Raw genomic sequence first — 115,004 nt, 5'->3', positions numbered from 1 at the left:
ATGCGCCGGACCCGACACCGCCACACCCATGCGATAGAACACCCGTCGCCATTCCAGCAGCGGTCCGGTCGTATAGATGCGCGGCCCGATGCGGACACCGGCTTCCGATGCCTCGCGGTCCTCGATCCCGTCATAGGGTTGGTTGCCCGGATCGCGCACCGTGGTGATGCCATAGGACAGCCATGCCAGATGCAGATTGGCGCCAAAATCCTTTTGCGCATGGGCATGATGGTCGATCAGGCCGGGAATGGCGGTCAGGGTCGGCGCCTCGATCACCTTGTCCGCGCCCGCATAATTCTTCGTGTCATGGGGCAGGATCGCGGTGATGCGGTTGCCTTCGATCACGATGTCCTTGTTGGTCTGGGTCGCATCGGTGACGGCATCGACCATGGCGCCTGCGTGGACGACGATCCTGGTTTTGGGAATCGCCAGCGTATAGGAGAAGTCGAGCGGCACGTCGCGGATGGCGCCGGTTTCGACGCTGACGATCTTCAACTTGTCCGCCGCTTGGAACAGCACCGATTTTGCGTCCCCGCTCCACGTCGGATAATGCGAGATTTCGGACGTATAGGCGCGGGGGGAACCCAGAGCTGTGCCATCGGGCGACACCGGCCAGATTTTCAGCACGCCGTCCTGAATACCCGCCATTTTCTGCCCATCGGGCGACCAGACCGGCCCGCCCCCGCCGCGCGAATCGAGCGAAGCCTTGTCCGCATCGCGCCAGAAGGGCGTACCCTTGCCGTCGCTGGGCACCATCCAGATCTGGTTATTGCCTTCGCGGAAACTGGTGGAATAGGGTTTGGACAAAGCCACCGCCACATAGCGGCCATCGGGGCTCCATGTCGGCTTGCCGGGCTGGGGCAGACTGGGTTGCAGGCGGGTCATCACGCCGCTCTCCACATCCACCACCATCAGCCCTGCCACGCCCCAGCGGCCATCGGTGTCGAGGAAAGCAATCCGTTTGCCGTCGGGCGACCATGCCGCGCCAAGCGGTTGGTTCGGGCTGTTGGTAACCTGACGGTCCTTGCCGGTGGAAAGGTCACGCACCCAGATCTGCGGCAACCCGCCGCCCTTGTCCGAGGTATAGGCAAGGCGGCGGCCATCGGGCGACCATGCGGCATCGGCCTCCAGCGCTTCGTCATGGGTCAATTGCTGCGGCTTGCCGCCCTTGGACGAGACGACATAAAGGTCGCCCAGTGCGACAAAGGCGATTTGGCCCCCATCTGGCGACAAGGCGGGATGCTGAATGCCCAGAACGCGGCGCGGGGCGGTGCTGGTGAAATCACGTTTGGCGCGGGTATAGATCGGCTTGATCGCCTCCAGACGCGCGGAAAAGGGGATGGTGGCCAGTTTCGCCCCGGTGCGGCGGCGGATCAATCCGTCGGAAATGTAATAGGCATCGCCCCCGGCCCATGTGGCGCGGAAGGGAAAGACGTTTTCCTTGCCCGAGACGACCTTGCCGTCCACCTCCAGATGGCTGCCGGTGCTATCGGCGGTGACATAGGCCAATGCGCCCTTGGCCGAGAGCGAGGGGCTATCATAGCGCGTGCCGGCAGGGGCGCTGCGCAAGGTGGTGACATCGCCGCCCTTGGCCGGGACGGAATAGAGGCTGCCCGCGCCGGAAAAGACGATCGTGCCGCTGTCGGCGGACCATGCCGGGGCGCGATCCTCACGCGGGCCTTTGGTCAGTTGGGTCAGTGCGCCGGTCGCCACATCGATAGTCCAGATATCGTATCCGCCCCCGCGTTCGCTGGCAAAGGCGATGCTCTTGCCATCGGGCGACCAGCTGGGTTCGCGGTCGTCAAATTCGCCATGGGTCAATTGTCTGGCGTCGCTGCCATCGGCCTTGGCCGTCCACAGGTCATAGTCACCGTCGCGATAGGCGTAATAGGCGATGCGCGATCCATCGGGCGACCATGTGGGCAGATGGGCGTCGTTGAAATAATCGGTGATGCGCTTGGCCTCGCCGCCCTTGGCCGGGATGACCCACAGGCTGCCCTGAAGGTCAAAGGCCAGCCATTGGCCGTCGGGCGAAACCGAAACCGCATAGGACGTGCCCGCGTGGACATCAAACGCCACCGGCGTTTCGCCGCCCGGAGGCGGCAGATTGGCGGGCGCTGCGTTCAGGGGCGCCCCGGCCAATGCGATGGCGGCGGCCAGCACGGCCTGCGATGCCAGAAAGAGGGGGCGCTTGGCAAAGGTCATCAAGGGATACTCCACGCGGGGGGAAGGTCGGCAAGGGGAAATGGGGGCGGGGCCGCCATCATCGGCGACCCCGCAGGTGTTTTCAGACGGATGCTATCAGAACGACATGCTGAGACGGGCGTAATAGAAGCCCCCGCTCACCCCATAGGGTGAATAGGCGTTGTAGAGCGAGAAGCCGTTGCCCTGCAAAGCGGTGGGCAATTTGTTGGGATAGATGTTGAACATATTGTTCGCGCCCACGCCCAGCTTGATGCCATTGCTCAGCTTGTAGCTGGCGTCGAAGTCGAAGATGACCTTGGGGTCGATGCTGGCGTCCGGCCCGGCGGCGCTGGCGTTCATTTGCGTCACGCGGCCAAAACGGGTGGCGCGCAGGTTGAGGGCCGCCGGACCCTTTTCCCAGGCGACATTGGCGATGAATTTTTCACGCGGCGTGCCCACGGTAAAGTCGCCCTGACGGTCGCGCCCGATCAGGACAAGCCCCGCCGAAGAGAGGACCGCCGGAACCGAATCGACGCGGGTGAACACCGTTTCGGAAAAATTGGCCGACAGGCTGAGGTTGGCATTGCCCAGATCGCCCAGATCCGCGCGATAGGTGCCCACGATGTCGATACCGCGCGTGCGCGTGTCGGTCGAGTTCGAGAAGTAGAAGCCGCCCGCCGAAGACGTGATCCCGGCCGCCGCCAGCACGCTGCGCACCACGGCGCCCTGCAGCGTCGAGGAGAGCAGGATACGGTCCTTCAGCTTGATCTGATAGGCGTCCACCGTCAGGTTGAAGCGCGGGATCGCGTTGAACACAAAGCCCAACGAATAGTTGGTCGACCGTTCAGGCTTGAGCGCCTTTGCCCCCAGCGCGATGCCTGCGGGCGAATCCACCGGCAGCGCGGAAACCGGCAGCAGCGTGCCGCTGACATTGATCGTGCTGGCCGAGGAATAGTGTTGCTGTTGCAGCGTGGGGGCGCGGAAACCCGTGCTGACCGTGCCGCGCAGGGCAAAGCCTTTGGTCGGTTCGATACGCGCCGAAACCTTGCCGGTGTCGGTCTTGCCAAAGTCGGAATAATCTTCATGGCGACCGGCCAGCGCGACTTCGACGCCGGGCAGGATCTTCTGCTCAAGGTTGATATAGGCGCTCCACGCCCTGCGCTTCCAACTGCCCGCCATACTGGGGGCGAAACCGGTCACGCCCTGTGAACCGCTGGTGCGCAGCACGCCCGCATTGGCCCCGGTGGTCGATCGATAGCCGCCATCGATATAGGAGGCCGCCTCGCCTGCTTCGATGCCATAGGTGGTCTGGCGATATTCGCCGCCCACCGCCACCGAGAGCGGCTGATACAGCCCCAGATTGACGTCTTTTTGCAGGTCGAGATTGTTGGTCCACTCGGTGCTCTTGGTCCGCCCGATGTAGAAGGTGGTCGGGCTGGCCGGGCCCATTGAGGCATTAAGCGCGGTGGTTTCAACCATCGAGACGAGGCTGACGCCATAGCTGGACGAGAAGTCGAAATTGATCGCGGCACCCTTCTGGCTCTTGATGCCCGCGGTCACCTGATAGTCATGGTCGCTGATATGCAGGTGGGGCGAATAGCCGTTGGTATAGATTTCGGGGATGTTGTTGGGCGCATCAGGGAAGCGATAGGTCAGCCATGCATCATTATGGCGGTGGCTGAACGTGCCAAAGCTGTAGAGTTTGACCGCGCCGACCGGGACGCTGAAATCATAGCCAAGGTTGAAGCCTTCGCTGGCCGGTTGGCCCGCCTTGTTGACGTTGCGGTTGACGGTTGCCTCACGCGGGTCAAATGCGCCGGTGGTCGAACTGTAAAGCTGGCCGGTGCGGGCATAGAATTGCCCCGGATTGGGCCCCGAACGCACCGTGCGTGCCTGAAGCCAGCCTTCAGCCGACAGGTGCAGGCGCGCCTCGCCAATGGCAAAGCCCTTGTCCACCGACATACGGGCGGTTTCGCCGCCGCCATCCATCGTCGTGCCGCCCAGCATCGTGGCCGTACCCGACAGGTCATCCTTGAGGATCACGTTGACCACGCCCGCAATCGCGTCCGAGCCATATTGCGCCGACGCGCCATCGCGCAGCACTTCGACGCGCGAGATCGAGTTCGACGGGATGAGGTCAAGGTCGGCGGGCGACTGGCCGTTTTGGGTCGTGCCGTTGATGAACATGGTGGCGGTGTTGTGGCGGCGCTTGCCATTGACCAGGATCAGCACATGGTCGCCCGCCAGACCGCGCAGCGAAAGCGTCTTGACCGCAAAGCTGGCGCCCGCGCCGCTGTTCGAAACGTTGATCGAGGGGACCAGCGTGCCCAGCAGGTCGCGCACCGATTGCTTGCCGCTGGCCTGAAGATCCTTGACCGAAAGCACGTCGATCGGGGCAAGGCTCTGGGTCGCGCTGCGGGCGACCTGGCGGGTGCCGGTGACGATGATCGTGCCGCTATCAACTGGTTCATCGGCGGCCAGCGCCGGCGTTGCAGCCAGCGCGGCCAGCGCGCAGGAAGTGGAGAGGGCAAATTTGCGCCCGTGGCTGATGGTCATGCGGATGTCCCCTGTTGCCGCCTGTTCCCGGCGACGTTTGAATTTTCACGGATGGTCAGGCGGGCGAATTAAGCGCGCGCGGATGCGTGCCCCAAATGCCGAATTGGCCCGGATTGATTGGAAGAATTCATAGAAACGCCGTGGATCGCGACCGACGGATCATGCAAGCTTGAAGCCGAACCCATAAATTCCCCCTATTTCCTTCGATGGGCCATTTGCCGGCTCCATCGCCCCTCAGGAGGCATCCTCCACCCCAAGTGAACAGGTTGAACACGCGCGGGATTTCATCCGACGCTGCGCAATCCTTCACACTTGTCCAAAAAGTTTCATACGGGGCGCAGGGTGTCAAACCGATCAGCGGCGCAGATTGACGTATTGCCGGGGGACGGCTTCCGGGCGGGTTTGCGCGCGACGCGGGGGCGGGGTTGGGAATGCTGCGTCACGGGCACGGGATGTGCGGGGATGTGGCGCATTTCGGGGCGCGGGGCGTGGATTTTTGACGCAATCGGGAAATCAGGCGGGGGCGAAAGGGAGGGGTAAATGCGAGGGTCCAGACCCTCGCGCTCCCGTTACTGTCTGTGTTGCGCGCGATCTATCGCAAGGCTGAAGTGTGCAAGGTTCAGCATTGAAAGCCTGCGGCGCTTTTCAGCGTAATCTTTCCGCGCCGCAGGCTATAATCCCAGAGGTGTCTTTGCACGGCCTTAAAGGCCATATCGTCACCCAAAACATAATGGGGGTGCAGGGGTGAACACCCCCTGCAAAAATCAAAATCGCGAAGCGATAAAGCGGATTACTCGGCCGCCTCGGTTTCCACCTTGGCGGCTTCCAGCTCGGCAGCCTTGGCCTCGACCAGCTTGACGATATGTTCGAGCATGTCTTCGCTTTGGACGGTGTGGTCGGTGACGCCAGACAGGTACACCATGTGCTTGCCATTGCCGCCGCCCGTCAGGCCGATGTCGGTTTCGCGCGCCTCGCCCGGACCATTGACGACGCAGCCGAGGACCGAGAGCGAGAGCGGCGTCTTGATATGCGACAGGCGGCTTTCCAGCGCCTCGACGGTTTTGATGACGTCAAAGCCCTGACGCGCGCAAGACGGGCAGGACACGACGCGCACGCCGCGGGTGCGCAGGCCCAGCGACTTGAGGATTTCAAAACCGACGCGCACTTCTTCTTCCGGCGGGGCCGAGAGCGAGACGCGGATCGTGTCGCCGATACCGGCCCAGAGCAGGTTGCCCATGCCGATGGCCGACTTGACCGTGCCGCCGATCAGGCCGCCCGCCTCGGTGATGCCCAAATGCAGCGGGCAATCCACCGCATCGGCCAGCCCCATATAGGCAGAGACGGCAAGGAACACGTCCGAAGCCTTCACCGCCACCTTATATTCGTGGAAATCGTGGTCCTGAAGCAGCTTGATGTGATCCAGCGCGGATTCGATCAGCGCCTCGGGGCAGGGCTCGCCGTATTTTTCCAGCAGGTCCTTTTCCAGAGAGCCCGCATTCACGCCAATGCGGATCGAGCAGCCGTTGGCCTTTGCCGCGCGCACCACTTCGGCCACGCGGTCGGACCCGCCGATATTGCCGGGGTTGATGCGCAGGCAGGCCGCGCCCGCATCGGCCGCTTCCAAGGCGCGCTTATAATGGAAATGGATGTCGGCCACCAAGGGCACGCGCGAGGCCCGCGCGATCTGTTTGAAGGCAGCCGTCGATTCGACGTCGGGGCAGGACACGCGGACAATATCGGCGCCTGCTTCTTCACAGCGGCGGATCTGGTCGATGGTGGCCACCGCATCGCTGGTCAGCGTGTTGGTCATGGTCTGGACCGCGATGGGCGCATCGCCCCCGATGGGAACCTTGCCGACCATGATCTGACGGCTTTGACGACGGGCGATATCACGCCAGGGACGGACTGAGGACATGGGGGCAACTCCTTTGCTCTGGCCCTATAGCGCATTGGCCATGCGCCGCAAATGCGAAGAGATGATTACAGGTCGCGCGCCATGCAAAGGCTGTAATCATCGGTGGTGTAATCGGCAAAGGCGGGACATTCGACAAAGCCCTCGCTTTCATAAAGCCGCCGCGCCGGGATAAAGGCGTCGGGCTTGCCGGTTTCCAGCAGCAATTGCCGGTATCCCCGCGCGCGGCCTATATCCATCAGATGGTGCAGCATCGTCCGCCCGATGCCGCGCCCCAGAAATTCGGGGGCGACGCGCATGGATTTCAATTCGCCGCGCCCATCGTCCAGATGTTTGATCGCCCCGCATCCGGCCAATTGCCCGTCCACCCATGCCGAATAGAATGTCACATCGGGCGCGCGCAACCGCTCGATCGGCATGGCGTGAACCTTGCAGGCGGGCGACCAGCGGTGCATTTGCGCCAGATGATATTCGAGCAGGCGCGCAATCTCCGGCCCGCTCAGGTCGTCTTCAACAATCGTCATGGTTTTTGTCCATCATGCTTGTCGGCCTTGCGCTGGCCAAAGCGCAGGCCCTGTTCCAGCCTTGCGCGCAGCGCCGTGTAATAGGCATCCAGAAAGCGGCGAATTTCATCCCCCTGCGGCGCACTCCATCCGATCTTGGCGCAGATGGCGCGGGCGACCGCCTCCATCGCCGGGGCCTGATTTTCACGCAGGACGCCTTCGAGGGTCTGCAATTCATACTCGCCGTAAACGCCCAATTCGGCGGGGCCGAAAGCATATTCGATGGGCGATTCGTGCGCGCTCATCGCCTGTTCCAAACGGGCGCGGGGGGCCTCGACCACCCATGTCCCGGCGATCATGTCGCCCGCGCGCAAACGGTCGCGGTTGAAAAAGGGCATCAGCGCAAAGAGGAGAAACCACCCCGCCGCCGCCCAGTTGACCATGCTGCTTGCCTGGCCCCCCATGGCGGAAATGAGCGCGACCGCGGGCAGGAAGATTTCGATATCGCGCAGCAGATTACGCGCCAGCACCATTTCGGTCGTCAAGCGCGCCCCATCCCGCGCCGCAATCCGCAAACCCAGTGCCCTTTTCCCCGGCGTCGCCCCGCGCGGGCCAAGCTCGAAAATCAGAAACCAGCCATTGCGCAGCAGGAACAACAGCCCCGTCCACAGGATGAAGAGGAATTGCGCGGCATGGCTGGCATCCTTGCCATGGACCTTGATGTTCAGCCCAGACAGCCCTTGCTGGCCATAGACCAGAGCAAAGATCGCGAGCAGCAGAATGACGCCCATGCAGATCAGATCGACCAGCAAAGCCCCCAGCCGCGCCGACCGGCCCGCAAGGGTAAAGCGCAGCGCCAGACCTTCGGGCGTGATGATCTCGCGCTGATCGGGGCGCAGTTTCATTGGCGTGCCCCCCAATTTCCGGACCCGTACACAAAGAAATAGACCAGCCAGAACACCAGCATGAAGCCCCCCACCAGCATGCGGGGCAGCGAGGCATCGATCAATTGCCGCGCAAACCCTTCGAGCATGCCGGCCACCAACAGCATCAGCACGACGCCCAGCATGACGGGGGCGGTACGTCGCCCTGCCGCTGCCGTGCTGGCCATGACGGATAATTCGCCGGGAAAGGCGATGGCCCGCCCGATATGAATGCCGCTGGCCCCGGCCAGAAGGATGGCGAACAATTCGGTCGTGCCATGGACCGTGATCCATGCGGAAAAATCGAACAACAACCCTTGCGAATGGAACAGCCAGAGCATCGCCCCCAACATCCCGCTGTTCTGGATCAGCAGCAGCACGCTGGGCAATCCGATGGCGAAACCCAGCGCGAAACACAGGATCGCGATCTGCGCATTATGCCCGAACAGATAGGCGGCAAAGGCGGCCAGCGCGTCCTGATCCTGATTGCCGAACATGGTGGCGCGCAATTGCTTCGCGCTGGCGCCGGGGTGGCGCACCGGATCCGCCCCGGCCAACGTGCCATAAAATTGCGGATCATGCGCCACCAGCATCCAACCCACCGCTACGCCCGCCACCATCAGCGCCAGCGCGATCAAAATATCGACGCGGATCGAGCGCACCGCCCGGCTCCACCCGCCCAGGATGAAGCCCTTGAACCACCCGCCGAAATTGTCCCGCGGGCCATAGATGATGAACCACGCCCGCTGGGCCAGCGCCTCCAGATAGGCGAGAGCGGCGGCATCAAGGCTGGTTTCGCGGGCGACCGATAGGCTGCTGGCCAATTGGCGATAAAGCACCGGCAGGTCGAGCAGATCATCATCCGACAGCCGCCGCAATCGCCCTTTCTCGACCGCCGTGACAATGCTTTCCAGCCGCCGCCAGTCGCCCTCACGGGCCTGACGGAAACGGTCGGAGCGCAGGGCGGCGGGGGCTTGGGTGGCCTCCTGCGTCTGTTTGCGCCAAAGGCGGGTGATCCAGTCTTTCATCCGATCCCTCCCCGGCTGCGGATCGCCATATAGGCGTCGAGCAGGCGCGGCCCTATGGCGTCATGGGCGGCCTCGACCACATCGACGCCCATCGCGCGCAACCGCTTCATCACCCATTCGCGCTGGCGCAGCAGGGCGCTGGCCGCGACCGATCCGCCCAGAGCGTCCATATCGGCCGGCTCCGCCCCGGCCAGTGTTTCAAGTTCCTCATCGCGCAGACAGACGAAAAGCACCCTGTGCCGCGCGATAAGGCGCCCAATGGATTCCAGCATCAGTTCCGCGCTGGTAGGGTCGGAAAATTCGGAAAACACCACAATCAGGCTGCGCCGCGCCAATTGCTGGGCCAAAGTGGAGAGGGCAAGCGTGAAATTGGCCTCACGCGCATGATAGTCCAGATCGGCGGCGGCATGGCGCAGGCGGTGAAAATCGCGTGTGTCGGTGACAAAGGGCGTCGATGCGATCACCCTTTCGGCAAAGCCAAAGAGCGAAACGCGGTCGCCTCCTTTCAGCGCCACCCATGCCATTTGCAGCGCTGCGCTCACCGCCCGGTCCAGCCGGGGCAGGCCCGCCACCGGCTCGCACATGGCCGCCCCGCAATCCATCGCCAGAACGATGGGATTGTTGCGTTCGACCTCATATTCCTTGGCATAGAGATGGGCGTGGCGGGCCGATACTTTCCAGTCGATGCGCCGCCGGTCCATGCCGGGCTGATAATCGGTCAACGTCTCGAACATCTGCCCTTCGCCGCGCAGCCTTCGCGCAATCAGGCCCAATGAGGCGTCGCGCAAATAGGCCTGCATCGTCGCGCCGCGCAATGCCGCCACCGAGGGCAGCACGCGGATCGCGCGGTCGATCTCACGCCGCTCCACCCTTTGCGCCAGCCCCATCGGCCCGGTCCAGCGCAGCCAGAGCGTTTCGACCGCGCCATGACATCGACGGGCGGGCGCGAACCGCGCCTCGCCTTGACCATCGGACAGCGATGCGGTCAGTTTCCCCCCCGGCGCAAGGCGCGGGTCCAGCGCGAGGGCGGCCTCCATCGCGGCGGGTTTTGAAAGGCGAGCGGCGATGGTTATGGCCGAAGTCTCGCCAATCTCGACCTGATCGGGGGCGTGGACGGCGACATCCTCCAACCGCGCGGCCAAAGCGCCATCGACCAACACCAGCCCCAACAGGCCAAGCCCCAGCAAAGGCGCCGCCACCCATGCGGCCGGCACCAGCGCGGCCAGTGCCAAGGCCACCGGCCCCAGCAACACCAGCGCCAGAACGCAGCGCGGGCTGGGCACAAGGCCGGGGCGCAGCAGGGTGCCTGCGCGTTGCAATCCGGGGGCGATCCGGCGCAGCATCCTATCGGGGCGCCTCGGTCCGTTCGATGATATCGGCCACCAAGGCTTCGGTCTGCTTGCCCTCAATCTCGGCGGTGGGGGAGAGCAGCAGGCGATGGCGCAACACCGCCGGGGCCAGCGCCTTTACATCATCGGGCACCACATAATCGCGCCCCGACAGCGCCGCGCGCGCCCGCGCCGCATGGGCCAGCCGCACGCCCGCGCGCGGCGATGCGCCACAGGACAGGTCGGCGCTGTCGCGCGTGGCGCGGATCAGGCGGACGATATAATCGACCAAGGGCTGGGCCAGCGTGATTCCGGCGACCGCCGCGCTGGCCTGCGCCAGATGTTCGGGCGACAGGACGGGGGCGGCGGGAATGGCGGTCTTTTGCGCGCCATGGCGGGCGATGATCTGCGCTTCTTCGCGCGCGTCGGGATAGGGGATCGTCAGTTTGAACAGAAAGCGGTCAAGCTGGGCCTCTGGCAAAGGATAGACGCCTTGCGATTCGATGGGGTTTTGCGTCGCCACCACCATGAAATGTTCGGGCAGGCTATGGGCCACCCCGTCCAGCGTCACCCGCCGCTCCTGCATCGCCTCCAGCAGGGCGGCTTGCGTCTTGGGCGGGGTGCGGTTGATTTCATCGGCCAGCAGCAGGTCGCAAAAAATCGGCCCGCGTGTCAGGGTGAACTGGCTGGTCTGGAAATTGAACAGGTTCGAGCCAAGAATGTCGCCCGGCATCAGATCGGGCGTGAACTGGATCCGCCCGAATTGCAGGCCCAGCGTCGCAGCAAAACTTTGCGCCAGCAGCGTCTTGGCCGTGCCCGGCGGGCCTTCCATCAACACATGACCCCCGGCAAACAGCGCGACCAGAAGATGATCGACCGCCTGTTCCTGACCCACGACCGTTTGGGCGATCTGGTCTCGGATCGTCTGGGCCATGTCTGCCATGGCCGATAATCCCGCCGATAATGCCAATGTCGTCATTTGGTCAAAATCCTTTCAATGGCATGCAATTGACGCGCGGCGCGCAAGATGTCGGCCGGGCGCCGTGCCGCGCGCAATGTGGCGCAGGCTTGCGTGAAACTGTGCTCTGGTGTGCGGGCGGCAAGGGCGCGTTCGATGGCGGCATCGATGATCACCGGATCACCATGCGGGGCAAGCCCCAGCGCCGCCGCGATCCGCCCCCGCGCCGCATCGGCATAAGGCGCGGGCAGCAAGTGAAACCGCCGCGCCCGCCGGATCAACCCGCCTGAATTTTCCGCCAGCGCCCGCTTGCCAAAGGCAATGTCGCGCACCGGAACCAGAGGCGGGCCAAAGCGCGCATAGGCCCGCCACAACACCGCCACCCCCGCCAGGATCAGAGCCAGTGTTGCGGCCAGATAGGGCGGGGTAAAGGCCAGCGTCAGCAAGTTGGGTTGCCGCCCCAACCCGTTGAGCGTGAGGTCAAAGGTCACACGCGGATCGCCCGCCCCGACCATCTGATCAATCATGCGCAGGGTGATTTCGGCATTGTCCCAACGCGACAGCCCGGCATTATTGGCCAGATCGGGTTCAAAAATCAGCGTCAGCGCACTGCCCGTGGGATCGTCATAGCGCGCCGCCAGAATGCGCGCCTGCGCATCCAAGACAAGCGGGATCAGCTTTTTCCCGCTCCCGCTCATGCCCCCCCCGCTCATCACCTTGGCCGGATAGGGCAGGATGGCGGTCGCCCCCTGACGATCCGTGATCGGCGGGGTGGCCGGGGCGATGGTTACGCCCACGTCGTCAAGGAAGCCTTCCCATTGGGGCGCATCCACATCCTTGATCCGCACCCAACCTTGCTGAACGCCGGGCTGATCGGTGCTGGCGCCGCTGGCAAGCCATTTGGGGGTGATGACCAGAACCGGACCATAGGCACGGTGCATCGCCACGATCCGTTCAATATCGCCCCCATCGGCATATTGCGGCGGGGTCAGGATCAGCAGGCCCTTTTGCCGAAAGCCATTTTCATCACGGGCGAAATCGGTCGGGTGGCCGGTCTTTTCCAGCAGGCGATAAAGCGCGCCATAGCCGTTAAGGCCCCGCCCGCCACCATGCGCGCCGCCGTCATTGATGTCGCCCGCCGCAACCCCCGCGCCGATCATCCACAGCATCGCCACCAGCAACACGCCGCCCGCCAGCACTAGGCCCAGCGCGGCAAGGGGGGAGAAGGGGTTTTGCGATTTGCTCATGCCGTCATGCCACCGGCCTTGCGGCGAAATCGGCATAGGCGGCCCGCGCATCGCGCCATTCATCGGCCCCCAGCGGGCGCAGGGCATAGCGGGCCTGTTCCACCAATCCGGCCAATTGGCCAAAGGTCGTGCGGGCGGGGGTGGACAGAAAGGGCAGCGCGCCGATTTCCCGCGCCGTGCTGGCCGGGGTCATGGCATGGGGGCGTTGCTGGGCAATATGTTCAAGGCTGCGCAGCAGGAGCAGGTGGGTCGCCTCATCATACCGCCCCGTTTCGGCAAGAGCGTCGGCCTCCTCCAGCAGGGCGCGGGCGGTGGCGGCGTCCGGGCTCCATTCTGGCGCGGCGGCGGGCGCGCGGCGCATGGCGACAATCCGCGCCCGCAGCGCCAACCCGATTTGCCAGAGCAGCAGGGCCACCCCCAGCGCCGCCAGCACCAGCAGGATCTTTTCCACCACCGGCCATGACAGGCCCAGCGCCCGCCCCACCGGCTCAAACAGATCGCGCAGGAACCGGGCCAGCGCCATCATCCAGTCAGGCGTGGGCGGTGGCGTCCAGTCGGGCAGGGGGGTGAATTGCAGATCGCGCGATTGCCGGATCGCGTTCCACGCTTGCCGGGCCTCTGCCGACCGGCTGGCCGCTGATGCGCTCACACGTGGTTCCTGCCCCGATTATCCATGCGGGGCAGGTTGTTACACGCGCCGGAATTTGGCGCAAGGCTGTCCGTGCTTTACCCGCGCGGGCGGCGCTGGGTTCAGCCGCGCGGGCAGCGTTGGGCTCAGCCGCGCGGGCGGCTTTGCGCGTAACTGCCCAACAGGCGCAGATCCTTGCAGTGGAAGGCGACTTCTTCCAGCGCGCGGTCCACCGGCTCTTCGCCCGGTTTGCCCACGATATCGACAAAAAACATCGTGGCCGAGAAACTGGCGCCCTTTTGATAGGACTCCAGCTTGGTCATGTTGACCCCGTTGGTGGCAAACCCGCCCAGCGCCTTGTACAATGCCGCCGAGACGTTGCGGACCTCAAAGATCATCGTGGTCATTGCCGTGCCCTCGATCGAGGCCGGGTCCAGCGGGGCGCGGGCCAGCACGACAAAGCGCGTGGTGTTGTCGGCGGCGTCCTCGACATTGTTTTCGATAATGTCGAGGTCATAGAGCGAGGCGGCCAGCGCGGGTGCGATGGCGGCGGCGGCCGGGTCGCCCTGTTCCTTGATGAAGGCGGCAGCCCCGGCGGTGTCGGCATAGGCCAGCGGCACTATGCCGCGTTCACGCAGATAATGGCGCGATTGGCCCAGCGCCTGCGGGTGGGAATAGGCGGCCGCGAATGGCCCCTTGGCGCCGGGCAGCGCCATCAGTGCATGTTCGATACGCAGGAAATGTTCGCCCACAATCGACAGGCCGCTTTCGGGCAGCAGGAAATGGATGTCGGCCACGCGGCCATGCTGGCTGTTTTCGATGGGGATGATGGCGCGATCGGCACGCCCTTCCTTCACCGCGTCCAGCGCGTCCTCAAAACTGAAACAGGGCAAAGCCGCGCAAGTCGGCGCATATTCCAGTGCCGCGCGGTGCGAATTGCACCCCGGCGCACCCTGAAACGCAATGGCGCGTGCAGGATTTTCAGCGGCTTGGGCGGTCAGTTCTTTGACCTGGATCAGAGCGGGCGTAGGATAGCTGTGCATAGCGGTGTCGCGCTTAGGCTGATTTTACCTGTTGCGCCAGTGGGCTTTGTTTAACCCTGTCGGATGCAATTGTATCGACAGTGGGGCATGAATACTGGCGGGTGGCGATAAATCCGCCTTGCGCTTGGGTTTCACGCTCTCTACACCAGAGGGCAAAACGCCTTCCGGGGATTTTTCCTTTGGAAGCATATGGGACGGGGCATTGTTGATGAGCGGTCGTTTCAATACCATCGCCGGTTGGGTACTGGGTTCCGCCGTGGTTGCGCTGGGACTATCAAGCCTTTCGGGCCATTATTTCCGTGCCGACAAGGAAAACCGCCCCGAAAACATGGGCTTTCCTATCGAAGGCGTGTCCGGGGCCAAGGAAGGCCCGGCCGAGGTTCCGATCGAGGAACTGCTGGCCAAGGCCGATCCGGCCAAGGGCGCGCAGGTTTTCGCCAAATGCGCATCGTGCCACACGATCACGCCGGGCGGGGCCAATGGCATCGGGCCGAATATTCACGCCATCTTTGGCGATGAAATTGGCAAGGGGCGCGGCGGTTTCGCTTTCTCAGCTGGCCTTGCGGGCAAGGGGGGTAAGTGGGACTTCAGCAATATGAACGAATGGCTGAAGAATCCGCGCGCCTTTGCCGATGGCACCAAGATGACCTTTGCCGGTCTGGAATCGGCGGAGGATCGCGCCGCGGTCATGGTCTATTTGAACCAACAAGGTTCGAACCTGCCCCTGCCCGCTGCGCCCGCCGCAGCAGCGCCAGCCGGTGATGCACCGGCATCCGACGCCGCTTCGGCAGCCGAAAGCGCTAAGTAAGATCCGGGCATTTCAGCGGGCACGACAAATGCCCGCTGGCCCAAGGACCGGCGGTGGCCGTGCAGAGATCGGGCCGACACCGTGGGCGCCCTGTGTCCGGGCGCGAAAGGACCGCGTGCGCGTGCGAATGATCGGGTAGCCGCCTTGCTTCACAGCCCGATTCGGCCCTGACGGCGGATCGGGCGGCCATGACAGGCGGGCTCGCATGGCCTGTCATGACGGAGCTTGGCCCGTCCCTCCGGTTGGCGCAATGTGGCGTGGTCCACGGCTTGATTAACACTTTCGCCAAGAACCCGGCCCAACGGCGCCGGCCCGAATTACCGCATTGGCCCATGCGCATAAGGACCGTTGCGGATACGGGGTTAAATAACCGAATTGGTTTTCTGTAGGACAGATTTTTATTGTTGCGAATTGGTTCAGGTCAACGCAAGCTGACCTCAATCCGGCGCATGGGGGTTGAAACATGGCGCCGATTCGCGGCAGACTATGTCTATCGCAACAGTAGAGATATAAGAACAGGAGATGGTAAAATGGCTCGTACATGGAGCGCCGATTTTCTGATCCGCCGTATCGACCGCTGCTACCTGCTGGCCGCCTGCGCCAAGCGCCCCGACAAGCGCGACCGCCACCTTGAACGCGCCCGCCATTATCGCGGCATTTTGGCCGATACGCAGGAACTCGCGCTGGCCTGATTTACCGCAGGCGTTTTCCCATCAGGGCCGCGTGGGGCGTCATGCCTTGCGCGGCCTTTCTGGTGTTTGGATGGGGTTTTAAGAGGGCAGATGCCTCCGGCGGGCAAAGGGCGGGGGCCCTTTGCAATCCCGTTACTGGCGGCGGCTCGTTTCGGGATCGGCGTTGTGGGTGGGGGGAGGTAAGGGCTGTTAAGCCGCTTCGCGGGAAGAAAAGAGACGTTCCGGACACGGTGCTATAGCGGGCATGCTCCCTTCGATGTATCGAAACGCCATGACCGAAAATCCCTGTTTTCACGATGCCTTACTAACAGGCGTATCACTGGAGGATCGGCGGGCCATTTTCGCCATTGATCATGTTGACGGCGGAAAATGGAGGGTTGTGGTCAACGACGTTCAAGCACTTCAGATCGATGAATTCCGTGAAGGGAACATCATTAGTTATTTTGAAGTGGTTACAGGCACGGTACCACCCCGCGAAGTGTTGGAGCGTTTGTTCTCGGCACCGCATCCTGATGCCGCAAAAGAGTATCACGATGCTTATACAAAGTTGCTGAATGACAAGGTAGAGGCGGTGCTGACGGGCGCGGCTGTGATGCTCTTGATTAGCCCGTCCTATGGTGCTGAAGTCGCGGTGATGGGCGCGAGCGTCGATAGGCTCAAGATCCGCTCCCCCTAACTTTCCCGCCATCCCCCCGCCACGAAACGGCCCTCAAACCCACCACCTATCCCCAACCCACAACGCTGCCGCTATCGCGCCACGCCGACAGTAACGGGATTGCAAAGGGCTTTCGCCCTTTGCCCGCCGGAGGCAATCTTCCCCCCCAAAAACCCTCCCACCAAACCCTACTTCCTACCGCTCATCGCGATGGCCAGCCCGGCCATGGCGACCAAGGACCCCGCCGCGGCCAGCAGGCTCCAGCGGTAATCCTCGAACAGGGTGGAGAGGGTCATGGCGATAACGGGGACGATGACATTGGTATAGGCGGCGCGCCCTGCGCCGATGTTGCGGATAAGCGCAAAGTAGATGGGAAAGGCCGCGACCGATCCGACCAGCGCGAGATAGGCCACTCCGCCCCAGAAGCGCGGATCATGGGGCAGGACGGGCGCTCCGTGCAGGGCATAGGCCGTCACGCCATCGGCCAGCGCGCCCGCCGCCATCGCCCATGCCACCAGCGGCACGACCGGCTGCGCCCGGCCCAGCGTGGTGTTTTGCAGGATATTGGCGACCGAGGCGCAAAGGATGCCCCCCAGCGATAGCCCCACGCCCAGCAGCGTGTTGCCGCCCGATCCATGCTCGCGATATTCCTGGGTGATCAGCATGGCGATGCCGACGATCGCCACCCCCGACCCGGCCAGAAAGCGTCCGCTGATCGGGGATTTGAGGACGATGCGCCCCAGCAGGGCATTGGGCACGATCATCAGCGCATAGAGCACCGCGACAAGGCCCGATGGCACATGATCCTCGGCGCGATAGACCAATTGGAAATTGGCGCAGAACTGGAAAAACCCGACCAGCGCCGCCAGCCCCACCGCCCGCCGCGACAGGGCCAGAGATTCGCCGCGAAAGGCCGCCAGCCCCGCCATGCCGATGGCGGCGATGATAAAGCGCCACGTCACCGTCCACCCCGGCGGGCTGAAGGCGATCTGGTCCTTGATGACCAGCCATGTGCTGCCCCAGATCAGGCTGACGATGGCGAAACTGGCCAAAGCGCCGCCCTTGATCGCGCCGCTCATAAACCGCGCAGGGCTTTGGCCAGCGCCAGCACTTCGTCCTGCGGGCTGTTCCATGCGGTGACAAAGCGGGCGGCGGTGTCGTCCCAATCGTAAAAGGCAAAACCGGCGGCGCGCAGGGCCGCGCGTTCCGCGCCGTTCAGGGCAATGAAAACCTCATTGGCCTCCACCGGATGGATCAGGCGATCGGCGGCGGCGGCCGCGATTTCACCCGCCGCCGCATTGGCATGGCGGGCATTGTTCAGCCACAGGTCGCCCTTCAACATGGCCAGAATTTGCGCGGCCAGATAGCGGCCCTTGGATTGCAGATGCCCGGCGCGTTTGCGGCGGAAACGTGTCGCCTCAATCATGTCGGGGGCGAAAAAGACCAGCGCCTCCGCGCTCATCCCGCCGTTTTTGACAAAGCCGAACGAGAGCGCATCGACCCCGCCCTCCACACTGGCCGCCGCGGGCGAACAGCCCAGATGCGCCACCGCATTGGCAAAGCGCGCGCCATCCATATGAAAATGCAGCCCCTTTTCCCGCGTCAGCGCGCCAATCGCGGCCACTTCTGCGGGCGTATAGACGCATCCCGCCTCGCTGGCCTGCGTTATCGAAATCGCGGTGACGGGCGTATGATGAACCCCTTCGCCCACGCTGGCCAGCCGCCCCCGGATCGCATCGGGCGAGAGTTTGGCATGATCCCCACCCGCCAGCACCAGTTTGGCCCCATGGGTAAAGAACCCCGGCGCCCCGCATTCATCCACCTCGATATGCGCCGCCTCATGACACAGCGCGGCGCCATGCGGCGGCACCATCGCGGCCAGGGCAAGGCAGTTCGCCGCCGTCCCGCTGGCCACCCAGATCGCGCTGCATGGCCGGGCGAACAGCGCGGAAAAGGCATCATCCATCGCCGCGCTTAAATCATCGCCATCATAGGGCGGCTGGGGCGCATCGGCGGCCTGCATCGCGGCCCAAACGGCGGGATGAACAGGGGCGGCATTGTCGGACATAAAAGGCATGGCGCGTCTTTGCGCAGGCGCCATGGCCCGTCAATACGCTGGACTTGCCCGCCCCAACCCTTTGTTAGCTTTGCCACGATATGAGGAGGCCAAACGGCAACAAAGGGTTTTTGGGCAATGAAGGTTCTGGTGACGGGCGCGGCGGGTTTTATCGGCTACAGCCTTGCGGTCAAACTGCTGGCGCGCGGCGATTCCGTGATCGGCATCGACATGGTCAATGACTATTATGACGTAACCCTGAAAGAGGCTCGCCTTGCCCGCCTGCGCGAGATGGGCGGAAACCGCTTCACCTTCGTGCGGCAGGATTTTTCGCAATATGAACCGCTGGTCGAATCGCTTTCGGGCCTCGAATTTGAACGCATCGTCCATCTGGGCGCACAGGCGGGCGTGCGCTATTCGATCACCCACCCCCACGCCTATCTGCATTCGAACCTTGCCGGGCATTTGAACATGCTGGAAATCGGGCGGCATCGCGGCGTGGAGAATATGGTCTATGCCTCCTCCTCCTCGGTCTATGGCGGCAACACCAAACTGCCCTTCGCCGTCGAAGACCGCGTCGATCAACCCATCAGCCTCTACGCCGCCACCAAAAAAGCCGATGAGCTGATGAGCGAAACCTACGCCCACCTCTACCGCCTGCCGCTGACCGGCCTGCGCTTCTTCACCGTGTACGGTCCGTGGGGCCGCCCAGACATGATGATGTGGATCTTCACCAAGGCCATCGCCGCGGGCCAGCCCATCCCCGTCTTCAACAACGGCGACATGTACCGCGACTTCACCTATATCGACGACATCATCGCGGGCGTCATCGCATCGCTCGACAACCCCGCCCCCGACGATGGCGAAGTCAAGGCGGGCGGCTCCACCAAGCCTCACCGCCTCTACAACATCGGCAATCACAAATCCGAACACCTGATGCGCGTGGTCGAAATCCTCGAAGAACAACTCGGCAAAAAAGCCATCATCGACTTCCAGCCCATGCAGCCGGGCGACGTGCGCCAGTCCTTTGCCGACATCGACGCCATCGCCCGCGACCACGGGTACGCGCCGACCACCAGCATCGATGTGGGCGTGCCCAAGTTTATCGAGTGGTATAAGGCGTATCATGGGGTTTGATTTTTTGGGGTTTTATTAGATTTTAGGGATGCCTCCGGCGGGCAAAGGGCGAAAGCCCTTTGCAATCCCGATATTGTCGACGTTGCGTTGTAAAGGCAGCGCTGTGGATTGGGGGTAGGTAGCCGGCCTTAGGGCCGCTACGCGGCGGCTTTATTTCTGACAGGTCGAAATCAACCCTTAATCCGCCGAATTTTTCCTGCACAGCGGCAATCGCTCCCAACTGGCACGCCCACTGTTACAGCCACAGCTCCAATAAATCATGCTGCTCGAACGCCTGTCATAGAGGCCAGAAGCAACACGTTGCTGCCGATGATCGACAAAAGAATGTCCGAAAAATAAAGAATTGCGCCAAGGGCGATGCACTCCGGCCGCAACAATTTTCCCATCCGGCAACGGAACTTTGGGATCGGCGTACCAGACAACCACTTCATCAAAATCAGGCGTCGCCTGCCCCGCGCTCCCAGCAAAACGATATGTCCTGCTCCATTCCGACAGATTCGAAACACATCGGTCGTGTGCCGCCCATCGCTCGATGACTTCAACATCAGACATCGGAACGATATAGGGCATAGGAAGCGCATGATAGGCTATGAACAGGCCTAATCCTGTCGTCATCAGCAGAAGGGAGGCATACAACACCTTCCGGATTTTTGGCCATATTCCGGCCAACTCAACCATGGCTCATATTACTTTCCAGCCTTTCCCGCGAAGCGGTTTATCTGTCCCTCGCAGCATTGCCTTCCAATACATCGTCTCTAGGCGACCACAACATCGACATTAACGGGATTGCAAAGGGCCCCGCCCTTTGCCCGCCGGAGGCACCCTGAAACTCCCGCCGGAGGCCAAGGAAATCACCTCTGCCCCTGATCCCAAATCGCCCGCAAACCTGCGCGATAATCCGAAAACATCGGCCTCCACCCCAACACGCGCCGGGCCTTGCCATTGGCCACCCTTCGGTTTTCGGCATAGAAGGCGCGGGATGCGGGGGGCACATCGCTTTGGTCCAGCATCGGGGGCAGGGGGAGGCCGCTGATCCGGCAGGCTTCCTCGATGACGGCGTTTTGGGGGGCGGGGATGTCGTCGGCGATATTATACGCGCCGGGCGGGGCGGACAGCGCGGCAAGCGCGGCGCTGGCGATATCAGCGACATGGATGCGGCTGAAAATCTGGTTGGGCAGGTCGACGCGGTGGGCGCGGCCCGAACGCAGGCGGTCAAAGGCCGATCTGCCCGGCCCATAGATCCCCGGCAGGCGCAGCACCCGCGCGCCCAGATCCAGCCATGCCGCATCGGCCAGAGCACGCGCGGTGCGCCGCCCTGTTCCGCCCAGTCCGGCTACGGGCGCGGTTTCATCGACCCATGCCCCGCCGCAATCGCCATAGACCCCGGTGGAGGACAAATACCCTAGCCATGCCGCCCCGCCCAATGCATCGCCGTAGCGCGTCAGGACGGGGTCCATCTCATCGGCTGGCGGTACGCTGGACAGGATGGCGTCGGCGCGGGCGATGGCGGCGCGCACCGCATCCTCGTCCGCAAAGTCCAGATTGCCCGCGCGGCCCGTCGCGTCGACATGCCACCCTTGCGCGGTCAAATTTTGGGCCATGGTGCCGGCGGTATAGCCTAGGCCGAAGATCAGCATCCGTTTCATAAAACAGAGCATAAGCGTAAAGTCCCGCATTCGGAAATACTGGCTTTCGGAAAGGCTTGGCCTATTAAGGAGGGATGATGGATGCCATGAACACAACAGCCGCCCCTGTTGCCGCCGCCCCGATTGTGATCCGCCGCGAAGATTATCGCCCGCCCGAATGGCTGGTGCCGCAGGTTGAGATGGAATTCCGCCTCGGACTCGAGGAAACGCGGGTGCGCGCGCAATTGAGCGTGCGGCGCAATCCGGCGGCAGGCGGCGATCAGGTGATCCGTCTGAAAGGGGACGGGCTGACGCCTTTGCTGGTTCAGGTGGACGATGTGGTCCGCAATGACTGGGTGATGGAGGGCAGCGATCTGTTGATCGAATTGGCCGATGACGCCCATGAGATCGTGGTGGAAACCGCGATCCATCCGGCGGCCAACAGCCAACTCATGGGCCTTTACGCATCGGGCGGCATGCTATGCACCCAATGCGAGGCCGAAGGGTTTCGCCGCATCGCCTTTCACCCCGACCGCCCCGATGTGTTGAGCGAATATCGCGTGCGGATGGAGGGGAGCCGCGAGGCTTTCCCGATCCTGTTGTGCAATGGCAATCCGGTGGCGTCGGGCGACAATGGTGACGGCACGCATTGGGCCGAATGGCACGATCCCTGGCCCAAGCCGTCCTATCTGTTTGCCTTGGTGGCGGGCGATCTGGTGGCGACGACCGATCATTTTACCACGATGGAGAGGCGGCGCGTCACGCTCAACATCTATACGCGCGCCGGGGACGAAACCCGCACCGGTCACGCGATGCGCAGCCTGATTAATTCGATGAAATGGGACGAGGAGGCCTTTGGCCGCGCCTATGACCTTGATCTGTTCAACATTGTCGCCGTGTCCGATTTCAACATGGGCGCGATGGAGAACAAGGGGCTGAATGTTTTCAACACCCGCTATGTTCTGGCCGATCAGGAAACGGCGACGGATGGCGATTATGATGCGGTTGAGGGCGTCATTGGCCATGAATATTTCCACAACTGGTCGGGCAACCGGATCACCTGTCGCGACTGGTTCCAGCTTTCGCTCAAGGAAGGTTTCACCGTCCTGCGCGATCAGATGTTCAGCGCGGATATGGGGTCCGAGCCGGTCAAGCGGATCGAGGACGTGCGCATCCTGCGCAGCGCCCAGTATCCGGAGGACAGCGGCCCGTTGGCCCATCCGATCCGTCCCGATTCCTATCAGGAAATCAGCAATTTCTACACCGCGACCGTCTATAACAAGGGCGCCGAGGTGATCCGCATGATGCGGGTTATGGCAGGACCCGAACGGTTCCGTGCAGGCACCGACCTCTATTTCACCCGCCACGATGGCGAGGCGGCGACGTGTGAGGATTTCATCCGCGCGATCGAGGAAGGCGCAGGGCTGGATCTGACGCAATTCCGCCTGTGGTATGCGCAGGCCGGGACGCCGCGCGTCACCGTCCGTCTGACCCATGAGGGCGATACGGCTGTGCTGTCCCTGACCCAGCAGGTGCCGCCCACGCCGGGACAGCCTGAAAAGCTGCCGGTGCCCATCCCGCTGCGCCTTGCCCTGTTCGATTCCGAAACGGGCGCGCATCGCGGCGAGGAACTGATTGTGATGACCGCCGGAAAGGAGGAGCATCGCTTCACCGGCTGGCCCACGCGTCCCGTGCTGTCGATCAATCGCGGCTTTTCTGCGCCCGTTACGATTGAGGCGGACACCAGCCTTGATGATCTGGTGTTCCTTGCCGCGCATGATGACGATCCCTTTGCCCGCTATGAGGCGATGCAGAGCCTGATGGTGCGCCATCTGGTGGCCGCCGCATCGGGCGAATTGGACGATGCGCGCCGCGCCGCCGAACGCAAGGCGATTGGCGGGGCGATGCTGGCGATCCTGAATGATCCGGCGATTGACGATCTGATGCGGGGCGAATTGCTGATCCTGCCTCCCTATGCCTATCTGGCCGAACAATTGCCGGTGGTGGACCCCGGCCTGCTGCATGGCGAGCGGGAAGGGTTGAAGGCATGGCTGGGCGCGGAACTGGGCGAGGCCTTTGCCGCGCTGCATGACCGGGCCAGCAAGGTGCCATTCGGCCTCGACGCGGCGGCCAAGGGCGCGCGCAAGGTCAAGACGCAGGCGCTGGTCTATCTGGCCGCCGCGCAAGGGGCAGGGGCGGCAGAGCGTGCCGCCGCGCAATATGACGCCGCCGACAATATGACCGACCGTCAGGGCGCCTTGATGGTGCTGTGCGGATTGGACAGCCCGCTGCGCGAGGAAAAGCTGGCGGATTTCCACAAGCGGCATGAAGGCAATGCGCTGGTCATCGACAAGTGGTTCTCGCTTCAGGCTGGATCGCTGCACCGCGACGTGCTGGCCCATGTGAAGGCTTTGGCCCAGCACCCCGATTTCACGATCAGCAACCCCAACCGCGCGCGGGCGCTTTATATGGCGCTGGCGGTCAATCCGGCGGGGTTCCATGATGCGGGGGGCGAAGGTTATCGGTTGATCGGTGATCTGATCCTGACGCTGGACCCGATCAATGCCCAGACGGCGGCGCGTTTCGTGCCTTCACTGGGCCGTTGGCGCCGGGTGGAGCCGGGCCGGGGCGCAATGATGCGGGAACAGCTTGACCGTATTCTGGCCACGCCCGGATTGTCCAAGGATGTGTTCGAACAGGTGAGCAAGAGCCTTGGCTGAGGTCGAGGTTATCCGCGCCGATGTGCTGGGCGCTGTGCCGCACGGGTTTCTGGGGCGGCGCGGGGGCGTGTCGGTGGGCGCGGTGGCGGGGCTGAATGTCGGCCTTGGCAGCGCGGATGATCCGGCGGCCGTGGCCGAAAATCGTCGCCGCGCGGCCCATGCCGTCCTGCCCGGAGCGCGGCTGGCCACATGTTATCAGATCCATTCCGCCTTTTGTGTCGAGGCGCAGGAATGGGCCGATGATGCCCGCCCCCATGCCGACGCGCTGGTCAGCAACCGGGCGGGAATCGTGCTGGGCGTGTTGACGGCGGATTGCGCGCCGGTGCTGTTTGCCGACGCAGAAGCGGGCGTTGTGGGCGCCGCCCATGCCGGATGGAAGGGCGCATTTACGGGTATTTGCGAGGCTACGGTTGATGCGATGGTGGGCCTTGGCGCGCGGCGCGAAAAAATTGCCGCGGCAATCGGCCCTTGTATTGCGCAAATATCCTATGAGGTGGACGAGGGGTTCCGCACCCGTTTCCTTGACCAGAATGCGGCCCATGAGCGCTTCTTTGCCGCCGGGCGTGCAGGGCATTATCAGTTCGATCTGGAAGCCTATGTGGCTGATCGGCTGGCCAAATACGCGATTGGTCCCATCGCGCCGCTGGGTTTGGACACCTACGGCGCGCCGGACCGATTCTATTCCTTTCGACGCGCCACCCATGCACGCGAGGCCGATTATGGCCGCCAAATCGCGCTGATCGGGCTGGCTTGAGATAAAAGGCCAAAGAAAAAGGCCATTGGCAGGGCTGGTTTTGATGTTTATCAAAACCAAAAAAGCCGGTGACCGTATGGGGCAATTCAGACGGATCGCGGGGGAGAAGATTCCTGACGATACCGTAAGTCACGGTTTTGCCGTGATCGCGATGATGTTCATTCGTTTTTTCGGTCCTGCGGCCCGCATGGACCATTGGTGCAAGGCAAGGGTCAAACATGACAGAAACTTCTGTTGCTGACAGTCCCAATGATACGGCGCAGGGGGTGCGTCGGCGGGACTTCATCTATGTGGCGGCGACCGGTGCAGCAGGCGTTGGCGCAGCCAGCGTTCTGGTGCCTCTGGTCAGCCAGATGAACCCCTCGGCCGACGTTCTGGCCGAAAGCTCGACCGAGATCGACATCAGCGCGATCCAGCCGGGACAGGCCATCAAGGCCGTGTTCCGCAAACAGCCGGTGTTCGTGCGCCGGTTGACGCCGGTCGAAATCGCCGAGGCGAAAAAGGTGGACGTGGCAAGCTTGCGCGATCCGCAAAGCCTTGAGGACCGCACCAAGAAGGGCAAGGAAGAATGGCTCATCACCATGGGCGTCTGCACCCATCTGGGCTGTGTGCCGCTGGGCGCGGGCGAGGGTGAGGTAAAGGGCGAGTTCGGGGGCTATTTCTGCCCCTGCCATGGCTCGGTCTATGACACTGCCGCGCGCATCCGCAAGGGTCCGGCCCCGAAGAATCTCGAGGTGCCGCCTTATGAGTTCAGCTCCGACACTGTCGTGAAGATCGGGTGAGGAAAACGCCATGAGCTTTCCATGGGCCAATGAATATAAGCCGAGCCACCCGGCGATGGTGTGGCTGGACGAAAAGCTGCCTTTGCCGCGTTTCGTCTATAATGCGATCGGGGCCGGTTATCCGGTGCCGCGCAACCTGAATTACATGTATAATTTTGGCGTTCTGGCCGGTTTCTGTCTGGTGATCCAGATTGTGACGGGCGTGGTTCTGGCCATGCATTATGCGGCCAATACGGGCGTGGCGTTTGATTCGACCGAACATATCATGCGTGATGTGAACTGGGGCTGGATGCTGCGTTATGCCCACGCCAATGGCGCGTCGGCGTTTTTTGTCGTGGTCTATTTCCATATTTTCCGCGGCTTTTTCTATGGGTCGTATAAAGCCCCGCGCGAGATGATCTGGCTTTTGGGCGTGGTCATTTTCCTGTTGATGATGGCGACGGCTTTCATGGGCTATGTGCTGCCCTGGGGTCAGATGTCCTATTGGGGCGCGCAGGTGATCACGGGTCTGTTCAGCGCGATTCCGCTGGTGGGCGATCCGATCCACACCTGGCTGCTGGGCGGGTTTGCGCCCGATCAGGCGGCGCTCAACCGCTTCTTCTCGCTGCACTTCCTGCTGCCGTTCGTCATTCTGGGCGTGGTGATCCTGCACATCTGGGCGCTGCATATTCCCGGTTCGACCAACCCGACCGGCGTTGAAGTGAAGCAGGAATCGGACACGGTTCCCTTCCACCCCTATTACACGGCCAAGGACGGTTTCGGTCTGGGCGTGTTCCTGATCTTCTACTGTGCGGTGGTGTTCTTTGCGCCCAATTCGCTGGGCCATCCGGACAATTATATCCCCGCCAACCCGATGCAGACGCCCGCGCACATCGTGCCTGAATGGTACTTCTGGCCCTTCTATGCGATCCTGCGCGCCTTTACCCAGGACTTCCTGTTTATCCCGGCCAAGCTGATGGGCGTGCTCGCCATGTTCAGCGCGATCCTGGTGTGGTTCCTGCTGCCCTGGCTGGACAAGTCGCCGGTACGTTCGGGCCATTTCCGCCCGACGTTCAAGAAGTTCTTTTGGGTGCTGGTGGTTGACGTGGCGGTGCTGGGTTATTGCGGCGGTTCGCCCGCCGAAGAACCCTATGTCATCATCAGCCAGATCGCGGCGCTCTATTACTTCGCCCACTTCTTCATCATTCTCCCGCTCGTTTCGATGACGGAAAAGCCGCTGCCGCTGCCTTTCTCGATCACCGAAGCCGTGCTGGGCAAGGATGAAGCAGCCGCCCTCAACCCGGCCGAATAAGAGAGCGAGGATAGAGAACCATCATGATCCGTATCTTCTCCATACTCGTTGGGGCCTTCTTCTCGCTGGCGCTGTTGTGGTCGGCGGGCAAGGGCACCGTGGCCTATATCAGCGAACCGCCCGCCAAGACGGTCGAAGCGACGTTCCATGAACACCCCAAGCATCTGGCGCTGTCGTCCGACGGGCCGTTTGGCAAGTTCGACCGGCAACAGCTTCAGCGCGGTTTTCAGGTCTATTCGGAAGTTTGCGCGACCTGCCATGCCTTGAAGCATGTCTCGTACCGCGATCTGGCCGAAATCGGCTATAACGAAGCCGAGGTGAAGGCGATTGCCGCCAAGGCGCAGATCCCCGAATATAACAAGAACACCGGCGAAGTGAAAATGCATCCGGGCATGCCCAAGGACCACTTCCCGCCGGTCGTCTATGGCGGCGCGGGCAGCCCGCCCGACCTGTCGCTGATCGCCAAGGCGCGTCATGGCGGGGCGGCCTATATCTATTCGCTGCTGACCGGATATGGCGAACAGCCGGCCGAAGTGCTCAAGAAGTTCCCCGACGCCAAGACGCCGGACGGGCTCTTCTGGAACCCTTACTTTGCCAATCTGAACATCGCCATGCCGCAGCCGCTGGTTGCCGAGGGTCAGGTTGCCTATAAGGACGGCACCAAGGCCACCGTGGACCAGATGGCCACCGACGTTTCGGCTTTCCTCGTTTGGACCGCCGAACCCAAGCTGGAAAAGCGTAACCAGACCGGATGGCCGGTGATCGGGTTCCTGATCTTTGCCACCGTGCTGGCCTATATGGCTTATCGCACCGTCTGGGCGGGCAAGAAGGGCCACTAAGCCTTTCTGGTCCATCCTTGCACCAAAGCGCCCCTCGCATCATCGGATGCGGGGGGCGTTTGCTTTGGGGCGCTTATCTTCAAAGGACTTTTTAATGTCGCCAATCCCGCCTATAGGCGCCCCCATGACTCCCGAAGGCATGAAAGCGCTGGTGCGCACCATCCCCGATTTTCCCAAACCGGGCATCCTGTTCCGCGACATCACCACGCTGATCGGTCACGGCGAAGGCTTTGCCGCCAGCGTCGCCCTGATCGCCGATCGCGCGGCGCAGGCTGGCGCGCAGGCGATTGCCGGGCTTGAGGCGCGCGGCTTCATCTTTGGCGCGGCGGTGGCGGCCCGCCTTGGCGTGCCCTTTGTCCCGGTGCGCAAACCGGGCAAGCTGCCCGTGCCGGTGCTGGCCATCGATTATGCGCTGGAATATGGCACGGACACGTTGGAGGTTGATCCCGGCGCGATTGCCGATGGGCAGAAGGTGGTGATCGTCGACGATCTGATCGCCACGGGCGGGACGGCCTGTGCGGCGTTGACTTTGTTGCGTCAGGCGGGCGCGGTGGTGGAAAACGCGCTTTTCGTGATCGACCTGCCCGATCTGGGCGGGGCGGAAAAATTGAAGGCGGCGGGGGTTAACGTCCTTTCGATCATGGATTTCCCCGGACATTGATACATTGCCCTGCGCGCGGCGCTTGACGAGGCCGCGCGCCCATGGCAAGCGCGTCGCCACCACAACGCCAAGGCGTGCCCGAGCGGGTATAGCATAGTGGTAATGTCCTAGCCTTCCAAGCTAGTCAGGCGGGTTCGATTCCCGCTACCCGCTCCAATTCTCTAAAAATCAATGGTTTAGGCGTAAGTCGGGGCGTTTGGTCCACCGATATTTCGTACTTTCCGCCATTTGATTCGTGGATAAAGCCCTCACATCCATTCAAAGAATGGCGCCAAACGCAATGCCAGCATGGCCCAGTTCGCGGCCATAGTGAACCGTGGGCGCTGTTGATTGGCCGTCTCGCAAAGATGCTTCGCCATGAAAGGGTAATATCCGGCCTTGCGCGGCTGTGCCGCCCATGAGCAGGGCGCAACGGACTGTTTGGAGAAACTCATAGTCGGAAAGGATTTCTTGTTTGTCGGCCTTATCGGCAAAGCTCTATTCAATTGGTAGAGTTAACGCACAGGAAAACCCATGGCCCTTCGATCCACCACCACCCGCCGCACCGGCATGGCCCGCCGACAGGTTCTTGGCGGAGGGCTGGCTTTGGCCGGCGCGGCCCTGGCCGGATGCCATGCCAAGGCCGCCGGGCCGCTGCGCGTGGCTATTACCGGCAAGGGCGAAAATGACCTTGAACTGCTCTTCAAACATGCCGGAATCACGCCCAGCGGCCCCATTGTCTTCACCCGCTTTCAATCGGGCCATCTGGTGGTCGAGGCGATGAATTCCGGCGCGCTGGACGTGGGCGGCATGAGCGAGATTCCCCCCGTCTTTGCCGCTGCCTCCACGGTGCAGAGTTTCAAGCAGATTGCCGTCTATCACGGCGATGTGAACAATCAGGTCGTGCTGGTGCCCAAAGGCTCGGCGATCCGGTCGCTGGGCGATCTCAAGGGCAAGCGCGTGGGCTATGTCCGGGCGACCACCACGCAATATTACCTTATTCAAATGCTGAAATCGGCGGGCCTGTCATGGGATGATATCGACCCTGTGGCGATGACCGTTTCCGATGGCGCGGAAGCGTTTGGACGCGGCTCGCTTGACGCATGGGCGATCTATGGTTTTCCGATCCAGCGCGCCGTGGCCACACAGGGCGCTCGGGTTTTGAAAACAGCTTTGGGCTTTCTTTCGGGCAATTACATCCTTGCCGCCGCCAAAGAAGCCTTGGCCGACCCCCAGCGCGCCGCGCAGATTGGTGCCCATCTCCAGGATGTGCAAAAGGCCTATGACTGGGCCCGTGCGCATGATGCCCAATGGGCAGAGGTTGTGGCAAGGGATATTGGCGTGCCTTTGGCCTATGTGCAGGATCAATTTGCCCATCGCAGCGCCCATTTCGAAATCCGACCCGTGACGGACCAAGCCATCGCCAGCCAGCAATCGGTGGCCGATGTCTTTGCGCAGGCCAAGCTGATCCCCCGCGCTGTGGATGTGAAGCCGCTGTGGGACGATCGTTTCAACGCTACTATCGCCAAGGGAGCCTGAACCATGGCCACGCTTTATGCCGCCACGCCTGTTGCCACGCCCGACCTTTCGGATGCCAATCTGGCGCGGATTACCGCGGCGTTGGCGCAAAGCGCCCAGGATTATGACCGCAGCGGCCAATTCCCCCGCGCCAATTTCGACCTTTTGGCCGCCGAGGGCCTGATCGGCCTGACGGTTGAGCGCGAATTCGGCGGCGTGGGCGCGGGCTATGTCGATGCCTTGCGCGTGTTGGGCGCGGTGGCCAAGGGCGAGCCATCGACCGCGCTGATCCTGTTCATGACCTATGCGTTCCATGCTTCGCCCGACAAAAGTGACCGCTGGCCCAAGGCGCTTTATTCGCGATTGGCGCAGGAGGCGGTGGCCGGGCGCGGGCTGATCGGCACGTTCCGCGTCGAACCGGAGCTGGGCACGCCGGTACGCGGCGGCCTGCCCAAGACCACGGCGCGCAAGGTGGATGGCGGATGGGAACTGAGCGGCGAGAAGATCTATTCCACCGGCAGCACCGGCCTCGATTGGTTCGCCGTCTTTGCCCGCACCGACGAGGAAAGCCCTCGCCTTGGCATCCTGTTGGTCGACCCGGCCAGCCCCGGCATCACCATCCTGCCCGAATGGGACCATCTGGGCATGCGCGCCACGGTCAGCCACAAGGTGGTGTTTGACAAGGTGTTGGTGAAGGATGATCGGGCCGTCGATCTGCGCAGGCCCGAGGAATGGGCGCCGCTGCCGGGCGCGTCCAGCGCGCTTTTGTGGAATGCGCTGGCCATTGCCACGATCTATGATGGTGTGGCCCGCGCCGCGCGCGATTGGCTGGCGGCCTATCTGCATGATCGCGTGCCCGCCAATCTGGGCGCGCCATTGGCCAGCCTGCCGCGCGTGCAGGAGAAATTTGGCGAGATCGAAGCGCTGCTCTACACCAACCACAAGCTGATTTTTGAGGCCGCCGCCGCCGCGGATCGTGGGCAATGGGGTACGCCCAGCGAGGCCAATCTGGTCAAGCATATCGCCAATGCCAATGCCATCCGCGCGGTGGAAATCGCGCTGGAGTTGACCGGCAACCCCGGAATCAGCCGCAACAACCCGCTTGAGCGCCATTTCCGCGATGTGCTGTGCAGCCGGATCCATTCGCCCCAGGCCGATACGGTGCTGGTGGGCGCAGGGCGCGCGGGGTTGGGCCTGTGAGCCTGATCATCGCCAGCCAGCTTGAGAGTGAATTCAACGCGGCCATAGCGGCGCTGCCACTGGGCGCGCGGATCATTCCCGCGCCCGACGGCGCGCCTTGGACGGTGGCCGATCGGGCCGACGTGCTGATTGTTCGCCCCAGTGCGGATTGGCGCGCGGCGCGCCATTTGCCCAAACCCGATGCGCTTTGGCCGGGGCGCCTGCGCTGGGTGTTTTCTGCCTCGGCGGGGATTGATTTCTATCCTCCATGGCTGCTCGATGCGCCGTTGGTGACATGCGGGCGTGGGACGGCATCCGACGAAATTGCCGATTATGTGATCGCCGCCATTTATCGCCGGGCCAAGGATCTGGAGGCGGCGCGGGTGCGCAGCGCGGCGGAGTGGCGGCATCAGCCCTTGGGGCGTGTGATCGGCAGCACGGTGGGCATCATTGGCCTTGGCGCGATCGGTCAGCAAGTGGCGCGGCGGGCTGTGGCGCTGGGCGCCCATGTGGTGGCGGTGCGGCGAGGATCGGCCGGGGCGGTGACGCCCGAGGGTGTTACCTTGTTGGCCAATGTCGAAGAGGTGGTGGCGCGGGCCGACCATATCGTGATTGCAGTTCCCGCCACGGCGCAGACCCACCGCATGTTCAATGCCCAACTCTTGGCCAGAACCAAGCCCGGCGCGCATCTCATCAATGTCGCGCGCGGCAGTGTGGTCGATCAGGAAGCGCTGCTTGCCGCGCTTGATGGCGGGCGGCTGGATTTTGCTACGCTGGACGTGACCGAACCCGAACCCCTGCCCGACGGGCACAGGCTCTACACGCATCCGCGCGTGCTGCTGACACCGCATATTTCGGCCAATTATCTGGTGGCGCGCTCTCGCCTGCTGGAAAAGCTGACGCAGGATCTCATCCTGTTCGCGCAAGGGGCCACGCCTTCGGATGTGGTGGACCCGGTGCGGGGCTATTGAAGGAGGCGGGCTGGCGGCCCGCCCCCGGTTTATCAGGCCGCTGCGGGCGCGGAGATTTCCGGCAGGGCGGTCAGGACTTCCTCTGCCTCGGTTCGCGCCAGCCAATCGGGGCTGACCCAGAGGCGGCGCACCGTCAGATCCGGGTTGACGATCAAAACGGCGGGTTGATCAATTTCATAGGAATAGGTGCCCAGCGTGGCCCCGATCCAGCTCTCGCCCGGGTTTACGGCCGGTTGATCGAGCGGCAGAAAGGTAATCCCCAGCGCGCGGGCAAGCGCATAATCGGGGTCGGCCGCCACCGGAAAGCTCAGGCCATGGCGATCCGCCATGCCGGGGTCCACCGGGTTTTGCGCGCTGACCGCGATCAGCGGAATGCCAGATGCCGTGAGCGGCGCGGCCAGGGTTTCGTCATAATAGGGCAGAGCGATGTTGCACGCCGGGCAACCGCCAAAGCGGAAAAAGATCAGCACCGCCGGACCATGCGCCACCAACAGGGACAGCGCGAATGAAGCCCCATCCCGATCGATCAGCCTGACATCGGGCAGCCGATGGCCCGATTGCGCCACGGCGGCGGGATTAAAGGCGGCGACCAGAGCGGCGCGTTGCTGGGCATTTTTGGTCAATTGTTCGGGCGGCCATGTACGCTCGCGTTCGGCCTGAAGCTGGGCAAAGCGTTGGGCAAGGGTTTTGATGGTCATGGGGCATGGGCCTCTTGCGGTTGAAGGCCCAGACATAGGTCCATATGCCGGCCGCTCGACAGCGAGAAGCGCATCGCCCCGCTTGAGGATAATTTATAAGGCTTCGGCCTGCGTCCCCGCCACCACCTCGCGCAACAGCGTGGCCAGACGGGCGGTGGCGCCCTCCAGACCGGGCGCGGATTGCAACACGCAGGACACACGCGGAAGGGCCGCAAGCCCGTTGATCTCCAGCGGCGTGTCTTTCAGAAACAGATGGGTGCGGCAAGTGATGCCCAGCCCTGCATCCACCGCCGCGCGCAGGGTGGTGAGGTTGGGCGTTTCGACCGTTATCCGATAGGGGATGCCTGCGTCCTCCAACGCCCGTATCGCCGCCTCGCGAAAGCGGCAGGGCGGCTCGAGCACGGCCAGCGGCAGGGTGGGCAGGGAAAGCAGGTCATGCTTGCCATACCACGCCATATCGGCATGGGCGATGGCATGGGGGTCATTGCCCGCGGCAAAGCCCAGCACAATGTCGAGCTGGCGCCGCTCCAGCATGGAGAGCAGTTCGGCGGTGCCCGCGATGCGCGAATAGATCTGGGCCTCTGGATGCAGTTCGGCAAATTGTGCCAGCAGGCCGGAGAGCAGCGTTTCAGCAAAATCCTGTACCATGCCGATGCGCGCGGGGCCTGCAAAATGGCCCGCTGTCACCATCCTCACCGCTTCATCATGCAGGATCAGCACTTTGCGCGCATAGTCCAGCATCAGTTCGCCCGCCTGGGTCAGGATCAGGCGGCGGCCATCGCGGTGGAACAGGCTTTGTTGCAGCAATTCCTCCAGCCGTTTGATCTGTAAAGACAGCGCGCTTTGCGTGACAAACACCTTTTCCGAAGCGTTGAGCATCGAGCCAGTGTCAACAATGGCAACGAAGCTGCGCAGCAGATTGGTGGGCAGATTGACGGGCATCGGGAATCCTTGCGTATAGAGCGGCGTTTTTTGGCACAGGGCATAAACTCAATCAAAGTAGTAGAGATAAGAGGGGGGCAAGCAATTCTATCGCCACGTCGAAAAGCGCTGATTTTCGCGGATCATGCGCGGTTTATGAGCAAGGCTGATAGGTTATGAGGCAAACTCAATTGAATGAGTAGAGTTTGTGAGGCTGTGCTGGGGCCGTCATCACATCGAGTCTGCCCATGTCCATTTTCACCTCTCCCACTTTTGCCACTATCCATAAACGCCTGGCCCTTTCGCATTGGGTTTCCCCGCTCGCCTTTCTGGCCTTGTGGGAGGCCGGATCGCGTGTTGGCCTGATCCCCGAGCGCACGCTGGCCGCACCATCAGAAGTGGTGGCCACGCTGTTTGGCATGATCGTTTCGGGCGAATTGCCGGACAATCTGTTTGTCTCTTTCCTGCGCGTGGCGGTGGGCCTGTCCATTGGCGTGTCGTTTGGCATTGTGCTGGCGCTGGTGGCGGGCCTGTCCAAAAAAGGCGAGGCGGCGGTCGACCCGATCATGCAGATCAAGCGCACGATCCCCACGCTGGCGCTTACGCCTTTGTTCATCGTGTGGTTTGGCATTGGCGAAACGCCCAAGGTGGCGCTGATCGCCTTTGCCACGATTTTTCCGGTCTATTTGAACCTCTATGCCGGCATTCGCGGGGTGGACGTGCGGCTGATCGAGGGCGCACGCAGTTTCGGCCTCTCGAAGGCCGAGGTGATCTGGCATGTCGTGCTGCCGGGCGCGCTGCCTGCGCTGTTGACCGGGCTGCGCTATTCGCTGTCGGTTTCGATCCTTGTGCTGGTGGTGGCCGAACAGATCAACGCCTCGGCGGGGCTGGGCTATCTGGTCAACAATGCGCGCGACTTCATGCGCACCGACATCATCGTGGTCTGCCTGCTGGTCTATGCCGCGCTGGGCCTTGGCGCGGATGGGCTGGTGCGCCTGATCGAGCGTCGCGCGCTGGCATGGCGCCCCTCGCTGGTCGAAGCCTGAAAGGATAATCCCCCATGGAAGCGCAATTGACCTATCTGGATTTCCGTGCCGAGACGGCTTCTGCTCCGGCGGCGCGACGCGCCCCTCGCGGCCTTGTGCGCCTGCGCCAGTTCACCCGCCAATTTGGCCGGAATACCGTGATCGACCGGCTCGATCTGGATATTGCGCCGGGCGAATTTGTTGCGCTGCTGGGCCGTTCGGGCGGGGGCAAGACGACCTTGCTGCGCACGCTGGCGGGGCTTGATGATCCGGGGGATCAGGACGTCGTGGTGCCGCAAAGCCGCGCCGTGGTGTTTCAGGATGCCCGCCTGCTGCCGTGGAAGAAGGTATGGCGCAATGTGGCGCTGGGCCTGAAGGGCGCCAATGTGCGCGAGCGAGCGCAGGCCGCGCTGCGCGAGGTGGGGCTGGGCCACCGGCTTGACGCATGGCCGCTCACGCTTTCGGGCGGCGAGGCGCAGCGCGTGGCTTTGGCGCGGGCCTTGGTGCGCGAGCCGGAACTGCTGCTGCTCGACGAACCCTTTGCCGCGCTCGATGCGCTGACCCGTATCAAGATGCATGGGCTGGTGCTGGAACTGTGGCGTCAACACCGCCCCGCCGTGCTGATGGTGACGCATGATGTGGACGAGGCGGTGGCCTTGGCCGACCGTATCATCGTGCTGGATGCCGGCCGGATCGTGGCCGAGGAGCGCATCACCGCCGAGCGCGGCCAGCGCGGCGAGGTGGGCCGCCATCTGCGCCAGCGCCTGCTGGGCCATCTGGGCTGCGAAGTGCCCGAAGGCGAGGAGCTTTCCGCCGTCGATGTGGGCGCCAACCTTGTGCCTTTTCCGCAAGGGGGCGAGGCATGAGCATCACCCGCCTGCGCGATTTTATCACCTCGCTGGCGGCCCTGCTGGACCGGACACAGGATGAGGAGGTGATCCTTGCCGAGGGCGGAGCGCTGTTGGCGCAGCTGGTCGCCCATGACGACTGGCTTCCGCAAGCCTATGCCGCGCCTTCGCCCGAACGCTATCAGCAATATCTGCTCCATTGCGACAGCCGCGAACGCTTTTGCGTCGTCTCCTTCGTCTGGGGGCCGGGGCAGGGCACGCCGATCCATGATCACACGGTCTGGGGCTTGGTCGGTATGCTTCGAGGGCAGGAAAACGCCCGCAATTTCCGCCGCCAGAGCGATGGCTCACTGGCCCCGGAAGGGCCTCCGCTTCCGCTCTTGCCCGGCGAGGTGGAGGCCCTGAGCCTGGCGCGCGGCGACATCCATCAGGTGTCGAATGCGCTGACGGATCAGCCCTCGATTTCGATCCATGTCTATGGCGGCAATATCGGCGCGGTGCGTCGCTCAACCTTCACGCCGGATGGCGCGGCGCGGCCCTTCATCTCGGGTTATGCCAATGCCAGCCTGCCTAATCTGTGGGATCTCTCCAAATGACTGTTACGCCCCATGATGTTCGCAAGGCGTTGATCGCGCGCGAGGAAATCGCGCTGATTGACCTGCGCGAGGAAGCCGAATTCGCGCTGGGCCATCCGCTGTTTGCCGCGCAAATCCCGCTGCGGCGCATCGCGGCCGAGGCCGAATGGCGGCTGCCGCGCAAGGATGTACCGATTGTCGTCTATGATAATGGCGAGGATCTGACCGAAGCCGGGCTGGCCCATTTGCGGGCACTGGGCTTTACACAGGTCGATGCGCTGGCAGGTGGCCTTTCGGGCTGGCGCGCGGCGGGTTATGAGCTGTTTGAGGATGTGAACAGCTATTCCAAAGCCTTTGGCGAGCTGGTCGAACACCGCCGCCATACGCCCAGTCTGCCCGCGCAGGATGTCTATGCGCTGATTGAGGAAAAGGCCGATATCGCCATTCTCGACGCGCGCCGGTTCGATGAATATGCCACGATGAACATTCCGGGCAGCCTCTCCAGCCCCGGCGCCGAACTGGTGCTGCGCGCCCGCGCGGCGGCGCCCGATCCCGACACCACGATCATCGTCAATTGTGCGGGCCGCACGCGCAGCATCATCGGCGCGCAATCGCTGGTCAACGCTGGCCTGCCCAACCGGATCTATGCGCTGCGCAATGGCACGATCGGCTGGACTTTGGCGGGGCAGGAACTGGAAACCGGACAACAGCGCCGCGCCGACTTGCCCGAGGGCGCGTTCATCGACGAGGCCCGCCAAAAGGCCCGCGAGGTGGCCTATCGCGCGGGTGTCAAGCGGATCGATGCGGCGGAACTGGCCCTTTTGCGCGCCGATACCGCCCGCACGCTTTACCAATATGATGTCCGCCTGCCCGAGGATTATGCCGCAGGCCATCTGCCCGGTTTCCGCAATGCGCAGGGCGGGCAACTGGTGCAGGAAACCGACCATTTCGTGCCCGTGCGCGGCGCTCGCCTTGTGCTCTGCGATGATCTTGGCCCCCGCGCCGATATGACCGCCTCCTGGCTCGCCCAGCTTGGCTGGGAGGTCTATGTCCTCGATGGCGGGCTGTCCGGTGATCTGGAAATCGGCCCCGATGCCGCCCCGCCCCCGCGCGGGGCCGAGGGCCGCTACAAGCGCCCCTATGAAGGCACCGACAATGCCCAGGCGGCCATGCAGGCCTATCTCGACTGGGAATATGGCCTCGTCGCCCAATTGGAGCGCGACGGCACCCACGGCTTTTTCGTCATCTAAAAACCCCGTTTCCAAGGAGCAACCCTATGGCAACCGTCTTAGAACGTACCGTGGCCGATACACGCCCCGGCGGCATATCCGATGCCGAATGGCAGACCCGCGTCGATCTGGCGGCTTTCTACCGTATCGCGGCCATTTATGATTATGATGATTTCCTCTACACCCATATCACCGCGCGTGTGCCGGGGCCGGATCATCATTTCCTGATCAACCCTTTCGGCCTCACCTTTGATGAAATCACCGCCTCCAGCCTTGTGAAGGTCGATCTGGACGGCAATATCATCGGCCAGAGCGATTATGGCATCAACTATGCCGGCTATGTGATCCATTCGGCCATCCATGCTGTGCGCGAGGATGCGCAGTGGATCGCCCATTTCCACACCCGCGACGGGATGGGGGCCTCGGCCCATGCCGAAGGGCTGCTGCCGCTCTCGCAGCGCGCGCTCTATATCATCCCGCGGCTTGGCTATCACGATTACGAAGGCGTGGCGCTCAATCTGGACGAGCGCGAGCGGTTGCAGGCCGACCTTGGCGCGGACAAGCAATTTCTGCTGCTGCGCAACCATGGCACGCTGGCGCTGGGCCGCACGGCGGGCGAGGCATGGGCGGCGATCTATCAGCTGGAAGAAGCCTGCAGCGCGCAGGTGGCGGCTCTGGCGGGCGGGCGCGACCATGCGCTGCTGGCGCCCGATTTCGCGATCGAGGAGGCCAAGCGCCAGATTGCCGCGCCTCCTTCTGCCGCGCGCGCCGCGCAAGGGGCCAAGAGCCATGGCGAACTCGTTTGGGAGGCCGTGCTGCGCAAGGTGCAGCGGACCCTGCCCGGTTTTGACATTTAAGGAACGCACAAATGACCAACAAACGCCAACTTCGTCTGGGTTTCATTCTGCATGGCGTCGGCCCCGGCTGGGACGACTGGCGCCATCCCGACGCGCAGGTCGATGCCTCCACCAGCCTGCCCTTTTACAAGCGACAGGCGCAGGCGGCGGAAAAGGGCCTGTTCGATTATCTGTTCATCGCCGACAGCGTTTCGATCAATGCCCGCTCCAGCCCGCATTATCTCAACCGTATCGAGCCGCTCACCATGCTTTCCGCGCTGGCGGCGGTGACGGATCACATCGGTCTGGTGGGCACCTCGACGGTGACTTACAACGAACCCTATAATCTGGCCCGCCAGTTTGCCTCGCTCGACCATATCAGCGGGGGCCGCGCTGGGTGGAATGTCGTCACCTCTTGGCTGGAGGGCAGCGCGGCCAATTATGGCAAGGCCGAACATCTGGGCCATGACACGCGCTATCGTCTGGCGGCGGAATATCTCGATGTCGTGCAGGGCCTGTGGGACAGCTGGGAAGATGACGCGCTGGTGCGCGACAAGGCCAGCGGCCAGTTTCTTGACCCCGACCGCTTGCATGAACTCAACCACAAGGGCGAGTTCCTCTCGGTCAAGGGGCCGCTCAACATCTCGCGCAGCCCGCAGGGGCAGCCGGTGATCTTTCAGGCCGGATCGAGCGAAGATGGCCGTAATTTCGCGGCCAAAAGCGCCGAAGCGATCTTCACCCATCAGGAAGATATTGAGGAGGCCAAGCTCTTTTACGCCGATGTGAAATCGCGGGCGCGCGGTTTTGGGCGCGACCCGGAAAAGCTGTTCATCGTGCCCGGCGCGCGGCCCATTATCGGCAGCAGCGAGGAGGAAGTGGCACGCCTGCAGGAGGAACTCTCCAGCCTCGTCACGCTGGAAAATGCGTTGCGGGCGCTGGGCCGCTCGTTCAACGATCATAATTTCAGCGTCTATGACCCCGATGGTCCTTTTCCAACGCAAGTGGCCGATGAGGGGCTGAAATCGAACCAGTCGGCCTCGCTGCGGGTGCTGGGCTGGGCCAATCAGGGGCTGACCCTGCGTGAAATCGCCTTGAAAGTGGCCACCCCGCGCAACCATTTCAGCGGCACGCCCGAACAGATCGCCGACAAGTTCCAGCTCTGGCTGGAAAGCCGTGCTTCGGACGGGTTTAACCTGTTTGAATCGCTGCCCGGTCAATTGGAAGTGTTCGTCGAACAGGTCGTGCCGCTGTTGCAGGCGCGCGGCATTTACAAGACCGGCTATGGCGCCACCTTCCGCGAGACGCTGGGGCTGGACAAGCCGGTCAACCGTTACACCGCGGCCCGCAACGCGCGAAACGCGGCATAAACATTGCGGCGCGCGGGCCACAGATGCCCGCGCGCCGTCTATTCACAAAACTCAAGATGGCGCGGCCATGCTTCATTGGCCGCATCACGGCGGGAACGTTAGACGTCCGGCAAAATCTCAACAAAAAGGATAGAGTATGAAGATCGCCGATGGGCTGCGCGCCATCCTGTTGGGTGGGGCCGGTCTTGCCATCGCCGCGGTGCCACAACTGGCCTGTGCGGAAGATGCCGCCCCCGTGCCCTCCCCCGTACCCTCCGATGCGCCCGCCGATGCCAAGGATATTGTCGTCACCGGCCTGCGCGGCATTCCGCGCACCGTCACCGACAGCCCCGCGCCCATCGAGGTGGTGGACGGCGCCAAATTCGCCCAGACCGGCAGCGTGGGCCTGACCGAAGGGCTGACCAAGCTGCTGCCCTCGCTCAATTTTGGCGCCAATGACGCGGGCTTCTTTTCGGTGGTGCGCAATATCAACAATCGCGGGCTGGCCTCGGCCTATACGCTGGTGCTGGTCAATGGCAAAAGGCGTCACAATTCCAGCCTGATGGCCAATGCCGCGCCCAAGGACACCAGCGGCGCCAATTCGCCCGACCTCGATCTGATCCCTGGCATTGCCGTAGGCAAGGTGGAATTGCTGAAAGATTCCGCCGCCGCACAATATGGGTCGGACGCCATCGCGGGCGTGTTCAACCTCAATCTGGACCACAGCTTGGGCTTCAAGGCCGATTTCACCTATGGCGAAAGCTATAATGGCCGGGGCGACCGTTCCAGCTGGAAGGCACAGGCCGCCTATGGCCATGAACTGGGCGATGGCGGCTATGTGCATATCGCGGCGGATCTGCGCTTTCGCGGCATGAACTGGTGGACGCTGCTGGCCACGGACACCAACGCCTATGGCATACCCGCGGGCAAAACGGCGGCGGGCGTGGCGGCGGCCAGCGGGCTTTCGCTGGCACAGGTGAACAGCAATATCGCGGCGGGCGCGGCGCAAAATGCCGCATGGAGCCGCGATGGCGCACACAATGGCGACCCCAAGATTGCCGCCCATGACATTGCGCTGACCGCTGCCTTGCCGCTGGGCGGGGTGGAGGCCTATGGCTTTGCCACCTATTCGCACCGCACATCGGCGGTGGGCAACAATTATCGGCGCGCCAATGGGACGGCCAATTTTTCGGCCATTTATCCCGATGGCTATTACCCGGTCATCAATTTCAACGAACATGATTTTGAAGCCACACTGGGCCTGCGCGGCAATCTGGGCGCGTGGCATGTCGATCTGTCCAGCGATTATGGCAAAAACCGCAACCATGAATGGTCCGGCGTCAATCTGCGCCCGGCGCTGGGGCCGACCAGCCCAACCTTCTGGCCCAATCTGGCCACGTTTGAAACGCGCCAATGGGTCAACAATCTGGATGTGACGCGCGATTTCGATGTCGGCCTGTCGGCGCCGATCACGCTGGCTCTGGGCGCGGAATATCGCGAGGATGCCTTTCAGACCTGGGCGGGCGACAAATTGGCATGGCAGGAGGCCAGCTATTTCTACAAGGCGGGCGACCAGACCTATGACTGGAATGTGGGCGCGCTGGCCTCGCCGGTGGTGCAGGGCGCCATCGTGCTTTCGGACAGCGATGCGCAAAGGACCAGCCGCCATGTTTCGGCGCAATATGTCGATGTCACGATCAAGCCGACCGAGAAATGGCTGGTGGATGCGGCGGTGCGGGCCGAACAATACAGCGATTCTTCGGGCAATCCGCTCTCGGTCAAGCTCAACTCGCGCTATGATTTCACCCCCACGCTGGCCCTTCGCGGCACGGTGGGCACAGGCTTTCGCGCGCCATCGCTGACCCAGACCGGCTATACCCAGACCGATGGGCGCACCTCGGTCGTCTCGGTCAATGGCGTTTCCGTGTCGCAGCCCAGCGTGGCCAAGCTGGTGAATGCCAATTCGGCGCTGGGCCGGGCGCTGGGGGCGCAGCCGCTCAAGGCCGAGCGCACGCTCAACGCCGGGCTGGGGCTGGTCTTTGCCCCGCAGCGCAATCTCAGCCTGACGCTTGATGGTTATTGGATCCGTATCCACAACCGCATCGAACGCTCCGGGCGGCTTTATGGCGGCGGGATTGATGCGATCCTGAATGCCAATGGCGTTTCGGGCAGCGGCATTCAGGCCGAATATTTCTTCAACGCCGCCAACACCACCACCTATGGCGTGGATCTGGTGGCCGACTATCGGCTCGATCTGGCCCGCTTGGGCAAGCTGAACCTGACGGCGGCCTTTGACTATAATAAGACCAAGCTGGATTGGGTGGCGCCGCTGCCGGCTGCGCTTGCCAATGTGGCGCTGTCGTCCGGCTCGGTCTTTTTCGGGGGCGACCGGCGGGGCGAACTGACCTCGCTCAACCCCAATGTAAAGCTGACCTTTAATGGCGCATGGCAAAAGGGCATTTTCGCGGTCAATGCGGGGACCACGCTCTATGGCGCCTATTGGTATCGTCAGGCCAGCGGCGATGATCGCCATTTCGGCCCGCGCTGGATCACCGACGCCAGCGTTTCGGCCAAGGTGACCCGCTTTGCCACGTTGCAAGTGGGCGCGACCAATCTTTTCAATGTGCGCACCGAATTGAACGGCCCCGGCAGCCCGCAGACCGGCCAAGGCTATTACGGCCCGGCGCCCTATAACACCAATGGAGGTTATTATTATGGACGGCTCGCGCTTGCTTTCTGATCGGCGCGGCTTTCTGGGTGGCATGGTGGCCAGCCTCGGCGTTTTGCCGGGGCTGGCGGCCTGCCATCGCGGGGCCAAGGGGCTGGTGCTGGGCGATCAGGTGCATCTGGTGCAGGGGCGGCTGGAGGCGGCCAAGGCGCTGGACGGCGTGACCTATCCGATCACATGGGCCAGCTTTCAGGGCGCGGCCCCCTTGCTGGAGGCACTGAACGCGGGGGCGGTGGATACGGCGCCTGCGGGCGATCTGCCGATTGTGCTGGCCGCCGCTGCCGGGTGCCGGTTGAAAATCGCCGCGATCGGCCAATTTGCGCCCGAAGCCATGGCGGTGATCGTGCCGGGCGGCTCGTCCATCGCGCGCGTGGCCGATCTGGCGGGGCGGCAGGTGGTGGTCTCCACCGCGCGCGGCTCGATCTCGCATTATCTCTTGCTGGAAGCCTTGCGCGAGGCGGGGCTGAAGCCCGATCAGGTGAAGATCAGCTTCATGCCCCCGGTGGAGGCGGCCAGCGCCTTTGCCAATGGCCAGATTGCCGCATGGGCCACTTTCGGCGTCTATCAATTGCGCGCCGAGGCAGCGGGCGCGCGCATCCTTCGCGATGGGCGGGGTATCGGGCCGGGCTATTCGGTGATCGCGGTAAGCGAGGCGGCGCTGGACAATCCGGCCAGGCGCGAAGCCCTGCGTGATGTGCTGCGTCGGATGGCGCGGGCCGATGGCTGGTGCGCGCAGCATATGGATGATTATGCCGCGCTTTATGCTCGCCAGACCGGTGTGGATGCGGCGCTGGTGGGCCGGTTGGTGCGCCGGCAGACACCGGGGCTGCGCGCGCCCGATGCGGCTTTTTTGGCCAGTGTGCAGCGCGCGGCGGATCGGTTTTACAGCGATTATGGCGTTTTGCCGCGCCGGGTGGATGTGGGCGCATTGGTGGCGCCCGGATTGATGGAATAGTCGGCGGCGGCGGGGGATGTCCCCTGCCGCCGCATCTTCTTACTCCGCCGCCGTGGCCATGGGGGCGGCGTTGCGATTTTCCGGCACGGGAATGCCCAGATGGCCGCGCAGAGTGTCGGCCTCATAGCGGGTGCGGAACAGGCCGCGCTGTTGCAGGATCGGAATCACGCGCTCGCGGAAGATCTGGAAATCGCGCGGATTGGTGACGCGCAGGTTGAACCCATCGGCGGCGCGGCCGGTGAACCAGCGCTCGATCTCGTCGGCAATGGTTTCGGGCGAACCGATAAAGGGCGATCGCCAGCGCCCCAGCTCCCATGCGGCCTGTCGCAGCGTATAACCTTTTTCGCGTGCGATGCGGATGATCCTTTCGGCATGGCCCTTGTAACTGTTGAGCGTCACGCCCGACAGGTCGGGGAAGGGGGCGTCAAGATCATACTGACGGAAATCGTGATAGTTGAAGGCGCGGCCCAGGCCCACCAGCAGCTTGTCGATGCTGAGCGCTTCCTCCTGCGCGGCATGCAGGCGCTGGGCTTCCTCGTCGGTGTCGGCGATGGTGGGAAACAGGCCGGGCAGCACAACGATATGATCGGGATTGCGCCCCAGCGCGGCGGCGCGGGATTTGAGATCAGCGTAATAGTGCTGGGCGCTTTCGATGTCCTGCGCGGCGGCAAAGGTGCCCTCGGCAATCTGGGCGCCCAGGTTGCGGCCTGCATCGCTGTCGCCCGCCTGAAAGATCACCGGCTGGCCCTGTGCGCTGCGTTCCAGCGCCAAGGGGCCATCGACGCGGAAAAATTTGCCCTTGTGACCCAGCTTGTGCTGCTTGACCTTGTCGAGGAACACGCCGCCCGCCTTGTCGCGCGGAAAGGCGTCATCCTCATAGGAATCCCACAATCCCTGCACCACGCGGACGAATTCCAGCGCGCGGTCATAGCGTTCGGCATGGTCGAAATGTTCATCACGGCTGTAATTACGCGCCGCGCCCTCAAGCCCGGTGGTGACGACATTCCACCCCGCGCGGCCACGGCTGATATGGTCGAGACTGCCGAACTGGCGCGCCACATTATACGGCTCCCAATAGGACGTCGTCAGCGTGCCCACCAGACCGATCCGGCTGGTATGCGTGGCCAGCGCCGAAAGCAGGGTGAGCGGTTCAAGCCGGTTGAGGAAATGGGGCGCGGTGTCGGGGGTGATATAGGGGCTGTCGACAATGAACACGAGGTCGAAGAGCGAGGCTTCGGCCTTCTTCGCATTCTCGATATACCAGTCGATGTTGATGCTGGCGTCCGAAGGCAGCGCCGGATCGCGCCAGCCATTCTGATCGGTGCCCACGCCTTCAAGAATGGCGCCGAAGTGAAGTTGGCGGGTTTGGGGCATGATGGATCTCCAGGCTTGTTGGTGATCCAAAGATAGGCGCGCCCAAGAACGCGAAAAAACGAATGCTGCTGATAGGCTTATGAGAAAGGGCGCAAGGCCCAGAACGATGTGCGCAAGACAATCGCGGCCAGAATGCCCAAGTGATCTTACCCTTATGCTACATTGGCCATCGACCTTTTATGTTGGCGCCTTCCCGCAATATCGCGGGATTCCGTCGTCAAATATTGCCGTTTAGCCTTGAGCAATTGGTGCAGATACGTGGCGTAATTGCCCTTGCCCAGCCGGGTTGTGGCGCGTTCAAGACCGGTGTCGTCGATAAAGCCCATGTGCCATGCGATTTCTTCCGGACAGGCGATCTTCATGCCTTGGCGTCGTTCCAGCGTGGCGACGAATTCGGCCGCTTCCAAAAGGCTGTCGGGTGTGCCGGTGTCAAGCCAGGCATAACCGCGCCCCATTTCCATTACGCTCAATTGCCCACGTTCCAGATAGGCGCGGTTGATGTCGGTGATCTCCAGCTCTCCACGTGGGGAAGGGCGCAGATTGGCGGCAATATCGACCACATCAGCGTCATAGAAATACAGCCCCGTCACCGCCCAGTTCGATTTGGGCGCAACGGGCTTTTCCTCGATGGAAATGGCGCGGCGGTGTTCATCGAATTCGACCACGCCATAGCGTTCCGGGTCGGCCACGTGATAGGCAAAGACCGCTGCGCCATCCAATGTCTGACGCACCCGGCGCATTTGATCGGGTAAACCGTGGCCGAAAAAGATATTGTCGCCCAAAACCAGACACGACGGCCCGCCCGCCACGAAATCGGCACCAATCGTATAAGCCTGCGCCAACCCTTTGGGTTCCGGCTGGACCGCATAGGTCAGCGACAGGCCCCATTGCGCCCCGTCGCCCAGCAAATGCTGAAACGCGGGCGCATCATGGGGCGTGGTGATGATCAAAATGTCCCGAATCCCGGCCAGCATCAGCGTGGTCAGCGGATAATAGATCATCGGCTTGTCATAGACCGGCATCAACTGTTTCGACAGCGAGAGCGTCATCGGATACAGGCGCGTGCCGCTGCCCCCGGCCAGAATGATACCCTTCATGCCAGTGCTTCCTTCTGCTTGACCAAGCGAGTGACGGTGGTGACGATCGACGCGCGCCAATCGGGCAGGCGCAGTCCGTAGGATTGGTGGAGGCGCGTTGCGTCCATCCGTGAATTGGCGGGCCGCGCCGCCGGGGTGGGATAATCGGCGGTGCTGATCCGGCGCACACGGGCTGACGGGCCGCCGCATTCGGCGCTGATGGCAAAGATGGCTTCGGCCAGATCGGCCCAGCTCGCCTCGCCCCCGCCGGTCATGTGAAAGGTGCCGCGGGGCGCCTGCGCCGGTTCGCGACAAAGTCGCTGTGCCATCGCCAGTACGGCATCGGCAATGTCGAGCGCGCTGGTCGGATTGCCGATCTGATCGGCGACCACGCCCAGTTCCTCACGCGTTTCGGCAAGGCGCAGCATGGTTTTGACGAAATTCGCGCCAAACGGGCTGTAGACCCATGCCGTGCGCAGGATTACGGCGTCAGGCGCGGCCTTTATCACCGCCTGTTCCCCGGCCAGCTTTGACGCGCCATAAACGCCCAGCGGGGCGACCGGATCACTTTCCCAATATGCCTCCGATTTGGATCCATCAAAGACATAATCGGTGGAAATATGGATCAGCGGCAGGCCCAACGCGCTGGCCGCCGCAGCCACAGCGCCCGCGCCCGTGGCATTGATGGCAAAGGCGGCCTCGGCCTCGCTTTCGGCGCGATCAACCGCGGTATAGGCCGCCGCCGACACGACAACATCCGCCCGTGCCGCCGCCAATGCCGGGGCAATTGTCGCCTGATTGGCCAGATCCATCTCCGGCCGGCCCAGCGGGATGATCGTCACGCCTTTGCCCGCGCGCTCGATCAGGGATGTCACGACCTGCCCGGTCTTGCCTGTCACCGCGATCCTCACGCAGATTTCTCCAGCAATCCCAACCGTTCGCCATCATAATCCTTGCGCAGCGGTTGCCACCACCATGCATTGTCCAGATACCATTGGACGGTCTTTTCAATGCCGCTGTCGAAATTTTCCTGCGCGCGCCATCCCAATTCATTTTCCAGCTTTGTCGCGTCAATGGCATAGCGCGCATCATGGCCGGGCCGGTCGGTGACGAAACGGATCAGCCCGTCACGCGGGGCGTCACCCGGCACCAGTCGGTCAAGAACCTGACAAATGCGGCGCACAACGTCGATGTTGCGGCGTTCATTGCGCCCGCCGACATTATAGGTTTCCCCCGGCCTGCCCCGTTCGATGATGAGGTCGAGCGCCCGCGCGTGATCTTCGACATAGAGCCAGTCGCGGATATTTTCGCCCGCGCCGTAAACCGGCAATTCCCGCCCCGCCAGCGCGTTGAGGATGGTGAGCGGGATCAGCTTTTCCGGGAAATGATAAGGCCCGTAATTGTTCGAGCAATTGGACACCACCACCGGCAAGCCATAGGTGCGGTGCCATGCCTTGGCCAGATGATCGCTGGCCGCCTTGGACGCCGAATAGGGCGAGGAGGGATCATAGGGCGTGGTTTCCTGAAACAGCGCGCCCGGATCATGGTCGAGGCTGCCATAAACCTCGTCCGTGGAAACGTGGAGAAAGCGAAACGCCGCCTTGGCCGCGTCCGTCAGCCCGTTCCAATAGGTGCGGGCCGCCTCCAGCAGGGTGAAGGTGCCCACCACATTGGTCAGGATGAAATCCGCCGCGCCCGTGATCGAACGGTCCACATGGCTTTCCGCGGCCAGGTGCATGATGCGGTCGGGCCGGAAATCGGCGATGGCGCGGGCCATGGCGCCGCCATCGCGAATATCGGCGTGCAGGAAGCGGTGGTTGCCGCGCCCCTCCACCGCGCGCAGCGAGCCCAGATTGCCCGCATAGGTCAGCGCATCGATGGTCAGCACATCAAACCCGCGTTCCAGCACCAGATGACGCACCAGCGCCGACCCAATGAAGCCCGCCCCGCCCGTGACGATTACGCGCATCCGACCAGTCCTTTATCGCTGAAATAGGGGGGCAGGTCGGCCAGCAGCGGCTGCACCTTGTCCTTGCCCGAAAGAGTGGCCGGATCGGCCAGGTCGGGCCATGCAACGCCAATGGCGGGGTCGTTCCACATCACGCCCTTGTCATGGTCGGGGCTGTAATATTGCGTCACCTTATAGGCGACGATGGTGTCGGGTTTGAGCGTGCAGAACCCATGGGCAAAGCCGGTCGGCACCCACAATTGGTTGCATTTTTCGGGCGTCAGTTCGACCGCGATCCATCGGCCAAAGGTGGACGAACCATGGCGGATATCGACCGCCACATCCAGAATGGCGCCGGCCGCGCATCGCACCAATTTGCCCTGCGCCATGGGGTTGGATTGGAAATGCAGGCCCCGGATCGTGCCCACGCGGGCCGACAGCGACTGGTTTTCCTGAACAAAGCTTACCGTGCCAGCGGCCTGCGAAAACAGGTCTTCGCGGAAAACCTCGGCAAAGTAACCACGTTCATCGCCCAGCTTTTTGGGGATGATTTCAACCGGGCCGGCAATGTCGAATTTTCTGAATTCCATCGTCCGTCGTCGCTCTGCAAGTGCCGACGATGGCGATGCCAGTTTCCCAATGGCCTGTCTTGGCGAACTGAATGCAAAATCGATGTTATCGTGATCGATCTGGCGCTGATCCAGAGGTGTTGGCGGCTGATTTGATCGAAAATTGATACATTGTGGCGGAACGGTAATGACGCGACTTCATCAAGCCTGCGCTGTGGACGGCACGGGTTTTGCCGGAGGCTTTGGGGAACAAGTTATGCCGCTGTGGGGAGCACGCTATCGCCTGGTGCATCCCAACCGTGCGGCTCGGACCCTTGGCGGAAGGGGCGAGTTATGCCCCTTCCGAAAAATATGGAACCAAGGTGTCAACCGGGAGACAGGGTCAACGAGGAATGAGACGAAGGATCGTTTCTTGCAGATCTGCAGTGTTACCGCTGGCGCAGTAGGCAAGGCCGCTCCAGCCAATATAGATCTTGCGCGGGTCATGCGGGGTGAACTTGCCCCGTGCCAGAAGGCTGATGTGAATGGTCCCGTTGGGGCCGACGGCGCCCAGAAAACGATAGTAGGTCGGATGCTGTGTCAGCGTCACCGTGGTCGATCCTGCGCCGCCATCGACAATCGCGCATGGGTCTGGATCACTCGTGCTGGGGCGGTGCAGGCGCAGGAAGATCTCGGCCTGCGAACCTTCCGGCAGATCGGTTCGGAACGCAATTTCGGCGCGACGGTCAGAAGTCCACACTCCCCAGTGTTCACAACCGTGCCAGTTGCGTGCACGGGCCGCGCGGAATGTGATGATGGGGCGATCTTCGGCTGCCGAGACGAGGATATCGTGATCGCCGCCGGTGATGACCTGGCGAGCGGGGAGAAGCGGGAGAGCATGGTCGGGATCATCGGAAGAGGCCACGGCACATTCAATCGCCGATTGGTAAAATTCGTCGCAAAAGTCGCGCCAGCTTTTGGGCTTGAACGAATTGGCGATACTGTCCTGCCATGCTTGCAGGTCGGCGCGGTCAACAATGGGACGCCTAATGGCTTCGAGCGCGGTTTGCCAGTCGAATGGGTCAAAATACCGTACAAATTCGCGACCAACCTCGGGCATGGCCGTCGTGTTCGAGGCAAGGCAAGGTTTGCCATAGGCCAGGCTTTCGCCAATCGGCAGGCCAAAACCTTCAGCAAAGCTGGGATAGACCGTGAACATCGCCCGTTTGTAGAGCGTTTCCATCATCACGTCGGAAATGCCGTTGAAGATGAACAGCCAATCGTCCTCATAGCCTTGATTATCGATGTAGGCGTGCAGGGTGTCGATCTGCCAACCCCATTTGCCGACAAAAACCAAATAGGGGACCTTGTCACCCATTTCTTTGCGAAGCTCTTCCCAAACCTGGATCAAGAGCTTGTGATTTTTACGAATTTCTATGGTGGAAACGACCAATACATAGTCGTTTTCGATAACGAAATTCAGCTTGGGGTCGCTCAATTCTGCTGCGGAATTTTGAAGCTCAACGATATTCAGTTCGGTTGGAAGAAGCACTTCCTTGACCGGAATGTTAAGATGTTTCGTCTGTTCAAGATAGAGCTTGACGTCATCGCGCACATAGGCCGAATTGGTCAGGACGAAATCGCAAAGTTCCAAAGCATCGGAAAGCTGAATGTTGAAGCGGTCGACCGCATCCGGCATCACATAGTCTTTGTTGCGGATCTGGATAAGGTCATGAATAAATAGGCCAAATTTCATGCCGTTCCGGCGAAGTTCGGCCACTCGATCATAGCGATTTATGATCCAGAACGCGCCGGCAATGACAAAAATATCCCCCGCAGATGGGCTGGCTAGCGATTTTGACCGTTCAACATTGCCGACGTTGCGAAGAATTTCGTCGCGATTGACATGCGTGGCATGAAACAATTCGACCAGTTCGATAAATGTGTTGTAGCTTACTGAAAAAATCCGGCCCGTATCATATTCCGGCAAAACCGGGACGATGCGATAGCCCTTGATCCGCGCCTCTTGCACGCTGAGCATGAGATTGCCGCAAACGCGCTGGATGCCGCTCAAGCTGACATTGTGGCGGGCGTAATCAATGAAATCCGTGACATCGAACCAGATGGTGTGAAGCCCGGCACCGCCCGCCGGCAGTTCAATGCCAGCCACAGCAAGCGCACCGCTCGCCTCGATCTCGTGCCGCGCGTGCTCATTTTTTGGGTCAAGATTATAGGCCTGTTGATAGCACCAGGCGGCTTCGGGCATATCGCCCAAAAGCTTGAATAAGTGCCCTCGTTGCAGGTGCAGATCGGAATTGTCGCTGTTGATTCTTATGGCCTGATCATAGGCGGCAAGCGCTTCTTCAAGGCGCCCGGCCTCTTTCAGGCAGTTGCCCAGTTGGACGACATAGCCAAACGTGAGAAAATTGTAGCCAACGGAATCCAGAAATTCCTGATAAAGCTCTGCTGCACGATTCCAGTTGCGCTGGTCGCGTTGTTGATCCGCCTCTCTCGTTAGAGCCCTTTTCCCAAGCAAGTTGATCCTTTTAGGAAAGCTGCCCCTCGTGATCATGCTGAAATCTCCAATTTGATAGGTGCGCCGTCAAGTTTGGACAGACCTTTGCCTTTGGGCGGAACTGCTTCGACAAACTTCAGAATATCATGGCAGAATGCGGCTTCGGTCATGTGCTGTGGCACGGGCGGGATGTCGATCGTATGGCGCCGCGCGACAGACAGTATTGCCGCTTCCCATGCTTCGACATTATCTGGCGGCAGCAGCGTCGTAGTAGCATGGGCGATTTCGCGATGCGCGGTAATATCCGACGCGATCGTCGGGACGCCCATGGCAATGCCTTCCAAAAGTGGTAGGCCGAAGCCTTCCGCCAGAGATGGGCTGAGCAAAGCCGCACAGCCTGCGACAAGACGTGCAAGCGATGGACTGGACAGGCCGGAAACAGCATGGACCCGCCGCCGCAGGCCCTGCACCTCGACCAACGGAGCCAGAATGTGGGTGGCATTTAAACTTGGTGCCCCCACAATCACCAGATGAGGCGTGTTTTCGCCCATTTTCTCCAGCAAGCGCGACCAGACCCGCAAAAGCAGGCCAAAGTTCTTGCGAGGTTCGATCGATGATATCGCCACGAAATAGTGCTTTTCGGCCAATTCGGGCAAGGCCTCTCGAACCTGCGTAAAAGCTGAAGGTATTGGCAGTGGTCGGACCATTCCCGGAACGACCCGACGATGCTTTTGTTTGACCACCTCGTCGACGCAAGCTTTGGCAAAGGCGGTGCCAAAAAGGAAGCAATCAGCGTGTCGTGCCGCCGTCTGCAACATGCGTGCATGGTTTTCGACAGACGAAGGCTTGACAAGTTCCGGGTGGTCGAGTGGGATCGTGTCATGAACCATCATCGCGCATGTGATATCCGGTCGTTGAGTTAACCATTCAAAAAAGGATGGCACAGCCAGGCCGATCTGACCGATATTCATGTAGATCGCGTCTTTTGGAATGGATCGGGCCGCATTTTCGCCAATCTTGATCCCGATCTGACGAAGCATTTTGATATGGCGCCACGCCCCGTGCAGACGCGTTAAGCCTGCTGCCCCTGAATGGGCAGATTGATCTTCGTGCGGAGATGATGCGGTCATGTCTTTGATAAGCCATTGCAGCTTTGGGTCGCCATCTGTGTCTGGATTTTCATTCCAGACATTTTGCAAATGCTCCAAGAGTTGACGCGTCACTGATGCGGGATATGCGCGCACACCCATGGGAGTTGGTAAAACGCCCATGTGCGGGGTCTGCGGATCGCTGAAAATGTGGCTGGCCAAAGCCAGATCCACGCGGTCAATTCCGCGTGGCGTCAAAAAATTCGGGCCAATGAACAGTCGACACAGGTCATATGCGATAATGCGTGTCATGCCTTGGTCAGCCAAAAATTCGCAAATGATACAAAATGATATCTCTCATCGCTTTTCATGGATCTGACTTAAAGAGCAGAGCAACCCAACTTGTCATAAATACCGTGCAACCTGGCAATGAAGGCGTCATCGGAAAATTTGCGAGACTGCGCTAGGCCTGCTGCAGCCAGCCTGGCAACCATTTCGTCATCTTCATCGATAGCCCGAATGGCTGATGCGATATCCCGAGTGCTATATGGATCAACCAGGAGCCCGCCTTCGCCCACAACTTCGGGAACGGAGCTGGTGGTTGATCCCACAACAGGCGTACCCAACTGAATTGCTTCCAACGCTGGCAAGCCAAACCCTTCGTAAAGCGAGGTGAAAAGCACGGCCCTTGCTGAACGGATCAGACGGAACAGCAAATCACGGGGCAGATATTTCAACTGCATGATTTGCTGATTGGGCCTACGGCCATAAACGGTGCCATCGGGCCCCAACGCGCCGCTCGCCTCGGACATGCCCCAGTCGCGCGATGAAACGATGACAAGTGGTTTTTGGGTTTGCGATGCAAGATAGGCATCAACAATCCGGCCAAGGTTCTTTTTGGGGTCGGCTGCGCCAAAAAACAAATAGAAATCGCGAGGTGGTAAACCAAATAGGCTTTGGATCATGGCGTGATCCTCTGCCTCGCTGGAATTAGCAACAGTATCAGGAATAGGGCTCGACTGATAAGTATTGGTAACCGATTCAGGGCTGATTTCGAACATTGACAAAATGTCATTGCGACTGGCTTCGGATACAGTCGCAATATGATCGGCCTGCTTCAGAATCGCCTTGATCAGTTTGCGATAGTAAACCTTGTTGTCGCGCGTCGTGTGCGGCAGCTTCAGCGGCACCAGATCGTGCAGCGTATAGATATTTCGGCTGCCGACCATTCGGACCGGAACAGGGTATGTCCAATGCATGACCGGGGGGGGATTGGGCACGCTGATCTGCGTGATCCGACCGAAAGTCAGAAAACGGGCGGCCGCCAGTTCGAATAGCAACGGACTGGTCCACAATGCCGAAAAATCGGGCCAGCGCGTACCGAAACTGCGTCGATCAACGTGATCCGTCAACGGCACCTGGGTTAAATTGGGGCCGGACCACGGGGAACCGATAAAGGCCCGCGCGATCCGCTTGCGCGAAAGGGCGCGTTTGTCCCCTTGGCCAAAGCGTTCAAAAAATAGGGACTCATAGGTATCGCTGGCCTTGCCAGGATCGATTCCAAAGATCCCTTCCACGCAATGTCCGCTTTTCATCAGCACTTTGGCCAATGAGGCGCCATAAGTGGCAACACCCGTGCCATCGGGGATCGCAAGATTAAAGCCGTCAAGTCCGATACGCACTTTATCTAATCCACTTATTGCGCTGCATAGCGGACGGCCATGGCCGGGCTGAACAGGTTGCTAATCAGGTTAACGAATTTCTGTGTCATATTTCCGGACGAATTGGCAAAAAGGATCACATCCTTGTCGCGCATCACCACCCGTTGAGAGAGGAAATAGGAATCCATTTTCATCATGTTAAGCTGGTAAACAACCGGAACTGGATTGCCGTCAGGGTTGAGTTCATATCGACACAGAAATACACCGCGAGGGTTGGCGCGATAATCAGAAGGGCCGGAAGCTCGTGCAATGGCTTCGGCCAATGTAACGTCCTTGGTTTCGAAATAGACCTGATTGATCTTGTCGCTGGCGCCAAAAACGGTGAAGCTGCGCCGGGTGCGCACCAGTTCGATCCGGTCGCCGGGCATCAAATTGATATTGGCGGGCGAACCGGCATTAATCAGATGCATCGGCGCGGATACGACTGTATCACCGCGCTGTACGCGTACCTCCAGTTCATTGGGATCGACGCTGCCCCCCCCCGCCAGGGCTATCGCATCAAGCAACCTTTCGTGCGCTGCGGTCAGGCGGTATCGGCCGGATTTTTGTACCGCGCCTTCCAAATAAACCGCATTGCGCAAAGTCTCGGTGATGCTGACCGTGACTTCCGGGTGTTCTGACATGCTTTTAAGCCGACCGCGAATTATCGCGGCCACGCGCTCGGGATAGTCGCCCGATACATGGATCGTCCCGATATATGGCAAATCGATCGAGCCGTCCTCACGGACTTGAAATACAAAACTTTGCGATGCCGCGGTCGAGGTTGCCGGGGCCGCGCCAGCGCTTGTTGCCGGCATGGCCCCGCGCCCGAACAGGCTGACCCCGATTTCGAAGATTGAAATGCTCAGACTGTCCCCTGGGCGAATTCGGTCGGCACGCTCTGTAACCGCATTGGCATTTAACGCGGCCAAACGAAGCACGCCGGGATCGGTGATCGTGGGGATCGACGCCAGGGTCTGGGCGTCCAACACCTTCAAGGTGAAAGGAAGGGCTGCTTTGTTGGCGTTGGCCTCGTTGACCACTTGCTTAACCGTTGGGCCGCTGGTCGGAAGGCTGGCGCATGCGGACAAGGTCGTGACCGACAAGGCTGCGGCGGCCGTTTGCAAGGACCGTCGCACGGAGTGGATGCGAAAGAGTGGTCGTGTGGATGGGGTGCTCATAGACCGCGTCTGCCAATTGTCGATGGAGGGGGAGGGGGCGAGGACAATGATTTGATTGCGATTGCGATGCCCTTTCAAACACGGATCATTTTTTGGGTCGCGCATTTGCTATGGAAGGAAGGCGCAGTTCGGGGAAATCTAGGGTTTGAAGCGACTCCCCAGATTGTCAAAGTCGGTGCCGGGATCCTTGTCGAAAAGCGTCTTTGCCTTTGCCAGGTCAACCTTAACCATCCAAACGAAGCATAGGAAAATGGCAACCCACATGATGGAGATCACTTCATCCAGCAGCGCATATTTCATAAATTTCGTGTCGACCAATTGATGACCAATGGCAATTTCCAGCAACGCCCAACAAGCGATGCCAAGCCGAAGCTCTGTCGCGCCCATGCCTCCGTAGGAAAGATTGTGCTCTTTGATAACCATTACCTTGAGGTAGGTATAGGAACTCATGAGCATGTACATCGATAATGCCAAAACCGCTGAAAAAATGGTGAAATGCGGTGAAAGGCCAAGCCCTGCAAAGATGAAGACCTGCGAAATGAGGTCGCAGGAATGATCAATGAAATAGCCGATGTGAGGGCGTTCAATCTGTCGATAGCGTGCCAAGGTTCCATCGAGAGAGTCGCCGAGCCAATTCAGCAATAATCCCAGAATGGCGAAAACGACAAAAGAGTAGGCGATATTCATCGCAATCAGGCCGATCATCGTCAGGATCGCGCCCAGCACCCCCAGAAGCGTCAGATGATCCGGATGCACGCTATCGGGTACGCGGATGACCAACCAGCGTAATGCCTTGCGTTCTGCCTTTGCCAGCAGGCCCAGATTTATACGCGTATGCTCAATATCTGCAGTCGTGTGTAATGCAGTTGAAGAAGTTGCTGTAAAATCTGAATTTACCTGCGGCTTGCCAGGATTCTTCATGAAATTTTCGCCGTACTAATGAATATTCACCCAATTTTATTTAAGTATTTGCAAATATGGGTAAATCTCTTGAAAACGAAATGGATGGAGCGGAAAAAACCTTCTGTCGCTGTACGAGATCAATGTCTCATCTGCAACGCGTGATGTACCTCGCATGCTTCGGTTACCGTGTCATAGAAGGTTAACGCCCCTCGATACAACACCGCGCCATGCGTGCAGTACTGTTCAAGCATATATGGATCGTGCGACGTCATGATCAGCGTGCTGTGGTCACGCCGTAACATGAGTTCTTCCTCACAGCGCTTGCGAAAACGCACGTCGCCTGCCGCGGCAACCTCGTCCACGAGATAGCAATCAAAATCAATGGCAAGCGAAACGCCAAAAGCCAGGCGCGAAATCATGCCCGAAGAATATGTGCTGACAGGTTGATTGAGATATGCCCCAAGGCGGGCAAAATCCTCGACGTAATCGAGGACTTCCTGCTCATCATGCCGGTAAATGCGAGCGATGAAGCGGGCATTGTCGGCGCCGGTCATGGAGCCTTGAAAGCAGCTGCCAAATCCGATCGGCCAAGATGTCTTCATCTGTCGCTCAATATGGCCGGCGGTTGGAAATTCTACGCCGCCGATCAATCGAAGAAGGGTCGATTTGCCGGCTCCGTTAGCGCCGCAAATTGCTAGACTTTGGCCCGGCTTTATATCAAACGTCAGGCCGGAAAATACTCGGCGCGTCAGCCCTCTTGCGTGGTAAATTTTTGACACGTCGTGAAATTTGATCATGATCGCATTCTCTCGTCGCGTCCGGGGCTTGGGTCATTGGATTTGAATCCGTTCCTCGAGCCATTAGTAGATTGCGCAAAAGTTGACCAGTAGGTAGTTGCATCCGAATGTTGCGCAAAATCGTCAGTAAGCTTGCCGGGCATCAGGCCGGTATGGGGAAAGCTCCTGAATATGTTTCGGATTTGGTTTCCGCGTTAGACCTCAAACGCGAGGCTCGGACCCTCAATGAGGCGACGATACGAAGTCTATGTCACAGTGCATACCTTGGCGACAATACCGCCCTGTGTCGGGTGCTGGGTCGATATAAAATGTATGTCGATAGTCAGGATTTCGGGCTTTCGCCGCATCTGATGCTCGATGGTTATTGGGAAATGTGGGTCACAGAGGCTCTTGTTTCGCTGGTCCGGCCCGGCATGGTTGTGGCCGATATCGGGGCCAATCTGGGCTATTATGCTTTGTTGCTTGCCGATCTGGTGGGCGATGCCGGTATGGTCCATGCCTTTGAACCTAACCCTCGCATGGCTTGTCTGCTTAACCGCAGCATTTCCATGAACGGCTTTTCCTCCCGCATTGCGCTGCACCAAGTCGCACTTGGGTCGGAAAATTCTGGTGAAGTTGCTTTGCTTGTCCCGCCCGGCGATCCCAAAAACGGTCATATTGTGCCGATTGACGCGAGCCTGCCCCTGGACGCTGCCCGTGTTCCGTTGGCCCGATTGGATGGCCGCGCAGATTGGGCGAACATCGAATTTGCCAAAATTGACGTAGAAGGCGCAGAGCAGATCGTCTGGGCCGGGGCTCAGGGTCTGCTTGACAATGGCATGCTGAAAACTGTGCTTCTGGAGTTTACGCCAGATCGGTACGCTGATCCGGCGGAATTTGTCAGGGCATTGACGAAGCCCGGTTTTTCATTGTCATGTGTTGATCCTGTCGATGGGATTGTCGACATCACTTTGGAACAGATCCTGCAAATGCCCCCCCACCAAGATATTATTCTTGTCCTGAGGCGTTGATCGGTGCGTCAAATAGACCCCTTCTCATATTTCGTTGAATATGCCAGCCAGCTCAGCGGCTTTGGCGGGGGGCAGCCTTCGCCAGACCCGCAATATTGCTTTCATACGCGGTATGAAACGGTGCGTCCGGGCCGTGCCATTTATTCGCTAAAGTTGATCGGGGCCCAATCTTCGCAGGGTGAATTGACGGTGCGCGTCCATGCATTTCGCCCTGATTCAGGTTATCCGCCAAGCCTTGCGGCTGGTAACCGCATCGATTTGGAGGTGGACGGTCGACAGGATTTGGAGGTCTATCTCCCTTTCCAGGCGATCAAGGGTGTCGATTACGCCTTGTATGGCTACTTTTCCGAACAGACCAACCTGTCGGTGGAGAAGGTCGAAATTCTGTTGGACGAGCCTGCGGATGAAGAGGCCGTCGAAATCGAGGCGCCCAGATCCTTATTGGCCCAACCGAGCGGTGCTCCTGAATCAGGCCCGGCAACGGGCCTGATTCATTATGATGCGGTTTTGCGGGATCGCCCGGTTTCTCAAGATTGTACATGGCGCCAATTGCAAGGGCAGGGCGCGACCGATGAACAGCTGCTCGACTGGCGTGAGGCGGTATGCCTGGCCGCTTTGCCCTGTTATGGTGTGGATATAGCAGGCCTTGACGGTTGGGCGTTAGGCCCGATCCACGGTGCGACCGTAGAATATTTGGCGCAGCAGCGCTTTGCCTTGTCGCTTCGTGACGCGGTGCCGGATGAAAGCCTCCAGGAATTTGCGGATTTTCTGTTGTGGCCTCATGCCGTAGGCGGTGGCCCTGATGGGGCGATGCGGTGGGATGATCTCTATGGCTGGCTATCGAGGCTGAAGGTTGGAGGTCTGGGGGTCGTCTGCATAAGTTATGACGCAAATACATTGGTATCGGTGGGGTATGCCCGCAATGAAATCAAAAAGTGGGTGTTCCGCCTGATCGGAATGGGCTACTCGGTCGCGCCTTTGGCTTTTGCTGAGGCGCAGGATTTGGCCATCGATGATTCAGGAAAAGCAGCCTTTTGCCTGATCGTGCGGAGACAGTGACTTTGGGCACGGAAACGCAAATTTCGAAAGGTGGGCAGCGTTCCTGGCTGGACCAACTGTTGGAGGGGCTGGCGGTTCAGGCGGCGGTGGTGCGTGCTTTGTTGCTGCGTGATTTGCAGTCGCGCTATGGCCGTCACAACATCGGTTACCTTTGGGTAATTGGCGAGCCCTTGATGCTTGCTTCGGTTATTACGCTTTTGCATACGCTGGCCACGCATGGTGAAAAGTCGCATGGCATTGCGCCTTTCACATTTATCCTGACGGGATATTGTCTGTTCATGGTGTTCCGTTCGGCCACGACCAGGTCGGATGGTATTCTCCATTCGTCAGAGTCTCTGCTCTATCACCGAATGATCCAACCTCTTGATGTAATTGTCGCTCAGATGACGCTGGACTTTTTGGCGGCTGTTTCTGCGCTGATCCTGTTACAGGTGCTGGGAATCATCTTCGGCTTGTCCACTTTTCCCGCACGGCCGATTTATGTGATCGGCGCTCTGGTGCTCATTGGAACATTTTCGTTTGCGGTGAGCATGATTGTTGCGGCCTATTCCTATCGCAGCGCCTTTGTGGAGCGCCTGATCCATCCACTTACCTATTTCACCGGACCGTTAAGTGGGGCCATGTTTTCAATGTCCTTCCTTCCATCCGGCGCGCGCGCTTATATGGCCTGGAATCCAATGATGGGCATTTTTGAAATGGCCCGCTATGGCCAGTTCCAGCAGGCATCTGACAAATGGATGCATATCGATTTTGTGGTCGGTGTCATTTGCTTCTTGACCTTCTGGGGATTGATCGAAATCCGCCGTATCCGGCGGGAAATTCATGTCCCTTGATCTCATGACTTTGCTATTTTTGAAATGGAGTGCCTGCTAGTGCACGGACTTATTCAACCCAAGGCCCAGATCGGTACGCGAAGCAGGGGGGGGAGTCTGCTGTCTCAGCTGTTGAGCATTGTGCAGAAAAACCGTGCATTCTTTCTGATTGTCGTTTTGCCGACGTTGGCGGTGGCAGGCTATTATACGATTTTTGCCGCTGATCAGTACGAATCCAGTGCAAATTTCGTTGTTCGCCGCTCGGACAGTGTCGCCTCGACCTCGGGCATGGGACAGATGCTGGGCTTTAGCATCGGCGGCAGTGCGACAGGGCCAGATGCCGTGATGGTTCAGGAGTACCTTTTGTCGCACAACGCCGTAAAGGAACTGGCCAACAAGGACGATCTGGTGGGTATTTTTCGCCGGCCAGAAGCAGACATATTCAGCCGCCTGTGGTCAGAGCGCCCGGCGCCCGAGCGCCTGCTGGACTATTATCAACGCCATATCGACGTGCAGGCCGATGAGAGCAGTGGAGTCCTCCATTTGACCGTCCACAGCTTCCGCCCGGAGGATTCCTACCACTTGGCGCAACGCTTGTTGGAATTGGGTGAGCGGCAGATCAATGCCATCAATGAGCGCACTTATCGGGACAATATCGCCTCTTCTTTGCGTGAAATGAATCAGGCACGTGAGCAATTGGCAGAGGTGCAAGTCAAGTTGACGTCCTATCGGCGCGATAATGCCGACGTCGATCCGGAAAGCACGGGGCGCGCCCAGTTGAACCTGGTGACCAGCCTTACGGCCAATCTGGTGGATGCCCGCGCGCGGTTGCAGGCAATGGCTGGTGTGGTAAGCCCCGCCAGTCCGCAATATCAGGCATTGGCGCGGCAGGTTCGTGCGCTGGAATCCCAAGTGGCAGGGCAGGATAGCAAGATCGCCGGGTCTGACCATTCCGTTGCGAGCCGTCTTTCCGATTATGAGCAGTTGGTTATTCAGCGCGATGAGATCGCCAAGGTCTATTCCGAGGCGGCGGTGCGCTATCAGGCTGCGCAGGCCGAGGCTCGTCGCAAGCAGCTTTATCTGATCCGTGTGGTGGATCCCAATATGCCGGGCAAAGCGGAGTTTCCAAAGCGTTTGCAAATGATCATTTCTGTTTTTGCCGGACTTTTCTTCCTTTACGGGATTGGCTGGTTGTTGTGGGCCGGCGTCAAGGAACACAGCATGTAATGCACTTTTGTTGGCGCAGGGTGGTGTGCCGGCATAAACATTTGCTAAAGCGAGATTTTACGTGGATTCTGTTAAAGTCAATCCTGCATCCTTGGGGCTTTTGGGGGATGATAACTGGTTGTCTGTGGTCACGATCTTTGATCTGGCCGGGCACCACGCGATGCAGGTTATGTCCGACCATTCTCTTTCGCTTCCGCAAAGCAGGTTGAGTCGGTACATCGCCTATCTCCATCGTAAGTATATCACGCCGTATCTGATCTGTTCGCAGAACGGCCGAAGCGATATTTCGCTGCGCTATATCTTTCAGGGAGAGGATTGTCCGCGCGATATTCCCAGCGTCACCTGGGAAAAGCGACCGGAGTGGAACAATATTACGCTGGTCCCCGATCTCTATTATTTCATGGAACGGGGCTACGAGGACTTTCTGGGCGAAGGGGCCGATTTGCCTTCGTGGTCCTCGCGCCGAAATGCTGTTGCGTGGCGCGGTTCAACCACCGGCGTGGTGCATGGTGCGGGCATCCACCAGGTTGGCTTCTCGATGGAAACGCTGGAACGCCTGCCGCGCTATGATTTGTGCCGGCGATTGCAAGCATTGGGCGATCAGGCGGATGCTGGCATCGTGGCGCTGGTGCAATGTCCGGATGGTGAAAAAGCCGATATTGCCCAACGTCTCGAGGCGGAAGGCCTGACGAAGCCCTATCTGCCTCTCACTGACATGGCGCATTTCAAATACCTGATTGATATTGACGGCAATACGAACTCGTGGAACTTCATCCAGCGTCTGCGTCTGGGGTGCTGCATGATAAAGGTGGAAAGTCCTTGGGTGCAGTGGTTCCATAACCGCATTCAACCTTGGACGCACTATGTGCCCGTCAAACAGGATCTGAGCGATCTTGCCGAAAAAGTGGAATGGTGCCGTACGCACGATGATATGGCCCGCCAAATCGCGGAAAATGGCCGGCGCTTTAGTCTTGAAATGCATTTCGAACAGGAAATGAAGCAGGCGGCTTTGGACATTCTGCGGGTATCGTCCCCGATTGCTTATGATCCCATGAAGGCCTTGGTGCATCACAACGTGTACAATGGTGCAGATCGTTGGCGCGGAAACTGGAATGAGGCCATCAAGGGGTGGAGTGCCTTTCCAGAGCCGATGTGGCTGAAAACCGTGCATGGCACGATTCTGGGGCGCGATCAGGGCGGGGCAATCGTGCAGATGATGCCTGATGACAATTGGGCTGAACCGATCATTCTATCCGATGACAATCGAGGTTGGACTGAACACTTGCGTGGTTTCCATATGGACCGCTTTGAAGGGCGAATGACGCTGGAGCGCGCTGGTCACTTTCTGTGCGCTTTGCCTGACGGCCGAAACACCGTTGTCGATCGATTGGAGATTGGGGAATGGGAAGTGTTCACGCTTGTTGCGGCACGATGATCTGATCCAGTTCTTCGGCCTGAATGTGCCAAATTTGGATGCGGACATCTTATGCCGCAGATTCTGATCTAAATTTGGCCATCCCCAGTCCATGCTGTCGGTCAATTCGACAGGTGTGAGCTCGTATTCCAATGGGTTGCCCCACTTTGTCAAAAAACTGGCCCATGGAAGATGGCGCCAGATGATTTGTGCCGATTATCCCGCATGAACATCATCAAGCCCGTTAGATCGTCCGACGGCAGGATCGTGTTGATGCACAATGGTCTGAAAAGAAACCATTTTGCTGAATTCGCAAACGTTATTGCCGATGTATCAGGGTAATGCGACCTAGGGTCGGAACAAAGGTATGTTCACGAATTTTTAGGCAAGATCGTTCAATCCTTGGACGCACCCTTGGGAGGGGCCTGAATGCCTTATATCCGACAATTGGTGGAAACGCGGGATAGTGCGTTGTCCGAATTAGCGGCCATCGCGGCCGATCTGTTTGACGTGCCCATTGCTTTGGTCAGCCTGCTGGACGGAAACCGACAGGTTTTTGTCGGCCGCTTCGGGCTGGATGCCGAAGGCACGCCGATCGAACAATCCTTTTGCCGCCACGCCGTGGCACAGGACAGCCCTCTGGTGGTCCATGACGCGGGCGAGGATACGCGTTTCTGCTTCAACGGTCTGGTGACGGGGGAGCCGGGGATCCGTTTCTACGCCGGCGTGCCGCTGCGCGTCCGCGCTCGGCCGGAATTGGACGCCAAAGGGATTGGCGCCTTTTGCCTGATCGACACGCGCCCGCGTGAATTTACCGATGCCGATGTTGCACGCCTGTCCGGTCTGGCCCGCGGGGTCGAGGCGATCCTGCAATCCATGGTGTCCAGCATGGCCATGGCCGAGGACACATCGCGCATCAATCGCCTCTATGCCGATCAACAGCGCCTGCAACGCCAATTCCGTCAGGCCGAGCGCATGGCATCCATGGGGTCATGGCGGATGGATATTGGCCAACAGACCGTGACTTGGTCCGAAGGCGTCTATGACATTCACGATCAGCCCCCCGGCGAGGGATATCCGGTCGAAGATGCGCTGTCCTATTACCCGCCCGCCGACAGGGAACGTATCACCGCGATGATCGAGCGCGCGATCAACACTGGCGCTTCTTATGATCTGGAATTGGATTTCGTGTCGGCGCGGGGCGTGGCCAAGCGGGTGCGGGCGATTGGTGAACCGGAACTGGAAAATGGCCGCGTGGTCGGCCTGATCGGCGTGTTTCAGGACGTGTCCGAACGCCATGAACTGTTCGTCGAACTGGACCGCCGGGCCAATGTGGATGAAGTGACCCATGTGGCCAGCCGCCATCGTTTCGTCACCTATGTCGATGAATGCGTGGCCCAGGCCCAGTTGCGTGGCGAACGCATGGCGCTGGTCCTGATCGATCTGGACAATTTCAAGGCGGTGAATGACACGTTCGGCCATGCGGCGGGTGATGATATCCTGCGCAAGGTCGCCACCGAATTGCGCTCGCCATGGCTGGGCGATTGTCTGGCGGCGCGGCTGGGGGGCGATGAATTCGCACTGGTTATCACCGATCAGGCAATGATTGCGCAATTGCCCCGGCTGGCGGAAAATCTGCTGCGGGTCTTGCGCTTTCCGCTGGGGCGGGGCGAGGATGGGGTGGTGGTGTCCGCCACCATCGGCGCGGTGGAATTGCAGGGGCAGGGCGATTGCCGCCACGACCTGTTGCAACGCGCCGACCGCGCGCTTTACAGCGCCAAGAACAGCGAGCGCGGAACCTGTGTTGTCGAATGGTCAGGCGCGGTAAAACGACAGGTCCTGCGTCTGGTGGGGTAAAGGTCAGCTGGTTGACCTTGCTTGAAATTCTGGCACTCTCATCCTCGGATCGGATGAGGAGTTAGGGATTTGCCCCAGATTTGGCGCCGTTCGTTTTGCGCGTTGATGGCTTTCGCGGGTGCGGCTTTTGGGGCCGGGGCCGCCCAAGCCGAATGCCAATATGGCCCGGTCGCCAAATTGCCCGTCACGATGCAGGGCGTGCGCGCCAGCGTCCCCGTCACCATCAAGGGCCAGAAGGCCGATATGTGGATCGATACGGGCGCCTTCTTCCACTTCATGTCGCGCGCCCGCGCCGCCCAGCTTGAACAACGCCTCGACCCGCCGCCACAGGGCCTGCATGTCAGTGGCATCGGGGGCAGCGCCGATGTCATGGTCGCCCACATCGCCGATGTCGGGCTGGCCGGATACAAATTCCCGCGCATGGATTTTCTGGTGGGCGGCAGCGATGCGGGCAATGGGTTTCTGGGGGCCAATCTGTTCCAACCCTTTGACACCGAATTCGACCTTGCCCATGGCCAGATCAACCTGATGAGCGCCAAGGGTTGCGGCAAGGCCAATCTGGCCTATTGGGCGGGCGACCGCTTTTTGGGGATCAGCCCCTTGCTGGATGGCGGGTTTTCCATGCCCAGCCACATCTTTACCACCATCACCGTCAATGGCGTGAAAATGCGCGCAATGCTGGACACCGGGGCGCCGGGGACGGTGTTGTCGCGGGCGGCGGCGCAAAAGGCGGGCATTGACCTGACGGGGCCGGATGCCAAGGCGGATGGCGTTGCCCATGGCATCGGCATCAAGGGGCGCAACCGCTGGGTGGTACGGCTCAAGACCTTTGATATTGGCGGCGAAACCATCGCGAACACGCCGATTTCGGTGATCGATCAGGATCTGGACAGCGAAGATGCCATCATCGGCATGGACTTTTTCCTTTCGCACCACCTGTTGGTGTCGCGCAGCCAGAGCCGGATTTACATCACCTATAATGGCGGCCCGATTTTTTCGACCAGCACCGAACATGCCTCGGGCAAGTTCAATACGGTCGAACAGAATATGGGCGGCGCGGCCAAGGTCGAAGCGCCAAAGGATGCCGCCGAACTGGCGCGGCGCGGTTCGGCGCGGCTGGCGCAGCGGGACTATGCCGGGGCGATCGAGGATCTGTCCGCCGCCATCGCGCAAAATCCCAATGATGCCGATTACTGGCGCGACCGGGCGCTGGCCTATGCCGGCAACCATCAGCGAGACCTGTCGCGCAAGGATTGGGCGCAGGCGATGAAATTGCGGCCCGATGATCCCAAATTGATGGCGGTATGGGCGCGCGGGCTGATCGCGGATGAACCCAAGGAGGCGCTTGCCGTGGCCCAGCGCGCGGCGAAACTGGCGCCCAAGGGTGATCTGGACAATATGGTGCTGGCCACGACACTGTCCGATCTGGGGCAGGCGGCGCAGGGCGTTCCCTTGCTGGACGATATGATCGCGCTGCACCGTGAGGATCACATGCTTGGGCGTCTGTATAATGAGCGCTGCTGGCTGCGCGGGCTGGCCAATGTGGATGTGGACAAAGGGGCCAAGGATTGCGACGCCGCCATCCGCCGCGACGGCGAAACCCGCAATTTTGTCGGCAGCCGCGGCCTGATCCGTTTGCGGCAAAAGGATTATGCCGGGGCGCTGGGTGATTTTGACAAGGCGTTGGCGATGCGAAAAGGGGCGACCGATGAGATCCTGCGCGGGCTGGCCCTGATCGGTATGAACCGGGGCGAAGAAGGCCGAGCCGCGATTGCCAAGGCATCCAAGGACGCCCCGCATGAGGCCGCCATGCTGGCGGGATATGGATTAAAGGAGGGGGCGTGAGTTTGCATATTCGCGCGCTGACCGGGGAAGAAATCCGGGCGGCGATGGATGATCTGGCGGCTTTGCGCATCGCGGTTTTTGCCCACTGGCCCTATCTCTATGACGGTGATCGGGACTATGAGGCCGATTACCTGCGCGAATTCATGGCCGCGCCCGATGCGGTTCTGGTGGCCGCGATGGATGGCGGGCGCATTGTCGGCGCGGCCACGGCCAGCCCGATGCGCGCGCAAAAGGCGGAATTTCGCGCGCCCTTTGCGGCGCGGGGCATGGACACGGACGCCTTGTTCTATTTCGGGGAAAGCGTGCTGTTGCCCCAATATCGTGGGCGCGGCCTAGGCCATGAATTCTTCAATCACCGCGAGGCGCAAGCTGTGGCCAGTGGGGCCAAGACGGCCTGTTTTGCCAGCGTGATGCGCCCCGCCGATCACCCTGCAAGGCCGGTGGATTATCGCCCTCTGGACGGGTTCTGGCGGGCGCGGGGTTATGCGCCGATCCCCGATCTGATCACCCATCTGGCGTGGAAAGAGCATGGCGGGGCGGAGGAAAGCATCAAGCCGCTGCAATATTGGCACAAGGTGCTGGTTTAGGCCCTCAACTGCATCCGGTCCTCGATCTTGCCCTGCATATCCTGCACCGGGTTTTGCGCGCGCTGGTCCAGCCATTCGCCCAGTTCTCTGGCCGCCATCGGCCGGGCGAGGTAGAAGCCCTGAAATTCATGGCAACCACGCGCATGAAGATAGGTCATCTGCTGGGCGCTCTCGATCCCTTCGGCGATGATCTTGTGGCCAAGGATCTTGGACACGGTGATGATCGCGGTCACCATGGATTCGGTCTTGCCATGATCGCCGATGCAATCGACCAATGATTTGTCGACCTTGAGCGCATCATAATTCAACCGTGCCATTTGCGAGAGGTTGGAATAACCGACCCCGAAATCATCAATCGAAATCGAAATGCCGACCTGACGCAGGGCATCGACCCTTTCGCGGGTGCGGTCAAAATCGGTCATGGCAATGCTCTCGGTGATTTCCAGTTCGAGCCATTGCGGCGGCAGGCCGAATTCATCGAGCATGGAAAGCACCGATTCGACAAAGCCGGGCCGTTCAAATTGCACCGGCGATACATTGACCGCCACGCGCAAGGGGCGCCCTTCATCCAGCCATTGCCGCGCCTGACGAATGGCGATGCGCAGGATCGAATGGCCCAGCGGCACCATCAACCCGCATTGTTCGGCAATACCGACAAAAATTTCGGGCGACACCCGGCCCACGCCCGGACATTCCCAACGCGCCAATGCCTCCACCCCGGTCACGGCCAGCGTGCCGGCGTCGAATTTTGGCTGATAATGCAATTCCAGTGTGTCGCGCTCGATCGCATGGTGCAATTCGCGTTCGATCAGCGCGCGTTCCTCGACCTTGCCTTTCAGTGCGCTGTCGAAGAAAGCGTGGGTGTCCTTGCCGCTTTCCTTGGCGCGATGCATGGCAATATCGGCATAGGCCAGCAACTGGTCGGGCGTCTCGGCATCTTCGGGTATGCGGGCGATACCCATGCTGGCGCCGATGAAAATTTCATGATCGAATATGGTGAAACTGTCGGCCAGAGCCGCGCGAATTTGCCGCGCCATCGCGTCCAGTTTACCGGTGTCATGCCGTCCGGGCAGCATCAGCACGAATTCATCCGCGGCAAAACGCGCAAGAATCGGGCGGGTCGGGCACGTGTCGCACAATTCGCCAAAGGAATTGGTGCAGGTTTCCAGATCCTCCAGCCCCAATTGCAAACCGCACACGATGATCCGCGCGGCCACCTGACGCAGCAATTCATCGCCCGCATCATGGCCCAGCGTGTCATTGATCCGCTTGAACCCGTCCAGATCGATGAAGATGATCGCCCCCGCACAATCCGCCTTCTGGGTGCGTTGGGCCAATGCCAGTACGTGGGTAATCACGGTGCGGTTGGGCAATCCGGTAATCGTGTCGGTATAGGCCAGTATATTCACACGGACCATATTGTGGTTGAGGCGTGCCACCATTTCACGAAAACTGTCGGCCAACTCGCCCACTTCACAGGGGCCTTTGGTGGTGACGGGGCGCGACATGTCGCCCTCGACAATCGCCATCGTGCTGTCGCGCAGGGACAGGATCTTGGCCGATAAAACGCGCCCCACCAGATAATTGGCCAGCACCGGCAGCAACAGCAAACCGCCAGCAGCCATCATGGTGCCGGGGCCAATTCCGGCCACGAACAGAGCCACGATAGGCAAGCCAAGCGAGACCAGCGCCACCAGCGCCAGCCGCCACGGTATGCTGTTCAGCCCACGGCCTCGACCGAGCAGTTTGTTGCTCCATGCCATCGATTGCATTTCCTTCCTCTGACCGATCATACGGGGTCGAGGTTTGCGCGATGGGCATGGTCTATCTGGGATATTTACGCATGTGATGTTGCGTATTGCGGCAAAATCCGCCCTGCGCTGGTCCGGGGCGCAGGGCGGACCGGATCAATCAATGGCAAAAGGCATGTTCTGGAAACAGACCGGGCGCAGAAACCGCGCCATGGCCAGCGTGCCGACCGAGGTTGTCCGCACATCCGATGTCGCCGGGAATGGCCCGCCATGCACCATCGCGCGCGACACTTCGACCCCGGTGGGCCATTCATTGGCGATCACCCGCCCGGCCTTTTCCGCCATCAACGGAACCAAGGCCTGCGCCAGCGGCCAGTCGCCTTCATCGCCGTGGAAGCTGGCGGTCAATTGCCCTTCGAGCGATTGCAGAACCGTGGCGAAATCATCGGGCGAGGCGCAGCGCACCACCATGCCCGACACGCCAAACACTTCCTCGCGCAGGGTCGGGTCGGACAGAAAGGTTTGCGCATCCACCGCAAACACCGCCGCGCCGCAGCGATTGTCGGGCGCGTCCTGACGCAACACGGTCGTAACGCCCGCATGGCCGTCCAGCACCGTGACGCCTTCGCGATAGGCGCGGCAGATGCCGGGGGACAGCATGACCTGCGGCGCCACCGTCTGCAAAGCCTCGGCGGCGGCGGACAGGAAGGCGTCGAGGTCCGGCCCCTTTACCGCCAGCAACAGGCCGGGGTTGGTGCAGAATTGGCCCGATCCCATCGAGAGCGAGGCGGCATAGGCGCGGCCCAGATCGGCCCCCCGCGCAGCCATCGCGGCGGGCAGGAGGAGGACCGGGTTGATGCTGCTCATTTCGGCATAGACCGGGATCGGTTCGGGGCGGGCCTGCGCCGCAGAAATCAGGGCAAGGCCGCCGGTGCGGCTGCCGGTAAAGCCCACCGCCTTGATCACGGGATGGGTCACCAGCGCTGTGCCCAGAGCGCGATTGTTGCCGGGAAGGAAGGAAAAGATGCCCGCCGGAAAGCCGCTGTCGGCCACGGCCTTGGTCACGGCGCGCGCGACATATTCGCCGGTGCCGGGGTGGGCCGAGTGGCCCTTGACCACCACCGGACAGCCCGCCGCCAGCGCCGAGGCCGTGTCGCCCCCGGCCACCGAAAAGGCCAGCGGGAAATTGGACGCGCCAAACACCGCCACTGGCCCCACCGCCCGGTTGATCCGCCGCAGCGAAGGGCGCGGGGGCACGCGGGCCGAATCGGCCGGTTCAAACACTTCATCCTGCCATCCAAAACCGCGCAATTCGGCGGCGAACAGGCGGAGTTGGTTGACGGTGCGCATCCGCTCACCCTCCAGCCGGGGGCGGGGCAGGCCGGTTTCGCGCATCGCCGTTTCGATCAACCCATCGCCAAGGGCAAGGATTTCCGCCGCAATTGCGTCGAGCAAATCGGCACGCGCCGCCGCATCGCGGGCAAAGGCGGGCGCGGCGGCGCGGGCTGCGGCGCAGGCGGCATCGACATGGTCGGGCGTCGATACGCTGAAATCCGGGCCGAACGCCTGACCACTGGCCGCATCGATGGCGGAAAAGCGGGTTTGGGTCTGATGGGCGGCGCCCGCGATCAAAATACTGCCGTCGATCATGTCTTGAATTCCTGTCACATGAAAATCCCCGCGTCCGGCGGGAGTGTTGGGAGTGCCGGACGCGGGGATGGGGTGATCCGCCTGAAAAGGGAGCTGCGACCCTTTAGAAGGTGAGTTTCGCCCCAAGGTTGAACTGGCGGCCGCTGTGGGTCAGCACGTTGAGGCGGTTCGTCGCATCGACAAACTGATCGTTGAGCGCGTCGGTCAGGTTGATCATTTCAAGGCTGAATTTCAGCTTTTCATTGGGCGCATAGGTGACCTGTGCGTCCACGTTGATCGTGCGGTTGGTGCCGTTCCAGCTTTGCCCTTCGGTGCCGGGCACCGCGGTCAGATATTTCGAGCGATAGGCCACCGACCCGCGTACCGAGAACTTCTTGTCCTCATAATACAGCGTGCCATTGGCGGCATATTTCGACAGGCCGACCAGAGGCGCGATGACCGAGGTGCTGCCATTGGCGCTGGTCAGATATTCGATGTTCGAGGTGACATAGGTGAAGTTGCCCAGAACGCCGAAATTCTTGCCGATCCCGCGCAGGAAGCTGAAGGGCTGCTGCATGTTGATTTCAAAGCCGCGCAGCATGCCGCCCTTGGAATTGACCGGGGTGCTGGCGATGAACACGTCGCTGGCCGATGCGGTCGTGCCGGTCAGCAGGGATGCGGGCAGACCCAGCGAGGAGAAAGGTACGGCGGTGCTGAGCGTTTGGGCAAAGCTGCCGATATCCTTCTGGAAATAGGCGACCGAATAGATCGCCCCGCGCGCCGGGTAATATTCGAGGCTGAGGTCCAGATTGGTCGATTCGGTCGGGCGCAGATCGGGGTTGCCCGCGCTGAACGTGCGGCTGCCGCCCGACACCGACAGGCTGCCCCCCGGCGTCAGCGAGGCGATGCCCGCACGTGCCAGCGTCTTGGCCGCGCCCGCACGGATCAGCAATTGCCGGCTGATGTCATAGACCAGATTGGCCGAGGGCAGCAGGCGGCTATAGCTGCGGCTGGCCATCACCAGATTGATGTTGGTGCCCTGGCTGGCATAGCCGGTCGAGAATTGCTTGGTGTTGACATAGCGCAGGCCAATGTCACCACGCAGCGGAATGCCCCGGTCGCCAAGGTTGAATTCACCCATGCCCCACACGCCAAGGTCGTCTTCACGCACGGTGATATAGGAACCGCGCGCGGTGGCATTTTCGATCCCGCCCACCGCATAGGTCGGGTTGCTGTAGATGCCATAGAGATTGGCAAAGGCGTTGAGGTTGGGCACCACCCATGACGTGGGCGTACCCGCCGGAACGGCCAGCCCGCGTCCAAAACCGCTGAACACCGTGGTGGCCGCCGCGATTTGTGCAGGCGTCAGCGTGTTGACCACGGTTTCACCCGAAAGGCGGCGCTGTTCGGTCGAGCCATAGGTGAAACGGCGCCAGTCGACACCGGCCTTGACCTTCAGAATGTCATTGGCCTTCCATTCCACCGCGCCCTTTGCCGTACCAAAGGCATTGTCGACGGTTTGGGGGCGAATGCGCACTTCGGACGTGCCGCTGTTGAACGAGAAATTGGCCGGATTGGTGATGTCCACGCCCGGACGAATGGTGGGGAAACGGGTCGAGAAATCGTAGAAGAAATTGCCCGTATTGGCCGCGTCCAGCGTCACCGTGGTCTGGGTCGGGTTGGTGAAGGCGGATTTGGAATAGCCCACCAGACCTGTGAACTTCAGACGATCCGAAAAGGAATGTTCCAGATTGGCCGTCAGATTGTAGAACGTCGTGCGCAGCACGTCATAGCGCGCCTGTGTGCGCAGATCGACATTGTCGAACGTGCCCGAAATCAGGTTGCCATTGCCATCGACCGTGCCGTTGCGAATGATCGTCTGGGGCTTACCCGTGCCCGAACGGCTGAAGCTGATCGCCTGAAACTGGCTTTCGGCGCGGGTGCCGTCCAGATAGGAGAACAACCCGTCCAGCGTCAGCAGCGTGCGGTCGCCCGGACGCCATTGGATCGAGGCCGAGGCGCCAAGGCGCTTTTGATCGATGTCATAGCTGACCAGGCCCGGAATGCGCGGGTGGAACATGTTGGCGCTGTTGATCTGGCCGATGGTATAACCCGGCACGGTCGAGGCCGCGTTGAACCCGCCGTTGAAACCGCCATAGGTCCAGCGCGTGATGTTCGCGCCTTCTTCCTTCAACCGGCGCGCTTCATAGGAGAAGCTCATCAGCACGCCAAAGGTCTGATCGTCATTGCTCTTGGTAACCAGAGCCGACAGCCGCGGCGTGGTCTTGCGCGCCAGATCATTATAGCTGGCCTGGGCCGAGAAGGTCACGGTGGGCTTTTTGAAATCGAAGGGGCGGGCGGTCTGCATATCGACCGTGGCGCCCAGCGAGCCTTCTTCAACGTCCGCGCTGGCGCTCTTGCGCACGGCCAGAGAGTTGAAGAGGTCGGAGGAAAAGATGTTGAAGTCAAAGCCGCGACCACGGTTGACGCCGCCCGAATTGTCGGTGCCGCCGGTGGTGCCGATGGCCTCCATCCCGTTGATGCGCACGCGGGTGTAATCGGCGCCCAGGCCGCGCACCGAAACGTTGCGGCCTTCGCCGTTCACGCGGTTGATCGCGACGCCGGGAATGCGTTGCAGCGATTCGGCAAGGTTCAGGTCGGGGAATTCGGCAATATCCTCGGCCTTGATGACATCGACGGCGGCGGCCGATGCCTTTTTGACGCCCAATGCGCTGTTCAGACTGGCGCGGAAACCGGTCACCACGATTTCGGCGGCGGCGGGTTCTTTGGCGATGGGCGCGGGCGCTTCCTGCGCCATGACGGCGGGAGCGGCAACAATCGCGCTGGTAACAAGCAGGGCGGCCTTCGCGCCGCGGCGGATGGAATGGGCCATCATTAATCCCCTCAATTTCCCATACCGGTCAGGTGCGCCGGATTGATGGCGGGGATAGACCGGCAATGGGGGCAAATGCCAATCCCAATCCGGCATTAATCATTGCCAATCGCGCACTGATGGCGGGGTGTTGGGCGGGTTTGTTTCCCATTGTGCCGAAATTTGGCTGGATCATCGCCAAAATCGGCTTGGACGATCCTTTGCACTATGCCTATCGTCGGATGGTCAAAAAAGACCATGCGGAGAGAATGAGATGCTTGCGCCGGGCGCCCAGACCCCCACACGTACCCGTTATCAGATCATCGCATTGATCTTTCTTGTCACCACGCTCAACTATGCCGACCGCGCCACCTTCTCCATCGCGGGCAGCGCGGCGGCCAAGGAACTGGCGCTGACACCGGTGACGACGGGTTATGTGCTTTCCGCTTTTGCATGGGCCTATGCACTGGCGCAGATTCCGGGCGGGGCCTTGCTGGACCGTTTCGGGACCAAGCGGATCTATACGATCGCGATTGCCTGCTGGTCGCTGTTGACCGCGGCGCAGGGGTTGGTGGGGATTGTGCCGGGCGTATCGGCTCTGGCGGCGCTGTTCACCTTGCGCTTTCTGGTGGGCCTTGCCGAAGCACCCAGTTTTCCGGGCAATGCGCGGCTGGTTTCGGCATGGTTTCCCGGTTCCGAACGCGGCACCGCCTCGGCCATTTTCAACAGCGCGCAATATTTCTCGCTGGTCGCCTTTGCGCCGGTGATGGGGTGGATGGTGCATTCCTTTGGCTGGCGCTCGGTGTTCTGGATGATGGGCGTCGTCGGTGTTGTGGCGGCGGTGATCTTTGCCAGGATGATCCATGGGCCCGACCGGCATCCGGGGGTCAATGCGGCCGAACTTGACCTTATCCGCGCAGGCGGCGGCCAGATTTCTCTGGAAAGCAGCAGCGGGCAGGGCGTGGCCTTCAACTGGGCCAATATCAAGCCCTTGCTGGCCAATCGCATGATGATGGGCATCTATATCGGGCAATACAGCATCAATGTGCTGACCTATTTCTTTGTCACGTGGTTCCCGATCTATCTGGTCAAGGAGCGCGGCCTTTCGATCACCCAGGCCGGTTTTGCCGCCGCTCTGCCCGCGATCTGCGGGTTTGGCGGGGGCTTGGTCGGGGGTGTGATCTCCGACCGTATCCTCAAACGCAGCGGCGATTTGGACCGGGCGCGCAAAATGCCGCTGGTGCTGGGCATGGTGCTGGCCTCCAGCATTCTGGGCTGCGTCTGGCTGGACAGTCAGGCCGCCGTGATCGCGGTGATGGCGCTGGCCTTTTTTGGTAAGGGCGTGGCTTCGCTCGGCTGGGCGGTGATGGCGGATGTTGCGCCCAAAAAGCTGGCGGGTCTGTCGAGCGGCGTGTTCAACATGTTCGGCAATGCAGCGGGCATCGTCACGCCGATTGTGGTTGGCTATATCGTCGGGGCGACCGGTTCGTTTGATCTGGCGCTGTTGTTTGTGGCGGCGCATTGCGTGCTGACCATCGTGGCCTTTACGGTGATTGTCGGCCCGATCCGCCGGCTGGAGATTGCCGCATGATCCTGCATCGTCGGCAAATGCTGACCGGGGCCGTCGCGCTTGTCGCCAGCCCCGCGCTGGCCAAGGCCCCCGCGGCCCCCATTCGCATCACCAACCCGATGGACGCCCCGCGCTGGGCCCGGTTACAGCGGCAATTGCTCTGTGCCCATACGCAGGCGTGCAAGGACTATTACGCAACCTATGTCGATGCGCAGGACCATCTGAAGGTCTTTGAACGATGGGGCGCCAATGACGGGCCGGACGATGCGGCCGAGGCGACCAATGATTGGGTGCTGCTGCATGCGCTGGGCGCCGATGACAGTCTGCTGACGCTGTCACAGCGGTTCTGGGAAGGGCATTTGCGCCAATATTCCGGCATCCAGACCCGCGATGTGCCGATTGCCCGCCAAGGCATGTATTACCGCGAATTCCCGGTCCAGATGGATTGGCAGCATAATTCCGAGGGGCTTTCGACGTTCAACATCATGGGCCTGTCGGCGCCGCGCGATCCGCGCGTGTTGATGCGCACCCGGCGGTTTGCCGATTTCTACACCGGCGCGGACAAAACCGTTGCTAATTACGACCCCAGGCATCGCGTCATCCGCTCGATCCTGAACGGCAGCCGGGGGCCGATGCTGCGCCGGGCGACGCCCTTGGACTGGGCGGGCGATCCGTTTGACGCCAGCCGGTTCCATCTGGAACATGGCGAGGACAGCTATGAGCAGTTCCTGCGCCATTATGATGAATATGATGATGTGGCCTGCGATACGCCGCTGAACCTGCAATCGACCACCTTGGGCCTGAACGCTTATGCTTTGGGGGCGGGGGAAAGGTTCCGCCGCTGGGTTCTGGATTACACCGATGCGTGGATGGACCGCGCACGGGCCAATGGCGGCATATTCCCCAGCAAGGTCGGCCATGATGGCAAGGTGGCCCCCGATTGGTGGGGCGGCACCTATGGCTGGAATTTTGCGCCTCTGGTCCCGCAGACGGGCAAGCGAGAGGGGCGCAACCGGGTGCCCCGCGCGATCACGGCTTTCTTCAACGCGCTCTTGCTGACCGGGGACAGGGAATATTTCCATGTCTGGCGGCGGCTCAATGCATTGATCAATGCGCAGGCGCGTATGGTCGATGGGCGGATGCAGACGCCCACCCTGTTCGGCCCGGATGGCTGGCATGGGTGGAAGGCGGGGCCATACCGACAGGGCGCGTTTGAAATCTGGTATGCCACGCAAGACCCGCAAGACCGCGCGGCGGCAGGCAGCGATCCTTGGATCAGCTTCCTTGAAGGGGCCAATCCATCCTACCCTGAAACGGCGCTGGAGGCTGATCTGGCGCGTCTGGCGCGGCGCGATGCGGCGCGGCGGGCGGATCATACCACGCCCGATACGCGGCTGGCCGATTGGACGCTGGATTTCAACCCGGCCAGCGCCAAGGCCTTGGTGCAACTGACCACGGGCGGGCTGCATATTGCGCGGCCCACGTGGAACGCCGACAGCCCGCCGCAGGGCGGCGTCACTTTGCATTGCCGGTTGCGTTATTTCGATCCGGCGCGGCGGCGGGCGGGGTTGCCGGCCGACGTGGCGGCGCTGGTCCATTCTCTGGGCGATACGGCGACGCAGGTGACATTGGTCAACACTGGGGACAAGCCCCGCCGTGTGATCGTGCAGGGCGGCGCCTATGGCGAGCATCGCATCGACAGCGTGAGTGTCGATGGCCGACAACATCGCGTTGGCGCGCGCCATTTCACGCTGGATCTGGCGCCGGGGGCCGGGGCGCGGCTGGAATTGGGCATGGCGCGTTATGCCAACCGGCCCAGCCTCAGCTTTCCGTGGGGGTGATCTAACCGATCACCTCGGCGCACAGGCGGCGCATGGGTTCAAGGGCGGGATTGGCATTGTCCCGCCGCCACGCCATGATCAGTTCGGCGGGAAATTCGGGCTGGGTCACCAATTGCCGGAACTGCACATCGTCCGGGTGCAGGCCCAGCGCCGATTGCGGCACCACCGCGGCGGCAAGTCCGGCCCGTACAAGGCCCAGCATCGAATGGATTTGCGTGACATGCTGGACGAATTGCGGGGCCACCTGCGCCTCGTCAAACAGGCGGACCAGCATGTCGTGGAAATAGCCCGCCCCTTGGCGCGCATACATGATCAGCGGCTGGCCATCGAGATCGGCGGGGGTCAGGCTCGATTGCCCTTGCCGCGCATCGCCCGCAGGCAGCGCGACCAGCAAGGGTTCATGCAGGATCGAGAGCGTTTCAAATTCCGACCGCACCACCGGGGGCCGCACAAACCCAATGTCGATCAGGCCCGTCAGCAGCGCGTCGGTCTGATCCGTGCTGACCATTTCGCGCAGTTCCAGTTCGATATTGGGCAGGCTGGCGCGGGCCTGTGCGACGATTTGCGGGACCAGAGTATAGCCTGATACGGCGGTGAAACCGATGGCCACCTTGCCCGCGTCGCCCTTGGCCACGCGCCGCGCCGATAAAGACGCGCTTTCGGCCAGCCGCACGATCCGCCGCGCCTCGATCAGGAACACCCGGCCCGCAGGCGTCAGCGACACCGTCCGGCTGGTGCGTTCCAGCAGCGTCACATCCAGAATGCGTTCAAGCAACTGGATCTGACGGCTGAGGGGCGACTGCGTCATGTTGAGCCGCTGGGCCGCGCGGCCGAAGTGGAGTTCTTCGGCCGCCGCGACGAAGCAGCGAAGCTGGCTGAGTTCGAACATGGAACCCAGATAAAGCGTGTTGCGCATTTTCATAAGTGAAAATGCCGCGCGAGATTATGCGGTCAGCGGCAAAGCATAAGGCGCGACCTTTTCGATCAACGCGGCCAGCTCCGCTTCCTCACCGGGCAACAGGTCGGTCAGCGGGCTGCGCACCGGCCCCGCATCGCGCCCGATCACGCGGCACCCGGCCTTGACGATGGAGACCGCATAGCCGCGTCCACGATCGCGCAGGGTGATGTAGGGCAGCACGAAATCGCGCAATTGCTGTTGCACATGGGCGTGATTGCCGCCGCGCACGGCCTTGTAGAATTCCAGCGCCCATTGCGGCATGAAATTGAAAATGGCCGAAGAATAGGTCGTCACGCCCATGGTCAGATAAGGCGTAGCAAAGGTTTCCGCCGTCGGCAGCCCGCCAATATAGGTCAACCGGTCACCCATGCGGGCATAGATGCGCGCCATCAGTTCGATGTCGCCCACACCATCCTTGTAACCCACCAGATTGGGGTTGCGTTCGCACAGGCCCGCCAGCGTTTCATCATTCACGATGGCATTGCCGCGATTATAGACGATGACGCCAAGGCCCGTCGCACGGCAAACCGCCTCGATATGCGCGGCCAGACCTTCCTGTTTGCCCCCCATCAGATAGGGAGGCAGCAGCAGGATGCCATCGGCCCCGGCGGCCTCGGCCCGGCGGGCGATGTCGACAGCAATCGCCGTGCCATAGCCGCAGCCGGAAATCACCGGCACATCGGGTTTGCGTTCGGCAACGGCGGCGCGCACGACCTGCTCTACCTCATCGGGCGTCAGCGAGAAGAATTCGCCCGTGCCGCCCGCCGCAAACAGACCCGACAATTCATGTTCGAGCATCCATGCGCAGTGAGCGCGAAACGCGCCTTCGTCAAAGGCGCCCTGGGCGTCGAAATGGGTGACCGGAAAGGACAACAGGCCTTCGCCCAGCCGGTGCGCCATCGAGACGGGATCGAACATTGAAACCTCCTGAAAGATTGGTGGGCGCGTCGGGGCGCCGGTCATGAACCTGACTAGGGTTTCGGGGGGCATTGGTCCAAACCAAAGGGGCGGTGGATTGATGCAGGATTTGGCTTGATGGTTCTGTCACGCGCATGTCGTATTCGCCCCCTATCCGCGTTGGGTTCAGGAGATGACATGATGATCAAGGGTTTGAAGGCGGGCTTGCTGGCGGCGGCCATGGTGATGGCCATAGTGACATCAGGCGGGGCGCAGGCTGCGCCCGCACGCGATGCTCTGGTGCGAGAGGGCACCGTGGTGATGATGCGCCATGGTGTTCGCCCGCCGACGAAAGACCCGGCCATGCCACGGGGCGTGGCGGCGCAGGAATGGCCCCGCTGGGATGTCGCGCCCGGCTATCTGACCGCGCATGGCGGCGCGGGGGTCGAGGTGCTGGGGCGCGATGATGCGCGATGGATGAAGCTGCACGATTGCGGTGCGGTGCGGATTATCGCCGACAGTGACCAGCGCACCATCGCCACGGCCCGCCATTGGGCGCGGGCGGCGCTGCGTTGCACCCCCACCATCGATCATTTGCCCCAGGATCAGGAAGATCCGCGTTTCAACGCTTTGTCATCGGGCCTTGCGCGGCTTGATCCCGCCGCCGCTGATCGCGGCGTGGCGCAAGAGGTCGGGCCGGGCGGATTGGCGGCGATGGATGCGCGGTTTCGGCCGCTCTATGCCCGCATCGATGCGATCCTTTGCGGCGCGGCGCGGGGGGATTGCGGCGTGGGCGGCGTGCCCACTTCGCTGCGCGGCGCGAGCGAGACGGGCAAGCCCAAATTGTCGGGCGCGCTGGATCGTGCCTCGACGGCGGCGCAAATCCTGCTGCTGGAATATGCCGAGGGGAAGCCGATGGCCGAGGTCGGCTGGGGCCGGGCCAGCGGGGCGGATATCGCCGCCCTCTCCACGTTCCATGCCGAGGAATTTCGCCTGCTGGCCCGCCCGCGTGATATTGCGCTGCCCAATCTGGCCGGATTGCTGCCCGCCTTGCGCGAGGGGCTGCGCAGGCGCGGCGTGACGCTGGTTTCGGGCCATGACACCAATGTCGCCAATCTGGCGGGGGCGCTGGGGCTCCATTGGCATGTGTCCGGTTTTGCGGCGGATGATCCGGCGCCGGGCGGGGCCATCGTTCTGGAAATCCTGCGCCGCCGTGATGGGGCGCGTTTTGTGCGCGCCACCTATCGCGCACAGGCGCTGGACCAGATCCGTCGCGGCGGGACTTTGGTGATCCGCCAGCCGATGCGGATCGAGGGTTGCGCCGCGCTTTGCCCGTTGGCCAACGTAGAGGCGTTGCTGACGCGCTGATAATCTGCGCAATTTGGCGGTTTGCGGCCGCGCCCCATGGCTGTCAGATTTCCCTCCATTCTGACGGCCATGGGGGGAGCCTTGCGTGAAACTGGTAAAAGCCTTGGTGCTGGCCTTTGGCCTGATGGCGGCGCCCGCTCTGGCCGATGATGCGCCCGCGGAAGGTTACGCCCATTACATGGCGGGCGACCGCAGCCTGCCCACACCGGGCAAGCGTCAGCCGGGCCTGTTGCTGTCAGGCGGGGGCGATTGGAATGTGAATGCGTTCCGCTGGTTCGTCGAACGCGCCGGGCATGGGCATATTGTCGTGCTGCGCGCATCGCAGGGGGGGCAAGCGGGCGAGGCATTTATGAAGGAGATCGGCGGGGTCACTTCGGTCGAAACCTTCGTCTTTTCATCGCGCAAGGCGGCCTATGACCCGCGCATCCTGTCCGCTCTGGAAAAGGCCGACGGTGTGTTTATCGCGGGCGGCGATCAATCGCGCTATGTCCGTTTCTGGCAGGCGACGCCGCTATCGCGCCTGATCGACCGATTGGCGCGGGACCGTCCGATCGGCGGGACCAGCGCCGGTCTGGCCATCATGGGGTGGTGGGGGTACGGCGCGTTCGGCGATGATGGCATCACGTCACCAGAGGCGCTGGACAATCCGATGGGGCCGGGGGTGACGGTGGTGGACCGGTTTTTGCACCTGCCCCGGATGCGGCGGATTTTTACCGACAGCCATTTCATGATCCGGGGGCGGATGGGTCGGTTGATCGCCTTCCTTGCCAATGTCCGGGCGCGGGGGGCAAAGGATGTGGTTGGGCTTGGCATGGATGAGCGGGCCTCGCTGGTGGTGGACGGGGCGGGCCATGCGCGATTGATGGCACCCAAGGGCACCTATGGCTGGCTGGTGCAACCGGCGGGCCTCGCGCAAAAGGCGGTGCTGGGGGAAAAGCTGGATTATGCCGGGGTCAAGATCACCGGCATCGGGGCCGAGAGCCGGTTTGACCTCAATACGTTGCAGGTGGCGCGTCCGGCCTTTTCCGGCGTGGCGCAGGTGCGCGGCGGGGTGCTGACCGGGGTTCCCGCTCCCTTGCCGTAAAACGGGCGCGATGTCATAGGCGGGCGATGAAAACGGAGAGAATGCCATGAGCGTCGCCTTTCGTCGTGACGGCGACGAGGAACATCTCGAACCCAAATTCGAGCTGCCGATTCCGCCTGGACCCAATCTGGTGACGGCGCGGGGCAAGGCGATGATTGATGAAAAATGCGCCGAATATGAGGCCGCCATTGCGGCGGGGGGCGATGAGGAGGAAATCAAATCCGCCCGCCGCCATCTGCGCTATTGGCGCACGCGTGCGGCGACGGCTCAGGAAATGCCCGCGCCCGATGGTTCCTGCGTCGCCTTTGGCGCGACGGTTCGGTTCCGGTTAAAGGGCAAAGAGCGCACCATCACCATCGTGGGCGATGACGAGGCCGATCCGGCGGCGGGCCTGCTGTCCTTTTCCGCACCTTTGTCCCGCGCCATGATGGAGGCCGAGCCGGGCGAATGCGTCGATTTTGGCGGCGTGGCCGAAGCGATTGAGATCATGGCCATTGAGATTTGCTGAACTGCGACGTTTGTCGGTTGGCAATTGCGCGCTTTAGACGTTAACCCATGCGCGAATTCAGTTGGGAGAAGTTGATGTCTGGCCCGTCAAAAGCCGCCGTCTGGCCGTGGATCGCGGCAGGTTTGCTGGGGCTGGGCGCCCTGACCAAGGTGGCGGTCGATCATGGCGAGCCGATCAATGCGCTCTGGCTGGTGGTGGCCTCGCTGGGCTGTTTCTTTGCCTCCTATCGGTTTTATGCGCGGTTTATCGGCGCGCGGGTGATGGGGCTGGACGCGGCGCGGGCGACCCCGGCGCATACGATGGCCGACGGGCTGGATTATGTGGCGACCGATCGCAACGTATTGTTCGGACACCATTTCGCCGCGATTGCGGGCGCGGGGCCTTTGGTCGGGCCGGTGCTGGCGGCGCAGATGGGCTATCTGCCCGGATCGTTGTGGATCATCTTTGGCGTGGTGCTGGCCGGCGCGGTTCAGGATTTTCTGATCCTGTGCCTGTCGATGCGTCGGGGTGGCAAATCGCTGGGCGAAATCATCCGCATGGAAATGGGCGAGGTGGCGGGCGGCATCGCTTTGCTGGGCACGTTCATGATCATGGTGATCATTCTGGCGGTGCTGGCGCTGATCGTGGTCAAGGCTTTGGCGGAAAGTCCGTGGGGCATGTTCACCGTGGCGGCGACGGTGCCTTTGGCGCTGGCGATGGGTGTCTATTCGCGCTGGATCCGGCCGGGCCGCGTGGGCGAGGTGTCCTTGCTGGGGCTGGTGGGCCTGCTGGCCGCGCTGGCCTTTGGTCAGGATGTGGCGCAGTCCGCGTTCTGGGGGCCTTTGTTCACCTATACGCCGATCCAGATTTGCTGGATTCTGATCGTTTACGGGGCGATTGCCTCGCTGCTGCCGGTTTGGTTGCTTCTGGCGCCGCGTGACTATCTTTCGACCTTCCTCAAGATCGGGACGATCATCGCGTTGGCCATTGGCATTCTGATCATGGCCCCCGCGTTGAAGATGCCTGCCTTGACGCAATTCGTGAATGGCGGCGGGCCGGTGTGGTCGGGCGGCTTGTTCCCGTTCCTGTTTATCACCATCGCCTGCGGGGCGGTGTCGGGTTTCCACGCGCTGATTTCCAGCGGCACCACGCCCAAGCTGATCTCATCCGAGGCTGACGCCCCCTTTATCGGTTATGGTGCGATGCTGGCCGAGGCGTTTGTGGCGATCATGGCGCTGGTGGGCGCGTCCATCATCGAACCGGGCATCTATTTCACCATGAACAGCCCCGCCGCTCTGATCGGCACGACGCCGGAAAGCGCGTCGGCGGCGGTCACGGCGATGGGCTTTGCCATCACGCCCGATGCCATCATGCAATTGACCAAGGATATTGGCGAACACACGATCCTGTCACGCGCAGGCGGCGCGCCGACTCTGGCCGTGGCCATGGCCGAGATTTTCAGCCATGTCGTGGGCGGCGCGGCGATGAAGGCCTTTTGGTATCACTTCGCCATCCTGTTCGAGGCGTTGTTTATCCTGACCGCGGTGGATGCCGGGACGCGGGCGGGGCGGTTCATGGTGCAGGACTTGCTGGCCCGCGCGGTGCCGCCGTTTGGCCGGATGAACGGTACGGTGCAGGGCCTGATCGGCACCGGGATCTGCGTCGCGGCATGGGGCTTTTTTCTGCATCAGGGCGTCACCGATCCGCTGGGCGGGGTGAATACGCTGTGGCCGGTGTTCGGCATTTCCAATCAGATGCTGGCGGCAACGGCGCTGATGCTGGCCACCGCCGTATTGTTCCGCATGAAGCAGGAGCGGTACGCTTGGGTTTCAGCCGTGCCGACCGTGTGGCTGCTGATTTGCACTTTGTCGGCCGGGTGGCTCAAACTGTTTTCGGATGATCCCAAGGTGGGCTTTCTGGCCCATGCGGCCAAATATGCCGATGCGGCGGGGGCGGGCAAGGTTCTGGCCCCGGCCAAGGATATGGCCCAGATGGAGCGGATCATCTTTAACGACCGCGTCGATGCGGTGCTGTGCGGGTTCTTTATGATCGTCGTGCTGTCCATTCTGGTGTCGGCGGTGCGGACCTGCCTTGGCGCGCTGCGTTCGCCGGTGCCCACTGTGGCCGAGATGGCGGCGTGATGGGGTTCCTGCGCCGGTTGATGGGGGCCATTGTGGGGATGCCGGACTATGACGCCTATGTGGCGCATATCCGCGCGCACCACCCCGATCGCGAAGTGATGGACCGCAAGACCTTCTTCCGCAACCGACAGGAAGCCCGCTATGGCAAGGGCGGCGGCGGCAAGTGCTGTTGAAGCAGGATTAAACCTGTTCTTCGCAGAGTTTGCAAAGGGCGTGGATCGTGCCTTGAACGATCCGGTCCTTAAGGCTGTACCAGCGGATTTGGGCATCGATGCGCACGTTGACGATGTCCTCTGCGCGCAGCAGCGCCAGATGTTGCGACACGCCCGATTGCGACAGGCCGGTCATCGCGACCAGCTCATTCACGCTGACCTCGCCCTCATCCATGCGGCACAGCATCAGAAGGCGCTCAGGATGGCTCATGACCTTGAGGCGAGCGGCCATCATGGATGCATTGGCTTTAAGTTCGGCGAGATCCTGAGGTTTCATACTTAACAAGCTTGCCGCTTTTCGTTCTCATTTGCAAGAGGCGCGAGCTTAAAAGTTGAATGGATTTCCCGTTACATGCGTTCAATAAAGTATTATTGAACAGTGATTTACGTGCCGCCTGACAAAAGGGTAAGTGAATCGGCAATGTTTGACAATCGATTTTGCGCAACAGAGTAATAGACCAGTTTTGCCTCGCGCCTTGCCTGAACCAATCCCACTTTGCGCATCAATGCCAGTTGCTGGCTGATTACGGACAGGCTGTGGCCGGTATCACTCGCCATTTCGCCCACGGAAATGGGGCCACGGGCCATGAGCGTCAGCAATTGGTACCGCAGGGGGTGTCCCAACACGCGCATCGTCTCGATCAGGTCGGCGGACGGCTGTGTCATGGTCTGGCTTTGATCCGCATATCCAGCGCGCCGGTTGCAATCGGCTTGAAATGGATGCCTTTCCGATCTGTTGCGTCGGCCAAATTTTTCGCCACGCCATGCCCCCTTCTTTGCACTGCCTGATGCGGATTTCAGGTCAGGGTTCTGCCTTTAGTGTTTGGCGGCAAGGAGGAATTGATGGCGATCAAATTGCGGTGTGTGGTTCGCACGTGGGGTGGCGATATTTAGGGGAAGGTTGAGCGAGTGCCGCATTTTGGGATGTCAGATATGGAAAAATAGCCAATATGGCACAATCCATTGCCCTGCGCGGAAAGCGGGCAAAGAAAAACCCGGCCGAAGCCGGGCTTGGAAGTTTGGGAGAGGATGCCTGAAAGGCAGGTTCTAACTAGGTCAGATGCATGATTCGCGCAACTGAAATTTGTGTCAACTATCCATATCGGCGTATATAATGTATTTTCAAAACCAAAATGTCCAATTTGGCAAATTCTCGTTCATCTTGCGGTGAAAATCACCGCTCTCGTCCGACAAATCAACCCAAGGGAACGTCAATATTATCAATCAGTCGCGCCTTGCCGATGCGCGCTGCGGCCAGCAAACGCGCCGAACCGGTCCCACGCTGGGCCATGGGCGCCAACGTGTCGGCATCGCAAAGCTGGGCATAGTCGATGGAGGCAAAACCCCCGTCCAGAATCGCCTGTTCCATCCGGGCCAGAGTTTGGGCGACATGCGCCCCGTCCGCGATTGCGGCGGCGGCGATCTGCATCGCGCGGGGCAGAGCCACCGCATCGGCGCGCTCCTGAGCCGACAGATAGGCATTGCGCGATGATCGGGCCAGGCCATCGTCCTCGCGCACGGTCGGCACGCCGATGATCGCATCGACATGCGGCGCGGTCAGATCAAGGTCGCGCGCCATCCGCCGGATCACGGCCAGTTGCTGCCAGTCCTTTTCGCCAAACAGTGCGACATCGGGCGCCACCTGATTGAACAATTTGAGCACCACAGTCGCCACGCCATCAAAATGACCCGGCCGCGCCGCGCCGCACAGCCCCTCGCTGACCCCGGACACGCCGACATTGGTGGCAAAGCCAGCCGGGTACATTTCATCAACCGTCGGCGCCCACAAGAGCGCGACGCCTTCGCCTTCCAAGGCGGCCTGATCGGCGGCCAATTGGCGCGGATAGGCGTCCAGATCCTCGCCCGCTGCAAATTGTCGGGGATTAACGAAAATGGACGCTACGACATGTTCGGCATGCTTACGCGCCTCGCGAATCAGCGTTAAGTGCCCGAAATGCAAGGCTCCCATGGTCGGGACAAGCGCCACGCGACCCGTCTTGCGCAATTGTGCCACCGCATTGCGCAGCAGATTGAGGTGATTGATGGTTTGCACCGGCACGGCCCCTTCGGTAAGGTTTTGACACTGTTCGCGCCGGGGCTACTAAGCCTGCAACGCGCGGGCTTCAATGCTTTTGCAACCCGCCAACCCTGTGATGAGAGAGCCGCCATGTCTGGTCCCCACCGCATCGTTTTTGCCAATGAAAAGGGTGGCACGGGTAAATCGACGACCGCCGTGCATATTGCCGTCGCGCTGGCCTATCTGGGCGCGCGGGTCGGGACGATTGACCTCGATTCGCGTCAGCGCACGATGCACCGCTATATGGAAAATCGCGGCGAAACGCTGCGCCGTCGCGGCATCGAATTGCCCACCGTGAAATTTGAGGTATTTCGCGGCACCACGACCGAGGAACTGGACGCGCTGGCCTTGCAGGTGGCGCAGGATGTCGATTACCTGATCTTCGATACGCCGGGGCGCGATGATGAATTCGCCCGCCATGTGGCGATGAGCGCGGATACGCTGGTCACGCCGCTCAACGACAGCTTCGTCGATTTCGACCTGATCGGTCAGGTGGACGCGGAAAGCTTCAAGGTCCGCCGCCTGTCCTTTTATGCCGAAATGATCTGGGAGGCGCGCAAGAAGCGCGCCATGGCCACGATCAACGAACACCGGCGCGAAATGGACTGGGTCGTGGTGCGCAACCGCACCCAGCATATCGAGGCGCGCAACATGCGCCGTATCGACAGCGCTCTGGCCGAATTGTCGCGCCGGGTCGGTTTCCGCATCGCACAGGGCCTGTCCGAACGCGTGATCTATCGCGAATTGTTCCCCAGCGGTCTGACCCTGCTGGACAAGGGGCATCTGGGCGATCTGGGCACCAGCCATCTGGTGGCGCGTCAGGAATTGCGCACGCTGGTGGCGGGCTTGAACCTGCCTGCTCCGCGTGCCCAGCGTGACACATACGCCGTTTCGGCGGGGTGATCGGGCGATGATCAAGCTGATCCTGTTGCTGGCGCTGGCGTCATGGGCCTGTCGGCAATGGACGGGGGCTTGGCCGTGGGTGCATTGGCAACGCATGACCGGCCCGACGCCGGTGGACCGGGCGCGCCGCCTGTTGGGCGTGCGCGACGGGGCCGCGCGGGGCGAAATCATCGAGGCGCATAAAAAGCTGATAACACAGGTTCACCCCGACCGGGGCGGCGATGTTGCGCTGGTGCATGAGGCCAATGATGCGCGCGACCTGCTGCTGGCGCGTTTAGAGCCTGAAAAGCGGGCATGATCGATCCGGTGATTTTCCGCGAATATGATATTCGCGGCACCTATGGCCGAAACCTGTCCGATGATGATGCCTATGCGATCGGGCGCGGCGTTGCGGTGGCCTTTCGCCAGCGCGGCGGGCAAGGCATGGCCGTTGGCCGTGATGGGCGGCTCAGTTCGCCCGCGTTAGAGGCGGCGCTGGTCGAGGGTTTGCGCGATGGCGGTGTCGATGTGCTGCGCATCGGCATCGGCCCGACGCCGATGCTCTATTACGCCGAAGCCTCAATGCAGCAGGTGCAGGGCGGCATTCACGTAACTGGCAGCCACAATCCCCGCGATGATAATGGCTTCAAGATAGTATTTTTTGGGTGTGCGCTCTTCGGTGCCGAAATCGAGCGGATCGGCGCTCTGGCCATGGCGCAGGTTGGAGCGGGTGATCTCGTCCATCGCGGCCTGGTGGAAACGGTGGATGTCATGCCCGCCTATATCGCCCGCATCGCCCAAGGGTTGTTGCCGGAATGGAATGACATTGTCGGCGCCATGTCCATCGGTTGGGATGCGGGCAATGGCGCCGCCGGTCCCGCCATTGAGCGGTTGACGCAACTTTTGCCCGGTCATCACCATTTGCTTTTCACCCAAATTGACGGCCATTTTCCCAACCACCATCCTGATCCAACCGATGAGGCCAATCTCGCAGACTTGCGCGCGCTGGTCGCGTCCAGACACCTCGATTTCGGAGTGGCCTTTGACGGCGACGCGGACCGGATCGTGGTGGTTGATGGCCGGGGGCGCTCGATCCTTGGCGATCAGCTTCTGGCGCTGCTGGCGCAGGATGTGTTGGTGGATTGCCCCGGTGCGACCATTCTGGGCGATGTAAAGGCTTCGCAGGCGGTTTATGACCGGATTTCCGCGTTGGGCGGTGTTCCGACGATGGGGCCGGCGGGGCACAGTCTCATCAAATCCGAAATGAAGGTGAACGGGGCGGTGCTGGCCGGAGAGACCACCGGGCATATCTTCTATAAACACCGGTATTATGGTTTCGATGATGCGCTTTATGCGGCCGTCCGGCTGCTGGGCGCGCTGGCGCGGCGGGGGGGATCGCTGGCCGATTGGCTCGATACTTTGCCGCGATGTGTTAACACGCCCGAATGGCGCTTTCCCGTCGCCGCAGAGCGCAAGCGCGCCGTGATCGACGAGGTGGCCGCAAGGCTGGAGGCGCAAGGCGGGCAGGTCAACCGGATGGACGGGCTGCGCGTATCTCGCGATGGCGGCTGGTGGCTGCTGCGGGCGTCCAATACGCAGGAAATGCTGGTGGCGCGGGTGGAAAGCACCAGCCAGGTCGGATTGGCCGCTTTGGTGGCCGAACTGGACGATCAATTGGCACAAAGCGGGGTGGTGCGGGGGTGAGACAGCCTGCTGCGCGCGTTGCCCAATGGTTTGCCGGGCGCGGTTGGCACATCCGCCGCCATCAGGCGCAGGTTCTGGAACAGGTGGGCGCGGGGCGGCACGTGCTGCTGGCCGCCGACACCGGGGCGGGCAAGACGCTGGCCGGGTTCCTGCCGACGCTGTGCGATGCGGCAGAGGGCGATCTGGCCGATGGCTTGCACACGCTCTATGTCTCGCCGCTCAAGGCGCTGGCCCATGATATTCAGCGCGGGCTGCTGGCGCCGGTGGCCGATATGGGCCTTGGCCTGAGGGTAGAGGCGCGGACGGGCGATACATCCTCCGACCGCAAGGCGCGGCAGCGGCATGATCCGCCCCATGTCCTGCTGACCACGCCCGAATCCCTGTCGCTGCTTTTGTCCTATCCTGAAAGCGCGACGATGTTTGCCTCGCTGCGCTATATCGTGATCGACGAAATCCATGCCATGGCGGCCAGCAAGCGGGGGGATCTGCTGGCTTTGTCGCTGGCCCGTCTGCAAACATTGGCGCCGGACATGCGGCGGATCGGACTTTCGGCAACCTTGGCCGATCCGGCGGGATTTGCCCGCTGGATCGCGCCGGGCGGGCGTGTCGAAGATGTCGCGATGGTTGAGGGCGAAACGGGTGCGCCCGCCGATGTCTCGATCCTGTTGCCACAGGGCGAGCGTATCCCGTGGAGCGGCCATGCGGCCAGTTGGGCTGTGCCGCAGATCCTCGACCTGATCCGGGCGCATCGCACGACGCTGATTTTCACGAATACGCGCTTTCTGGCCGAATATACGTTCGGGCTGCTGTGGGATCGCAACGAGGAAAACCTGCCCATCGGCATCCACCACGGCAGCCTTTCCGCCGAGGCCCGGCATAAGGTCGAGGCGGCCATGGCGGCGGGGCGGTTGCGCGCGCTGGTCTGCACCGCCAGCCTCGATCTGGGGGTGGATTGGGGCGACATTGATCTGGTGGTGCAGATGGGCGCGCCCAAGGGTTCCAGCCGATTGTTGCAGCGGATCGGGCGGGCGAATCACCGGCTGGATTGTCCGTCCAAGGCGGTGCTGGTGCCGGGCAATCGGTTTGAATTCCTCGAAGCCGTGGCCGCCGTCGAGGCGGTGCGGGCGGGCACCCGCGATGGCGAGGGATTGCGCCCCGGAAGCCGCGATGTTCTGGCCCAGCATGTTCTGGCCATTGCGTGCGCCGGACCGTTTGATGGACAGGCTTTGTTGGCGCAAGTGCGTCAGGCGTCGGCCTATGCCGATGTGAGCGAGGATGAATGGGAACGCGTCCTCGGCTTTGTGTCCAACGGGGGCTATGCGCTGCGGGCCTATGATCGGTTTCGGCGGATCACCCATGGGCGCGACGGGTTGTGGCGATTGACCCATCCCGATCTGGCGCGCTCCTATCGCCTGAACGCAGGGATTATCGTCGACGCCGATATGGTCGAGGTGGCTTTTCGCAACGGGCGCGCGCTGGGCCGGGTCGAGGAGGATTTCGCCGCCTCACTGGGGCCGGGGGATACATTCCGTTTCGCCGGATTGGACCTGGAGGTTGAAGCGCTGCGGGAAGGCTCCTTGCTGGTGCGCGCGTCGCGGCGGTCGGCGGCAATCCCGTCCTATAATGGCGCGAGGATTCCGATCTCCTCGCATCTGGCCGACCGGGTGCGCGGGTTGATTGCGGACCGATCACGTTGGGCCGATTTTCCCGATGACGTGCGTGAATGGCTGGAGGTGCAGGCCCGCGTTTCCGTCCTGCCGCAACCGGGCGAATTGCTGGTCGAGAGTTTTCCGCATCAGGACCGGTTCTACAGCGCCTTCTATACGTTCGAAGGCTGGCCCGCGAATCAGTCGCTGGGTATGTTGATCACCAAACGGATGGAAGCGTCCGGGCTGATGCCGCTGGGCTTTGTCGCCAATGATTATGCGTTGGCGGTATGGGGGCTGCGCCCGATTGAGGATCCGGCCGCACTCTTGTCGCCCGATATCCTTGTCGATGAATTCGTCGAATGGGTGGAAAATTCCTACCTCCTGCGCAGGGCCTTTCGTGAGGCATCGGTGATCTCTGGCCTCATCGAGCGTCAATTGCCGGGCAAGCGCAAGAGCAACCGGCAGGTGACTTTTTCCAGCGACCTCATCTTTGACGTGTTGCGGCGCTATGAACCCGACCACCTTTTGCTTCAGGCCGCATGGGCCGATGCGCGGCAAAAGATGACCGACATCGCGCGGGTGGGGGAAGTGCTGGACCGGGCACAGGCCGCGATCCGTCATCAGCGCCTTTCGCGGGTCAGCCCTCTGGCGGTGCCCACGCTGACCATGATCGGGCGGGAGAGTATGCCCGCCGGTGCCGCGGACGATGAACTGCTGCTGGAGGCCGAAGCTCTGGCCGCTCTGGCCATGGAGCCATAGGCACAAAAAAGGGGCGGATCGCTCCGCCCCTTCTCTTGCCGTATCAGCAGGTCGCCTTTGCCTTACTTGGCATTGGCGGCCTTGTTGAACGTGGCATAGCGCTCGTTACCGACGAAGCCGAACTTCGTCACTTCCGACGCCTTGATGATGTTAAGCACATTCGCCGTCAGTTCATAGCCGGCCTGTGCGTCGGGCTCGAACTGCAGTTCGGGCTCAACCGCCATGGCGCGCGAAGACTTGAGGTTCGCGGCCAGAACGCTGCGATCGATCGGCGTGCCATTCCACAGGATCTGGTTATCCGGGGTGAGCACGACCTTGTTCTTGATCGGATCGACAGGCGGCTTGGGCATATTCGGCGGCGGCGGCGAGGGCAGGTCGATGTTCACCGCGTGGGTGGCCACCGGGATGGTGATAATGAACATGATCAGCAGAACGAGCATAACGTCGATCAGCGGAGTCGTGTTCATTTCACCCATAGGCTCGCCATCGTCTTTGCCAGCTGACATTGCCATGGGATTTTACTCCTGAGTTAGAGGGCTCGATCAGCCGTTCGGATCGACCGGGGTCGAAATGAAGCCAACCGTGGGATAGCCCGCGCGCTGCACGTTGAAGATCGCACCAGCGACGCAGCGCCAGGGCGCTTCGACGTCGGCACGAACGTGAACCTGCGGCACCTTTTCGGGGTTATCACGCAGAGCCTCTGCACCACCTTCGCGCTTGATGATGTCGTCAAGACGCTTGAACGCCTTGTCGAACAGTTCAGTCGAGTCGACCGGGGTGACGTTATTGAAGTAGATGCGGCATTCGCCACCACGCGACGCGCCTTCGAAGCCGGGGTCGCCGGCGCTGCGACCAGCAGCGTCGGTGGTGCTGACCGAGATCAGCAGGTTTTCGACCTTATCCTTCGATTCCTGCGAAACCATCACAGGGATCTTGAGCTTCTGGATCGTCTGGATCGCAACCGGAACTGCGATCAGGAAGATGATCAGCAGCACCAGCATCACGTCCACCAGAGGGGTGGTGTTGATGTCGGACATCGGCTTTTCTTCGCCGCCCGCGCCGCCAACAGACATTGCCATGTTATGATCCTACTCTTGCAATGCCCTCTTTCGAGAGGAGGGATTGGGGGGAGGGGAGGACCGGGGAACCATACCGCATGCTGTGTATGGCGCCCCGTAGCATCCGGGCAGGCTGGCCACCCGGATACAACCTCATGTCTTACTTCTTGGCGGCAGGAGCCGGAGCAGCCTTGACCGGGGCAGCAGCCACGACGGGCTTGATGGCGCCCTTCGAGTTGATGTAGGCCAGAACGTCAGCCGAGAAGCCGGTCAGCAGTTCGTTGATGCGCTTGTTGCGCGACTGCAGGAAGTTGTAGGCAAGCACGGCAGGCACAGCGACGAGCAGACCGATGGCGGTCATGATCAGAGCTTCACCCACGGGACCGGCAACCTTGTCGATCGAGGCCGAACCGGCCAGACCGATGGCGATCAGAGCGCGGTAGATGCCGACCACGGTACCGAACAGACCCACGAACGGAGCGGTCGAACCAACGGTGGCGAGGAAGGGCAGGCCGCGAGCAAGGAAAGCGCCGATCGAAGCTTCGGTGCGAGCGAGCGACGAGTGGACCCAGTCGTGGGCTTCGAGGCTGTCAGCCATCTTGCCGTGGTTTTCTTCGGCCAGGATACCGGCTTCGACGATGTCACGGAACGGGCTGGTCTTTTCCAGCTTGGCAGCGCCTTCCTTCAGCGAACCGGCCTTCCAGAACGTGCCCAGAGCCTTGTACTGCTTGAAGATCTTGGACTGGTCCGACCAGCGCGTGAAGAGCACGAAGAACGAACCGAACGAGAAAATCGCCATGATGGCAACGGTCGACTGAGCGATCAGGCCGCCCTGTTCCAGGGCTTCCTTGAAGCCGAACTTGTTCTGGGGAGCCGCGCCAGCAGCGGCGGTCAGAATGTCAATAAGCATGCGATGGTCCTCTCAAAGGGCTCTCGAATAGAGAAATAGATCGTTTACAAAAGGGACCGGGCGCCAATGCCGCAATCCCCTGGGGAGTGTGGCTCAGTCCTTCGGGATGACCCACTTCACGCGATTGGCATAAACGCCGGTGGTGGGCTGGCCTTCGCCATCCTTGGCGGGCGCAAAGCGCGCGCGGCTGGTGGCGTACTTGCAGGTCGCAGCGTCCAGTTCGGCATTGCCCGAGCTGGCCGTGATTTCACAACCCGACACGCGGCCATCAGGCGCCACGGTCAGACGGAAACCGGTCGTGCCCTGCACACCTTCACGCAGAGGACGCGAAGGATAGTCTTCCGGCGTTACCCAGTTGGCGGGGTTGCCCTTGGGGGCAGCACCGACGGGCTGGAAACGCGGCGGCGGCGGTGCCACAGGTGCAGGCGGAGCCAGCACAGGGGCAGGCGGCGCCGGCGGCGGAGCAACCGAAACCGTTTCGATCACAGGCGCGCTGACGGGCGCCACGTTCACCGGCGGCGGCGGAGCGACGATCGGCGGTGGCGGAGCGTCCTTCGGCGGCGGCGGCGGCGGCGGCGGCGGTTCTTCCTCTTGCTTGATATCGACAGTCGTTACTTTTTTCATGATCTTCTGAGCTGCCGAGTAGGCGAGACCAGAGACCAGGGCATAACCAACGACGATGTGAATCAAGGCAACGATGATAATGGCGGTAAGGCGATTACCGCTCAATTGTTGATCAGCGTAGGCCATTCAGACGCATCACTCCATACAAACACCCGGGCAAACCCCGGGCCGACCACAAACCGCGTCCGAAGACGAGGCCCATGGGGAAAAGCTCATATCCACCCTGCCGGATTTACCGGATATTCGCCAAATGCCTTATGTGCGGGCTTTTGGCGAACGCATCGGCCCCCTTTGTTGGGGGTCCGCTTTTTTGCCAATCCTAACCACCTTGCAGACTCGGCGCAACGTCTTATGCGCATAGGGGTAGGGTTCAGGCAAAATTCATTTGTGTTAAGGTGTCTCTAACAGGGACCCTTAGGGGCCCAATGCAGGGGTTATGCGCCAATGGCGATTTTTTCGGAGTTTTCCGCGATGTTTCAAGGCATCCGGCATAGAAAATCGGCTTGCTTTGCGGCTCTATTGCCGCTGTTTGTTCCGGTCTGCGCAGGGGCTCAGGAGCCCGTTACGCAAAATGTCGTACAATCGTATGCTGACCTCGTTGGTCTGGCCGAATCATCGCCTTTGGTCGTTTTTGCAGAGCTGAAAAAAGTGATTCCGATCCCTCTGCCAAGGGATGCTTCGCCCTTTACACCGGTGCAAAGGGCCTATTTTGAGGCGCAGGGAATCGATTTGTTGAGCGGCAAGGGCTCGGTTTCGACCAATGTGCGCTATCTTGCCGATGTCCGGCTTGATTCGCGACACAAAATTCCCAATCCAAAGAAGCAGATGGTCCTGCTTTTCGCCCGCCCTGCCGCTGATGGCGGGGCTGATATCCAGCTTGTCGCCCCCGATTCACAACTGCCTTGGAGCCAGCCGCTCGAGGCGCAGGTCCGCAAGATTTTGAGCGATCTGGCCGCGCCTGATTCGCCGCCGCATATCACCGGGATCAACATGGCCCTTTATCAACAGGGCGATCTGGCGGGGGAAGGCGAGACGCAAATCTTCCTGACCACGGCCAAGGGGACACCCGCCGCGATCATCATTCAGCACAAGCCCAACCAGCCTTCGCGCTGGAGCGCGTCCTTCTCCGAAGTGGTCGATGCCGCCAACGCCCCGCCGGCCAAGGATTCGCTGCAATGGTATCGTCTGGCCTGTTCGCTGCCCGAAATGCTGCCTGCTGCGGCCAATCTGGGCGAAACACAGGCGGACAAGGATCAGGCGGTGGCCGACTATCTGCTGGTTCGCCGTGATCTGGGGCCTTGCACGCGCACGCGTGTTTCGTGGGGCGGCGATATAGCCAAACCGGGCAAATAGGCTTGCTGACGCGCCAATTGCCGCCTAGTGGCGCAGGGTCCAAAGCGCCCCGGCGCGTGACGCCAAATTCAGGGACCCCATGATGACCAACACTGTCGATCAAGCCGCTCTTTCGCCCCAATCCGGCAAGACGCCCCTGCGCATTGCGCTGGCCGGCCTTGGCACGGTGGGCGCGGGCGTCATTCGACTGGTGGAGGCCAATGCCGATCTTATTGCGCGTCGCGCCGGACGGCCGATCAAGGTTTCCGCCGTGTCGGCGCGCGATCGCGGCAAGGATCGCGGCGTGGATCTTTCCCCCTATGCGTGGGAAGATGACATGACCGCGATGGCCGCGCGCGACGATGTCGACGTGGTGGTTGAATTGGTCGGCGGGTCTGATGGCCCGGCGCTGACGCTGGCGCGCAATGCGATTCGCCATGGCAAGGCGTTGGTCACGGCCAACAAGGCGATGATCGCCCATCACGGCATGGCTCTGGCCAAGGAAGCCGAAGCCAAGGGCGTGGCCATGCGTTTCGAGGCGGCGGTTGCGGGCGGTATCCCGGTCATCAAGGGCCTGCGCGAAGGCGCGGCGGCCAACCGGGTCGAGCGGATCTATGGCATCCTAAACGGCACCTGCAATTATATCCTGTCCACGATGGAGGACACGGGCCGCGACTTCTCCGAAGTGTTGAGCGAGGCGCAGGCCAAGGGCTATGCCGAGGCCGACCCGACCTTTGACATCGAAGGCATCGATGCCGCGCACAAGCTCTCGATCCTCTCGGCCATTGCCTTTGGCGCCAAGATCGATTTCGGCAGCGTCGATACGCAGGGCATCAGCCGCATTCTGGCCGCCGACATCGCCCAGGCGGATTCGCTGGGCTATTGCATCCGCCTGATCGGCACGGCCGAGGCCGATGCAGGCCCCGACGGCGCGCCGGGTCTGTTCCAGCGCGTGGCGCCGCATCTGGTGCCTTTCGACAATCTGCTGGCCCATGTTGATGGCCCGACCAATGCGGTCGTGGTTGAAGGCAATTTCTCCGGTCGCCTGCTGTTTCAGGGCGCGGGCGCGGGCGATGGTCCGACCGCTTCGGCGGTGGTGGCTGACCTGATCGACATCGCGCGCGGCATGGACACCGGGTTTGAGGCTGACATGGCCTTCTCGATTCCTGTGGATGGTCTGGAAGATATGGCGCCCGCCCCTGCAGGCCATCGTCTGGGCCGCGCCTATATCCGTTTCCTTGTGGCGGATCGTCCGGGCGTTCTGGCCGAAATCACCGCGGCGATGCGCGATGCGGGCGTGTCGATCGAAAGCCTGATCCAGAAAGGTCAGGCCAGTAAGGACGGCGCGGTCATCGTCGCCATCGTCACCCATGAGGTGCCCGAAGCCGCCGTCGCCAAGGCGCTGGCCCTGCTCGAAGGTTCGCCCAGTCTGGTGGGCCAGCCGCTGGTGATGCAGATTCTGGGCGCGTAAAAACGCTTCATTTGTACGGCAATTGGAACGCCGGGGGCATGTCCTCCGGCGTTTTTCTTTGTTCGGTCCGGGGCTGGGTTCGTATGTTGGGCCAATTGCGGCCTCGGCTTTGCGTTTGCGGCATTTGTCGGCTCGACAATCGGATCTTGCATAGGTAAGCGGACAAGCCTGCATAGGTATTCACAACCAGAATTCACACTGCCGACCAACAGGTCCGGCATAGGGGCCATACATTCCTGAAGGAATCGGACAGATTATGAGCGCTACTCCTGCCAGCAAGATTCTCGACCGCGTTCTGGTGCTTGAAATGGTGCGCGTGACCGAAGCGGCCGCCATCGCCTCGGCCAAGCTGATCGGGCGCGGCGACGAGAAGGCCGCCGATGCCGCCGCGGTCGAAGCCATGCGCGAGAAGCTCAACGAGCTCTATATCGACGGCACCGTGGTGATCGGCGAAGGCGAACGCGACGAGGCGCCGATGCTCTATATCGGCGAAAAGGTCGGCGCGGCGCTGGGCAAGGGCCCCAAGATCGACATCGCGCTCGACCCGCTCGAAGGCACGACGATCTGCGCCAAGGCCGGGCCGAACTCGCTGGCCGTGCTGGCGATTGCCGAAGAGGGCGGGCTGCTCAACGCGCCCGACACCTATATGGACAAGCTGGCGGTGGGGCCGGGCTATCCTGATGGCATCATCGATCTGGCCAAGAGCCCGACCGAGAACGTCAAGGCCGTGGCCGCCGCCAAGGGCGTGGCGCCCGAAGACATCGTGGTCTGCGTGCTGGACCGCCCGCGCCACACCGATCTGATCGAGGAACTGCGCGCGCTTGGCTGCGGCGTCTATCTGATCGGCGACGGCGACGTGGCGGGGGTGATCGCCACCACCAACACCGAAGAAACCAACATCGACATGTATATGGGCCAGGGCGGCGCGCCCGAGGGCGTGCTGGCGGCGGCCGCGCTGCGCTGTGTCGGTGGTCAGTTCAAGGGCCGTCTGGTGTTCCGCAACGATGACGAAAAGGCCCGCGCCAAGAAGTGGGGCATCACCGATCTCAACAAGATCTATGACCTGACCGAACTGGCCAAGGGCGACTGCATCTTTGCCGCCAGCGGCGTGACTGACGGTTCGCTGCTCAAGGGCGTCAAGCGCCTGCGCAATGGCCGCATGACCACCGAAAGCGTCGTCATGCGCGCCAGCACGGGCACTGTGCGCTGGGTCAAGGGCGATCGTCGGGCATAATCCGTTCTGCGGTGAAATGTCACGAAAGGGGACAGGCCGTGCGGTCTGTCCCCTTTTGCATGTCCGCAAACCTTGCATTCCTGCCAGCTTTGGCTAGAGGCGCGCGGGAGGGAAGCTACGCGGCGGTGAGTCTTTCATGCCGCGTGCAGTGGAGATACGCGAGATGAAGATCCTTGCCGGTAACGGTAACCTGCCGCTGGCGCGCGCGATTGCGGGCTATCTGGAACTGCAATTGACGGATGCCAGCGTGCGCCGCTTTGCCGACGAGGAAGTCTTCGTCGAAATCCATGAAAACGTGCGCGGCGAGGACGTCTTTGTCGTCCAGTCGACGGCCTATCCGGCCAATGACAATCTCATGGAACTGCTGATCTGTATCGACGCGCTGCGTCGCGCATCGGCCAAGCGTATCACCGCCGTGATCCCTTATTTCGGTTACGCTCGTCAGGACCGCAAGCCCGGCCCCCGCACGCCGATCTCGGCCAAGCTGGTGGCCAATCTGATCACGACTGCGGGCGCCGACCGCGTTCTGGCGGTCGATTTGCATGCTGGTCAGATTCAGGGCTTCTTTGACATTCCCACCGACAACCTGTTTGCCGCGCCCGTGATGGCCGCCGACATTTTGGCGCGCAATGGCGATGCCGGGCTGATGGTTGTCTCGCCCGACGTTGGCGGTGTTGTGCGCGCCCGCGCGCTGGCCAAGCGTTTGAACAACGCTCCTCTGGCCATCGTCGACAAGCGTCGCGACAAGCCCGGCGTATCGGAAGTGATGAACATCATCGGCGACGTGAAGGGCCGCACCTGCATCCTGATCGACGACATCATCGATTCGGGCGGCACGCTGTGCAACGCCGCGCAGGCATTGATGGATGAAGGCGCCGCTTCGGTCACCGCCTATATCACCCATGGCGTTCTGTCGGGCGCGGCGGTGTCGCGCGTCAACAATTCGGCGCTCAAGGAACTGGTCATCACCGACACGATCCTGCCGACCGAAGAAACCCAGAAGTCGGACAAGATCCGTCTCCTGACCATCGCGCCGCTGATTGGTGAAGCGATCCGTCGTATTGCGGATGAAAGCTCGGTGTCGAGCCTGTTCGACTGATAACGACCGGGCGTTAGTGGCCCGAAGAATCAAGGCCGGGCGTGTGACCTCAACAGGTCCGCCCGGCCTTTTCTTTTGCCTATTGCCATGGGCGGCTGCCGCCTGGCGGCACGCGTTCCAGCGCCTCCAGCCGTTTGGCCTGGCGCGATTCCAGCGCCAGCGTCAGCAGCGGATTGGGCGTTTTGACAAAGCGGCGCGGGGTGACGCCGAACAATTCGGTAAATTCGCGCGTCATCTGCGCCTGATCGAAATAGCGCAGGATCAGTTCCTCGGCCTCGGCCTCATCCGCCACGCCGTGCAGGTGGCTGGCCATGTCGAGCGCGCGGGCGCGGCGCATGACCTGCTTGGGCGGCATGCCAAAGTCGCGGCGGATGATCCGCTCCAGTTGGCGCATGCTGATGGCCATTTCCTCGGCAAATTCGGCAATGCTTGCGTTGGGGTTGATAAAGCTGAGCGCCTCGAAAGCCGCGCTGATCGGGCTGGGGTGGGGGCGGCCAAGCTTTTCAACCAGATCGCGAAATCTGCGCTCAAGAATATTGGCAATCGTGGCGGGATCATCGACATGTTCAAAGGCGGCCAGCGTATCTGCGCTGTCGATTCCGAAATGTTCGAGCGGGACGAGCCGGTTGACCATTTCGTGTGCGCTGCGCCCGAACAGGGCATAGCCCGCGCCGGGTTTGAGCGCATAGCCGATCGAGGTGAAGCTGCCCTTCACCGTGATAGGCATAAGCTTGGTCTGGGGGCCAAAGATCAGGGCAGAGCGGCCATGATGGACGATCCCGTCGGCCGAATGAGCGGTCCATTCCCCGCCTAATTGGATGCGGACCATAGAAGTGTCGTTGAATATGCCAGAAACAAGGCAATAATCAGGTGGCAATTTAACCGGCGTAACGTAAATTCGGCCTACCCAAGGCACCAAATCGGCTGCTGGTCCGCGATTAAATGAAAGTGGTTGGCCTTGACTCGACCGACCTGCGAGCGGGGTGACCGCCGCATCGAGCGCAGGTTTGGTGGGTTTTAGCATATAATTTTGGACCAACTTTTGATTTATGCCGTAAGGCGTACTTACGGAAACTTATTGTTTCAATTTCGCCTGCATCACCTTTTGTCAACCGATTGTCATGCGATATTGAACGTCAAGATTGACCATTGGCTTGACCGTACCCCACCAGCAGAGGCACAAGCCGCCCTATGAAAATGAACCTCGACGCTGACATTGATCTGGCCCAACGTCTTGCCGATGCGGCAGGCGCGGCGATCCGCCCCTATTTCCGCTCTGGCGTGGCCAGCGAACGCAAGGAGGACGCCAGCCCTGTCACTCTTGCCGATCAGGCCGCCGAAGAAGCGATGCGTGCGATCCTGCGCGCCGAACGCCCCGACGACACCATCATTGGCGAGGAATATGGCATTACGGCGGGCACGTCGGGCCGCAGCTGGGTTCTGGACCCGATTGACGGCACGGCGGGTTTTCTGGCCGGGCGCGCGATTTTCGGCACGCTGATCGCGCTGGTGGTCGAAGGCTGGCCGGTGCTGGGCGTGATTGATCAACCGATTGCGGGTGAACGCTGGGTGGGCGCCTCGGGCCGCAAGACCTTGCTCAATGGCCAGCCGGTCAGCACCCGCCGCTGCCGCGAATTGGGCGATGCCACCATTGCCACCACCGGCCCGCATTATTTCAGCGACCATGAGGGCGAGCACTTCATGGCTCTGGCGGCCAAGACCGATTATCGCCGGATGGTGATGGGCGGCGACTGCTATAATTACGCCATGCTGGCCAGCGGCCATCTCGACATTATTTGCGAGGCGGGGCTGAAACTGCACGACTGGGCCGCGCTGGTGCCGGTGGTTGAGGGCGCGGGCGGTTTGATGTGCGATTGGAACGGCGATCCGCTGCATGCCGGTTCGACCGGGCACGTGCTGGCGATGGGCGATCCGGCGCGTCAGGATGATGTGGTCGAGGCGCTGGCCTGTAACCACGATCACCACCACGACCATTGATCCCGGTCGGCTTTTGCGATCCGGGCGTCACTTCTTTTTCTATGGCACGCTGATCGCGGGCAGCGGTAACCGGCATGAACGGGCCACCCATACTCTTTTGGAGGCGGGGCGGCCCGCTTGTGTTCGGGGGCGGCTTTATGCCGTGCCTGATCGGCGGGGATGGTATCCGGCGCTGGTTCCGGGGGCGGGGTCCGTGCGTGGTGTGATCTATCGTGCGGGGTCCGGGTTTGATGCGCGGGCGCTGGCGCGGCTCGATGCCTATGAAGGGCGTGATTATCGGCGGCGCAGGGTTATGGCCGGGACGCAATGGGCGCAGGCCTATATCTGGCGAGGCGCCTTGCCGCGCGGGGCCATGCGGATTGCCGGGGGGGATTTCGCCGCTTGGTTAAAGGCCCGCCGGGCGCGGGCCTTTGCCGATTAAAGCGCCGATCAGTCTTTGGCCGCTTCGCTGTTAAGCTGGATATAGTTCTGGATGCCCATGCGCTCGATCATGTCGAGCTGCTTTTCCAGCGTGTCGACATGTTCTTCCTCGCTTTCCAGAATCTTCTGGAACAGGTCGCGGCTGATGAAATCGCGCACGCTTTCGGCATATTCAATCGCCTCTTTCAGCAGCGGGATCGCGTCCATTTCCAGCGCGAGGTCTGCCTTGATGACTTCCTCAACCGTTTCGCCCACGCGCAGGCGGCCCAGATGCTGGAAATTGGGCAGACCTTCGAGAAAAAGGATGCGGTCGGCCAGAAGGTCGGCATGCTTCATTTCGTCGATCGATTCGTGGCGCTCGAACTGGGCCAGCTTGTGCACGCCCCAATTGTCCAGCAGGCGGAAATGCAGCCAGTACTGATTGATCGCGGTCAGCTCGTTATAGAGCGCCTTGTTCAGAAATTCGATGACTTTGGCGTCGCCCTTCATGGGAACTCTCCGGCGGGTAGTGAGGGGGGTATGACTAACCCGCCGGAGGCCCAGGAGGCAAATGGATTGCGCGCGTCAGGCCGGGACTCTGCTGCGTTCCTCGTTCACGATCTGGTCGGCGTCTTCAAGGCATTGGCGGCATTGAGGGCGGCAGCCAAGGCGGTTGTAGAGCGTTTCGGCATCGCCGGCATGACAGCGGGCGGTGACGCGCAGATCCTTTTCGCGAAGGGCATTGCAGATGCAGATATACATCGACATTCGGCTCCAAAGAGAGTGATTCGCTTGTAATGCGAAGAGTTCGCAATAGCAAGTGTTTTTGCGGGTCATTCGCAAAAATGCGCTGGGTCGAGGATATAGACACCCGCGCCGCCAAGGCGCTTGCATTTGCCCGGCGTTGCCCCTAAGGCGCGCCCCTTCAACCGGTTCGGAGGGTTTGTCGCCAGACAGATTCGCTCGCCTGCCTGGCCATCAAGGGCTGCCACGGCAAGCGGGACGGACCGCTAGATCAAGGAGATGAAAATGCCCAAGATGAAGACCAAGAGCGGTGTGAAGAAGCGCTTCAAGATCACCGCCAATGGCAAGGTCAAGCATGGCGTCGCTGGTAAGCGTCACCGTTTGATCAGCCATAACGCGAAGTACATCCGTCAGAACCGCGGCACCGAAGTGATCAGCGACGCCGATGCGAAGGTGATCAAGAAGTGGGCGCCCTACGGGCTGAACTGAGGAGTACTGAAGTATGGCACGTGTCAAGAGGGGTGTTACCACCCGCGCCAAGCACAAGAATATTCTGGAACAGGCCAAGGGTTACCGCGGCCGTCGCAAGAATACGATCCGCGTTGCTCGTCAGGCCGTTGAAAAAGCCGGTCAGTACGCTTACCGCGACCGCAAGGTCAAGAAGCGGACCTTCCGCGCCTTGTGGATCCAGCGTATCAACGCTGCGGTTCGCGCCGAAGGCCTGACCTATTCGCAGTTCATCAACGGCGTCAAGCTGGCTGGCATCGAACTCGATCGCAAGTCGCTGGCCGACCTGGCTCTGAACGAAGCGGCCGTGTTCTCGGCTGTTCTGGCTCAGGCCAAGGCTGCTCTGCCCGCCGCCTAAGCGGTTCGCAGACTTGGACAAAGAGGCGCGAGGGGCTGTAATGCAGCCTTTCGCGCCTTTTTTGTTGCGCGTCGTCCAAAAGGTGACGTTGCATTCAGGTCTGCGTTAAGGCAATCTGCCCCCGGCTCGCAGAACAAAAACAGGGGGGTGACAATGACACGCGGTTCGGCCGTTCGTGCGCGGTTTTTCGCCCCTCCGGCGGCATTGGCCTGTTATTTCACATCCTTCTATCTGGCCGAAATCGATCTTGCACCCGGGGAAAGGGTTGTCGATTACCTTCACCCGGAATGGGCCAATTTACGCTTTGCATCGGGCGCGCCGCTGGCCGCGCAAAATCCGGCGGGGCACAGCATCGCCGATTGCCATTTCGCGGTCACCGGGCCCAGCGGTCAGGCTGTTCGTTTTGAGGTTGGCACCTGCCGGATCTGGGGCGTGGGCCTTTTGCCGCTGGGCTGGGACAAATTTATCGGCGTGGCGGCGGCGGATATGGCGGATGCCTTGCTGGATGGAGGGCAGCACCCTGTCTTTGCTTCCTTCCTGCCTCTGGCGCAAAACCTGTTTGGTCCGCAGACCGATGTCGATGGCGAATTGGCGCGCATTGGCCAGTTTTTCCTGTCGCGCCTGGGCCATGGGCGGGCCGACGATATTCGCGTGCAGGCGATCCATGCCGCGCTGGTCGATCCGGCGGTTTCGACGGTGGCCGATCTGGCGCAAAGGAGCGGGATCAGCGCGCGGACGGTCGAGCGGATTTGCCTGCAATCCTTCGGCTTTCCGCCCAAGCTTCTGCTGCGCCGCCAACGGTTCATGCGCAGCCTTGCCCAGTTCATTCTGGACCCGACGCTGAAATGGATCGGCGCGCTGGATGGGCATTATCACGATCAGGCCCAGTTCGTGCGCGAGTTTCGGCAATTCATGGGCATGACCCCGCGTGAATATGCCAAGATCCCCCATCCCATCATCGAGGCGATCATGCGTGAACGGGCGCGGATTGCCGGGGCTGCGGTGCAGGCGCTGGACGGGCCGCAGGGGGCCAGTCTGGCCGCTCACGCACCCGCGCGCCTTATGGAGGCAGCGGCCAGCGGGCCGCGCCGGAAAATCGCGCAAGGCTGAACTTGGTTGAACTTGGGCGCACACCGCCCTAAAGGGCGCAGGAACGGGCGCAGGTGCAGGCGCATGGCCGGATGCCGCGCCCATCAGCAAACGGACATAGCATGGATTACGAAAGTCTCGGCGCACAGGCGCTCGACAGCATTGCAAAGGCGCAGGATCTGGACGCGCTCGACGCGCTGCGCGTGGCGTTTCTGGGCAAGAGCGGCTCGATCTCCGGCCTGCTCAAAACCCTGGGCGGGATGAGCCCGGAAGAGCGTCAGTCCACCGGCCCCAAAATCCATGCCCTTCGCGAAGGCGTGACCAATGCTTTGGCCGAAAAGAAGGCGGCGCTCGAAAGCGCGGCGCTCGAAGCCAAGCTGGCCGCCGAGACGGTCGATCTGACCCTGCCCGCGCCCGAAAGCGCCCGTGGCAGCGTGCATCCCGTCAGCCAAGTGATGGACGAATTGGCCGAGATCTTTGCCGATCTGGGCTTTGCCGTCGCCACCGGGCCGGAGATCGAGGACGACTGGCACAATTTCACCGCGCTCAATATGCCCGAAAGCCATCCGGCGCGCGCGATGCACGACACATTCTATATCGACAAGGCCGCCAGCGGTTACGAGACCGAGCAGGATATGGTGCTGCGCACGCATACCAGCCCGGTGCAGATCCGCGCGATGCTGGCGGCGGGCGGCGACAAGCCTTTGCGCATCATCGCGCCGGGGCGGGTTTATCGCAGCGATTCAGATGCCACGCATACGCCGATGTTCCATCAGGTCGAAGGCTTGGTGATTGGCAAGGATATCACGCTGGCGCATCTGAAATGGACGCTGGAAACCATGCTCAAGGCGTTCTTTGAGCGTGACGATATCGTGCTGCGCCTGCGGCCGTCCTATTTCCCTTTCACCGAACCCAGCGTCGAGGTCGACACCGGCTATTCCTATGTCGACGGGCGCCGCGTGGTGGGCGGTTCGGGCGATGCGCCGGGCCATTCGTGGATGGAACTGCTGGGGTCGGGCATGGTCAACCGCCATGTGCTGACCGCTGGCGGCTATGACCCGGACCAGTGGCAGGGCTTTGCCTTTGGCGTGGGTGTCGATCGCCTGGCCATGCTGAAATATGGGATGAACGATTTGCGGGCCTTCTTTGATGGCGATGCGCGCTGGCTGGGCCATTACGGCTTTTCCGGCCTTGATGTGCCGACCCTGTCGGGCGGCGTTGGCGTACAGGCATAAGGGGCGGCGACAATGAAATTCTCTCTTTCGTGGCTGAAGGCCCATCTGGAAACCGAAGCCACCGTCGAACAGATCGCGGGCAAGCTGAACGCCATCGGCCTTGAGGTTGAAGGCATCGAGGACCCGGCGGAAAAGCTGAAAGGCTTTCGCGTTGCGCGCATCCTGACGGCCGAACGCCACCCCAATGCCGACAAGTTGCAGGTGCTGTCGGTGGACACTGGCGAGGGCCAGCCGCTTCAGGTGGTCTGCGGCGCGCCCAATGCGCGGGCCGGGTTGATCGGCGTGCTGGGCCTGCCCGGCGCTGTCGTGCCCGCCAATGGCATGGTGCTGAAGGTTGCTGCCGTGCGCAGCGTCGAATCGAACGGCATGATGTGTTCGATGCGCGAGCTGGAGCTGGGCGAGGGCCATGACGGCATCATCGAATTGCCCGAAGACGCGCCGGTCGGCACCGCTTTTGCCGACTATCACGGCGCCGATCCGGTGTTCGACATTTCGGTCACGCCCAACCGCCCGGACTGCATGGGCGTCTATGGCATCGCGCGCGATCTGGCCGCTGCTGGTCTGGGCACGTTGAAGCCGATTGCCGCGCCGGGGATTGCCGGTTCTTACCCTTGCCCGGTCGAAATCCGCACCGAGGATACCGATGGTTGCCCCGCCTTTTATGGCCGCACCGTCAAGGGCGTGAAGAACGGCCCCAGCCCGGAATGGCTTCAGGCCGCGCTCAAGGCTGCGGGCCAGCGCCCGATCTCGGCCTTGGTGGACATCACCAATTATGTGATGCTGACCTATGGCCGCCCGGCCCATGCCTATGATCTGGGCAAGCTGTCGGGCGCGGTCGTGGCGCGTCGCGCGGTGGCGGGTGAACAGTGCCTTGCGCTTAATGGCAAGACCTATGATCTGACCGACACGATGACGGTGATTGCCGATGATGCGGGCGTGCATGACATCGCCGGGATCATGGGCGGCGAACATTCGGGGTGCAGCGAGGATACGACCGATGTCCTGCTGGAAATCGCCTATTTCACGCCGGAGCGGATTGCCGCGACGGGGCGGGCGTTGAACCTGACCTCGGACGCTCGTGCGCGGTTTGAGCGCGGGGTGGACCCGGCCTTCCTTGAAACCGGGCTTGATTTGCTGACCGGGCTGATCCTTGAGATTTGCGGCGGTGAGGCCAGCGAAGTGGTGCGCGCCGGTGCAGCGCCTGCGACCCCCAAGGTGGTTGCCTTCGATCCCGCGCTGGTGACCAAGCTGGGCGGGGTGGAAATTGCCGGGGACGAGCAGAAGCGCATCCTGTCCGCGCTGGGCTTTGCCGTGGGTGCCGATTGGGCCGTGACGGTGCCGGGCTGGCGTCCGGATGTCGATGGCGCGGCGGATATTGTTGAGGAAGTGGTGCGTATCCACGGCCTCGACGGGATCGAGAGCGTGCCTCTGCCGCGCGAGGATGGCGTGGCCAAGCCGACCGCGACCCCGGTGCAGAAGCTGGAGCGCCGCCTGCGCCGCGCCGCTGCTGCGCGGGGCCTTAACGAGGCGATCACCTGGTCCTTCCTGCCCGAGGGCGAGGCGGAGCATTTTGCCGAAGGCCCGCTCTGGCGTCTGGCCAACCCGATCAGCGAAGACCTGAAGGTCATGCGTCCGAGCCTGATCCCCGGCCTGCTTTCGGCGGCCAAGCGCAATCTGGCGCGTGGGGGATCTTCGCTGCGTCTGTTTGAAATTGGTCGCCGCTATCTGCGCGATGCCAATGGCAAGGGGGCGGAGCGGCTGACGCTGGCCGTGGTGCTGGCGGGCGACAAGACCCCGCGCGGCTGGGCGACGGGCAAGGCGCAGGCGTTTGACGCCTTTGACGCCAAGGCCGAGGCTTTGGCCCTGCTGGCCGAAGCGGGGGCGCCGGTGGACAATCTGCAAATCATGGGCGAGGCGGGCGCGCAGTTCCACCCCGGCCAGTCAGCCACCTTGCGCCTTGGGCCAAAAAATGTGCTGGCGCGGTTTGGCATGTTGCACCCCACCACCGCCAAGGCGTTTGACCTTGATGGCCCGGTGGCGGTGGCGGAAATCTTCCTCGACGCCATTCCGGGCAAGAAGGGCGCATCAGGCTTTGCCCGCGTCAATTATGCGCCCCCGGCCTTGCAGGCGGTCAAGCGTGACTTTGCCTTCCTTGTGAAGGCCGAGCTTCCCGCAGGCGATCTGCTGCGCGCGGTCAAGGGTGCGGATAAGGCGAATATCATCGCGGCCCGCATCTTTGACGATTTCCGGGGCCAAGGCGTGCCCGAAGGTCAGAAGTCGCTGGCCATTGAGGTGACGCTGCAACCGACGGAAAAGAGCTATAATGAAGCCGACCTCAAGGCGATTGCCGACAAGGTGACGGCCGCCGCCGCCAAGCAGGGGGCAACTCTGCGCGGCTAAGGCTTTAAGGGCTTGAGATAAAAGGGCGCTGCGGGCATTCTCGCGGCGCCTTTTTTGTGGGCCGGATATGGGGAATGGCGTGAGCGAGGATCTGGTACGTATCGTTTCGGGCGAATGGAGCGCGCTGATCCATCCTCTGGGGGCTGAACTGCGCTCGCTGCGTGATGGGGCGGGGCGGGAGTATATGACGGACGCCGATCCGGCCTATTGGACCGGCCACGCGCCTTTGCTGTTCCCGATTGTCGGCGCTCTGTCGGGCAATTTGTTCCGCCATGAAGGGCGCGAATATGCCCTGCCGCGCCATGGATTCGCGCGGCGCAATCTGTTTGCCATCGTTCAGCAGAGCGAGGATGCCGTCACTTTCGCGCTGGAGGATAGCGCGGCGACGCGTGAAGTTTACCCCTTTGCTTTCCGTTTGGAGATGGCGTTCCATTTGGCTGGCGGAACGCTCCATATGGCCGCGACAGTGCATAATCGCGGCGATGGAGTGATGCCTTTCAGCTTTGGCTATCATCCGGCCTTTGCATGGCCTTTGCCGGGCGGAGGTGAAAAGACCGCGCATCGGATCATATTCGCCGCAGACGAACCGGGGCCTGTCCGCCGGGTCAGCAAGGCGACAGGTGAACTCCTGCCCGAGGGTGAGGCGACGCCGGTGGTGGGGCGCGAATTGGCGCTGCATGAAGGGCTGTTTGATCAGGACGCGATGATCTGGAAAGATATGGCCAGCCGGGCGCTTCGCTATGTTTCTCCGCAGGGCCCTTCGCTTGATATGGCCTTTCCCGATACGCCGGATCTGGGCCTGTGGCAGGTGCCGGGCGCGCATTATCTGTGCATCGAGCCATGGGCGGGCCATGCCGATCCACAAGGTTTCGATGGTGAGATCAGTGCCAAGCCGGGGATTATCCTGTTGCCGCCGGGTGAAGCACGCAGGTTCCGCATGGATGTGATGGTAAGCGCGGGATAGACGCCAAGGGCGTAAGCGCGGGATAGACGAAAAGCCCCGCGCCATGTAAGCGCGCGACCATGAATCAAGCCTACGCCACACGCCGCACCTTTGCCATCATCTCGCACCCTGACGCGGGTAAGACCACGCTGACCGAAAAGCTGTTGCTGAACGGCGGCGCGATCCACCTGGCGGGCGAGGTGAAGGCGCGCGGGGCGGCGCGGCGCGCGCGTTCGGACTGGATGAAGATCGAGCAGCAGCGCGGGATCTCGGTGACGTCATCCGTGATGACCTTTGCCCGCGAGTTTGAGGGGCTGGGGCATATCACCTTCAACCTGCTCGACACGCCGGGGCACGAGGATTTTTCCGAGGATACCTATCGCACGCTGACCGCGGTGGATTCGGCCATCATGGTGATTGACGCGGCCAAGGGCATCGAGCCGCAGACGCGCAAACTGTTTGAAGTGTGCCGGATGCGCAATGTGCCGATCATCACCTTTGTCAACAAGGTGGACCGTGAAGGCCGCCCGGTGTTCGAGATTCTTGACGAAGTGGCCGATGCGCTGGCGCTCGACGTTTCGCCGCAAAGCTGGCCGGTGGGCATGGGCGGCACGTTTGAGGGCATCCTTGACCTGAACAGCGGGCGCATCAGCCGCCCCGAGGGCGACAGCCGCGAATTTCTGGGCAAAGTTGATCACGAGCCGGTGCCGGAGGAATTTGCCGAGGAGATCGAACTGGGGCAGGCGGGCTATCCCGAATTTGACCTAGAGGCCTATCGCCATGGCGATCTGACGCCGGTGTTCTTTGGTTCGGCGCTGAAAAACTTTGGCGTGGCCGAATTGATCGAGGCGATCGCCCGCATTGCGCCCCCGCCGCGCCCTCAGCCCAGCGAGGCTGGCGTGATCGACCCTTCGGGCGGCGAGGTGACAGGCTTTATCTTCAAGGTGCAGGCCAATATGGACCCGATGCACCGCGATCGTATCGCCTTCATGCGCCTGGTGTCGGGCACGTTCAAGCGCGGCATGAAACTGACTCCCAGCGCTTTGGGCAAGCCGATTGCGGTGCATTCGCCGATCCTGTTTTTTGCGCAGGACCGCGAAATCGCCGACGAGGCGCAGCCGGGCGACATTATCGGCATTCCCAACCACGGCACGTTGCGCGTGGGCGATACTTTGTCGGAAACGAACAAGGTGCGCTTCACCGGCCTGCCCAATTTTGCGCCGGAAATCCTGCGCCGCGTGCAATTGAAGGACCCGACCAAGACCAAGCAATTGCGCAAGGCGTTGGACGATCTCTCGGAAGAAGGCGTGATTCAGGTTTTCTATCCCGAAATCGGCAGTCAATGGATTGTCGGCGTCGTGGGCCAGCTTCAGCTCGACGTGCTGATTTCGCGGCTGGAGGCGGAATACAAGGTCGGGGCGATGCTCGAACCGGCGCCCTTTGACACGGCGCGCTGGGTCAAGGGCGATGCCAAGGCCCTGTCCGACTTTGCCGAATTCAACCGCGCCAATCTGGCCAAGGACCGCGATGGCGATCCGGTGTTCATGGCGCGCTCGGTCTGGGACGTTTCGTATCAGCAGGAGCGCAATCCCGAATTGACCTTTTCTGCGACCAAGGAGCGGTAAGGGTCGGTATCATCGCTGGATAAAAATTGCGCGTCGGAACCCCGGTTCTGGCGCGCAACTTTTTTGGGCGTGGCGCGTTTAGGGCCAAATGCCTGCCTAAATTTTAAGCAGATGCATAGGAATCGGGCGCGGTGTCCGATGATTTATCCGCCAGATGGTGCCAATTCGCGCCGAGATGAACCGAAATCTCAAGAAGCGATGAATTGGCACGCCCCTTGCAACCCCTATTGGCATGCCGGCGCAGGGCCGGTGGGCTAATAGGGGATAGGCATGAAGTTCATCATCGCCATCATCAAGCCGTTCAAGCTCGACGAGGTGCGTGAAGCTCTCGGCGCACTTGGGGTCGCCGGTCTGACGGTGTCCGAAGTGAAGGGCTTTGGTCGGCAAAAAGGGCAGACCGAAATCTATCGCGGTGCCGAATATTCGACCAACATGCTGCCTAAGGTGAAGATCGAGATCGCCGCCAGCGACGAACTGGCGCCGCGCGTGGTCGAAACCATCCAGCAGGCCGCCAGCACCGAAGCGATCGGCGATGGCAAGATCTTCGTGCTCGACCTGGCCTCGGCCGTCCGCATCCGCACCGGTGAAACCGGGGATACCGCCCTGTGAGCGGTGCCAGCCTTAGGAGTGAACCCACTATGATCCGCAAGATGATCTGCGGCGCTGGGGCTTTGGGCGCATCGCTCTTTGCCGCCACCACCGCTTTTGCGCAGGCCGCGCCGATCAAGGCGCCGACCGCCGAACAGATGGCCACCATGGTCAACAAGGGCGACAACACCTGGATGCTCGTGTCCGCGGTGCTGGTGCTGTTGATGAGCATCCCGGCTCTGGCCCTGTTTTATGGCGGTCTTGTCCGCACCAAGAACATGCTCAGCGTGCTGATGCAGGTTTTCATGATCGTTTCGGTGGCCGCCCTTGTGTGGGTGTGCTGGGGCTATTCGATGGCCTTCACCGGCGGTTCGCCCTTTGTCGGCGGCTTCTCCAAGGCGTTCCTGATGGGCGTTTCGGCCAGCACCTATGCGGCCACCTTCTCGAACAACGTCTATCTGCCTGAATACACCTATGTCATCTTCCAGATGACCTTTGCCTGCATCACGCCGGCGCTGATCGTGGGTGCTTTTGCAGAACGCGTGAAGTTCACCCCGCTGATCATTTTCACGGTGCTGTGGCTGACCTTCATCTATTTCCCGATGGCGCACATGGTGTGGTACTTCGCCGGTCCCGACTTCCTGTCGGATAACACCGCCGATGCTGGCCTGCTCTATGGTTGGGGCGCTCTGGACTTCGCTGGCGGCACGGTTGTGCACATCAACGCCGGTATTGCTGGCCTGGTCGGCTGCCTCGTGATCGGCAAGCGCGTAGGCTATGGCAAGGAAGCCACCCCGCCGCACTCGCTGACCATGACCATGATCGGCGCCTCGCTGCTGTGGGTTGGTTGGTTCGGCTTCAACGCCGGTTCGAATCTGGAAGCCAATGGTCTGGCCTCGCTGGCCTTCATCAACACCTTCGTCGCCACCGCCGCCGCCGCTGTCAGCTGGTCGCTGGTTGAACAGGTAAAGCATGGCAAGCCCTCGATGCTGGGCGCTGCTTCGGGTGCTGTGGCTGGTCTGGTTGCCATCACGCCGGCTTCGGGCTTTGCGGCTCCGATGACCTCGATCGTTCTGGGTCTGATCGTTTCGCCGATCTGCTTCTTCTTCGTGTCGACCGTGAAGAACAAGCTGAAGTATGACGACACGCTCGACGTGTTCGGCGTGCACTGCATCGGTGGTATCGTCGGCGCCATCGGCACCGGCATTGTTGCTGACCCCTCGCTGGGCGGTCAGGGCTGGGTGGACTACACCGTATTCCCCGCCAAGGCCGGCACCTATGACATGGTTGGTCAGGTGATCACCCAGATCAAGGCTGTGGTCCTGACGCTGGTTCTCTCGGGTGTTGGTTCGGCGATCCTGTTCATCGCTCTGGACAAGACCATCGGTCTGCGTCCCTCGGAAGAAGCCGAGCGCGAAGGCCTCGACATCACCGAGCATGGCGAACGCGCCTACAACATGTGAATTTAGAAGTTTGGCGGGGCTGGGGTTTCTCCTCTCTCTCTTCCTCCCCGGTTCCGCCTACCGATGTTCCTCCTGCGAACGACAAACTAACAAAGGGCCGGAGCCAGCCGCTCCGGCCCCTTTTTTATGCGAGCAGGGCAGCAAAAAGGGCCGGGGAGCGAACCCCGACCCTTTTTGCGTTTTAGCTGATAGATCAGCGAGCCTGCGCGGCCAGCATGTCCATCAGCGGTCGAACCGGGCTGACATCATAGCCAGCGGCGGCGGCCTGCGCGGTGACTTCGTTCAGATCAGCGCCAAGGCTGGCCTGAGCCAGCGACCAGAGCAGCGTCGAGCGGGTGCCTGAGCGGCAATAGGCCAGGATCTTGCCATCGCCCTTGAGCGCATCGACCATGGCCGTGACTTGCGCCTTGCTGAAACCGGCGTGGGTGACGGGGATGGCGACATAGCCAAGGCCTGCGGCGGCGGCGGCCTGCGCGATGGAATCGCCCGGCGTCTGGTCATCGCTTTCGCCTTCGGGGCGGTTGTTGATGATCAGGCTGATGCCTTGCGCCGCAGCGGCCTCGACATCGGCAAGGCTGATTTGCGGGCTGGCCCAGACGCGCTCGGAAATCTGGCGGAACATGCATGTCTCCTGTTCAAGGCAGGCGCGTTGGCGAATGTGCCGCGCCAATTGGCTGGAATCGCTCTGCCAATCGGGAATGGATCGCACAAGCGAGGATTTATGGGAGGTGGATGAGTCGCGCACTTGCAGCACTTTTTTCGGATATTCTTGGATTTGGACGCGATTCTATTCGCCATGCCTTGGAATTTAGGATATGCCTTAAAGTGCAGAGGAAAGGGCTACGCGCTGTGCGTGGCTGCTTGCCCTGTCGTTTGGTGCGTTTCGTCCACGTGCCACGCGATTTGGATCAGGGCGAAGCGAAGGTACTTTCGGTTTTATGGGTTTTGATAGAGGGCGTCGCGGCAGGGGCCGAGACAAGCGCGACGGGTTCGGCGAAGACAGCTTTGATCCGTTCATGGGTGGTGGCGACCGCTTTGGCGGCGGTGATCGCTTTGGCGGCGGCGACCGTTTCGGTGGCGGTCGTGAACGTGGCGGCTTCGGCGGCGGCGATCGCGGTGGCTTCGGCGGCGGCCCGCGTGGCGGCGGCTTCGGCGGCGGCGGTGGTGGCGGCTTCGGCGGCCCGCGCGGCGGCGGTGGCGGCGGCATGCCTGCTCAGGTCGTTGGCCAGGGCAAAGGCGTCGTAAAGTTCTTCAACGCTCAAAAGGGTTTCGGCTTCATCCAGCGTGAAGACGGCGGCGAAGATGTGTTCGTGCACATCAGCGCGGTCGAACGCGCTGGTCTTGAAGGTCTGGCCGAAGGTCAGGGTCTGGAATTTACCCTGGTGGATCGTGGCGGCAAAGTGTCGGCCAGCGATCTGTCGGTAGTGGGTGATGTGATCGCGGTCGCCAAGCGCGAACCCGCTGCTCCCCAGCGCCAGCTGACCGGTGAAAAGGCAACCGGCACGGTCAAGTTCTTCAACGCGATGAAGGGCTTCGGCTTCATCACGCGTGATGACGGCCAGCCTGACGCTTTCGTGCACATCAGCGCGGTCGAACGTTCGGGTCTTCGTGAAATCAACGAAGGCGACCGTCTGGAATTCGACATCGAAGTCGATCGACGAGGCAAGTACTCGGCGGTCAACCTCTCGCCGCGTCAGGGTTGATCCCGAACCTCTTGCAATAGAGGACGCATGGCCTTCGTGGGTCAAACCTGATTTCCTTTACGGACAGGTTTGACCCAAAGGCGGCGACAGCATAAACGCGCGCAAATGGCGGCAGGTCCGAACGAATCGGTTCGGGCCGCCGCCATTTCGCGTTTGCAGCTGTTTCGGAAAATTCCGATTACCTCGGAAAATTCTGCTGAACATTGTCTGGAATGAAAACAGGCTCCTCGCTTTTGGAGCCGTCTGGAATGCAAAGGAAATATCGATGACCATTTCGCCTTTGATGCCTGTTTACCCGCGGACCGCCTTTCGGCCGGTGCGTGGTGAGCATTGCCATCTGATTGGCGAGGACGGTCGCCGATATCTCGATTTTGCGGCCGGTATTGCGGTGAATCTGTTGGGCCACAGCCATGAAGGCCTGATCGGAGCGATTCAGCAGCAGGCTGCAACGCTGATGCATGTGTCGAACCTGTATGGCAGCCCGCATCAGGAAAGCGTGGCCAAGCGCTTGGTTGAAATGACCTTTGCCGATACGGTGTTTTTCACCAATTCGGGCGCGGAAGCCGTGGAATGCGCGATCAAGACGGCGCGGGCCTATCATCAGCAGATCGGTAATCTCGACAAATATGAACTGATCACCTTCAAGGAAGCCTTCCATGGCCGGACCTTGGGGACGATTTCGGCGTCGAATCAGGAAAAGATGCATAAGAATTTCCTGCCGATCCTGCCGGGCTTCAAATATGTCGATTTCGGTGATCTGGAAGCTGTGAAGGCTGCGATCGGTCCCAATACGGGCGGTATCCTGATCGAACCGATTCAGGGTGAAGGCGGCGTCAAGGTGGCTACCGAGGAGTTCCTGCAGGCTCTGCGGGCGCTGTGCGACGAGCATGACCTGATGCTGATTTTCGATGAAGTGCAGACCGGCGTGGCCCGGACCGGCACCTTCTATGCCTATGAACAGTTCGGCGTTGTGCCCGACATTCTGGCGACGGCCAAGGGTATCGGCGGTGGCTTCCCCGTGGGCGCTTGCCTTGCCACCGAAAAGGCGGCGCGCGGTATGGTCGCAGGCACGCATGGCAGCACCTATGGCGGCAATCCGCTGGCGATGGCGGCAGCCAATGCGGTGCTTGACGCGGTGGCCAACGATGAATTCATGGCGCATGTGCGCGACATGGGTGCCAAGCTGACCAGCCGTCTGGAGCAGTTCATTGGTAATTATCCCGATCTGTTTGAACTGGTGCGCGGGCGTGGCCTGATGCTCGGCCTGAAGATGAAGGTTGAGCCGCGGCCTTTCGTGGCGCATCTGCGCGACAATCATCAATTGCTCTGCGTTTCGGCGGGCGACAAAACCATGCGGATTCTGCCGCCGTTGGTCATTGATGAAAGTCATATCGACGAATTCATGGAAAAGCTGTCAGCCGCTGCAGCCAGCTATCAGCCTGAAGAGGTGGCATGATGGCGCGGCATTTCCTGAACCTTTCTGATGCGGGAGGTGATGCGGTCGTCGCGATGCTCAATGATGCGCTCGATCGCAAGCGGGCGCGCATTGGCTGGACCAAGGGGCGGGCCGATGCGGACGCGCCTTTGGCCGGACATGTTTTGGCGATGATTTTTGAAAAAAATTCGACCCGGACGCGGGTGTCCTTTGACATGGCGATGCGTCAGTTGGGTGGCAGCGCGATCGTCATGGACGCGGGCGGCATGCAGCTGGGCCGGGGCGAGACCATTGCCGATACGGCCCGTGTTCTGAGCCGCATGGTTGATGCGATCATGATCCGCACCAATGATCACGCCAAGATCGAGGAACTGGCGCATTATGCCGATGTTCCGGTGATCAACGGTCTGACTGACGCTTCGCATCCGTGCCAGATCATGGCCGATCTGCTGACGTTGCTGGAACGCGGTGCGGCTTTGCCGGGCATGGAAATGGCCTGGCTGGGCGATGGCAACAATGTGCTTCATTCGCTGATTGAGGCGGCCGGCCTGCTGAAGTTCAACATTCGCGTTGGCGGGCCCAAGGGCTTTGAACCGGATGCAGCTTTTGTAAAGGAAGCCGAGGCGCGCGGCGCCAAGATTACCTTTACGCAGGACGCCGCCCAAGCAGCCCGCGGCGCACAGGTGGTGGTGACGGACACCTGGGTTTCGATGGGGCAGCCGGGCGGCGAGGCCGTGATCAAGGCCATGGAGCCCTATCAGGTCAATGACGCGCTGATGGCGCAGGCGGCACCGGGGGCTTTGTTCCTCCACTGCCTGCCCGCGCACCG

At 61.5% G+C, this 115,004-nt stretch carries 103 protein-coding genes and 1 tRNA gene (2 of these 104 running past the window's edge); 60 read left to right on the top strand and 44 right to left on the bottom strand.

Annotated elements, in window-relative coordinates; translation table 11 throughout:
• The 11 genes from ACZ9HU_RS09325 to ACZ9HU_RS09275 form a co-directional block, all read right to left on the bottom strand.
• Positions 1-2,205, bottom strand: the 5' portion of a protein-coding gene (locus ACZ9HU_RS09325) for a DPP IV N-terminal domain-containing protein (protein WP_476104438.1). It extends 768 nt beyond the left edge of the window; only the first 2,205 of its 2,973 coding nucleotides appear in the window; its start codon is at positions 2,203-2,205; its stop codon lies beyond the left edge, outside the window.
• A 96-nt stretch (positions 2,206-2,301) separates the two neighbouring features.
• The gene (locus tag ACZ9HU_RS09320; RefSeq protein WP_476104436.1) at positions 2,302-4,740 is read right to left on the bottom strand and encodes a TonB-dependent receptor plug domain-containing protein; all 2,439 of its coding nucleotides are present in this window, start codon (positions 4,738-4,740) and stop codon (positions 2,302-2,304) included.
• A 790-nt stretch (positions 4,741-5,530) separates the two neighbouring features.
• Positions 5,531-6,655: a flavodoxin-dependent (E)-4-hydroxy-3-methylbut-2-enyl-diphosphate synthase gene (ispG, locus tag ACZ9HU_RS09315; protein WP_476104435.1), complete on the bottom strand. Its 1,125-nt coding sequence runs from the start codon at positions 6,653-6,655 to the stop codon at positions 5,531-5,533.
• 65 nt (positions 6,656-6,720) lie between these two features.
• Positions 6,721-7,176 carry a GNAT family N-acetyltransferase gene (locus tag ACZ9HU_RS09310; RefSeq protein WP_476104434.1) on the bottom strand — a complete coding sequence of 152 codons (456 nt, stop codon included), beginning with the start codon at positions 7,174-7,176 and terminating at the stop codon, positions 6,721-6,723.
• Entirely contained in the window at positions 7,173-8,060 is an 888-nt protein-coding gene (locus ACZ9HU_RS09305) for an RDD family protein (protein ID WP_476104433.1), read from the bottom strand. Before ACZ9HU_RS09305 ends, ACZ9HU_RS09310 begins: the two co-directional genes overlap by 4 nt.
• A complete protein-coding gene (locus ACZ9HU_RS09300; protein WP_476104431.1) occupies positions 8,057-9,106 on the bottom strand; it encodes a stage II sporulation protein M in 1,050 nt (349 codons plus the stop codon). The genes ACZ9HU_RS09305 and ACZ9HU_RS09300 overlap by 4 nt, the downstream gene beginning before the upstream one ends.
• Positions 9,103-10,449, bottom strand: coding sequence for a DUF58 domain-containing protein (locus tag ACZ9HU_RS09295; RefSeq protein WP_476104430.1), 1,347 nt, complete (start codon positions 10,447-10,449; stop codon positions 9,103-9,105). Before ACZ9HU_RS09295 ends, ACZ9HU_RS09300 begins: the two co-directional genes overlap by 4 nt.
• Position 10,450: 1 nt before the next feature.
• Positions 10,451-11,368 (bottom strand): AAA family ATPase, encoded by a 918-nt coding sequence (locus tag ACZ9HU_RS09290; RefSeq protein ID WP_476104429.1) that lies wholly within the window; start codon positions 11,366-11,368, stop codon positions 10,451-10,453.
• A 41-nt stretch (positions 11,369-11,409) separates the two neighbouring features.
• Entirely contained in the window at positions 11,410-12,639 is a 1,230-nt protein-coding gene (locus tag ACZ9HU_RS09285) for a DUF4350 domain-containing protein (RefSeq protein ID WP_476104427.1), read from the bottom strand.
• A gap of 4 nt (positions 12,640-12,643) precedes the next feature.
• The gene (locus tag ACZ9HU_RS09280; protein WP_476104426.1) at positions 12,644-13,288 is read right to left on the bottom strand and encodes a DUF4129 domain-containing protein; all 645 of its coding nucleotides are present in this window, start codon (positions 13,286-13,288) and stop codon (positions 12,644-12,646) included.
• A gap of 125 nt (positions 13,289-13,413) precedes the next feature.
• Positions 13,414-14,310 carry a prephenate dehydratase gene (locus tag ACZ9HU_RS09275; protein ID WP_476104424.1) on the bottom strand — a complete coding sequence of 299 codons (897 nt, stop codon included), beginning with the start codon at positions 14,308-14,310 and terminating at the stop codon, positions 13,414-13,416.
• Between the two features lie 208 nt (positions 14,311-14,518).
• On the opposite strand from ACZ9HU_RS09275, the gene ACZ9HU_RS09270 reads away from it, so the two are divergent.
• The 3 genes from ACZ9HU_RS09270 to ACZ9HU_RS09260 all read left to right on the top strand — a co-directional run bounded on the left by ACZ9HU_RS09270 (position 14,519) and on the right by ACZ9HU_RS09260 (position 16,486).
• Positions 14,519-15,118 carry a c-type cytochrome gene (locus ACZ9HU_RS09270; RefSeq protein WP_476104423.1) on the top strand — a complete coding sequence of 200 codons (600 nt, stop codon included), beginning with the start codon at positions 14,519-14,521 and terminating at the stop codon, positions 15,116-15,118.
• Between the two features lie 530 nt (positions 15,119-15,648).
• Entirely contained in the window at positions 15,649-15,810 is a 162-nt protein-coding gene (locus tag ACZ9HU_RS09265) for a hypothetical protein (RefSeq protein WP_476104421.1), read from the top strand.
• Between the two features lie 271 nt (positions 15,811-16,081).
• A complete protein-coding gene (locus ACZ9HU_RS09260; RefSeq protein WP_476104420.1) occupies positions 16,082-16,486 on the top strand; it encodes a hypothetical protein in 405 nt (134 codons plus the stop codon).
• 167 nt (positions 16,487-16,653) lie between these two features.
• Here ACZ9HU_RS09260 and ACZ9HU_RS09255 read toward each other — a convergent pair whose 3' ends face one another.
• A complete protein-coding gene (locus ACZ9HU_RS09255; protein ID WP_476104418.1) occupies positions 16,654-17,544 on the bottom strand; it encodes a DMT family transporter in 891 nt (296 codons plus the stop codon).
• Positions 17,541-18,542, bottom strand: coding sequence for a threonine aldolase family protein (locus ACZ9HU_RS09250; protein ID WP_476104416.1), 1,002 nt, complete (start codon positions 18,540-18,542; stop codon positions 17,541-17,543). The genes ACZ9HU_RS09255 and ACZ9HU_RS09250 overlap by 4 nt, the downstream gene beginning before the upstream one ends.
• Positions 18,543-18,659: 117 nt before the next feature.
• Between ACZ9HU_RS09250 and ACZ9HU_RS09245 the strand changes: the two genes are divergently transcribed.
• Positions 18,660-19,658, top strand: a complete 999-nt coding sequence (locus tag ACZ9HU_RS09245; RefSeq protein WP_476104415.1) for a GDP-mannose 4,6-dehydratase — start codon at positions 18,660-18,662, stop codon at positions 19,656-19,658.
• Between the two features lie 177 nt (positions 19,659-19,835).
• On the opposite strand, the gene ACZ9HU_RS09240 is transcribed toward ACZ9HU_RS09245, so the two are convergent.
• Entirely contained in the window at positions 19,836-20,336 is a 501-nt protein-coding gene (locus tag ACZ9HU_RS09240) for a hypothetical protein (RefSeq protein ID WP_476104414.1), read from the bottom strand.
• Between the two features lie 173 nt (positions 20,337-20,509).
• A complete protein-coding gene (locus tag ACZ9HU_RS09235; RefSeq protein ID WP_476104413.1) occupies positions 20,510-21,304 on the bottom strand; it encodes a Rossmann-fold NAD(P)-binding domain-containing protein in 795 nt (264 codons plus the stop codon).
• An 86-nt stretch (positions 21,305-21,390) separates the two neighbouring features.
• On the opposite strand from ACZ9HU_RS09235, the gene pepN reads away from it, so the two are divergent.
• The 11 genes from pepN to ACZ9HU_RS09180 all read left to right on the top strand — a co-directional run bounded on the left by pepN (position 21,391) and on the right by ACZ9HU_RS09180 (position 31,977).
• The gene (gene pepN, locus ACZ9HU_RS09230) at positions 21,391-24,003 is read left to right on the top strand and encodes an aminopeptidase N (RefSeq protein WP_476104412.1); all 2,613 of its coding nucleotides are present in this window, start codon (positions 21,391-21,393) and stop codon (positions 24,001-24,003) included.
• Positions 23,996-24,757 (top strand): peptidoglycan editing factor PgeF, encoded by a 762-nt coding sequence (gene pgeF / locus ACZ9HU_RS09225; RefSeq protein ID WP_476104410.1) that lies wholly within the window; start codon positions 23,996-23,998, stop codon positions 24,755-24,757. Before pepN ends, pgeF begins: the two co-directional genes overlap by 8 nt.
• A 43-nt stretch (positions 24,758-24,800) precedes the next feature.
• Complete coding sequence (locus ACZ9HU_RS09220; RefSeq protein WP_476104409.1) at positions 24,801-24,998, top strand: hypothetical protein; 198 nt, start codon at positions 24,801-24,803, stop codon at positions 24,996-24,998.
• On the top strand, positions 24,976-25,539 hold the full coding sequence (gene petA / locus ACZ9HU_RS09215; RefSeq protein WP_476104408.1) for a ubiquinol-cytochrome c reductase iron-sulfur subunit: 564 nt from the start codon (positions 24,976-24,978) through the stop codon (positions 25,537-25,539). The genes ACZ9HU_RS09220 and petA overlap by 23 nt, the downstream gene beginning before the upstream one ends.
• Positions 25,540-25,549: 10 nt before the next feature.
• Entirely contained in the window at positions 25,550-26,830 is a 1,281-nt protein-coding gene (locus ACZ9HU_RS09210) for a cytochrome b (protein ID WP_476104406.1), read from the top strand.
• A gap of 23 nt (positions 26,831-26,853) precedes the next feature.
• Entirely contained in the window at positions 26,854-27,669 is an 816-nt protein-coding gene (locus ACZ9HU_RS09205) for a cytochrome c1 (RefSeq protein ID WP_476104405.1), read from the top strand.
• A gap of 124 nt (positions 27,670-27,793) precedes the next feature.
• Complete coding sequence (locus ACZ9HU_RS09200; protein ID WP_476104403.1) at positions 27,794-28,330, top strand: adenine phosphoribosyltransferase; 537 nt, start codon at positions 27,794-27,796, stop codon at positions 28,328-28,330.
• Between the two features lie 82 nt (positions 28,331-28,412).
• Positions 28,413-28,486, top strand: a tRNA-Gly gene (locus ACZ9HU_RS09195).
• 357 nt (positions 28,487-28,843) lie between these two features.
• Complete coding sequence (locus tag ACZ9HU_RS09190) at positions 28,844-29,848, top strand: ABC transporter substrate-binding protein (RefSeq protein ID WP_476104402.1); 1,005 nt, start codon at positions 28,844-28,846, stop codon at positions 29,846-29,848.
• A gap of 3 nt (positions 29,849-29,851) precedes the next feature.
• On the top strand, positions 29,852-31,027 hold the full coding sequence (locus ACZ9HU_RS09185; protein ID WP_476104401.1) for an acyl-CoA dehydrogenase family protein: 1,176 nt from the start codon (positions 29,852-29,854) through the stop codon (positions 31,025-31,027).
• Positions 31,024-31,977 (top strand): NAD(P)-dependent oxidoreductase, encoded by a 954-nt coding sequence (locus ACZ9HU_RS09180; RefSeq protein WP_476104399.1) that lies wholly within the window; start codon positions 31,024-31,026, stop codon positions 31,975-31,977. The genes ACZ9HU_RS09185 and ACZ9HU_RS09180 overlap by 4 nt, the downstream gene beginning before the upstream one ends.
• 32 nt (positions 31,978-32,009) lie before the next feature.
• Here the strand turns inward: ACZ9HU_RS09180 and ACZ9HU_RS09175 are convergent, their stop codons facing one another.
• Positions 32,010-32,675 (bottom strand): peroxiredoxin-like family protein, encoded by a 666-nt coding sequence (locus ACZ9HU_RS09175; protein ID WP_476104397.1) that lies wholly within the window; start codon positions 32,673-32,675, stop codon positions 32,010-32,012.
• 93 nt (positions 32,676-32,768) lie between these two features.
• Entirely contained in the window at positions 32,769-33,617 is an 849-nt protein-coding gene (locus ACZ9HU_RS09170; protein ID WP_476104396.1) for a LysR substrate-binding domain-containing protein, read from the bottom strand.
• Between the two features lie 227 nt (positions 33,618-33,844).
• On the opposite strand from ACZ9HU_RS09170, the gene ACZ9HU_RS09165 reads away from it, so the two are divergent.
• The 8 genes from ACZ9HU_RS09165 (at position 33,845) to ACZ9HU_RS09130 (ending at position 43,138) form a co-directional block, all read left to right on the top strand.
• Positions 33,845-34,642, top strand: a complete 798-nt coding sequence (locus tag ACZ9HU_RS09165) for an ABC transporter permease (protein WP_476104394.1) — start codon at positions 33,845-33,847, stop codon at positions 34,640-34,642.
• Positions 34,643-34,656: 14 nt separating this feature from the next.
• Entirely contained in the window at positions 34,657-35,487 is an 831-nt protein-coding gene (locus ACZ9HU_RS09160) for an ABC transporter ATP-binding protein (RefSeq protein ID WP_476104393.1), read from the top strand.
• Positions 35,484-36,065, top strand: coding sequence for a cysteine dioxygenase family protein (locus ACZ9HU_RS09155; protein WP_476104391.1), 582 nt, complete (start codon positions 35,484-35,486; stop codon positions 36,063-36,065). The genes ACZ9HU_RS09160 and ACZ9HU_RS09155 overlap by 4 nt, the downstream gene beginning before the upstream one ends.
• Positions 36,062-37,294, top strand: a complete 1,233-nt coding sequence (locus tag ACZ9HU_RS09150) for a rhodanese-like domain-containing protein (RefSeq protein ID WP_476104390.1) — start codon at positions 36,062-36,064, stop codon at positions 37,292-37,294. Before ACZ9HU_RS09155 ends, ACZ9HU_RS09150 begins: the two co-directional genes overlap by 4 nt.
• A gap of 26 nt (positions 37,295-37,320) precedes the next feature.
• A complete protein-coding gene (locus ACZ9HU_RS09145; protein WP_476104388.1) occupies positions 37,321-38,130 on the top strand; it encodes a class II aldolase/adducin family protein in 810 nt (269 codons plus the stop codon).
• An 11-nt stretch (positions 38,131-38,141) separates the two neighbouring features.
• Complete coding sequence (locus tag ACZ9HU_RS09140) at positions 38,142-39,476, top strand: LLM class flavin-dependent oxidoreductase (protein ID WP_476104387.1); 1,335 nt, start codon at positions 38,142-38,144, stop codon at positions 39,474-39,476.
• Between the two features lie 136 nt (positions 39,477-39,612).
• Positions 39,613-42,195, top strand: coding sequence for a TonB-dependent receptor plug domain-containing protein (locus ACZ9HU_RS09135; protein WP_476104385.1), 2,583 nt, complete (start codon positions 39,613-39,615; stop codon positions 42,193-42,195).
• Positions 42,170-43,138 carry an ABC transporter substrate-binding protein gene (locus tag ACZ9HU_RS09130; protein WP_476104383.1) on the top strand — a complete coding sequence of 323 codons (969 nt, stop codon included), beginning with the start codon at positions 42,170-42,172 and terminating at the stop codon, positions 43,136-43,138. The genes ACZ9HU_RS09135 and ACZ9HU_RS09130 overlap by 26 nt, the downstream gene beginning before the upstream one ends.
• Positions 43,139-43,177: 39 nt before the next feature.
• Here the strand turns inward: ACZ9HU_RS09130 and ACZ9HU_RS09125 are convergent, their stop codons facing one another.
• The 11 genes from ACZ9HU_RS09125 to ACZ9HU_RS09075 form a co-directional block, all read right to left on the bottom strand.
• Complete coding sequence (locus tag ACZ9HU_RS09125) at positions 43,178-44,512, bottom strand: LLM class flavin-dependent oxidoreductase (protein WP_476104381.1); 1,335 nt, start codon at positions 44,510-44,512, stop codon at positions 43,178-43,180.
• A 152-nt stretch (positions 44,513-44,664) separates the two neighbouring features.
• Positions 44,665-45,609 carry a glucose-1-phosphate thymidylyltransferase RfbA gene (rfbA, locus tag ACZ9HU_RS09120; RefSeq protein ID WP_476104380.1) on the bottom strand — a complete coding sequence of 315 codons (945 nt, stop codon included), beginning with the start codon at positions 45,607-45,609 and terminating at the stop codon, positions 44,665-44,667.
• A complete protein-coding gene (gene rfbD, locus ACZ9HU_RS09115; RefSeq protein WP_476104378.1) occupies positions 45,606-46,499 on the bottom strand; it encodes a dTDP-4-dehydrorhamnose reductase in 894 nt (297 codons plus the stop codon). The genes rfbA and rfbD overlap by 4 nt, the downstream gene beginning before the upstream one ends.
• Positions 46,496-47,557 (bottom strand): dTDP-glucose 4,6-dehydratase, encoded by a 1,062-nt coding sequence (gene rfbB, locus ACZ9HU_RS09110; protein WP_476104376.1) that lies wholly within the window; start codon positions 47,555-47,557, stop codon positions 46,496-46,498. The genes rfbD and rfbB overlap by 4 nt, the downstream gene beginning before the upstream one ends.
• Complete coding sequence (gene rfbC, locus ACZ9HU_RS09105; RefSeq protein ID WP_476104374.1) at positions 47,548-48,126, bottom strand: dTDP-4-dehydrorhamnose 3,5-epimerase; 579 nt, start codon at positions 48,124-48,126, stop codon at positions 47,548-47,550. Before rfbC ends, rfbB begins: the two co-directional genes overlap by 10 nt.
• Positions 48,127-48,487: 361 nt before the next feature.
• Complete coding sequence (locus ACZ9HU_RS09100) at positions 48,488-50,656, bottom strand: glycosyltransferase family 4 protein (protein WP_476104372.1); 2,169 nt, start codon at positions 50,654-50,656, stop codon at positions 48,488-48,490.
• Positions 50,653-51,999 carry a glycosyltransferase gene (locus tag ACZ9HU_RS09095; RefSeq protein ID WP_476104371.1) on the bottom strand — a complete coding sequence of 449 codons (1,347 nt, stop codon included), beginning with the start codon at positions 51,997-51,999 and terminating at the stop codon, positions 50,653-50,655. Before ACZ9HU_RS09095 ends, ACZ9HU_RS09100 begins: the two co-directional genes overlap by 4 nt.
• 68 nt (positions 52,000-52,067) lie before the next feature.
• Positions 52,068-53,369, bottom strand: a complete 1,302-nt coding sequence (locus tag ACZ9HU_RS09090; protein WP_476104369.1) for a glycosyltransferase family 4 protein — start codon at positions 53,367-53,369, stop codon at positions 52,068-52,070.
• A 14-nt stretch (positions 53,370-53,383) separates the two neighbouring features.
• Positions 53,384-54,493 (bottom strand): polysaccharide biosynthesis/export family protein, encoded by a 1,110-nt coding sequence (locus tag ACZ9HU_RS09085; RefSeq protein WP_476104367.1) that lies wholly within the window; start codon positions 54,491-54,493, stop codon positions 53,384-53,386.
• Positions 54,494-54,706: 213 nt separating this feature from the next.
• Entirely contained in the window at positions 54,707-55,489 is a 783-nt protein-coding gene (locus ACZ9HU_RS09080; RefSeq protein WP_476104365.1) for a CDP-alcohol phosphatidyltransferase family protein, read from the bottom strand.
• 119 nt (positions 55,490-55,608) lie between these two features.
• Positions 55,609-56,268 carry an ABC transporter ATP-binding protein gene (locus ACZ9HU_RS09075; protein ID WP_476104363.1) on the bottom strand — a complete coding sequence of 220 codons (660 nt, stop codon included), beginning with the start codon at positions 56,266-56,268 and terminating at the stop codon, positions 55,609-55,611.
• Positions 56,269-56,375: 107 nt separating this feature from the next.
• Here ACZ9HU_RS09075 and ACZ9HU_RS09070 point away from each other — a divergent pair, with 107 nt between their 5' ends.
• The 8 genes from ACZ9HU_RS09070 (at position 56,376) to ACZ9HU_RS09035 (ending at position 66,079) form a co-directional block, all read left to right on the top strand.
• The gene (locus tag ACZ9HU_RS09070; RefSeq protein WP_476104362.1) at positions 56,376-57,278 is read left to right on the top strand and encodes an FkbM family methyltransferase; all 903 of its coding nucleotides are present in this window, start codon (positions 56,376-56,378) and stop codon (positions 57,276-57,278) included.
• Between the two features lie 3 nt (positions 57,279-57,281).
• Positions 57,282-58,337 carry a hypothetical protein gene (locus tag ACZ9HU_RS09065; protein ID WP_476104360.1) on the top strand — a complete coding sequence of 352 codons (1,056 nt, stop codon included), beginning with the start codon at positions 57,282-57,284 and terminating at the stop codon, positions 58,335-58,337.
• Complete coding sequence (locus ACZ9HU_RS09060) at positions 58,334-59,170, top strand: ABC transporter permease (RefSeq protein WP_476104359.1); 837 nt, start codon at positions 58,334-58,336, stop codon at positions 59,168-59,170. Before ACZ9HU_RS09065 ends, ACZ9HU_RS09060 begins: the two co-directional genes overlap by 4 nt.
• Before the next feature lie 111 nt (positions 59,171-59,281).
• On the top strand, positions 59,282-60,376 hold the full coding sequence (locus tag ACZ9HU_RS09055) for a KpsE/RkpR family capsule polysaccharide export protein (protein WP_476104357.1): 1,095 nt from the start codon (positions 59,282-59,284) through the stop codon (positions 60,374-60,376).
• Positions 60,377-60,437: 61 nt separating this feature from the next.
• Positions 60,438-61,811 carry a glycosyl transferase family 90 gene (locus tag ACZ9HU_RS09050; RefSeq protein WP_476104355.1) on the top strand — a complete coding sequence of 458 codons (1,374 nt, stop codon included), beginning with the start codon at positions 60,438-60,440 and terminating at the stop codon, positions 61,809-61,811.
• A 408-nt stretch (positions 61,812-62,219) separates the two neighbouring features.
• Positions 62,220-63,647: a diguanylate cyclase domain-containing protein gene (locus ACZ9HU_RS09045; protein ID WP_476104353.1), complete on the top strand. Its 1,428-nt coding sequence runs from the start codon at positions 62,220-62,222 to the stop codon at positions 63,645-63,647.
• Between the two features lie 105 nt (positions 63,648-63,752).
• The gene (locus ACZ9HU_RS09040) at positions 63,753-65,492 is read left to right on the top strand and encodes an aspartyl protease family protein (RefSeq protein WP_476104352.1); all 1,740 of its coding nucleotides are present in this window, start codon (positions 63,753-63,755) and stop codon (positions 65,490-65,492) included.
• A complete protein-coding gene (locus ACZ9HU_RS09035; protein ID WP_476104351.1) occupies positions 65,489-66,079 on the top strand; it encodes a GNAT family N-acetyltransferase in 591 nt (196 codons plus the stop codon). The genes ACZ9HU_RS09040 and ACZ9HU_RS09035 overlap by 4 nt, the downstream gene beginning before the upstream one ends.
• Here ACZ9HU_RS09035 and ACZ9HU_RS09030 read toward each other — a convergent pair.
• The 3 genes from ACZ9HU_RS09030 to ACZ9HU_RS09020 form a co-directional block, all read right to left on the bottom strand.
• Positions 66,076-67,842 (bottom strand): putative bifunctional diguanylate cyclase/phosphodiesterase, encoded by a 1,767-nt coding sequence (locus ACZ9HU_RS09030; RefSeq protein ID WP_476104350.1) that lies wholly within the window; start codon positions 67,840-67,842, stop codon positions 66,076-66,078. The two genes, ACZ9HU_RS09035 and ACZ9HU_RS09030, sit on opposite strands and share 4 nt — an antisense overlap.
• A gap of 144 nt (positions 67,843-67,986) precedes the next feature.
• Positions 67,987-69,480, bottom strand: a complete 1,494-nt coding sequence (locus ACZ9HU_RS09025) for an aldehyde dehydrogenase (NADP(+)) (RefSeq protein ID WP_476104349.1) — start codon at positions 69,478-69,480, stop codon at positions 67,987-67,989.
• A 103-nt stretch (positions 69,481-69,583) separates the two neighbouring features.
• Positions 69,584-72,355, bottom strand: a complete 2,772-nt coding sequence (locus ACZ9HU_RS09020; protein WP_476104348.1) for a TonB-dependent receptor — start codon at positions 72,353-72,355, stop codon at positions 69,584-69,586.
• Between the two features lie 250 nt (positions 72,356-72,605).
• Between ACZ9HU_RS09020 and ACZ9HU_RS09015 the strand changes: the two genes are divergently transcribed.
• Both ACZ9HU_RS09015 and ACZ9HU_RS09010 read left to right on the top strand, forming a co-directional pair.
• Entirely contained in the window at positions 72,606-73,922 is a 1,317-nt protein-coding gene (locus ACZ9HU_RS09015; protein ID WP_476104347.1) for an MFS transporter, read from the top strand.
• Positions 73,919-75,742, top strand: a complete 1,824-nt coding sequence (locus ACZ9HU_RS09010; protein ID WP_476104346.1) for a DUF8034 domain-containing protein — start codon at positions 73,919-73,921, stop codon at positions 75,740-75,742. The genes ACZ9HU_RS09015 and ACZ9HU_RS09010 overlap by 4 nt, the downstream gene beginning before the upstream one ends.
• A gap of 1 nt (position 75,743) precedes the next feature.
• On the opposite strand, the gene ACZ9HU_RS09005 is transcribed toward ACZ9HU_RS09010, so the two are convergent.
• Both ACZ9HU_RS09005 and kdgD read right to left on the bottom strand, forming a co-directional pair.
• The gene (locus ACZ9HU_RS09005) at positions 75,744-76,658 is read right to left on the bottom strand and encodes a LysR substrate-binding domain-containing protein (protein WP_476104345.1); all 915 of its coding nucleotides are present in this window, start codon (positions 76,656-76,658) and stop codon (positions 75,744-75,746) included.
• 27 nt (positions 76,659-76,685) lie between these two features.
• Complete coding sequence (gene kdgD, locus ACZ9HU_RS09000) at positions 76,686-77,618, bottom strand: 5-dehydro-4-deoxyglucarate dehydratase (protein ID WP_476104344.1); 933 nt, start codon at positions 77,616-77,618, stop codon at positions 76,686-76,688.
• Between the two features lie 177 nt (positions 77,619-77,795).
• Between kdgD and ACZ9HU_RS08995 the strand changes: the two genes are divergently transcribed.
• The 5 genes from ACZ9HU_RS08995 to ACZ9HU_RS08975 all read left to right on the top strand — a co-directional run bounded on the left by ACZ9HU_RS08995 (position 77,796) and on the right by ACZ9HU_RS08975 (position 82,850).
• The gene (locus ACZ9HU_RS08995; protein ID WP_476104343.1) at positions 77,796-78,965 is read left to right on the top strand and encodes a histidine-type phosphatase; all 1,170 of its coding nucleotides are present in this window, start codon (positions 77,796-77,798) and stop codon (positions 78,963-78,965) included.
• A gap of 85 nt (positions 78,966-79,050) precedes the next feature.
• On the top strand, positions 79,051-80,049 hold the full coding sequence (locus ACZ9HU_RS08990; RefSeq protein WP_476104342.1) for a cyanophycinase: 999 nt from the start codon (positions 79,051-79,053) through the stop codon (positions 80,047-80,049).
• 46 nt (positions 80,050-80,095) lie between these two features.
• On the top strand, positions 80,096-80,557 hold the full coding sequence (locus ACZ9HU_RS08985; protein WP_476104341.1) for a GreA/GreB family elongation factor: 462 nt from the start codon (positions 80,096-80,098) through the stop codon (positions 80,555-80,557).
• Positions 80,558-80,631: 74 nt separating this feature from the next.
• On the top strand, positions 80,632-82,677 hold the full coding sequence (locus tag ACZ9HU_RS08980; RefSeq protein WP_476104450.1) for a carbon starvation CstA family protein: 2,046 nt from the start codon (positions 80,632-80,634) through the stop codon (positions 82,675-82,677).
• Positions 82,677-82,850: a YbdD/YjiX family protein gene (locus tag ACZ9HU_RS08975; protein ID WP_476104340.1), complete on the top strand. Its 174-nt coding sequence runs from the start codon at positions 82,677-82,679 to the stop codon at positions 82,848-82,850. The genes ACZ9HU_RS08980 and ACZ9HU_RS08975 overlap by 1 nt, the downstream gene beginning before the upstream one ends.
• A 7-nt stretch (positions 82,851-82,857) precedes the next feature.
• On the opposite strand, the gene ACZ9HU_RS08970 is transcribed toward ACZ9HU_RS08975, so the two are convergent.
• The 3 genes from ACZ9HU_RS08970 to panC all read right to left on the bottom strand — a co-directional run bounded on the left by ACZ9HU_RS08970 (position 82,858) and on the right by panC (position 84,942).
• Positions 82,858-83,166, bottom strand: a complete 309-nt coding sequence (locus tag ACZ9HU_RS08970) for an ArsR/SmtB family transcription factor (RefSeq protein ID WP_476104339.1) — start codon at positions 83,164-83,166, stop codon at positions 82,858-82,860.
• 107 nt (positions 83,167-83,273) lie between these two features.
• Positions 83,274-83,555 carry an ArsR/SmtB family transcription factor gene (locus tag ACZ9HU_RS08965; protein WP_476104338.1) on the bottom strand — a complete coding sequence of 94 codons (282 nt, stop codon included), beginning with the start codon at positions 83,553-83,555 and terminating at the stop codon, positions 83,274-83,276.
• A gap of 529 nt (positions 83,556-84,084) precedes the next feature.
• Complete coding sequence (gene panC, locus ACZ9HU_RS08960; RefSeq protein ID WP_476104337.1) at positions 84,085-84,942, bottom strand: pantoate--beta-alanine ligase; 858 nt, start codon at positions 84,940-84,942, stop codon at positions 84,085-84,087.
• A 114-nt stretch (positions 84,943-85,056) separates the two neighbouring features.
• Here panC and ACZ9HU_RS08955 point away from each other — a divergent pair, with 114 nt between their 5' ends.
• Genes ACZ9HU_RS08955 through ACZ9HU_RS08940 form a run of 4 tightly spaced genes read left to right on the top strand, consistent with a single transcriptional unit; the run spans position 85,057 to position 89,960 of the window.
• On the top strand, positions 85,057-85,869 hold the full coding sequence (locus ACZ9HU_RS08955; RefSeq protein ID WP_476104336.1) for a division plane positioning ATPase MipZ: 813 nt from the start codon (positions 85,057-85,059) through the stop codon (positions 85,867-85,869).
• Entirely contained in the window at positions 85,841-86,167 is a 327-nt protein-coding gene (locus tag ACZ9HU_RS08950) for a J domain-containing protein (protein ID WP_476104335.1), read from the top strand. The genes ACZ9HU_RS08955 and ACZ9HU_RS08950 overlap by 29 nt, the downstream gene beginning before the upstream one ends.
• A complete protein-coding gene (gene pgmG / locus ACZ9HU_RS08945) occupies positions 86,164-87,552 on the top strand; it encodes a phosphoglucomutase/phosphomannomutase PgmG (RefSeq protein WP_476104334.1) in 1,389 nt (462 codons plus the stop codon). The genes ACZ9HU_RS08950 and pgmG overlap by 4 nt, the downstream gene beginning before the upstream one ends.
• Positions 87,549-89,960: a ligase-associated DNA damage response DEXH box helicase gene (locus tag ACZ9HU_RS08940; protein ID WP_476104333.1), complete on the top strand. Its 2,412-nt coding sequence runs from the start codon at positions 87,549-87,551 to the stop codon at positions 89,958-89,960. Before pgmG ends, ACZ9HU_RS08940 begins: the two co-directional genes overlap by 4 nt.
• A gap of 62 nt (positions 89,961-90,022) precedes the next feature.
• On the opposite strand, the gene ACZ9HU_RS08935 is transcribed toward ACZ9HU_RS08940, so the two are convergent.
• From ACZ9HU_RS08935 to ACZ9HU_RS08920, 4 genes are all read right to left on the bottom strand, one after another.
• Positions 90,023-90,472: an ExbD/TolR family protein gene (locus ACZ9HU_RS08935; RefSeq protein ID WP_476104332.1), complete on the bottom strand. Its 450-nt coding sequence runs from the start codon at positions 90,470-90,472 to the stop codon at positions 90,023-90,025.
• Between the two features lie 30 nt (positions 90,473-90,502).
• Positions 90,503-91,039 (bottom strand): ExbD/TolR family protein, encoded by a 537-nt coding sequence (locus ACZ9HU_RS08930; protein WP_476104331.1) that lies wholly within the window; start codon positions 91,037-91,039, stop codon positions 90,503-90,505.
• A 139-nt stretch (positions 91,040-91,178) separates the two neighbouring features.
• The gene (locus ACZ9HU_RS08925) at positions 91,179-91,928 is read right to left on the bottom strand and encodes a MotA/TolQ/ExbB proton channel family protein (protein WP_476104330.1); all 750 of its coding nucleotides are present in this window, start codon (positions 91,926-91,928) and stop codon (positions 91,179-91,181) included.
• A gap of 93 nt (positions 91,929-92,021) precedes the next feature.
• On the bottom strand, positions 92,022-92,552 hold the full coding sequence (locus ACZ9HU_RS08920; RefSeq protein ID WP_476104329.1) for an energy transducer TonB: 531 nt from the start codon (positions 92,550-92,552) through the stop codon (positions 92,022-92,024).
• A gap of 732 nt (positions 92,553-93,284) precedes the next feature.
• On the opposite strand from ACZ9HU_RS08920, the gene ACZ9HU_RS08915 reads away from it, so the two are divergent.
• From ACZ9HU_RS08915 to ACZ9HU_RS08900, 4 genes are all read left to right on the top strand, one after another.
• Complete coding sequence (locus ACZ9HU_RS08915) at positions 93,285-93,905, top strand: hypothetical protein (RefSeq protein WP_476104328.1); 621 nt, start codon at positions 93,285-93,287, stop codon at positions 93,903-93,905.
• Between the two features lie 79 nt (positions 93,906-93,984).
• Positions 93,985-95,355, top strand: a complete 1,371-nt coding sequence (locus ACZ9HU_RS08910) for a homoserine dehydrogenase (protein ID WP_476104327.1) — start codon at positions 93,985-93,987, stop codon at positions 95,353-95,355.
• A gap of 256 nt (positions 95,356-95,611) precedes the next feature.
• Positions 95,612-96,589 carry a class II fructose-bisphosphatase gene (gene glpX, locus ACZ9HU_RS08905; protein WP_476104326.1) on the top strand — a complete coding sequence of 326 codons (978 nt, stop codon included), beginning with the start codon at positions 95,612-95,614 and terminating at the stop codon, positions 96,587-96,589.
• Between the two features lie 163 nt (positions 96,590-96,752).
• Positions 96,753-97,688 (top strand): ribose-phosphate pyrophosphokinase, encoded by a 936-nt coding sequence (locus ACZ9HU_RS08900; RefSeq protein ID WP_476104325.1) that lies wholly within the window; start codon positions 96,753-96,755, stop codon positions 97,686-97,688.
• Between the two features lie 79 nt (positions 97,689-97,767).
• Here the strand turns inward: ACZ9HU_RS08900 and ACZ9HU_RS08895 are convergent, their stop codons facing one another.
• The gene (locus tag ACZ9HU_RS08895) at positions 97,768-98,712 is read right to left on the bottom strand and encodes a helix-turn-helix domain-containing protein (protein WP_476104324.1); all 945 of its coding nucleotides are present in this window, start codon (positions 98,710-98,712) and stop codon (positions 97,768-97,770) included.
• A gap of 173 nt (positions 98,713-98,885) precedes the next feature.
• Between ACZ9HU_RS08895 and ACZ9HU_RS08890 the strand changes: the two genes are divergently transcribed.
• Together ACZ9HU_RS08890 and ACZ9HU_RS08885 are read left to right on the top strand one after the other, a co-directional pair.
• Positions 98,886-99,686 carry an inositol monophosphatase family protein gene (locus ACZ9HU_RS08890; protein ID WP_476104449.1) on the top strand — a complete coding sequence of 267 codons (801 nt, stop codon included), beginning with the start codon at positions 98,886-98,888 and terminating at the stop codon, positions 99,684-99,686.
• Complete coding sequence (locus tag ACZ9HU_RS08885; protein ID WP_476104323.1) at positions 99,634-100,107, top strand: gamma-glutamylcyclotransferase family protein; 474 nt, start codon at positions 99,634-99,636, stop codon at positions 100,105-100,107. Before ACZ9HU_RS08890 ends, ACZ9HU_RS08885 begins: the two co-directional genes overlap by 53 nt.
• 8 nt (positions 100,108-100,115) lie before the next feature.
• On the opposite strand, the gene bfr is transcribed toward ACZ9HU_RS08885, so the two are convergent.
• Positions 100,116-100,595: a bacterioferritin gene (bfr, locus tag ACZ9HU_RS08880; RefSeq protein ID WP_476104322.1), complete on the bottom strand. Its 480-nt coding sequence runs from the start codon at positions 100,593-100,595 to the stop codon at positions 100,116-100,118.
• A gap of 75 nt (positions 100,596-100,670) precedes the next feature.
• Positions 100,671-100,853, bottom strand: a complete 183-nt coding sequence (locus ACZ9HU_RS08875; RefSeq protein ID WP_476104321.1) for a (2Fe-2S)-binding protein — start codon at positions 100,851-100,853, stop codon at positions 100,671-100,673.
• 261 nt (positions 100,854-101,114) lie between these two features.
• Here ACZ9HU_RS08875 and rpmI point away from each other — a divergent pair, with 261 nt between their 5' ends.
• The 9 genes from rpmI (at position 101,115) to ACZ9HU_RS08830 (ending at position 111,037) form a co-directional block, all read left to right on the top strand.
• Entirely contained in the window at positions 101,115-101,318 is a 204-nt protein-coding gene (gene rpmI, locus ACZ9HU_RS08870) for a 50S ribosomal protein L35 (protein WP_476104320.1), read from the top strand.
• A gap of 13 nt (positions 101,319-101,331) precedes the next feature.
• The gene (rplT, locus tag ACZ9HU_RS08865; RefSeq protein WP_476104319.1) at positions 101,332-101,694 is read left to right on the top strand and encodes a 50S ribosomal protein L20; all 363 of its coding nucleotides are present in this window, start codon (positions 101,332-101,334) and stop codon (positions 101,692-101,694) included.
• Positions 101,695-101,847: 153 nt separating this feature from the next.
• Positions 101,848-102,804 carry a helix-turn-helix domain-containing protein gene (locus tag ACZ9HU_RS08860; RefSeq protein WP_476104318.1) on the top strand — a complete coding sequence of 319 codons (957 nt, stop codon included), beginning with the start codon at positions 101,848-101,850 and terminating at the stop codon, positions 102,802-102,804.
• Positions 102,805-102,905: 101 nt separating this feature from the next.
• Positions 102,906-104,018 carry a phenylalanine--tRNA ligase subunit alpha gene (gene pheS / locus ACZ9HU_RS08855; RefSeq protein WP_476104317.1) on the top strand — a complete coding sequence of 371 codons (1,113 nt, stop codon included), beginning with the start codon at positions 102,906-102,908 and terminating at the stop codon, positions 104,016-104,018.
• Positions 104,019-104,030: 12 nt separating this feature from the next.
• Positions 104,031-106,418 (top strand): phenylalanine--tRNA ligase subunit beta, encoded by a 2,388-nt coding sequence (gene pheT, locus ACZ9HU_RS08850; RefSeq protein ID WP_476104316.1) that lies wholly within the window; start codon positions 104,031-104,033, stop codon positions 106,416-106,418.
• Between the two features lie 79 nt (positions 106,419-106,497).
• A complete protein-coding gene (locus ACZ9HU_RS08845) occupies positions 106,498-107,382 on the top strand; it encodes an aldose 1-epimerase family protein (RefSeq protein ID WP_476104315.1) in 885 nt (294 codons plus the stop codon).
• A 59-nt stretch (positions 107,383-107,441) separates the two neighbouring features.
• Positions 107,442-108,986 (top strand): peptide chain release factor 3, encoded by a 1,545-nt coding sequence (locus ACZ9HU_RS08840; protein WP_476104314.1) that lies wholly within the window; start codon positions 107,442-107,444, stop codon positions 108,984-108,986.
• A gap of 270 nt (positions 108,987-109,256) precedes the next feature.
• Complete coding sequence (locus ACZ9HU_RS08835) at positions 109,257-109,595, top strand: P-II family nitrogen regulator (protein WP_168603000.1); 339 nt, start codon at positions 109,257-109,259, stop codon at positions 109,593-109,595.
• A gap of 29 nt (positions 109,596-109,624) precedes the next feature.
• Positions 109,625-111,037, top strand: coding sequence for an ammonium transporter (locus ACZ9HU_RS08830; protein WP_476104313.1), 1,413 nt, complete (start codon positions 109,625-109,627; stop codon positions 111,035-111,037).
• 193 nt (positions 111,038-111,230) lie between these two features.
• On the opposite strand, the gene ACZ9HU_RS08825 is transcribed toward ACZ9HU_RS08830, so the two are convergent.
• Positions 111,231-111,659 (bottom strand): protein tyrosine phosphatase family protein, encoded by a 429-nt coding sequence (locus tag ACZ9HU_RS08825; RefSeq protein WP_476104312.1) that lies wholly within the window; start codon positions 111,657-111,659, stop codon positions 111,231-111,233.
• A 316-nt stretch (positions 111,660-111,975) separates the two neighbouring features.
• On the opposite strand from ACZ9HU_RS08825, the gene ACZ9HU_RS08820 reads away from it, so the two are divergent.
• From ACZ9HU_RS08820 to argF, 3 genes are all read left to right on the top strand, one after another.
• The gene (locus tag ACZ9HU_RS08820; RefSeq protein ID WP_476104311.1) at positions 111,976-112,740 is read left to right on the top strand and encodes a cold-shock protein; all 765 of its coding nucleotides are present in this window, start codon (positions 111,976-111,978) and stop codon (positions 112,738-112,740) included.
• Positions 112,741-113,005: 265 nt separating this feature from the next.
• The gene (locus ACZ9HU_RS08815) at positions 113,006-114,196 is read left to right on the top strand and encodes an acetylornithine transaminase (protein WP_476104310.1); all 1,191 of its coding nucleotides are present in this window, start codon (positions 113,006-113,008) and stop codon (positions 114,194-114,196) included.
• Positions 114,196-115,004, top strand: partial view of an ornithine carbamoyltransferase gene (argF, locus tag ACZ9HU_RS08810; protein WP_476104447.1) — the 5' portion only. Its footprint extends 118 nt past the window's final position; 809 of the gene's 927 nt are visible here — the first part of the coding sequence; the start codon lies at positions 114,196-114,198; its stop codon lies beyond the right edge, outside the window. The genes ACZ9HU_RS08815 and argF overlap by 1 nt, the downstream gene beginning before the upstream one ends.

It is taken from the genome of Novosphingobium sp. Sphag1I (genome assembly GCF_056279125.1).
The sequence above is the reverse complement of the archived record's forward strand: the minus strand, read 5'-3'. Positions and strand labels throughout refer to the sequence as shown.

Excerpts from the sequence above, each read along its gene's own strand:
- ACZ9HU_RS09270 (WP_476104423.1), top strand. The coding sequence starts at position 14,519 with ATGAGCGGTCGTTTCAATACCATCGCCGGTTGGGTACTGGGTTCCGCC.
- ACZ9HU_RS09030 (WP_476104350.1), bottom strand. The coding sequence starts at position 67,842 with ATGGCATGGAGCAACAAACTGCTCGGTCGAGGCCGTGGGCTGAACAGC.
- ACZ9HU_RS08840 (WP_476104314.1), top strand. The coding sequence starts at position 107,442 with ATGAATCAAGCCTACGCCACACGCCGCACCTTTGCCATCATCTCGCAC.
- rplT (WP_476104319.1), top strand. The coding sequence starts at position 101,332 with ATGGCACGTGTCAAGAGGGGTGTTACCACCCGCGCCAAGCACAAGAAT.
- ACZ9HU_RS08895 (WP_476104324.1), bottom strand. The coding sequence starts at position 98,712 with ATGCTAAAACCCACCAAACCTGCGCTCGATGCGGCGGTCACCCCGCTC.
- bfr (WP_476104322.1), bottom strand. The coding sequence starts at position 100,595 with ATGAAGGGCGACGCCAAAGTCATCGAATTTCTGAACAAGGCGCTCTAT.
- ACZ9HU_RS08900 (WP_476104325.1), top strand. The coding sequence starts at position 96,753 with ATGAAGATCCTTGCCGGTAACGGTAACCTGCCGCTGGCGCGCGCGATT.
- ACZ9HU_RS09125 (WP_476104381.1), bottom strand. The coding sequence starts at position 44,512 with ATGCCCCAAACCCGCCAACTTCACTTCGGCGCCATTCTTGAAGGCGTG.
- ACZ9HU_RS09025 (WP_476104349.1), bottom strand. The coding sequence starts at position 69,480 with ATGATCGACGGCAGTATTTTGATCGCGGGCGCCGCCCATCAGACCCAA.
- pepN (WP_476104412.1), top strand. The coding sequence starts at position 21,391 with ATGAACACAACAGCCGCCCCTGTTGCCGCCGCCCCGATTGTGATCCGC.
- ACZ9HU_RS09310 (WP_476104434.1), bottom strand. The coding sequence starts at position 7,176 with ATGACGATTGTTGAAGACGACCTGAGCGGGCCGGAGATTGCGCGCCTG.
- ACZ9HU_RS09155 (WP_476104391.1), top strand. The coding sequence starts at position 35,484 with ATGAGCATCACCCGCCTGCGCGATTTTATCACCTCGCTGGCGGCCCTG.
- ACZ9HU_RS08970 (WP_476104339.1), bottom strand. The coding sequence starts at position 83,166 with ATGAAACCTCAGGATCTCGCCGAACTTAAAGCCAATGCATCCATGATG.
- pheS (WP_476104317.1), top strand. The coding sequence starts at position 102,906 with ATGGATTACGAAAGTCTCGGCGCACAGGCGCTCGACAGCATTGCAAAG.
- ACZ9HU_RS09075 (WP_476104363.1), bottom strand. The coding sequence starts at position 56,268 with ATGATCAAATTTCACGACGTGTCAAAAATTTACCACGCAAGAGGGCTG.
- ACZ9HU_RS09095 (WP_476104371.1), bottom strand. The coding sequence starts at position 51,999 with ATGACACGCATTATCGCATATGACCTGTGTCGACTGTTCATTGGCCCG.
- kdgD (WP_476104344.1), bottom strand. The coding sequence starts at position 77,618 with ATGTTCGATCCCGTCTCGATGGCGCACCGGCTGGGCGAAGGCCTGTTG.
- ACZ9HU_RS08815 (WP_476104310.1), top strand. The coding sequence starts at position 113,006 with ATGACCATTTCGCCTTTGATGCCTGTTTACCCGCGGACCGCCTTTCGG.
- ispG (WP_476104435.1), bottom strand. The coding sequence starts at position 6,655 with ATGTCCTCAGTCCGTCCCTGGCGTGATATCGCCCGTCGTCAAAGCCGT.
- pgmG (WP_476104334.1), top strand. The coding sequence starts at position 86,164 with ATGATCGATCCGGTGATTTTCCGCGAATATGATATTCGCGGCACCTAT.
- rfbC (WP_476104374.1), bottom strand. The coding sequence starts at position 48,126 with ATGGAATTCAGAAAATTCGACATTGCCGGCCCGGTTGAAATCATCCCC.
- ACZ9HU_RS08925 (WP_476104330.1), bottom strand. The coding sequence starts at position 91,928 with ATGCTTATTGACATTCTGACCGCCGCTGCTGGCGCGGCTCCCCAGAAC.
- ACZ9HU_RS08910 (WP_476104327.1), top strand. The coding sequence starts at position 93,985 with ATGATGACCAACACTGTCGATCAAGCCGCTCTTTCGCCCCAATCCGGC.
- ACZ9HU_RS09175 (WP_476104397.1), bottom strand. The coding sequence starts at position 32,675 with ATGACCATCAAAACCCTTGCCCAACGCTTTGCCCAGCTTCAGGCCGAA.
- ACZ9HU_RS08955 (WP_476104336.1), top strand. The coding sequence starts at position 85,057 with ATGTCTGGTCCCCACCGCATCGTTTTTGCCAATGAAAAGGGTGGCACG.
- ACZ9HU_RS08995 (WP_476104343.1), top strand. The coding sequence starts at position 77,796 with ATGATGATCAAGGGTTTGAAGGCGGGCTTGCTGGCGGCGGCCATGGTG.
- ACZ9HU_RS09015 (WP_476104347.1), top strand. The coding sequence starts at position 72,606 with ATGCTTGCGCCGGGCGCCCAGACCCCCACACGTACCCGTTATCAGATC.
- ACZ9HU_RS09210 (WP_476104406.1), top strand. The coding sequence starts at position 25,550 with ATGAGCTTTCCATGGGCCAATGAATATAAGCCGAGCCACCCGGCGATG.
- ACZ9HU_RS09275 (WP_476104424.1), bottom strand. The coding sequence starts at position 14,310 with ATGCACAGCTATCCTACGCCCGCTCTGATCCAGGTCAAAGAACTGACC.
- ACZ9HU_RS08985 (WP_476104341.1), top strand. The coding sequence starts at position 80,096 with ATGAGCGTCGCCTTTCGTCGTGACGGCGACGAGGAACATCTCGAACCC.
- ACZ9HU_RS08920 (WP_476104329.1), bottom strand. The coding sequence starts at position 92,552 with ATGAAAAAAGTAACGACTGTCGATATCAAGCAAGAGGAAGAACCGCCG.
- ACZ9HU_RS09005 (WP_476104345.1), bottom strand. The coding sequence starts at position 76,658 with ATGCGCAACACGCTTTATCTGGGTTCCATGTTCGAACTCAGCCAGCTT.
- petA (WP_476104408.1), top strand. The coding sequence starts at position 24,976 with ATGACAGAAACTTCTGTTGCTGACAGTCCCAATGATACGGCGCAGGGG.
- ACZ9HU_RS09295 (WP_476104430.1), bottom strand. The coding sequence starts at position 10,449 with ATGCTGCGCCGGATCGCCCCCGGATTGCAACGCGCAGGCACCCTGCTG.
- ACZ9HU_RS09040 (WP_476104352.1), top strand. The coding sequence starts at position 63,753 with ATGGCTTTCGCGGGTGCGGCTTTTGGGGCCGGGGCCGCCCAAGCCGAA.
- ACZ9HU_RS08930 (WP_476104331.1), bottom strand. The coding sequence starts at position 91,039 with ATGGCAATGTCTGTTGGCGGCGCGGGCGGCGAAGAAAAGCCGATGTCC.
- ACZ9HU_RS09320 (WP_476104436.1), bottom strand. The coding sequence starts at position 4,740 with ATGACCATCAGCCACGGGCGCAAATTTGCCCTCTCCACTTCCTGCGCG.
- glpX (WP_476104326.1), top strand. The coding sequence starts at position 95,612 with ATGAGCGCTACTCCTGCCAGCAAGATTCTCGACCGCGTTCTGGTGCTT.
- ACZ9HU_RS08860 (WP_476104318.1), top strand. The coding sequence starts at position 101,848 with ATGACACGCGGTTCGGCCGTTCGTGCGCGGTTTTTCGCCCCTCCGGCG.
- pheT (WP_476104316.1), top strand. The coding sequence starts at position 104,031 with ATGAAATTCTCTCTTTCGTGGCTGAAGGCCCATCTGGAAACCGAAGCC.
- ACZ9HU_RS09100 (WP_476104372.1), bottom strand. The coding sequence starts at position 50,656 with ATGATCACGAGGGGCAGCTTTCCTAAAAGGATCAACTTGCTTGGGAAA.
- ACZ9HU_RS08980 (WP_476104450.1), top strand. The coding sequence starts at position 80,632 with ATGTCTGGCCCGTCAAAAGCCGCCGTCTGGCCGTGGATCGCGGCAGGT.
- rfbB (WP_476104376.1), bottom strand. The coding sequence starts at position 47,557 with ATGCGCGTAATCGTCACGGGCGGGGCGGGCTTCATTGGGTCGGCGCTG.
- ACZ9HU_RS09305 (WP_476104433.1), bottom strand. The coding sequence starts at position 8,060 with ATGAAACTGCGCCCCGATCAGCGCGAGATCATCACGCCCGAAGGTCTG.
- ACZ9HU_RS09290 (WP_476104429.1), bottom strand. The coding sequence starts at position 11,368 with ATGGCCCAGACGATCCGAGACCAGATCGCCCAAACGGTCGTGGGTCAG.
- rpmI (WP_476104320.1), top strand. The coding sequence starts at position 101,115 with ATGCCCAAGATGAAGACCAAGAGCGGTGTGAAGAAGCGCTTCAAGATC.
- ACZ9HU_RS09245 (WP_476104415.1), top strand. The coding sequence starts at position 18,660 with ATGAAGGTTCTGGTGACGGGCGCGGCGGGTTTTATCGGCTACAGCCTT.
- ACZ9HU_RS09235 (WP_476104413.1), bottom strand. The coding sequence starts at position 21,304 with ATGAAACGGATGCTGATCTTCGGCCTAGGCTATACCGCCGGCACCATG.
- ACZ9HU_RS09070 (WP_476104362.1), top strand. The coding sequence starts at position 56,376 with ATGTTGCGCAAAATCGTCAGTAAGCTTGCCGGGCATCAGGCCGGTATG.
- ACZ9HU_RS09185 (WP_476104401.1), top strand. The coding sequence starts at position 29,852 with ATGGCCACGCTTTATGCCGCCACGCCTGTTGCCACGCCCGACCTTTCG.
- ACZ9HU_RS09170 (WP_476104396.1), bottom strand. The coding sequence starts at position 33,617 with ATGCCCGTCAATCTGCCCACCAATCTGCTGCGCAGCTTCGTTGCCATT.
- ACZ9HU_RS08820 (WP_476104311.1), top strand. The coding sequence starts at position 111,976 with ATGGGTTTTGATAGAGGGCGTCGCGGCAGGGGCCGAGACAAGCGCGAC.
- ACZ9HU_RS09240 (WP_476104414.1), bottom strand. The coding sequence starts at position 20,336 with ATGGTTGAGTTGGCCGGAATATGGCCAAAAATCCGGAAGGTGTTGTAT.
- ACZ9HU_RS09220 (WP_476104409.1), top strand. The coding sequence starts at position 24,801 with ATGTTTATCAAAACCAAAAAAGCCGGTGACCGTATGGGGCAATTCAGA.
- ACZ9HU_RS09010 (WP_476104346.1), top strand. The coding sequence starts at position 73,919 with ATGATCCTGCATCGTCGGCAAATGCTGACCGGGGCCGTCGCGCTTGTC.
- ACZ9HU_RS08890 (WP_476104449.1), top strand. The coding sequence starts at position 98,886 with ATGAACCTCGACGCTGACATTGATCTGGCCCAACGTCTTGCCGATGCG.
- ACZ9HU_RS09080 (WP_476104365.1), bottom strand. The coding sequence starts at position 55,489 with ATGAAGAATCCTGGCAAGCCGCAGGTAAATTCAGATTTTACAGCAACT.
- ACZ9HU_RS09265 (WP_476104421.1), top strand. The coding sequence starts at position 15,649 with ATGGCTCGTACATGGAGCGCCGATTTTCTGATCCGCCGTATCGACCGC.
- ACZ9HU_RS09130 (WP_476104383.1), top strand. The coding sequence starts at position 42,170 with ATGGACGGCTCGCGCTTGCTTTCTGATCGGCGCGGCTTTCTGGGTGGC.
- ACZ9HU_RS08965 (WP_476104338.1), bottom strand. The coding sequence starts at position 83,555 with ATGACACAGCCGTCCGCCGACCTGATCGAGACGATGCGCGTGTTGGGA.
- ACZ9HU_RS08835 (WP_168603000.1), top strand. The coding sequence starts at position 109,257 with ATGAAGTTCATCATCGCCATCATCAAGCCGTTCAAGCTCGACGAGGTG.
- ACZ9HU_RS09250 (WP_476104416.1), bottom strand. The coding sequence starts at position 18,542 with ATGCCTTTTATGTCCGACAATGCCGCCCCTGTTCATCCCGCCGTTTGG.
- ACZ9HU_RS08875 (WP_476104321.1), bottom strand. The coding sequence starts at position 100,853 with ATGTCGATGTATATCTGCATCTGCAATGCCCTTCGCGAAAAGGATCTG.
- ACZ9HU_RS09300 (WP_476104431.1), bottom strand. The coding sequence starts at position 9,106 with ATGAAAGACTGGATCACCCGCCTTTGGCGCAAACAGACGCAGGAGGCC.
- ACZ9HU_RS09260 (WP_476104420.1), top strand. The coding sequence starts at position 16,082 with ATGACCGAAAATCCCTGTTTTCACGATGCCTTACTAACAGGCGTATCA.
- ACZ9HU_RS09200 (WP_476104403.1), top strand. The coding sequence starts at position 27,794 with ATGACTCCCGAAGGCATGAAAGCGCTGGTGCGCACCATCCCCGATTTT.
- ACZ9HU_RS09045 (WP_476104353.1), top strand. The coding sequence starts at position 62,220 with ATGCCTTATATCCGACAATTGGTGGAAACGCGGGATAGTGCGTTGTCC.
- ACZ9HU_RS09140 (WP_476104387.1), top strand. The coding sequence starts at position 38,142 with ATGACCAACAAACGCCAACTTCGTCTGGGTTTCATTCTGCATGGCGTC.
- ACZ9HU_RS08885 (WP_476104323.1), top strand. The coding sequence starts at position 99,634 with ATGATGTGGTCGAGGCGCTGGCCTGTAACCACGATCACCACCACGACC.
- ACZ9HU_RS08975 (WP_476104340.1), top strand. The coding sequence starts at position 82,677 with ATGGGGTTCCTGCGCCGGTTGATGGGGGCCATTGTGGGGATGCCGGAC.
- ACZ9HU_RS08830 (WP_476104313.1), top strand. The coding sequence starts at position 109,625 with ATGATCCGCAAGATGATCTGCGGCGCTGGGGCTTTGGGCGCATCGCTC.
- ACZ9HU_RS08935 (WP_476104332.1), bottom strand. The coding sequence starts at position 90,472 with ATGGCAATGTCAGCTGGCAAAGACGATGGCGAGCCTATGGGTGAAATG.
- ACZ9HU_RS09255 (WP_476104418.1), bottom strand. The coding sequence starts at position 17,544 with ATGAGCGGCGCGATCAAGGGCGGCGCTTTGGCCAGTTTCGCCATCGTC.
- ACZ9HU_RS09205 (WP_476104405.1), top strand. The coding sequence starts at position 26,854 with ATGATCCGTATCTTCTCCATACTCGTTGGGGCCTTCTTCTCGCTGGCG.
- ACZ9HU_RS09160 (WP_476104393.1), top strand. The coding sequence starts at position 34,657 with ATGGAAGCGCAATTGACCTATCTGGATTTCCGTGCCGAGACGGCTTCT.
- ACZ9HU_RS09285 (WP_476104427.1), bottom strand. The coding sequence starts at position 12,639 with ATGAGCAAATCGCAAAACCCCTTCTCCCCCCTTGCCGCGCTGGGCCTA.
- ACZ9HU_RS09190 (WP_476104402.1), top strand. The coding sequence starts at position 28,844 with ATGGCCCTTCGATCCACCACCACCCGCCGCACCGGCATGGCCCGCCGA.
- ACZ9HU_RS09145 (WP_476104388.1), top strand. The coding sequence starts at position 37,321 with ATGGCAACCGTCTTAGAACGTACCGTGGCCGATACACGCCCCGGCGGC.
- rfbA (WP_476104380.1), bottom strand. The coding sequence starts at position 45,609 with ATGAAGGGTATCATTCTGGCCGGGGGCAGCGGCACGCGCCTGTATCCG.
- ACZ9HU_RS09165 (WP_476104394.1), top strand. The coding sequence starts at position 33,845 with ATGTCCATTTTCACCTCTCCCACTTTTGCCACTATCCATAAACGCCTG.
- ACZ9HU_RS08825 (WP_476104312.1), bottom strand. The coding sequence starts at position 111,659 with ATGTTCCGCCAGATTTCCGAGCGCGTCTGGGCCAGCCCGCAAATCAGC.
- ACZ9HU_RS09135 (WP_476104385.1), top strand. The coding sequence starts at position 39,613 with ATGAAGATCGCCGATGGGCTGCGCGCCATCCTGTTGGGTGGGGCCGGT.
- ACZ9HU_RS09150 (WP_476104390.1), top strand. The coding sequence starts at position 36,062 with ATGACTGTTACGCCCCATGATGTTCGCAAGGCGTTGATCGCGCGCGAG.
- ACZ9HU_RS09020 (WP_476104348.1), bottom strand. The coding sequence starts at position 72,355 with ATGATGGCCCATTCCATCCGCCGCGGCGCGAAGGCCGCCCTGCTTGTT.